The sequence below is a fragment of the uncultured Imperialibacter sp. genome, from assembly GCF_963974565.1.
Lineage (GTDB): Bacteria > Bacteroidota > Bacteroidia > Cytophagales > Cyclobacteriaceae > Imperialibacter > Imperialibacter roseus.
The window spans coordinates 115,344-204,730 of record NZ_CAXBCJ010000011.1 but is presented as its reverse complement, the minus strand read 5'-3'; the positions used below and the strand labels follow the sequence as shown (position 1 = coordinate 204,730).

General features: G+C 47.0%; 72 protein-coding genes (1 of these 72 only partly in view). 30 read left to right on the top strand and 42 right to left on the bottom strand.

Annotated features, from left to right (window positions below; all coding sequences use genetic code 11):
* The first annotated feature begins 424 nt into the window (after positions 1-424).
* The 11 genes from AAC052_RS16985 to AAC052_RS16935 all read left to right on the top strand — a co-directional run bounded on the left by AAC052_RS16985 (position 425) and on the right by AAC052_RS16935 (position 18,738).
* Positions 425-1,255, top strand: a complete 831-nt coding sequence (locus AAC052_RS16985) for an ABC transporter ATP-binding protein (RefSeq protein ID WP_339814745.1) — start codon at positions 425-427, stop codon at positions 1,253-1,255.
* Positions 1,245-2,042 carry a hypothetical protein gene (locus AAC052_RS16980; RefSeq protein WP_339814744.1) on the top strand — a complete coding sequence of 266 codons (798 nt, stop codon included), beginning with the start codon at positions 1,245-1,247 and terminating at the stop codon, positions 2,040-2,042. Before AAC052_RS16985 ends, AAC052_RS16980 begins: the two co-directional genes overlap by 11 nt.
* A gap of 1 nt (position 2,043) precedes the next feature.
* Complete coding sequence (locus AAC052_RS16975) at positions 2,044-2,400, top strand: GntR family transcriptional regulator (RefSeq protein WP_317491811.1); 357 nt, start codon at positions 2,044-2,046, stop codon at positions 2,398-2,400.
* Positions 2,401-2,405: 5 nt separating this feature from the next.
* Positions 2,406-3,092: a DUF2807 domain-containing protein gene (locus AAC052_RS16970; RefSeq protein ID WP_317491812.1), complete on the top strand. Its 687-nt coding sequence runs from the start codon at positions 2,406-2,408 to the stop codon at positions 3,090-3,092.
* A 94-nt stretch (positions 3,093-3,186) separates the two neighbouring features.
* The gene (locus AAC052_RS16965; protein WP_339814743.1) at positions 3,187-4,077 is read left to right on the top strand and encodes an ABC transporter ATP-binding protein; all 891 of its coding nucleotides are present in this window, start codon (positions 3,187-3,189) and stop codon (positions 4,075-4,077) included.
* Positions 4,074-7,412 carry a hypothetical protein gene (locus AAC052_RS16960; protein WP_339814742.1) on the top strand — a complete coding sequence of 1,113 codons (3,339 nt, stop codon included), beginning with the start codon at positions 4,074-4,076 and terminating at the stop codon, positions 7,410-7,412. The genes AAC052_RS16965 and AAC052_RS16960 overlap by 4 nt, the downstream gene beginning before the upstream one ends.
* A 5-nt stretch (positions 7,413-7,417) precedes the next feature.
* Positions 7,418-8,941, top strand: a complete 1,524-nt coding sequence (locus AAC052_RS16955; protein WP_339814741.1) for a TolC family protein — start codon at positions 7,418-7,420, stop codon at positions 8,939-8,941.
* Between the two features lie 23 nt (positions 8,942-8,964).
* Complete coding sequence (locus AAC052_RS16950; RefSeq protein ID WP_339814740.1) at positions 8,965-10,041, top strand: efflux RND transporter periplasmic adaptor subunit; 1,077 nt, start codon at positions 8,965-8,967, stop codon at positions 10,039-10,041.
* 121 nt (positions 10,042-10,162) lie between these two features.
* A complete protein-coding gene (locus AAC052_RS16945; protein WP_339814739.1) occupies positions 10,163-13,339 on the top strand; it encodes an efflux RND transporter permease subunit in 3,177 nt (1,058 codons plus the stop codon).
* Positions 13,332-18,065, top strand: coding sequence for an efflux RND transporter permease subunit (locus AAC052_RS16940; protein ID WP_339814738.1), 4,734 nt, complete (start codon positions 13,332-13,334; stop codon positions 18,063-18,065). Before AAC052_RS16945 ends, AAC052_RS16940 begins: the two co-directional genes overlap by 8 nt.
* Entirely contained in the window at positions 18,037-18,738 is a 702-nt protein-coding gene (locus AAC052_RS16935) for a hypothetical protein (RefSeq protein ID WP_339795145.1), read from the top strand. Before AAC052_RS16940 ends, AAC052_RS16935 begins: the two co-directional genes overlap by 29 nt.
* Positions 18,739-18,901: 163 nt before the next feature.
* Here AAC052_RS16935 and AAC052_RS16930 read toward each other — a convergent pair whose 3' ends face one another.
* The 13 genes from AAC052_RS16930 to AAC052_RS16870 form a co-directional block, all read right to left on the bottom strand.
* On the bottom strand, positions 18,902-19,711 hold the full coding sequence (locus tag AAC052_RS16930) for a YARHG domain-containing protein (RefSeq protein WP_339814737.1): 810 nt from the start codon (positions 19,709-19,711) through the stop codon (positions 18,902-18,904).
* A 267-nt stretch (positions 19,712-19,978) separates the two neighbouring features.
* Positions 19,979-22,327 (bottom strand): hypothetical protein, encoded by a 2,349-nt coding sequence (locus AAC052_RS16925; RefSeq protein WP_339814736.1) that lies wholly within the window; start codon positions 22,325-22,327, stop codon positions 19,979-19,981.
* A gap of 525 nt (positions 22,328-22,852) precedes the next feature.
* A complete protein-coding gene (locus AAC052_RS16920) occupies positions 22,853-23,272 on the bottom strand; it encodes an HU family DNA-binding protein (protein WP_339814735.1) in 420 nt (139 codons plus the stop codon).
* Positions 23,273-23,557: 285 nt separating this feature from the next.
* Positions 23,558-23,854, bottom strand: coding sequence for a hypothetical protein (locus AAC052_RS16915; protein WP_339814734.1), 297 nt, complete (start codon positions 23,852-23,854; stop codon positions 23,558-23,560).
* 10 nt (positions 23,855-23,864) lie between these two features.
* The gene (locus AAC052_RS16910) at positions 23,865-26,801 is read right to left on the bottom strand and encodes a DUF6493 family protein (RefSeq protein WP_339814733.1); all 2,937 of its coding nucleotides are present in this window, start codon (positions 26,799-26,801) and stop codon (positions 23,865-23,867) included.
* A gap of 1 nt (position 26,802) precedes the next feature.
* Entirely contained in the window at positions 26,803-28,146 is a 1,344-nt protein-coding gene (locus AAC052_RS16905) for an SWIM zinc finger family protein (protein WP_339814732.1), read from the bottom strand.
* A gap of 262 nt (positions 28,147-28,408) precedes the next feature.
* On the bottom strand, positions 28,409-29,440 hold the full coding sequence (locus AAC052_RS16900; RefSeq protein ID WP_339814731.1) for a transglutaminase domain-containing protein: 1,032 nt from the start codon (positions 29,438-29,440) through the stop codon (positions 28,409-28,411).
* Positions 29,413-30,150, bottom strand: a complete 738-nt coding sequence (locus AAC052_RS16895) for a carboxypeptidase-like regulatory domain-containing protein (protein ID WP_339814730.1) — start codon at positions 30,148-30,150, stop codon at positions 29,413-29,415. The genes AAC052_RS16900 and AAC052_RS16895 overlap by 28 nt, the downstream gene beginning before the upstream one ends.
* Positions 30,151-30,300: 150 nt before the next feature.
* On the bottom strand, positions 30,301-31,356 hold the full coding sequence (locus AAC052_RS16890) for a nucleotidyltransferase domain-containing protein (protein ID WP_339814729.1): 1,056 nt from the start codon (positions 31,354-31,356) through the stop codon (positions 30,301-30,303).
* Positions 31,356-32,108, bottom strand: a complete 753-nt coding sequence (locus AAC052_RS16885) for a nucleotidyltransferase domain-containing protein (protein WP_339814728.1) — start codon at positions 32,106-32,108, stop codon at positions 31,356-31,358. The genes AAC052_RS16890 and AAC052_RS16885 overlap by 1 nt, the downstream gene beginning before the upstream one ends.
* A gap of 109 nt (positions 32,109-32,217) precedes the next feature.
* Complete coding sequence (locus AAC052_RS16880; RefSeq protein ID WP_339814727.1) at positions 32,218-33,132, bottom strand: TIGR01777 family oxidoreductase; 915 nt, start codon at positions 33,130-33,132, stop codon at positions 32,218-32,220.
* Positions 33,129-33,953 (bottom strand): hypothetical protein, encoded by an 825-nt coding sequence (locus AAC052_RS16875; RefSeq protein ID WP_339814726.1) that lies wholly within the window; start codon positions 33,951-33,953, stop codon positions 33,129-33,131. Before AAC052_RS16875 ends, AAC052_RS16880 begins: the two co-directional genes overlap by 4 nt.
* 68 nt (positions 33,954-34,021) lie before the next feature.
* Positions 34,022-34,519: a transcriptional regulator gene (locus AAC052_RS16870; RefSeq protein WP_339814725.1), complete on the bottom strand. Its 498-nt coding sequence runs from the start codon at positions 34,517-34,519 to the stop codon at positions 34,022-34,024.
* Between AAC052_RS16870 and AAC052_RS16865 the strand changes: the two genes are divergently transcribed.
* Positions 34,520-34,711 carry a hypothetical protein gene (locus tag AAC052_RS16865; protein ID WP_339814724.1) on the top strand — a complete coding sequence of 64 codons (192 nt, stop codon included), beginning with the start codon at positions 34,520-34,522 and terminating at the stop codon, positions 34,709-34,711.
* A gap of 495 nt (positions 34,712-35,206) precedes the next feature.
* Positions 35,207-36,391 (top strand): DUF4249 domain-containing protein, encoded by a 1,185-nt coding sequence (locus tag AAC052_RS16860; RefSeq protein ID WP_339814723.1) that lies wholly within the window; start codon positions 35,207-35,209, stop codon positions 36,389-36,391.
* Here AAC052_RS16860 and AAC052_RS16855 read toward each other — a convergent pair.
* The gene (locus tag AAC052_RS16855) at positions 36,388-37,995 is read right to left on the bottom strand and encodes a thiol-activated cytolysin family protein (RefSeq protein WP_339814722.1); all 1,608 of its coding nucleotides are present in this window, start codon (positions 37,993-37,995) and stop codon (positions 36,388-36,390) included. The two genes, AAC052_RS16860 and AAC052_RS16855, sit on opposite strands and share 4 nt — an antisense overlap.
* 988 nt (positions 37,996-38,983) lie before the next feature.
* On the opposite strand from AAC052_RS16855, the gene AAC052_RS16850 reads away from it, so the two are divergent.
* Positions 38,984-39,802 carry a hypothetical protein gene (locus AAC052_RS16850; protein ID WP_339814721.1) on the top strand — a complete coding sequence of 273 codons (819 nt, stop codon included), beginning with the start codon at positions 38,984-38,986 and terminating at the stop codon, positions 39,800-39,802.
* A 3-nt stretch (positions 39,803-39,805) separates the two neighbouring features.
* On the opposite strand, the gene AAC052_RS16845 is transcribed toward AAC052_RS16850, so the two are convergent.
* The 3 genes from AAC052_RS16845 to AAC052_RS16835 all read right to left on the bottom strand — a co-directional run bounded on the left by AAC052_RS16845 (position 39,806) and on the right by AAC052_RS16835 (position 43,783).
* Positions 39,806-40,810, bottom strand: a complete 1,005-nt coding sequence (locus AAC052_RS16845) for an ABC transporter ATP-binding protein (RefSeq protein WP_339814720.1) — start codon at positions 40,808-40,810, stop codon at positions 39,806-39,808.
* Between the two features lie 21 nt (positions 40,811-40,831).
* Positions 40,832-42,895: a carboxy terminal-processing peptidase gene (locus AAC052_RS16840; RefSeq protein WP_339814719.1), complete on the bottom strand. Its 2,064-nt coding sequence runs from the start codon at positions 42,893-42,895 to the stop codon at positions 40,832-40,834.
* A 207-nt stretch (positions 42,896-43,102) separates the two neighbouring features.
* Complete coding sequence (locus AAC052_RS16835; protein ID WP_339814718.1) at positions 43,103-43,783, bottom strand: head GIN domain-containing protein; 681 nt, start codon at positions 43,781-43,783, stop codon at positions 43,103-43,105.
* 119 nt (positions 43,784-43,902) lie between these two features.
* On the opposite strand from AAC052_RS16835, the gene AAC052_RS16830 reads away from it, so the two are divergent.
* The gene (locus tag AAC052_RS16830) at positions 43,903-45,183 is read left to right on the top strand and encodes an N-acetylmuramoyl-L-alanine amidase (protein WP_339814717.1); all 1,281 of its coding nucleotides are present in this window, start codon (positions 43,903-43,905) and stop codon (positions 45,181-45,183) included.
* 12 nt (positions 45,184-45,195) lie between these two features.
* Here AAC052_RS16830 and AAC052_RS16825 read toward each other — a convergent pair whose 3' ends face one another.
* From AAC052_RS16825 to AAC052_RS16780, 10 genes are all read right to left on the bottom strand, one after another.
* Entirely contained in the window at positions 45,196-45,369 is a 174-nt protein-coding gene (locus AAC052_RS16825; protein ID WP_193217756.1) for a hypothetical protein, read from the bottom strand.
* Positions 45,370-45,583: 214 nt separating this feature from the next.
* Positions 45,584-46,441 carry a DUF4249 domain-containing protein gene (locus AAC052_RS16820; RefSeq protein ID WP_317492042.1) on the bottom strand — a complete coding sequence of 286 codons (858 nt, stop codon included), beginning with the start codon at positions 46,439-46,441 and terminating at the stop codon, positions 45,584-45,586.
* A 3-nt stretch (positions 46,442-46,444) separates the two neighbouring features.
* Complete coding sequence (locus AAC052_RS16815) at positions 46,445-49,048, bottom strand: TonB-dependent receptor (RefSeq protein WP_339814716.1); 2,604 nt, start codon at positions 49,046-49,048, stop codon at positions 46,445-46,447.
* A 135-nt stretch (positions 49,049-49,183) separates the two neighbouring features.
* Positions 49,184-50,122, bottom strand: coding sequence for a FecR domain-containing protein (locus tag AAC052_RS16810; RefSeq protein WP_339814715.1), 939 nt, complete (start codon positions 50,120-50,122; stop codon positions 49,184-49,186).
* A gap of 57 nt (positions 50,123-50,179) precedes the next feature.
* Positions 50,180-50,743, bottom strand: a complete 564-nt coding sequence (locus AAC052_RS16805) for an RNA polymerase sigma-70 factor (RefSeq protein WP_317492045.1) — start codon at positions 50,741-50,743, stop codon at positions 50,180-50,182.
* 190 nt (positions 50,744-50,933) lie between these two features.
* Positions 50,934-52,046: a serine hydrolase gene (locus AAC052_RS16800; protein ID WP_339814713.1), complete on the bottom strand. Its 1,113-nt coding sequence runs from the start codon at positions 52,044-52,046 to the stop codon at positions 50,934-50,936.
* Positions 52,046-52,663 (bottom strand): hypothetical protein, encoded by a 618-nt coding sequence (locus AAC052_RS16795; RefSeq protein ID WP_317492047.1) that lies wholly within the window; start codon positions 52,661-52,663, stop codon positions 52,046-52,048. Before AAC052_RS16795 ends, AAC052_RS16800 begins: the two co-directional genes overlap by 1 nt.
* Positions 52,664-52,695: 32 nt before the next feature.
* On the bottom strand, positions 52,696-53,100 hold the full coding sequence (locus AAC052_RS16790; protein WP_317492048.1) for a DUF2721 domain-containing protein: 405 nt from the start codon (positions 53,098-53,100) through the stop codon (positions 52,696-52,698).
* Position 53,101: 1 nt separating this feature from the next.
* Positions 53,102-54,106 carry an oxygenase MpaB family protein gene (locus tag AAC052_RS16785; protein ID WP_339814712.1) on the bottom strand — a complete coding sequence of 335 codons (1,005 nt, stop codon included), beginning with the start codon at positions 54,104-54,106 and terminating at the stop codon, positions 53,102-53,104.
* A gap of 58 nt (positions 54,107-54,164) precedes the next feature.
* A complete protein-coding gene (locus AAC052_RS16780) occupies positions 54,165-54,971 on the bottom strand; it encodes a hypothetical protein (protein ID WP_317492050.1) in 807 nt (268 codons plus the stop codon).
* A gap of 391 nt (positions 54,972-55,362) precedes the next feature.
* Between AAC052_RS16780 and AAC052_RS16775 the strand changes: the two genes are divergently transcribed.
* The 3 genes from AAC052_RS16775 to can all read left to right on the top strand — a co-directional run bounded on the left by AAC052_RS16775 (position 55,363) and on the right by can (position 58,188).
* Positions 55,363-55,878 (top strand): DUF2062 domain-containing protein, encoded by a 516-nt coding sequence (locus AAC052_RS16775; protein ID WP_339814711.1) that lies wholly within the window; start codon positions 55,363-55,365, stop codon positions 55,876-55,878.
* A gap of 91 nt (positions 55,879-55,969) precedes the next feature.
* Positions 55,970-57,541: a SulP family inorganic anion transporter gene (locus tag AAC052_RS16770; protein WP_339814710.1), complete on the top strand. Its 1,572-nt coding sequence runs from the start codon at positions 55,970-55,972 to the stop codon at positions 57,539-57,541.
* 5 nt (positions 57,542-57,546) lie between these two features.
* Positions 57,547-58,188, top strand: coding sequence for a carbonate dehydratase (gene can / locus AAC052_RS16765; RefSeq protein ID WP_317492053.1), 642 nt, complete (start codon positions 57,547-57,549; stop codon positions 58,186-58,188).
* A 204-nt stretch (positions 58,189-58,392) separates the two neighbouring features.
* Here the strand turns inward: can and AAC052_RS16760 are convergent, their stop codons facing one another.
* Entirely contained in the window at positions 58,393-58,656 is a 264-nt protein-coding gene (locus AAC052_RS16760; RefSeq protein ID WP_339814709.1) for a hypothetical protein, read from the bottom strand.
* Positions 58,657-59,004: 348 nt separating this feature from the next.
* On the opposite strand from AAC052_RS16760, the gene ggt reads away from it, so the two are divergent.
* Positions 59,005-60,600, top strand: a complete 1,596-nt coding sequence (gene ggt, locus AAC052_RS16755; protein WP_339814746.1) for a gamma-glutamyltransferase — start codon at positions 59,005-59,007, stop codon at positions 60,598-60,600.
* 18 nt (positions 60,601-60,618) lie between these two features.
* Positions 60,619-61,746 (top strand): P1 family peptidase, encoded by a 1,128-nt coding sequence (locus AAC052_RS16750; protein ID WP_339814708.1) that lies wholly within the window; start codon positions 60,619-60,621, stop codon positions 61,744-61,746.
* An 83-nt stretch (positions 61,747-61,829) separates the two neighbouring features.
* Here the strand turns inward: AAC052_RS16750 and AAC052_RS16745 are convergent, their stop codons facing one another.
* The 5 genes from AAC052_RS16745 to AAC052_RS16725 all read right to left on the bottom strand — a co-directional run bounded on the left by AAC052_RS16745 (position 61,830) and on the right by AAC052_RS16725 (position 68,825).
* Positions 61,830-64,025, bottom strand: coding sequence for a TonB-dependent receptor (locus tag AAC052_RS16745; RefSeq protein WP_339814707.1), 2,196 nt, complete (start codon positions 64,023-64,025; stop codon positions 61,830-61,832).
* 187 nt (positions 64,026-64,212) lie between these two features.
* Positions 64,213-65,754, bottom strand: coding sequence for a phosphatase PAP2 family protein (locus AAC052_RS16740; RefSeq protein WP_339814706.1), 1,542 nt, complete (start codon positions 65,752-65,754; stop codon positions 64,213-64,215).
* Between the two features lie 18 nt (positions 65,755-65,772).
* Complete coding sequence (locus AAC052_RS16735) at positions 65,773-66,699, bottom strand: transporter (protein ID WP_317492058.1); 927 nt, start codon at positions 66,697-66,699, stop codon at positions 65,773-65,775.
* Positions 66,700-66,892: 193 nt separating this feature from the next.
* Positions 66,893-68,029 (bottom strand): transporter, encoded by a 1,137-nt coding sequence (locus AAC052_RS16730; RefSeq protein WP_339814705.1) that lies wholly within the window; start codon positions 68,027-68,029, stop codon positions 66,893-66,895.
* A gap of 247 nt (positions 68,030-68,276) precedes the next feature.
* On the bottom strand, positions 68,277-68,825 hold the full coding sequence (locus tag AAC052_RS16725; RefSeq protein WP_339814704.1) for a hypothetical protein: 549 nt from the start codon (positions 68,823-68,825) through the stop codon (positions 68,277-68,279).
* Positions 68,826-69,034: 209 nt separating this feature from the next.
* Between AAC052_RS16725 and AAC052_RS16720 the strand changes: the two genes are divergently transcribed.
* From AAC052_RS16720 to AAC052_RS16710, 3 genes are all read left to right on the top strand, one after another.
* Positions 69,035-69,862, top strand: coding sequence for a VOC family protein (locus AAC052_RS16720; RefSeq protein WP_317492061.1), 828 nt, complete (start codon positions 69,035-69,037; stop codon positions 69,860-69,862).
* A gap of 67 nt (positions 69,863-69,929) precedes the next feature.
* The gene (locus AAC052_RS16715; protein WP_339814703.1) at positions 69,930-71,615 is read left to right on the top strand and encodes a D-aminoacylase; all 1,686 of its coding nucleotides are present in this window, start codon (positions 69,930-69,932) and stop codon (positions 71,613-71,615) included.
* A gap of 116 nt (positions 71,616-71,731) precedes the next feature.
* Positions 71,732-72,574, top strand: a complete 843-nt coding sequence (locus AAC052_RS16710) for an SDR family oxidoreductase (RefSeq protein WP_339814702.1) — start codon at positions 71,732-71,734, stop codon at positions 72,572-72,574.
* On the opposite strand, the gene AAC052_RS16705 is transcribed toward AAC052_RS16710, so the two are convergent.
* The 3 genes from AAC052_RS16705 to AAC052_RS16695 form a co-directional block, all read right to left on the bottom strand.
* On the bottom strand, positions 72,571-74,196 hold the full coding sequence (locus AAC052_RS16705) for an OmpA family protein (protein WP_339814701.1): 1,626 nt from the start codon (positions 74,194-74,196) through the stop codon (positions 72,571-72,573). The genes AAC052_RS16710 and AAC052_RS16705 overlap by 4 nt on opposite strands.
* 133 nt (positions 74,197-74,329) lie before the next feature.
* On the bottom strand, positions 74,330-75,256 hold the full coding sequence (locus AAC052_RS16700; RefSeq protein WP_339814700.1) for a glyoxylate/hydroxypyruvate reductase A: 927 nt from the start codon (positions 75,254-75,256) through the stop codon (positions 74,330-74,332).
* 3 nt (positions 75,257-75,259) lie between these two features.
* Entirely contained in the window at positions 75,260-75,862 is a 603-nt protein-coding gene (locus AAC052_RS16695) for a DNA-3-methyladenine glycosylase (RefSeq protein ID WP_339814699.1), read from the bottom strand.
* 89 nt (positions 75,863-75,951) lie between these two features.
* Between AAC052_RS16695 and AAC052_RS16690 the strand changes: the two genes are divergently transcribed.
* From AAC052_RS16690 to AAC052_RS16670, 5 genes are all read left to right on the top strand, one after another.
* Positions 75,952-76,773 (top strand): DUF2911 domain-containing protein, encoded by an 822-nt coding sequence (locus AAC052_RS16690; protein WP_339814698.1) that lies wholly within the window; start codon positions 75,952-75,954, stop codon positions 76,771-76,773.
* Between the two features lie 108 nt (positions 76,774-76,881).
* Positions 76,882-77,187: a hypothetical protein gene (locus AAC052_RS16685; RefSeq protein WP_317492068.1), complete on the top strand. Its 306-nt coding sequence runs from the start codon at positions 76,882-76,884 to the stop codon at positions 77,185-77,187.
* A gap of 1 nt (position 77,188) precedes the next feature.
* Positions 77,189-77,596 carry a GNAT family N-acetyltransferase gene (locus AAC052_RS16680; protein WP_339814697.1) on the top strand — a complete coding sequence of 136 codons (408 nt, stop codon included), beginning with the start codon at positions 77,189-77,191 and terminating at the stop codon, positions 77,594-77,596.
* A 64-nt stretch (positions 77,597-77,660) separates the two neighbouring features.
* Positions 77,661-77,888 (top strand): type II toxin-antitoxin system HicB family antitoxin, encoded by a 228-nt coding sequence (locus AAC052_RS16675; RefSeq protein WP_339814696.1) that lies wholly within the window; start codon positions 77,661-77,663, stop codon positions 77,886-77,888.
* Complete coding sequence (locus tag AAC052_RS16670; RefSeq protein WP_317492071.1) at positions 77,881-78,072, top strand: type II toxin-antitoxin system HicA family toxin; 192 nt, start codon at positions 77,881-77,883, stop codon at positions 78,070-78,072. The genes AAC052_RS16675 and AAC052_RS16670 overlap by 8 nt, the downstream gene beginning before the upstream one ends.
* 110 nt (positions 78,073-78,182) lie before the next feature.
* On the opposite strand, the gene AAC052_RS16665 is transcribed toward AAC052_RS16670, so the two are convergent.
* Positions 78,183-79,052, bottom strand: coding sequence for a DUF72 domain-containing protein (locus AAC052_RS16665; protein ID WP_339814695.1), 870 nt, complete (start codon positions 79,050-79,052; stop codon positions 78,183-78,185).
* Positions 79,053-79,417: 365 nt separating this feature from the next.
* Between AAC052_RS16665 and AAC052_RS16660 the strand changes: the two genes are divergently transcribed.
* On the top strand, positions 79,418-80,251 hold the full coding sequence (locus AAC052_RS16660; protein ID WP_339814694.1) for an aldo/keto reductase: 834 nt from the start codon (positions 79,418-79,420) through the stop codon (positions 80,249-80,251).
* 195 nt (positions 80,252-80,446) lie between these two features.
* Positions 80,447-83,326 carry a calcium-translocating P-type ATPase, PMCA-type gene (locus AAC052_RS16655; RefSeq protein WP_339814693.1) on the top strand — a complete coding sequence of 960 codons (2,880 nt, stop codon included), beginning with the start codon at positions 80,447-80,449 and terminating at the stop codon, positions 83,324-83,326.
* Between the two features lie 74 nt (positions 83,327-83,400).
* On the opposite strand, the gene AAC052_RS16650 is transcribed toward AAC052_RS16655, so the two are convergent.
* The 5 genes from AAC052_RS16650 to AAC052_RS16630 form a co-directional block, all read right to left on the bottom strand.
* Positions 83,401-85,077 carry a carboxylesterase family protein gene (locus AAC052_RS16650; RefSeq protein ID WP_339814692.1) on the bottom strand — a complete coding sequence of 559 codons (1,677 nt, stop codon included), beginning with the start codon at positions 85,075-85,077 and terminating at the stop codon, positions 83,401-83,403.
* A gap of 119 nt (positions 85,078-85,196) precedes the next feature.
* On the bottom strand, positions 85,197-86,036 hold the full coding sequence (locus AAC052_RS16645) for a hypothetical protein (protein WP_339814691.1): 840 nt from the start codon (positions 86,034-86,036) through the stop codon (positions 85,197-85,199).
* 404 nt (positions 86,037-86,440) lie between these two features.
* Entirely contained in the window at positions 86,441-88,615 is a 2,175-nt protein-coding gene (locus tag AAC052_RS16640) for a hypothetical protein (RefSeq protein WP_339814690.1), read from the bottom strand.
* A gap of 91 nt (positions 88,616-88,706) precedes the next feature.
* Positions 88,707-89,006, bottom strand: a complete 300-nt coding sequence (locus AAC052_RS16635; protein WP_339814689.1) for a hypothetical protein — start codon at positions 89,004-89,006, stop codon at positions 88,707-88,709.
* On the bottom strand, positions 89,003-89,387 hold the 3' portion of the coding sequence (locus AAC052_RS16630) for an acyclic terpene utilization AtuA family protein (RefSeq protein WP_339814688.1). Its footprint extends 938 nt past the window's final position; only the last 385 of its 1,323 coding nucleotides appear in the window; its start codon lies off the right edge, out of view — the gene reads right to left on this strand; the stop codon is at positions 89,003-89,005. Before AAC052_RS16630 ends, AAC052_RS16635 begins: the two co-directional genes overlap by 4 nt.

Genomic DNA, 89,387 nt, shown 5'->3' with positions numbered 1-89,387 from the left:
TTCTCCCAACTCCTCACTTCAGTCTCCTGTCTCCTGACTCCTGTCTTCGCTCTCCTTTCTGAACATCCGAACGTCTGAATATCCGAATGTCTTCTTTCTCCCAACTCCTCACTTCAGTCTCCTGTCTCCTGACTCCTGTCTTCGCTCTCCTTTCTGAACATCCGAACGTCTGAATATCCGAATGTCTTCTTTCTCCCAACTCCTCACTTCAGTCTCCTGTCTCCTGACTCCTGTCTTCGCTCTCCCCTCTCCCGACTCCTCTCTGAACATCCGAACGTCTGAATATCCGAATGTCTTCTTTCTCCCGTCTTCCGTCTCCCCACTTCTTACTTTTTTTAAAAAACTCCCCCCTCCTTTTGCATTTCCAAAAAACCTTTTTTACCATTGTGCCGTACTAGTGAAGTAATACAGTAAATCACATGCAATGATTGACATCAAGAAACTTAACTTTAACTATGGCAACAAGCGCCGACCGCTGTTTCGGGAGCTCGACTGCCAGATCAACGCAGGCAGCATTGTTGGCTTGCTGGGCAAGAACGGCGCCGGCAAAACCACTCTATTGAAGCTGATGATCGGATTGCTGTTCCCCGACGGCGGCACGGTCAACGTGAACAATTACGAGCCTGGAAAACGCCAGCCCTCTTTTCTTGAGGACATGTTTTTCGTATCGGAGGAGTTTTATCTGCCTGGAATCTCCATTGCCAATTTCATCAAAGCCAATGCGGATTTCTATCCCAGGTTTGATGGCGCACTGCTCCAAAGGCTGCTGAAAGACTTTGAGCTTCCTGAAACCGAAAGCTTACAGAAGCTCTCCTACGGACAAAAGAAGAAGTTTCTGATCTGCTTCGCACTTTCTACTAAATGCAGGCTGCTGGTGCTAGACGAACCCACCAACGGGCTCGACATACCCTCTAAAGCCATCTTTCGCAGGATACTGGCGGGAGCTTTGGATGAAGACCAGCTCGTTATTATTTCCACGCACCAGGTAAAAGACGTGGAAAACCTGATTGACCGCATCATCATGCTCGACAGTGGCCAGTTTATCATGCAGAAAGACCTTTTCGATATTTCGTCACGGCTTCATTTTTCCAACAGCTCGACAGCTGAAGGAGATGACATACTTTACAGCGAAATGGTGCCTGGTGGCTACAAAGTGATTACTTCTCAAGCAAATGGCAGCTCGTCTGTAGACATCGAATTATTGTTTAACGCCATTTTGAATGGCAATGAAAAATTGAAAAGCTATGTCCAGTAATATATTTAACAGCCGTCGTTTCCTGCTACTGTGCAGGCAGCACTTTGTTCATAACAACAAGCTGCTGGGCTTTTCCGCAGGGGCTTATGTGGGTGTGGTGTTTATCCTGCTATCTTTCGTTCAGGCAACTGAGGATTTTCGACCTCACGACCTCGACAATTTCAGGGGATTCCTTATTGGGTTTGTGATTGTGTTTGGGCTACTCTATGTGGGCTATTCATTTCCTGCCTTTCGTTCGAAAGAAAGCACGATGAACTACCTGTTGGTGCCTGCATCGATGACGGAAAAATTCGTGTTCGAATTGATCACCAGAATCGGACTCATGTTGCTGGCGCTTCCGTTGTTGTTTTGGATCACTTTTAACCTGCAGGGATATTTCTTCACCCTGTTCACTGAATTTTCATTCGACCCTATCGGCATTCAACAACTGGTTACAGTGGAAATGCCAAATGGGATTGATTCTGTCGGTTGGTTCAGCACAATGATCATCGGCCTGGCGCTGCTGCTTTTTGTGGTTCCGTTCACCGGTGCTGCCATATTTTCAAAGCAGCCCCTGGTCAAAACACTTTTTTCGGTGGCTGTCATCGTCATTTTCTACTCTACGGTCATTTATCTGGTGGCAGAACCGTTGGGTCTCAATCAATATCACCGTGATCCCGAAGAAGGGATGTGGCTTTTGCCTACGAACGAGCATACTGCATTCCGCTTTTTCGGCGTGGTGGTGATCATTGCCAATGCGGTCATGCTATTTGTGGCCTACAGGAAACTTAAAGAAAGGGAGGTGTAGTATGGAATTTCAAAACGGTAAAAGCATTTTTCTGCAGATCGCAGACACCATCACCGACAAGGTGGTGAGTGGTGAGTTTCCTGCTGGGGAGAAAATTCCCTCCGTGCGGGAACTGGCAGCAGAAATGGGCGTCAATCCCAATACGATCATGAGAACTTATAGTGAATTACAAGCCATGGACATCATCGAAAACCAAAGAGGTATCGGGTACTTTGTGAACAAAGACGCTCAAAAGATTATTCTCGAAAGCAAGAAGCAGGAGTTCTTCAGCAAGGTGCTCCCCGACTTCCTGCGCCATGCGGCCATGCTTGGCATTACGTCAAGCGAATTGAAAAAACATATTGAAACTTTAAAATGACCACCATGAAGCTCAGCAATAAGATACTTATCGGGTTCTTCGGATTCATCCTTATTTATATGATGGCAGCATTCGCCGAAATTCGTTTTCTGGGATACAAAAGGGATTTGAGTGGTACAGAAGTGCAAGTTGAAAAAGCACCCCTTGGCAACGTCGGGTACATTGTGCTGTCAGACTCGGAACACAGGGTAACCATAAGCTCGTCAAACGAACCTCATATAGAAGTAAAAAGCATTGATGGTAGTTTTCTATCGAATCTCAACTACGAGATGGTTGGAGATACTTTGAACCTCAAAATCAACGAAATTACCAGCAGCAAGCCGGTTCAGGTGACCGTCTTTGTTTCCCAAAACACATTCAGAGGACTGCAAGCCACCAGGGCATCGGCCAGCCTGACAAACTTGAGTCAGCAGGCCCTGTCCATTACGCAGTCTGGCGGCAGCATCAGAATGGATGGAGATGTCAATGTAACGAACCTTAGCATAGCAGCGTCAGACAATGCGAACCTGGACGCAAGTGGGTTGAGTGTGAACTCGCTATCTGTGAAAATCGACCATTCGAAAGTAATGATCTGGTCACCGGTTGTGCAGCTTCGTGGCAGCATACTTAACGATTCTTTTTTGAGGATCGACGGGGTCGACGACATACAATTCACTAAAGACAAAAGCAGCAAAATCCAGATCCAGGATTAAGGACTGACTGTGTGTCACAATTTGAATTCGTATTTCAAACAAGCTTGTAATCCCGGCGGGAAAACAAGCACCTATTGTAAGTGAACTGTAGCTGATGAACATTGAAATAAGAGGGCTCTCAAAAATCTATCCCAACGGACATGCGGCCATACGCAACGTCGACCTCGACATCGGCACCGGCATGTTTGGCCTACTGGGGCCCAACGGCGCCGGCAAATCCAGCTTCATGCGCACGCTGGTGACTTTGCAAAGTGCTACGTCGGGTTCTATTCTCATTGAAGGCTTGGACATCAACGAGCACCGCCAAAAGATAAGGGCCATGATTGGTTACCTCCCCCAGGATTTTACCTTTTTTTCCAAGCTGAAGACCTGGGAATTTCTTGACTACGCCGCCCGATTGGCCAGCAACTTGAAAAAGAAAGACCGGCTGATCAAGGTTGATCACCTGTTGGATCAGGTGGGCCTTCTGGACGTGAGGGAGCGCATGGCCAACAAGCTCTCTGGCGGTATGAAACGACGGTTGGGCATTGCACAGGCACTGATTGGCGACCCCAAACTGCTGGTGATTGACGAGCCCACCACAGGCCTTGATCCGGAAGAGCGGATCCGCTTCAGGAATATCCTGTCCGATCTCAGTCAGAAAGACGTTACCATCATCCTTTCCACCCACATTGTGGGCGACATCAGCAGCACGTGTCACAATATGGCTATGCTGAACAAGGGAGAAGTAGCTTTCAAAGGCTCGCCGGAAGGCATGATTGATCAGGTGCGTGGGCACGTTTGGCAGGTAACGCTTGGAGATGAAGAGTTTACAGCATTGAAAAACAAGTATTCGGTAGTCTCCACAATTCCCGTGGAAGGCCTGTGGGAAGCGCAACTTATTGCCACAAATCAGCCCCATCCGGAGGCAAAAAATGTAAATCCTAACCTGGAACACGCCTACGTCTATTTTATGGAAAATCAATTGGGTGTTTCGCTGGTATGAGTGCTGTTTCGAACATACTGACCATCGCCCGCTACGAGTCCAAAGTGGTTTGGCGCAACTGGTTTTTCCGGATCGTGTCACTGGCTGGTATTGGCTTCGTGGTCATTTTTAACCTGGCGATTTTCTCAGAAATTGACCAGCCCCGGCGGTTTGAGCTTTCCAATAGCTGGATGATGCCCTACACCACCATGGTCATGATCAGCATTGCGCAGGCAGCCGCTGTGGTCTTCCTGGCTACTGGTTTGATCAAGAAGGACAAGAAACTCGACACCAACGAGGTATTCTTCGCCCGCCCGATCTCTAACCTCGATTACGTGCTGGGCAAAGCACTGGCCCTGTTCAACCTGTTCTTTTGGCTGAACCTGCTGCTTCTGTGTATTCCGCTGATTGTCAACCTGACCAACCCGAACACTGCCTTCAATCCGCTGGCCTTCGTCATTTATCCCTTGCTGATAAGTTTGCCATCCGTCATTTTCACAACGGGCATCGCCTTTTTGTTTGTGACCTTATTGCGCAACCAGCCCATCACCATTGTGCTGCTGTTGGGGCTGTCGGCAGTGGAGCTTATCTATTACTTCGACAAGTTCTCCTACATCCTCGACTTCATGGCCTTCCGGCTGCCTATGTTAGCGTCAGAGATGACCGGCTTTGCCCACCTTGATTTCGCCTTATGGCAGCGGGCATTCTACCTGGTGGCCGGAGTGGCGTTTCTGTTCCTTACGGCCTTCTTCCTTGACCGCCTCGCCAGCCACAAAAGGGTGAAGCTGCTCACTGGCCTGGTTGGAATGGTATTGGTTGCTGCAGCTGCCGTCATCATGATTAGGCTGGTTGCCCTGCGGGAAACGCCCATAGCGCTGCGGCAAGAGATGATTGCTGTTAATGGACAGTGGGCTGAGGTGCCGAACGTGGACATTCTCGCCCACCGCATTCACCTTGAGCAGGTTGAAAACAAACTCATATCCACTTCCGCCTTAACGGTAAAGAATAACCGTAGTGAGCCCCTGGCAGGCTTCTATTTCACACTGAACCCGGGCCTCGACATCAGCAGCTTGACCGTGAATGATACCAAAGTGGACTTTGAACGGCATTTGCAGGTGGTTTCAATCAATAATGCCATAACACTTCAACCAGGCGAAAAAGCAGATGTAGAAATCAGCTACGAGGGTGCTATCTGGGAGTCGGTGGCCCACCTTGAAGTGGATCAGGAGCGGTACGAGTTCCCAAGGGACTACCTGATGTTTGCCCTGCCAAAAAAATACGCCTATTTGCAGCCAGACTATGTGCTGCTGACCTCTGACGTGCTTTGGTACCCCGACACACAGATTGGCTACAGCCGGGAGTCACCCAGAAAGGAAAGAACGTCGTTTATCGACTTTCAGCTGGAGGTAAAGGTAAAAGAAAGCCAAACTGCCGTCTCCCAGGGCGAGATTATCACAGACGGGAACGTCTTCCGTTTTCAGCCCGAATATCCACTCCCGAAGATATCGCTGGCCATTGGCGCCTACGAGAAAAAAGAAATCACGGTCGACAGTGTGACTTACGCAATCTATCAATACCCCGACGACAACTACACCTCGGAGTACCTCGGGCAATTGACCGACACCCTTGGCCTGCTCATCAGGGATATTGTGAATGAGTACGAGGATGGCCAGAAGCTCACCTACCCTTTTCGCAGATTGCAGTTTGTGGAAACGCCCTTATTGTTCGCTGCCTACAACAAAATATACGAAAACCAGCAAGCCTATCTGCAACCAGAAACGGTATACTGGCCGGAAGAAGGCGGAGATATCCGGGAGTTTGATTTCAGAAGGCAGCTGAAGGACATGGACGAGCAAGCCAAGCGGGACAACCAGGTGCTGAGCGACAAGGAAAAGCAGGCCAACGTTTTCAAAGACCTGATTAAGAAGGTTTTCACCAAACAGTCGGGAACCGTATGGTTTTATGGTAATCGTGATGAAGATCAGCCTGACTACTCGCTCTTTCCCCAGCTATATAGCTACAATTCCGGTGTAGTGAGTCGTGACTGGCCCCTGCTCAATCGCAGTATTTCAAGCTTTCTGAGAAAAGACCTTCAGACGGAGAATGACTATTCCAGAAACATGAATGGGATCTCCTTTGAAGAAGAATGTAACGAGCTGCTGCGAACGACAATGATCAACGAAATCCTTACCAGCGAAACAAATTTCAACAAAATCAATAAGTCCGTCTCGCTGAAAGGCCAGTACCTGTTTGCCTACCTGGGGCAATTGCTGGGGCAAGATGAATTCAAGCGTTTTGTGCAAAACTGGATCAACGGCCACCAGCACCAGCTCACCAGCTACGGTGATTTTCGGGCGGCGCTGCAGCAACACTTTGGCCTCGACATTGACCCTGTGATCAGACAGGTGTATTTCAGCACCGCACAACCAGCGTTTGAAATAGACAATGTACAAAAGTTTGAAGTGCTCGATGGCGACAGAAAGCGCTATCAGGTGCTGCTTGATATTAAAAACACAGGCGACAATGATGGAGTGATTGAGGTGAAATTCAATGCTGATGACGGTGGAAACGACAATCAATTTTCCCGGCGAAGGGAGAGCCAGCAGGTAAAAGAGGAAGCACCCGGCTACCTCTCTGTGATCAAAGTAGGCGAAGCAAAACAGCTGGGATTTGTGCTCGACGAAAAGCCTGACAAAATAACCATCAATACGCTCATTTCAAGGAATATCCCTTCAGTGATCACCATGTCGACAGGCATATTCAGTCCCCGCAAGCTGACCACGCTCTTTGAAGGGGAAAGGGTGCTACCGCCTACCGTGGCCACCAGCCAAAGTGAGGTGATTGTCGACAATGAGGATTCCGGATTCAGCACGTTCAGCCCCGTGGAGCCTACTTACCTGAGGGCCTATCTCGACAGCAAAAGCCCCTCTGATCAGAAATACTTTGGCAACTGGCACCGCTCCCGTTCGAAATGGAGGGCCACCACTGGCTCCACTTTCTACGGCAAATCTGTCCGCTCTGCACACTTCACCAGGTCGGGCAATGGCGACAAGCTGGCCGTCTGGGAGGCTAAGCTTCCTGACGAAGGCTTCTATGACGTCTATGTGTACATGATGGGCAAAAACCAGAATGAGTTCAACGGACGGGACGATAATAACCAACAATTCGACTATAACTACGCCATCCATCACAGTGACGGAACGGACGACATCAAATTCAATATTTCCAAAGCAGAGTTTGGCTGGAACTACCTGGGCTCCTACTACTTCGGGCAGAATGGTGGGAAAGTGGTACTCTCCGACGAGAGTGAATTTGGTACTGTATATGCCGACGCCGTGAAATGGGTGAAACAATAAACGATATGAGCTTTAAAAGACAAACCAAAGCGAATCCTATGAGACCAAATGCTTTCCAGCGGCCCCTCCTGCTTCTTGGGGCCATAGTGGCGGTAATCGTGTTGAGTTTGCTGTCGGCACAGGGTGCCTTTGCACAGCAAGTACTCACCCTGGAAGAGGCCATCCAGATTGCCCAGACCAGCAGCCCGGATATCAAGAAATCGAGGCTTAACCTGTACAGCAACCGAAAGAGCCTCGATGCCCAGCGACTGGCAATGAAGTCGAGGTTTGGCCTGGACGTGACGCCATTCGACTATAACAGAACCAGGCTGTTCAATGACCTGGTTTCCCGCTGGAACACCAACGAGGACTATAACTCCTTCGCTAACTTTTCGGTCTCCCAGCCCATCTCAGCCACCGATGGCACGGTTTCGCTCATTAACCGGTTTGGGTACAGAGATAACTACTCTGAATTTCAAGATGTTAGAACAAAGACCTATAGTAATAATTTATACCTTCAGGTAGACCAACCCATTTTCACCTACAACAGAAACAAGCTGCAGACACGAGAATTGGAACTCAACCTGGAGAACGCACAAATCAGCAATGCACTTCAGCTGCTGACACTGGAGCGAAACGTCACCCAAACTTTCTATTCCTTTTACCAAAGTCAGAACAGCCTGGAGATTTCCAAAGCAGAACTGGAAAACCAGGAGATCAGCTACGAAATCACGAAGAATAAAGTAGATGCCGACCTGCTTGCCATGGAAGAGCTTTATCAGGCAGAACTCAACCTGGCCACCTCCCGCTCAACGCTGGAAAACAACCAGGTAACACTTGACAATGCGGCGGACGACCTGAAACTGCTGCTGGGCATTGGCCTCGATGAGGAGATCGCCGTACAGGTGGACATCAAGTTTGTGACCCGGGAGGTGGACCTTAACCAGGCCATTGAGATGGGTTTACGCAACCGGGTGGAGCTCAGGCAGCGCACCATTGACATTGAACGTTCACAATTTGAGCTGACCAGAACCAAGTCCCTCAACGAATTCAAGGGTGCCGTGGCCTTGTCGATGGGGATCTTTGGCGACAACATCAATGCCCCGCAGGTATACGATTCGCCAACAGTCAACCCAAGGGTAGCAATATCATTCAGCATCCCTATTTGGGACTGGGGCGAAAACAAGGCACGCATGGAAGCCAGCAACGCCAACCTCGATATCACCAAAATAGACCTGCAAAACCAGAAGAACGACATCATTATCAATATCAGAAAGACGTACAGAAGTCTGCAGAACCTGGAAAACCAGATAGAAATAGCACAGCAAAACGTAAAGAATGCACAGCTGACCTACGAGATCAACCTGGAACGCTACCGAAACGGTGACCTGACAAGCATTGACCTCAACCGCTTTCAGAGCCAGCTGTCGGACAAGAAAAGTGCGCTGGCCAGTGCGCTCATCAACTATAAAATTGAGTTGCTGAACATGAAGATCCTTTCACTTTACGACTTCGAACACCAGCAGCCTGTTATTCCTAATTCTAATTAAGACCACTACTGATCATACATATTATGACACGGACGACATACATGAAAAGCGTTAAAAATACTGTCGGAGCCCTGCTGGTGCTGCTGGCCGTCACTGCCTGCAACAACGAGGAATCCAATATCCAAACCGAGATAAAAATCCCCGTTTCTGTGACCATCATCAAGCCCCAGTCGATCTCCCGGTTCATCGAGACCACAGGCACCGTCTATTCCTCCAAGGAAGGCGCCATCAAGTCGGAGCTCACGGGCATTTACAGGCTGCAAACCAATCCGGCCACCGGGCGTCCTTTTGCCCTTGGCGACGCCGTGAGACAGGGCCAGGTCATTATCAGACTGGAGGACAAGGAGTTTGAAAACAACCTTCAGCTCGATGGAAAAAAGCTCAGCCTGGAGGTATCGGAAAACAACCTCAACAAACAAAAGTCGCTGTTCGAAAAAGGGGGTGTGACCCAAACAGAACTCAACCAGGCGTCAATCGACTATGTAAATTCGAAATACGCCTACGAAAATGCGGAGATCCAGAAAGCCAAAATGTTCGTCAAAGCGCCATTTACCGGGGTGATTGTATCGATTCCCTACCATACCGATGGCGTCCGCATCGACCAGGGACAGGAGCTTTTCAAAGTGATGGAGTACAAACACCTGCTCATGGATGTGAAGCTGCCCGAGAAGCACCTGCCAGAGGTAACGCTCAATCAGCTGGTGCAGATTACCAATTACAACCTGGCTACCGACACCATCCTCGGAAAAATCAGCCAAATCTCCCCTGTCATCGACACGGAGACCAGGACCTTCCAAAGCGTATTACAGATCAACAACGACAAGAAACTGCTCCGCCCCGGCATGTTCATCAAAGCAGCCATTCTTTCTGAGCAGCGTGACAGCACCATCGTCATCCCCAAGGAAACCATCATCTCCCGCCAGGACGGCAAAGTGGTGTTCACTGTGGAAAACGGGATAGCTACCGAGAAAAAGATAACGACCGGCCTGGAAAACCAGGATGTGATCGAAGTACTCGACGGCCTCAAGGTCAACGACCGCCTGGTGGTCACCGGCTTTGAAACGCTGAGGAACAAGAGCAAAGTAAGTGTGATTCAGTAAGGAAGTGAGGAGTAAATAGTAAGCAGTAAGTAGTGAAACAGACTGATGACTGATAACTAATTACTGATAACTGAATATGACAATTGAAAAAAATAACCATTAACCTCTAACTCCAAGTACTTTGAAAAAGATAGTCTCCATGGCCGTGTCCTATCCCGTTACCATTCTCATGATGGTGATGGCGGTCATCCTTCTTGGATCCATTTCCTTCGATAAGCTGGGGATAGAGCTCTTCCCTGACCTGAAGAACCCCACCCTGTTCGTGGAGCTCAAAGCGGGCATCCGCCCGCCGTCGGAGATTGAAAAGCAATTCATTGAGAACATTGAGTCCATTGCCATCCGCCAGAGTGGAGCCGTGGAGGTCAGCTCTATCAGCCAGACGGGCTATGGCAGGGTCACTGTCAACTACGACTGGGGCAAGGACATGGACGAGGCCTTTCTCGATCTGCAGAAGTCCCTGTCGAGCTTTTCAATGAACGATGACATCGACGAGTTTGCCATTTCGCAGTTTGATCCCAATGCCACACCGGTCATGATCCTTGGGATCTACAACCCGGCCTCCAATGACTTTGATGCCTTGCGCAGAGTAGCCGAAACCAATTTCAGGAACGAGCTCATCCGCCTGCCGGGCATTGCCGAAGTGCGCTTGTCTGGTGAACAAGAAAAAGAAATTGTGCTCGAAACAGACCCTCATCAGCTGGCTTCTTTTGGGCTTACAGTGAACGACCTTGTAGCTAAAATTCAGAGCTACAACCGCAACGTTTCCGGAGGGTTTATTGAAGAACTGGGCAGAAAATATATCATCAAAGGCCTGGGCATCATAGAGCAGCCCGAAGACCTGGAAAACCTCGTGGTGGGCTACACTACCGCAGGAACTTCCACACCGGCAGCCAGCACAACACCCGTAACAACTACTTCAACTGAAACAACACAAACACCTAGTAATCAATCAATAAACAGTAATCAGGTTCCAGTATTGCTTCGGGAGGTCGCCACGCTCAAAATCATGGACAAAGAAGTCGGCAGCATCGTGCGGGTGAACCAGCGCAGAAGCCTGGGCATGTCCATTTACAAGGAAACAAGGTACAACACAGTAAACGCTGTGAACGAGCTCACCGAGGTGCTGGAAGGCCTCAAGACGTCCGTTCCCGGCTACGAGTTTGTGATCATCCAAAACCAGGGAAGGTTTATCCAGGGCGCTATCGACGAGGTGAAAGAATCGGGCTTGTACGGCGCCCTTTTTGCCATGCTGGTGCTGTTTGTGTTCCTGCGCCGGATAGGCTCCACGCTGGTCATCAGCATTGCCATTCCCATCTCCATCATAGCCACCTTTAACCTGATGTATTTCAATGGGCTTACCCTGAACGTGATGACGCTCGGTGGTCTGGCCCTCGGTGCTGGCATGCTGGTCGACAATGCCATTGTGGTGGTGGAAGCCATCTTCCGAAAGCGGGAAGAAGGACTCAGTGTCATCGACGCTGCCATTGCTGGTACCGCCGAGGTCAGCGGCGCCATTACCGCCTCTACCCTCACCACCATCATCGTGTTCCTGCCCATCGTTTACCTGCAAGGCCCCTCCGGTGAGCTCTTCCGTGACCAGGCCTGGACGGTGGCCTTTTCACTGCTGTCTTCGCTGGCCGTAGCCATCCTGGTGATTCCCACCCTGTTTGCCAGGGTTTTCAAAAATGACAAGACCGTGCTGGAAGTGCAGCCCCTAAAGTTCACCCGTTACCGCAGCTTCCTCGATGGTGTGCTTAAATACCGCATCGCCTTCATCATTGCCTCGTTGGTACTGGTGGTGGGGTCGTTTCAGCTGGTGTCGGTCATTGGCAGCGAATACATGCCGCAGTCGGGCACACGGGCCATCTCAGTAGACCTCAAGCTGGCCAATGGCACCGCTCTCGCCCGCACGTCATCGACAGTCGGACAGATCGAAGCCCAGCTGTTTCAGCTTTTTGAAGGGCAGCTCGACAAAGTGTATGCCCACATCGGGCCGGAGCAAACCCAGTCGGGCATTGAAAACGAGAATGTGTATGAAGAAAACACGGCCAACCTGAAGCTGATCTTCAATGAAAGCACGGAGTTGGCCATTGCCGCCATCACCGACAGGCTGTCCACTTACTTCGAAAGTATTCCGGGATTGGAAGCTACTTTTTCCAACGATGAAAGTGCGCTGAATGCCGTGCTGGGCGATGAGCAAATGCCTTTGGCTGTAGAAATCAGTGGCACCGACTTCAAAACCCTCGGTTCGTTGTCAGACTCCGTGATAGCAGTGATGACCCGCAACGCCGACATCTACGAGCCCATGTCGAACCTCGAGCAGGGTGTGCCCCAGATCCAGGTGGATGTGGACAAGTACAGGGCTGGCCTCTTCAAGCTGTCCATTGAAGACGTGGTCACTCAAATCAAAGACCAGCTGGAAGGCAAGCATGCCGGCACCATTGAACGGAGCGGCGAAATGCAGGACATCGAAATCAAAGTGCCTGAGGTATCACTGGCCGACCTCGACAATATGCGGATCAAAAGCGGAGAGCAGGAAATTCCTTTAGGTGAGATCTCCCGCATCACGACAGAGTTTGCTACCAACTCCATTTATCGTAAGAACCAAAACCGGGTGGTGCTTATCAGCGCCAGGGTTAACCAGGAAAAGCCTTACGACAAGGTGGTGAAGTCGCTGGAAGACGGCCTTTCAGGATTGACAGTGCCACCCCAGTACAAGATCAAAGTAGCTGGCCAGGAGCTCAAGCGCAGGGAATCGATGCAGAACCTTACTTTCTCACTCATCCTGTCCATTGTGCTGGTGTACATGGTGCTGGCGTCTCAGTTTGAGTCGCTGCTCCACCCCTTCACCATTTTGCTGACCATTCCGCTGGCTGGTGTGGGTGCGCTCCTCTCCTTCTTTATCCTGGGCATGCCTCTGAACATGATGGCCTTTATCGGCATCATCATGCTGGCCGGTATTGCCGTGAACGACGCCATTATCCTCGTCGACAGCATCAACAAGAACAAACGGGACGGCATGCCCATTCGGGACGCTATCCTCGATGCCGGGCAGCGACGCTTCCGCCCTATCGTCATGACCAGTCTCACCACCATTTTGGCCCTGCTGCCTCTCACCTTCGGGTTTGGCGAAAGTGCTGCACTCAGAGCGCCTATGGCAGTGGCCGTCATCGGTGGGTTGGTAACGTCTACCCTGCTCACGTTGATTGTGATCCCGTGTTTTTACGAAACAATCGAAAGCATTGTAGGGAAACTGTCAAATGTAAAACGCCGCTTTACCAAAGCTTCTCATGCCTAACACCGGACTTTTACATACCATCATCAAGCGGAAAGTGCTGGTATCGATGCTCTTCATCGGGTTTTCGGTGATGGGCTATATCTCGTACAACAAACTGCCGGTGGAGCTCTTTCCCAATGTGGAGCTGCCCATCCTCATTGTGCAGGTAAGTGCCGCCTCAGAGGTAGATCCTAAATACATGGAAAGCCAGGCCATTATTCCGCTGGAAGGCGTGATAGGCACCCTGGAAGGCATCGACGAGATCAGCGCCACGGCCGACAGTCGCCAGGGAATGATCTTCATTTCCTTTGTGCAGGGCACCAACACCAAATACGCCTACCTGAAGCTGGAGCAAAAGGTGGCCAGCATCAAGGCGAACCTCACGCCGGAATTTGTCGTCAATATCATCAAGATCGACACCGATCAGTTTTCCAACGCCTTCATGGACGTGCAGGTGCTGGGCGGCGGTGGCGTCGACCGGGTGAGAAACGTGACCGACCAGTACATCTTCGACCGCCTGAGTGAGATCGACGGCGTGGGTGGCGTGGAAGTATTTGGCGGCAGACAAAAGACCGTGGAGATCATCATGGACAACGCTGTGTGCGAAGCCCATGGCATCACACCCAATACCATCAGCGGCGTGCTGTCGCAAAACTCCAACAAGAGTGCCTTTGTGGGGCAGGTAGAGCTCAACGGACAGAATGTGTTTGTGAATGTGACTGCCGAGCTCAAAGACATCAAGAACATCGAAAGCCTGGTGGTATCGGAAAAAGGCCCTTTGCTCCTCAGCGATGTAGCCCAGGTGTTCTTTGGTGTAAAAGAGCAAACCACCCTCAGCCGGGTCAACGGAAAGGATGCCGTGTCCATCCGCTTGTCCAAAGACCGGCAGGCCAACCTGATTGCCCTGTCGGACAAGACACTGGCCGCCATCGACGAGCTCAACGAAGAGCTGGAGCCCATGGATGTGCAGATAGTGGTGCAGAACAACCAGGCCGAGGCGATGAGCAAAAACATCGACCAGATCCAGCAGCTGGCCATTACCGGCGGACTGCTGGCCATCTTCGTGCTGTGGGTATTCCTCCGCCGGCTCAAGTTCATCCTCAGCATAGCCCTGGCCATTCCTATTTCTGTGTATACGGCCTTCAACTTCTTCTACGCCTACGACATCTCCATCAACAGCCTCACACTGATTGGCATGGCCCTGGCCATCGGCATGCTGCTCGACAACAGCGTGGTGGTGATCGAAAACATCTACCGCCATGTGGTGAACAAAAAGCCACCCGAAGAAGCCGTGGTGCAGGGTACCAAAGAAGTGATGCGGTCAGTCATCGCAGCTACTTTGACCACCGTCACGGTGTTCCTGCCCTTTATTTTTTCTACCAACTTCCTGGCGACCACCATTGGCACGCAAATCGGCGTCTCCATCATCTCCACCCTGCTGGTGTCGCTCGTAGTGGCTCTGGTGCTCATTCCCATGCTGGCCCATGCGGCCATCGACAAGACTGACGAGGCAAAGGCGCCTTTGATTAAGAACGCTTCCATTCGTCAGCGCACCATCCAGATGTATATGGTCATCCTGAAGTCGTGCTTCAGAAGGCCCGCCTTTACCATTATCGGCGGCATTGTGCTGTTCTTTATTACCATTGGCCTCAGCCTGCTGGTCAGTGTGGCCAGCCTCAACGAAGTGGAAACCGAGAACATGAACATGTTCGTGACCATGCCCCAGGGTGCTACGCTGGCGTCTACTGATCTGCTCACGCAAAAGATAGAAGAAAAGGTGATGGCCATTCCCGTAGTGGACAAGCTCATCAGCCAGGTATCGGAAGGCAGCTCTGTGCTTACGGTGCAGGTGGTAGAAGGCTTCAACAAACTGGACACCATTTCGGCTGCCGACCTGAGAAACAGGCTCAGTGCCATAGCCGACGACTTTGAAGACCTCGACATTTCTCTCGATGCGCCACCTGCTTCCGCAGGCCAGGACGGTGGCGGCTTCTCTCCTTCCGACGATTTCGAGCGCATGCTGGGCATTGGCAGTGCCTCCGAGCAGGTCATCATCAAAGGCAGCGACTACGAAGCCATGCAGTCCATTGCCAACGACATCAACACTTTCATTGCCAGCCTGCAGTCGGTGGAGCGCAGCACGGTGAATGTGAGCCCCGAGCGGCCGGAAGCCCATATTTTGTTCGACCAGCGCCGCATGAGCGCCAACAGCATCACCCAGCAGGACGTGTCCACCGGTCTCAACGACTTCCAGCCCTCCTTTGCCTCCGGCTCCAACTTTGTGAGCGGCGACGAAGAATTTGAAATCACCATCCGCACGCAGGACCAGGTGGAAGTGGGCGCCAAAGACATGAAGGACCTGCGGGAAATGCCTATCACCAATGCCGCAGGCGCTACTCATACCCTGGCCGACATTGGCTCGGTCATTTACTCCGCCGGGGAAAGCCGGATCAGGCGCCTCAACCAGGAGAAACGCATTGAGATCACCTACAGCTTTATCGACGAAGTGGTGAACTCCGAGTCGCTGCTGGAAGCCTCCCGGCTGGAAATCGACCAGATCGTGGCGGGCATCAATATCCCCTCCGGCATTGTGGCGGACGTGGTGCACGACGAAGGGCTATTCGACGAGTTCTACTTTCTTATTGCTGCTGCCATCATCATCATCTTCATGATCCTGGCGGCTGTGTTCGAATCGCTCTACCTGCCCGTGGTGATCATGTTCTCCATTCCGCTGGCGGCCATTGGCGCCTTTATCGGGCTCACGCTTACCGGCAATTCTTTGCTCAACGCCAACACCCTCATCGGATTCCTGATCCTGCTGGGGGTGGTGGTGAACAACGGCATTATCCTCATCGACTATTCGCATTTGCTGCGCCGCCAGGGCTACAACAAATACAGGGCCCTGATCATGAGCGGTATTTCCCGCATCAGGCCCATCCTCATCACGTCCATCACCACCATTGTGGCCATGCTGCCCCTGGCCATGGGTGAAGCAGAATACGTGGTCAGCATTGGGCAGCCCTTTGCCATCACCGTGATGGGCGGGCTGGCCTTCGCCACCATCCTCACGCTGATTTACATCCCCACCATGAGTGCGGGCTTCGAAAGTGTGCTCGACTGGTTCCGTGGCCTGAAGCCTGTGATCAAGTTTGGCCAAATTGCCCTGATCACTACCCTGTCCATCCTCATCTTCACCCAGATAGAAGGCTTTCTCTGGCAGTCCATCTGGTTCCTGTCGGCGCTGATCCTTGTGCCTGGGGGCACCCATTTTATCATGACCTCCCTGCGCCAGGCCAATGCCAAAATGGTGGGCAAGGACGAGAAAATGCATATTGAGGTGCAAAACCTCACCAAGGTGTATGGCAGGCCCGGCCGCTGGCTGAGAGAATGGAAAGGCAACAAGCACCTGTTCGATGAGCGGGGTGAAGAAATCATCACAGGCAAGAGCATTCTGCAAAACCTGATCTGGCAAGTGGCCCTCATGGGCTTCCTTGTCTATTTCATCTATTTCTTCCTCGACAAAGCCTTCTGGCAGCTGGTGTTCATGATCGGCCTGCATGCCCTGCTCCTTTCCATCTTCCACGATGTGGAACAATGGGCCGATGGCAAGCGACCACGGCTGTTCAGCTTCCTGGGCGGACTCCTCTACTGGGTCTTCCCTGTCGTGAGTGCCCTGTACCTCTATGCCGATATCCAGGTGAAAGGCCTGGGCATTGTGCTGATCGTCGGCTGGTTCGTGGGCTTGTTCCTGGTGCGCATGGCCAATAAGCTGAAAAAGAAACCTGTGGATCCGCAGCAGCTCACTGGTCGCTTCAAAGGCATCCGGCGCTTGTACTGGCAGCTGATCCTGGCCATTCCGTTTGTGAAGCCTAAGAAGTCGCAGTTCAAAGCGCTGAAGGGCGTGAGCCTCACCATTGAGCAGGGCATGTTTGGTTTGCTGGGGCCCAATGGCGCCGGCAAAACCACCCTCATGCGGATTTTGTGCGGCATCATGGACCAGAGCTATGGCAAAATCTGGATCAACGGCCACGACACCACGCTGAAGCGGGAGGAGCTCCAGGGCCTTATCGGCTACCTGCCCCAGGCCTTTGGCACCTACGAAAACATGACGCCCTACCAGTTCCTCGACTACCAGGCCATCCTGCGGAAGATCAGCAACAAGAAAGAAAGAGAAGACAGGGTGCAGTACGTGCTCAGGGCCGTGCACATGGACGAGCACCAGCACAAAAAGATTGGCTCCTTCTCCGGCGGTATGAAGCAGCGCATAGGCATTGCCCAGATTTTGCTTCACCTGCCCAAAATACTGGTGGTGGATGAACCCACGGCCGGTTTGGATCCTCTGGAGCGCATCCGCTTCCGCAACCTGCTGGTGGAGCTGAGCCGGGAGCGCATTGTGGTGTTTTCCACCCACATCATCGAAGACATTGCCAGCAGCTGCAACCACCTGGCCGTGCTCATTTCCGGTAATATCGAGTACAACGGCAGCCCCACCTCCATGGCGGAGCTGGCCAAAGGCAAGGTGTGGGAGTTTCACCTCTCTCCTGAGCAGTTTGAAGAAGAAAAGAGCCACTATGTGATTGTGCACCATATGCGGGAAGGCGACAAGATCCGGGTGAAATGCCTGGCGGGTGAGCAGCCCCGGGCCGACGCCACGCCGGTGCGGGCCAACCTCGAAGATGCCTACCTGTGGTTAATGAAAAGTAAAAACAACAAGAAGAATGAAGAGCTACCTGTTTCTGCTGTATAGACTGATCACCTACAATATCAAGGTGATCTTCGCCAACAAGTTTGTGTACTTTGTGGTGGCGGCCTTCCTGTTTTTTGGGTTTATCGTGCTCATTGCCATCTTCGACGACCCCAACTTCAACGAGGCTGTTATTTACGGCTTCCTTGTGTTCCCCGGCCTGCTGCTTATCTTCTACCCCATGGCCTATGGCATTCAAAACGACGACGACTCCAAAATGCTGGAAACCATCTTCGGCATTCCCAATTACCGCTACAAGGTGTGGCTGGTGCGTTTTGTGATCACCGCCGGCGTGGCAGCAGCTATTCTGGTGGTGCTGGCAGCGCTGGCCAACTTCACCCTGCTCCGCTTCGACATACTGCCAATGCTGGGCCAGGTCATGTTTCCAATTGTCTTCCTTTCCTCGGTGGCCTTTGTGGTGTCTACCCTCATCCGCAATGGCAACGGCACCGCCATCGTGATTGTGATCATTGCTTTTATGTTCTTTGTGTTTGCCAACCCGCTGCAAAGCAGCCCCTACAACGTATTCCTCAACCCCTTCAGCGAACCCCGTGACATGAGCGAGTTCATCTGGACCACCATTATTTTTCGCAACCGCCTCTACCTGCTGGTAGCCACGAGCCTATGCCTGTTGTACGGGATGTATAATCTGCAGTACAGGGAGAGGTTTATTTGAGGGATCTAGTCGGTTGGTATACAACAATAGTACTTTCGAAGCACCAAACACCACCTGACCGTCATTGCGAGGGAGTAGAATAAATGGCTATCTATTTTACCAGTCATCAAACGACCGAAGCAATCTGTTAGTTAGAACCTAGAACCATACAGCATACTGAAAGCTACTTTTCAGCCTCAAGCCGAAGGATGAAATTCACAACCATTTTTTCATTGCTGGTCAGTCGATCTGATACATTTTTATAGGTTGGCTTATAATACATGAGATGGTTCAGATAGTAATTTTCTAATTCCTTATCGGAGAACTCAAAGTCATATTTGGCGAAAAAGTAGTTTCTCACCAGCCTTAACTCATTTTTATCTAAGCGACTTAGCGGTGCCAGGCTTTCGAACGTATACATATAGCCTGTCTCCTGATACTGCTGCTTATCAGTGTCCACAATGAATTTTGGCCCAATAGTATAAAAGCTTATGGACTGCGTAATATTCTCACCTCTCGGCACATTCACAATCGGCACTACCAAATGATTTCTTCTTGTTCGTGATACTACCAGCGTATTATTAGTTACCACGTAGCTTTCGTAGAAATAATAAGTGGCATCTTCGGCCCAGTCTTCATAAAATGGTTTTATGGTCAACACATCCTCAAAACGGCCGTTGAGTGAATACAATAGTATTTGCCTGGTAATTCTTCCAAGCGGATCGTTTTGTTGCAGATCGTAAGCAAGTAATACGTGATTATCTAAAACAATGGCTGTGTCTGGCATTAACGTATATTCATTTTCCAAGTCAGATGAACTGAGATTCTTCATATAAATCCTGCTGTAAAACCTTTTGCCATCACTGTTTTTCATATTCAAAAAATCAATGAACTCAGAAAACTGCTCTTCCGATTCAAAAGAAACATTTTGCGACTGGGCTAAAGAAGCACTAAAGAGGAATCCAAGGAAAACTATGGCAGAAAGTAACCGCATATGAATTCTGGCATTTGATACGATTGAAAATAAACAATTACATGAAATAGCCATAAGGAAAGTCCATACCCAGCGGAATGAATAAAGTCGGAGAATAGTCGACTATCGCTTCCAAAAGGTTTTGGCTATTCCATCTGGCCCCTAAAAAGTAAATTTTATACAGATGAAATTGACCACCATTATCTTCCGCAACCGCCTCTACCTGCTAGCCACAAGCCGATGCCTGCTGTATGGAATGTACAATTTGCAGTTCAGGGAGATGTTAATTCAGCTTTTTGACTCTTCGGAAGTTGCATTTTCAATGCTATTTAAAATCTCTTTTTTGTGCTCCTCAATCGATTTACGATCTATTATTCGTCGATAAAAAATCCTCCCAAGTAAAAATTCACTCAGAGCAAGCATACTTGTGAACGCTATTTTAACTATTTCCTGGCGGAGAGACGGTAACGTTTCGGCCCAGTTTAAAAACCTTGCAATGTAATTGAAACTATTGTTTTGAAATGCAAAAGCCAAGACCACTATTATCACAACGAGGATGCCGAGCGCAAAAGACACCCAGCCAAAATTCTGCCATTTTTTTAAAGTCGCTGTGGCTAAGGCTTGATCTGAGATGCCTTTCAAAGACTTGTATTTTTCTTCAAAATGAGCTGCTTGGCGGGATAAATTACTAATCTGAATCTTATCATCTAAAGTATATTGGTTTACCTGTTCGGTCGGCGCTTCATTTAATTTCTCAATTGTCTTTTTTAGCGACTTTAAACTCAATTCAAGATTGCTTACATCTGTTTTAAGATCTTTTTCTTTGGTCTTGAGCGTGGTGTTTTCGATATCAAACTCCAATTTCTCAACTTCAAGGCGGATATTTTTTTCCTTTATTTGGGCTAGTTCAGTCTCTTTCTGCTGTTTTTCAATGAGAATTTGTTTGTAGTTTTTTTGCAGTTCATTTTCTACAAATACCTTAATATCTTCTAAGCTATCTTCCTCCTTCTTTTGTCGAAATTCATCTAAAAAGAAATCATTTGTCAAACACTTAATAATGAAATCATCGTCATCGATTCCCAAGGCATGAAAGTCTGCCAATGCAAGTTGAACGGTTCTACTTGCTGCCCTGTTGTCTTCAAAAACAGGAGATGATACTGCAGAAATAAAGGCCTTTCTATAATCGCTACTTTCTAGAGGTAAATACTTATAAAGTTTTTTTAAGAGGTATGTAGGTGTGAAAAAAGTGGGAACAAATACATCTTCGTTTAGATATTTCTTCTTTAGAGAGAATCTATCAAAGTCAATCAGAACCTTGTCTAAAGTCAACCCATAAAATCGATTTGACATCAAATCATTTGAACTTGCGTTCGGTAGAGCTTCCCTCTTTTCTAAAAGGATTTCTCGTATAAGTACGTCATGTTCTACCTTATAAATGTCTTTTTCCTTCCTTTGCTGCAGATTTTTCTCTGCTCTCGCTTCATTTTTTATTTGTTGAAACTTATTATATTCGGAAAGCTGGTCTTTGAAATTTTCGGATGACAGGATTTGATCATACTCTTTCCTGTCTATTTTGATTCCAAGTGAATCCAATATTTCAACAGCTCTTTTGAGTTTTTCCGTAGGGTGTTTAGCTGCGTTTCCAAACTTGAGGTACTCTTCGTAATAACTTGAGGTGTAGGAATCTATTCTACCACTTTTCATGCCAGCCTCAATAATCTTCTTACTAATATCAGCTTTGGAGACTAAATCCTCCAGTTCATTCTTTGTGCGTTTTAGCTCATTGTATGTCTTGTTAGTGTAATAAATTGAAATATTTAATGATTGGGAGTTTTCCTTTATCAGCTTCATTAGCTTGATACAAGCTTCATTACTTGTATGCATTCTCAAGTTTAGTACAGATAATAATACGTTAGTATCTAAATACAGATCTAGGTTGACAGGATTGATATTCTGAATTTCGTTAAACAATTCCTGAGAAAGTCCAAGCGCAAAAAAATATTCAGTTTTATCAGCCAGCCGCTCCAAAAACAACTCCTCATCGTCTGTAAGTAGCGAAGGAAATTCCTTTACATATTGTTCGAAGTGCCTTTTGTGTTTGCTGTCTGCTATCTTTGATATGGCACTGTCAAGAATCTTCTTTCTAGAAGCAATGTCGAAGTCATGACCTGAGTCAAATGGCTTAAATAAATTGATTGCCGCTTTTCCATATACATAGAAACATTCATTAATGTAGTCAATGAGTATTTTATGAATTTCTTCAAGCACCTCAAAAGGAACATCTCCTTTACATATACGCTTGTATGAAGTTTGAAATTGTGTAAAACCCTTTTGCAAAACGGATCGGCTCTCAAGTTGTTTTTTCGAAATTTGATCAGCAGATTCTTTAGCAATTTTGATTGCGCCCTTTTCTTGAATAATTATTCCTTCTTCGAGCAATGTGGTAGCTATCTCTTCAACCTCACCTTTATTTAGAGCGATTTCATACTCGAGAGATATGTATTCTAAAAGCTCATCGATACCTGCCGCTTGACCAAGGCTGAATAGTGTGTATTTTATTATGGAGCTTATTGATTCATCTCGTTTCTCAGTGTTTAGTACTGACAAAACGTCGATAATACGATTTATCTTCGACATTTTTTCCTTATTAGGTATCCTACAAATTTAACAAATTTATGGATTCAGATGAGGCAAAATAATAACCTATTATAGGAAAATATCTTTTAGATAGTACCCCTATTGATTGCTGGCCGATCTCAGAGCATTTTCAGTTGATTTAATATTTTGCCTTACAAGCAAAATAACACCTGTGCGGCAACGGCCTGCTGGAATCCAAGGTGTCGGTAGGTCGGCTGATAGCCGGGAATAACCCCCAGTTTCTAATCATCTTTTAATGGGTGTCTTCCTGTTGGTTGGAGTTTGGGGTCAAAGCCCAGAGCTTCAGTCGCAGTGTCAAATCTTACTTTTGCCCTCAAAATTATCCCAACAAAAAAAGGCCCGAAAGCCTTTTTCATCATCTTAACCGGCAGTGAAACTGCTCACTTCCGGGGCTTTTTACGCCGGGTCTTTAAAAGTTGGCGTTGAGTCCTGGTTTTCCGGCCAACTTTTCCGGAAAGTTCGCCATCTTTTTTCAACTCTTCACCAACTTTTTCAGGCCCCAAATCAGGGAGTGCTGCCGTTAGTCGGCTCCGGTGGCATGGTGCCGTTGTTGATCCGCTTAAAGTCAGCTGCCTGGAGCGTTCTCATAAAAACTTTGCCTGGTCTGAACCTTACCTTGGCAGCAGCAATATGGCTCTTTTTGAACTCTTCGGGGCTGGTGGCTCCCTCCGACTTTACGCTGGTGTAAAAAGTACCTAGCTCCCCCAGCCTGACGATCTTGCCATCGGCAAGCATTTTGGGGATCATGGTAAGCAAAGCTTCCACCACAGCCATGCTGTCGGTAGGTGTTACAGTAGATCTTTCAGCGATTTCCTGCGAAATACCCCGCTGGTTGACTTCTCCTGTGGCGTTCACTACGGCATAGAACTTTGCCGGTGCACTCTGGTCAATGGGATGAAAAAAGACCTTTGTCCCTCCGATCATTAAAGGGGTTACTCTTGCAGGGTGGTGAGAGTAACCCCTTTAATTATAGCATTTGGCTTCGGAAGGGTGCGCCAGGCGAGGGAAGTATGCTCGGTTTCAGAAAAGCTATTGAGCTCCGAGCTGCGGAAAGCCGCATCAAAGACTACAAAAGTTTTGTCTTTTAGGCGTAAGGCAGCGGTGCTGCGAAAAACCTGCGCTGGCTGGGCTCCCAAACTTTTGTAGTCTGGGCGGCGTTGGCCAGCTTGCACTATTAAAAAACCTTTATCGCTCCGGTCATTAAAGGGGTTACACTTGCAGGGTGGCGAGAGTAACCCCTTTAATCAGAGCATTTGGCTCCGGAAGGGTGCGCCAGGCGAGGGAAGTATGCTCGGTTTCAGAAAAGCTATTGAGCTCCGAGTTGCGGAGGGCGGCAACAAAGACTACAAAAGTTTTGTCTGTTAGGCGTAAGGCGGCTTGGCTGGCAGCGGCGCCACGAAAACCCAGCGCTGGCTGGGCTCCCAAACTTTTGTAGTCTGGGCAGCTCTGGCCAGCTGGTTTAGGCAGGAACTCTGTCTCGCTGCCAGCGGAACCCCATTTTAGCACTGGAACTCAATCAAATGATACTTTCGACAAGCTTGGTTAGCCCGCTACTTTCTTTCCAGGTTGTCAGCTTTTTCATCAGCTTGTGATCCTTGGTCAGCAACTCCCGGTCGTAAATTGTTTCTTTCAGTAGCTCAAGCAGCTTTTTGAGATTCCGAACCGGCTCATCCGGCAATTCAGTAAGACAGGCCTTTATCAGGTCGAACATGGCTCGTTTGTGCTTTGTGGAAATGGTGTAGATAGTCAACGCCAAATCAGAGAACCTTTTCACCGGTGCTAAATTGCCTTCATAAACCTTTCCCACGGCACAGCCCACCTGTTCGCTCCTGATGGTGTTCGTCGTCACACCTGTCACCCAAAGCTCCCCAGCAATGGTTCGGGCGGTTTTATCGGAGCAGGTCATGATAATACCCAGGAATTCATTAGGCGTATCGCCCCAGTCTGACCAGATGGTCGCAAGGTATTCCAGTGTCCTGATCACCGTCCTTTTTTCTGTTTCTGACGTTAACGGGTCATACCTCAATGCTTTTTCAGCCACCGAGACTAGCAGTGGGGATGGATGGTTGGGTATTAGAGAGAAAAAGCGCTTCACATCGTTGTCCACTGCAACCATCCACTTTTCCTTAATCAGCTGGCTACCGTACACTGATAGCGGGATTTCGGGTTGCTCCTGCTTTGGTTTCAGCAACCCAAAAAATCTTGACGGAGGTGGTGGCGTGTCGATTTGCTTTGGACGGTGTACACGAAGCTCCGTTCTGGTATTGTCGAACTCTACACTTTTGCCACGCTGGTAGTCGTAGCGTCTATCTCTGAATCGGTAGGTTTGAACGCTCCAGTTAAAAACACCGGTATAGTAGTCTTCGTGGAGGCGCCCTGACGCAGTTTTCAAAAGACGCTCTGGAATAGGCTCGTTCCTGGCGATAGCCGACACGAGCCATACCTGAGGGTTCCGAACTTCGTCGGCACGAAAGTCGTCGGCTCCAAAATGATATTTTAGAAGGGCTCCTAATTCCCCCTCTACCTTCTCTACTCCATCTGGCAGCACGTCAGGCTTGCGGCAACGGGCTAATGCTACTTGCAAATCGGCTTCACTGACATCGATATTTTGCTTTTGGTGCTCCACTATTCTTGCCACCAGCACGCTGCCATCCACCCAGCAGGGGAAGTGCGTAGGTGTGGAAAGTAAGGAAGGTAGCTGGTTTTTCTTGACCCTGTTAAGTACCAGCAGGCATAACTCCCTGAAAAGAAAGTAGACCGGCGTCATGTCTTCCGTATGCCAATATTCTAAAGGCAATATGCGCTGCTTATAATACTGTGTGTTTTTTGCTTTGTCTAAGTCCTTCTCTCTTGCCTCTTCGATCATCTTTCCAAGTGCAGGGGCCTGTGACGGGTGCCGGGCGGCCAGCACTTCACAGTATTCCAAAAAGAAAACAGCCATGATATTATCCACATATAGGGTGCTGGCGGTCCAGTCGCCTATCAATTTCTTAATGGCTCTTTGGAGGGCAGGCTCCAGCTTGTCAGTATCGCCTTCAAGCAGTTTGTTGTGATTTTGCATAATACCTGCCAGCAGCAGGTCAAAATGGTGCGGGTCATTGTTGTCAAACGCCTGGCTGGCCAGAAAAAGAAATTCATCGAACCCTTCGGGCACTTCGAATGGCTCAGGCGTTTCCTCTATGAAATCGTCCGTTACATCTTCCAAATCTTCCTGGTGCAATGGCACCTCCATACTGTCGGCATTCAGTGCATTGGAAAGTATTGCCCTGGCATCCACCATCAGCGTTTCCTGGTATGGAGTAAGATCGTCAATAATTGACGAATAGTTGCCGCCGTATTTCTCAATAAAACGTGCCGCCCTAACCTGTAAGTCATTATCCTGCTGAATGAACGCCTGCACTACCTGGCTACAGAGCTCCTGCTGCAACTTTGGATTCTTCTTCGCAAGGCGATCCAGGATAATCAAGCACGATTGTACAATCGATTTGGTGTCACTACTTAACAGCAGACCACTATTAACTATAAACTCCTGAGCACTGAAGCCAGGCTTATCCTGTACCTTTTTGATTAGCTTTAACGAGCTATTGATGATCTTGCTGTGAGGTGATGAGAACTGGGCTAAAAGCTCAGCCTGCAGCGCCATGATCTCATTGTCGGAAGGTTCCAGATCGAACAAAAGGCTGGCAAACCACCCGGACGCATTTTTATCAAAGTTCCTGTTCATGGCAAGGACGGTTTCCTTCAACAACCGATTTCGGTCAATTCTCTTTTCGTCCACGAGTTGCTTGAAGGCACCCCGCCAGGGATTTTTTCCTCCATGATTTTGAAATTCGTAGTAATTGTCAGACCAATGCAGGTTAGATTGATATTCAAAAAGATGCCAAATATGCTTTTCCAGGGTGATGGGGTATTGCCAAAGGCGCTCAGGTCTGAAGTATCTAATTTTCCAGTTCTTGGGGTCACTGTCAACCAACACATTGGGCAAAGTACGCACCACGATTTCCGGACCAAGCTCCACATAACCCTGCTTTTCCAAATCAGTTAGCTCTATATAACTGAGTCTGATATATGCCCATACCTCACTCTTAGCATCATTCACATACGATTGAAACCAGGAGGGGCAAAAAAGCGGCAATATTTCATCCAACAGATCTTTGGTCAGAAAATTATGTACGCCCCAGTTCTTACTAAACTCTTGAAACGACTGACAATAAAAAGAGCCAATTGACCATATCGTTTTTTGCTTATCGGTGCCCTTCGGGGTAGTAGATTGTTGGTAAGAGAACCCACTGGAAGTTACCGTTTTGGTGTTGTACTCCCACACATAGTTGAGTTCCTTCAACTTGGGCAACAACTGCTTTCTTTCTTTGGCCTCCAGAGAGGTGAGAAACGGAATAATCTCAGATACTTTTTCTTTTAAGAGGATATCTCCGAAACGTTCAATATGGTTCATACTATTGTTCTAGCAGTTTCTTTTTGGTAGCCAATATATGCTTGCATACACCACGTTGGCCTTGATGTTTCGCAAACCAAGTGCAGGTACACCGGCTTTGTTCACCCTGGATCAGTACGGTATGATGCACGCCAGTACCTTCCACTCTGGCCTCGATGCGATGGTCTTCTTTTGAAATGATGGTTACCTTATCCTCTTCAAGCAACTTTTCAGCTCCCTTTAAGCGAGGATTCAGGCTGAGGATACGCTCTGTTTTGAAAGGAAGGCGCCTGTAGAAGTATTCGTTATCGTCGAGATCAAAGCCGAGCAAGCCCATGGCAGCCATTCTGGAAGAAATACTTTTCAACTCGTCTACTGTCAGCGATTCTTCGATAGCCAGCAATGTGGGGTTAAAGGATTGGTTGGCATAGCTGTAATTGTCCATTTTTTCAACCCAGGTCTCAGGAATCTCTTCCACCAACGATTCTAAGGCAGCCCCCTCTCCGGAAAAACCCCTCCAGGGGTCACGGCTAAGAGAAAGCGAAAACCGAACCATTCCAAAATATAGCTGCCAGGTGGTAGATTGCATATCAAGGCGGGCAAACACACGGAGCTTGTCGGCCAGGGGCATAAGTTGCTCAAGCAGCCTGAGTCGATGAACGCCTCCAACACAAATGGCATCTTTGCTCGCCATTGGCGAGAAGATATACTGGGCTCCTCGTTTAATTAGAAAGTAGTCGCCCTTCACCTTGCCTTTAGGAATACTCTTAAACAGTTGCAGGGCCTGTGGCCTACTTAGAGAAAAACCTTCTTCGGTGTCGGCAAGATAAATTTGTACGGTGGTTAACCCCTTGATCCACTTAAGGGGTAAGGGCACCTTACGTTCTACGACCTTCTCTCCTTCCCTGTGTATTCCAACCTCTTTTTGTCCCACCGACAACAACACCTTTTCCTGCTTCTTCACCATGCTGAGCGCATTGATCATCGGCTGATTGAAGTCGACATTGGTAGTGCCGTTCTCTAAAAACTCACCGTCGAGGCCATCAGGAAGAACGTCTACCCTTGCATAGGCGCTGGCACAATGTGAAAACCCCTCAAACCTGATTTTTTCATTACCAGAAGTAACAATAGGGTCTTTGAGCTGCGCCAATTGAAACGGAGAGAGGCTAAAACTCGACCTGACTACATTGCTGAGTGTTATCAAACAACGGGACACATGATAGGGGTCGTTTAACTTTCCCCAGAAAAAACAGGGGCTGCTTCCTTTTTGGACTTCGTTGTACTGAGCGAGAAATAGCTCTTCTTTGGAACCGCTCTGGATCAGCGCAGAGGGGCGCTGATAGGAATAGGTAATATTTTCTGACATAGCTGACTTTCTTCGGCCTAAACTAAAAAATATTGACCAACCACCTATGTAGATAATACAAAAATCACCATTTCGAAGTTGGAAAATTGCCGGAAGTGACGTTTTTATCAGCCCATTTAATACACGTGCTCGTAAAGTAAACACGAAAGTCCTCACAGGCTCTATGAATAAAGACTTTTGCCGCTCCGATCATTAAAGGGGTTACCCTTGCAGAGTGGCGAGAGTAACCCCTTTAATCAGATGCCGTTCTGCAAGGGTGTTGCTACTTCGCTATCCTTACTTCGTAGGTAAAGAGGTAATCGCCACTATTTCTCACATGCAGGGCATAGGTGCCACGAGCAGGGAAAGTGTGGGTGATGTTGTACAGTCCGTCTGCTTCTGGAGTCACCTTTGGGCTGAGGTCAAGCACATGGCTTCCCTGCACAATTTGTAGGGTCAGCTCTTCTGGTTGAATCGGAGCACTGAAACGAAAAGTTATAGGAACTTTCCTCGTAGCGGCAACATTAAAAGTGGCTGGCGCTACGGGAAGAATTTCCTGACCAATACCATCGTTGTAAACCAATGGCCCGTTAAGGTAAGAGGTCAGGCTGGGCTGGGCTTCCATCAGCAGCCAGCGGGTGTCGAGCGGGTAATGGTTGCGCACAAACAGCTCCGGCGGCGTGAGAAAATAAGCCTCTCTGAATTGCTTGATAAACAAGCCCTGCTGTGTATCGATGGTGCCGCTCGACCAGGTAGCATCACATAAGTACCACTGGCCGCTGAGCTGCACGGCATTCCATGAATGATTGGGCACTCCAGGCCCACCAATATTAGCTTCAGCATTACGGCCGTAGCCATCTACGATAACACTCTCAATGTCGGCATGGTATGCCAGCTCCCGGATCAGATAGGCATAGCCTGTGCACACTGTTGAGTGCTGCTGAAGCAGCCTTTTAAACACCTGCGGCGCAAATTTCCTGTTCCAGTCGTCAAGGGCATCCGCATCGTTGAGTAGCTTTTTTCTTTTGGCCTGGTTGCGTTCGAAGTAGTCGAAGTCGTTGTCAATATTATTACAGACCCAGCGGTAAATGGCCCGGAACTTCTCAAGGTCATTGGTGAAGGGATGCGTGAGCTTATGCGAAAGATCGTTGAGGTTCGCCAGAGAATAACCGTGATAAAGACGAGCCACGCTGTCGGCTCTGGCAAAATCCACCTGCGCTATCGTTGGTGATTGTGCCAATAGCTGCATCGTTGCCAACAAGCAAGCCCCAAAAAGGAGCATTCGCTTTAAAACAGGCTGGCTACTTTTTGCCATGCGCTTCGGAAGGGGTTTGATTTGGTTGCGTAAATGTGGTCAATAGATAATTGCCCCATAATCATGGAGCAAAACTTCAAATTCAGTTCAAGGGGGACTTCAAGATTTGATGCTGCATTCTTGGGGACAATATACTCCTGAGTGTTATATCCTATGAAGCTAAAAACAAGGACATCGCTAGGCATCAATGGTTTAGGAAATACAAATTGTCCATTAATATCGGAAACAACTCCGGTTGTGCTACCTTTTAAGACAACAGTAATCCCTGCAAGAGTTTCCTTTGTTTCATTATCAACTATGGTTCCCTTCACCGTATATCCTTCCGGCTTCACCACACTCTTTTCCTCCTTGCTATCTTTACTCTGCAGATCCTCAACCTCTCCTTTTCCAGAAACAGTCTGCGCATCGGCCCTTCCGCTTTCAAACATCAGCAACGCCGTGAGAAATCCGGCTTGCAGCCATTTCCAACCTGCATGCGTGGTCGGTGCTGTTACCTGGGCATATTCTTTGAGTTGCGTCGGGTGAAATCGTCCGCAGGTGTGGGACTGGTGGTCGCTGAAATACCGGAGAATTTCCTGGTCGTTCATTTTCGTAAAATCAACAACAGTCTTTTGGCACGACTGGCAAAACCCGCCTTCGGGTGTGGTTTGGAAGTTGGACCAGTTTTCAGTGCATGGACTGGCAACTGACAGAGAGAATTGCTGTTTCATACTCTTTAGTTTCACGGTTGGTTAATATACAACAACCGAGGTGATTCGTCCACTTACAAAGAACAAAAAACCACCCTCACAGTTTTAATTTCAAATGAAGACGCTGAACAGAAACAGGTGGATCATGAACCGCTCGCCTGCAACTTAGACCTACCTGTTCCAATAAAACTGATCCCGCATGTCGACCAGCGCTCTGTTAAGTTCTGCAACATCGGGGAACTCGGGCAATGCCGATGTCGCATAGGCAACTTCAATCTCGCCAATTTTCTCCTCAGCCCGCTGCAGCAAGTCATCATACTGAAACTCTCCCGTCTTTATAATGAGCAGGTACTCTCTGTCATGCCTTCGCACATGGAGCTTCCCTTCTCTGCCAATTTCTTCGCACATAGTCAGCAGTCTAAATGTGTGCATCATGTTCTTGGCATCATAATTCTTACCGTGCTGGAGGGTGTTTTGATACCGTACATCATTTCGTTTTTCTGCCCACTCCCAGTATTCTTTGTACTCTTTACAATGTTTTGAATAGCCAGATTTATTAAAGGACATTATGGCAATTGGGGCTTGACCTGATGGAATTGGGCTAAGCGTAATATCATTAGCATCTGGTCCGCTAACAATGCCTTTAAACTCCCCCGACCCCTGATAAAGTCCATATACTTCATGCATATGAGGAATATTAGCGACGCCGCATTCAGTTTGGTTAATACCATTTTTATTCAGAAAGTCTATCACAGGAATTGAGCCCTGTCCTTGCGCTACAAAGCAGAAGTCCAGCACGCTTTTTCGATCTTTTTCCACTGGATTAAGAATCTTCTTATTCAGCCCCTTTGCCTTTCGTACCTGTGTCATGGCATATCCTCCGAAGCTTTCTTTACACTGCTTCGATAATAAATCCATCTCTCTCAAACGCTTAAACAGTGGATGAATTTTCAGTACCGAATCATCGGGTGTATAAAGCATTTCCAGCATATTGGGGTTACTTCTGGCCAGCAATTCAACAAAGCGTTTTAACTCGTAGTAAACCGTGTCATTGGTGGCGTCGCTTACCTGTTCGACATAATTTAGCCCATAGTAGTCCACTTTGGGCAAAATGAATACCCCCTTAATGTCTTCATCAGAGGTTGGGGTGGCAAGTCCATAAGCGTGACTTCCACTTAGGCACTCAAATATGATGATGTCTCTGGCTCTTAATTCTTCGATTGACATTATTCGGCCTTCACGGTTTTTCGATAAAATTCCTCCAATTTATCAAAGTCGCCTTTTCCGGATGACAGTGATGGGAAAGCAGTTTCATTCTGTTCAATCACATCCCGCAGAAAGTGTAAAATGACTGGTTCCTGAGGATGAAGATAGTCTTCTTTCTGCGTGGCTTTGAGCTCGATAAGCGACATTATTTTATCCCGAACTTCTTCACCGGCAACACTTAACATTTTTGTTATTTCAATATGAGGAACGGAGCCTTTTTCCCGAATCCAGGCACCTGCAATAGCAGTTCGAAGCGCATAGAAATACTTTTTCAGCTTTACTTCTTCGCTACTACACGCCTCGAGGTATTTTTTTGACATGCTCAGATAATGATGCATAGTAGCGACTGGTGAGAAGCATTGAGCTGCTACCTCCCGTATGCCTGATAGGAAGGTGGGGTCGGCTTGATAGACTATGGGAGACTGAATCCATTCAAGAATGGGTGCGTTGGATTTCCAGAGCAGTTGTAATGCTTTTTTGATCTCCCACCCTCCGATGTCCAGTTCGTCATTAATGGGAAGGTTTATTGTATCCTTTTTATCTGTTAACGACAGGTGCCAGTCGAGGCTATGGGCGTAGATGAACCGTACATCATAGTCGCTATTTGGCGAGGGAAAGCCCCATGCACGAGATCCCGATTCGCACGCATAAAGTACCCTTATATTGTAATCTTGCTCTATTTGAGTAAGCTTTTTCCTGATCAAATCTTCCATGTTTTCAAGAATACGATGAATGACCGATTAAAGTCAACTAAGAGTTTAAAAGTTTCTTTGCACTTGAGAAAACCTATTATGGAAATGATCGGTCATTGGTTCGGGCCTCTTACCTCTTTAAAAGTTCACTCAGTGCTATTTCAAGTTTCGGATACTGAAACTCGAACCCGCTTTCTTGCAACCGCTGGGGAACTACCCATCTGCTTTTCAGTATCAGTTCGGTTTCCGTTTGGATGAGCCATGCACCCATCTTTAACATCCATGCTGGCATAGGCAAGCCAAAAGGTCTGCCTACCGCTTTTCTGAGAAGCCTCGTCACTTCACTATTAGGTAAAGGGTGAGGTGCAGCAGTGTTATAGATTCCATTTGCTTGTTCATTTTCAATTGCATAGTCAACAATCCTGGCAAAGTCCGCTTCGTGTAGCCAGCTGAAGTATTGGCTGCCCCTGCCCTGCTTTCCACCCATTCCGAGCATGGCGAGACGCTTCAGAGGTTGTAAAGCGCCACCGTCTTTGCCCAGCACAATGGCTGTTCGTAAGGCTACTTTGCGGATACCTGGTGTGTTGGCATCAAAGAAGGTTTGTTCCCACTTCTTGCACACATCGACGGAAAACCCTTCGCCCAACTCTCCAGTTCCCTCATCCATGGGTCTGTCGAGTGCATGCCGGTAGATAGTGGCCGAGGCTGCATTGACCCATACTTTTGGCGGATTTTTCAATTGGCTGATGGCTTTGCCGAGTAGGTAGGTCGCATCTATTCGGGTATCGTAAATCAGTTGTTTGTTACTTTCCGTGTAGCGGCAGTCGACTGATTTTCCGTTGAGGTTGATGAGCGCCGTGGCCCCCTCCAGCTGGTTTGCCCAGTACCCCAAAGTGCGGCCGTCCCATTTGAAGTACTGCACCCGAGCCGTATTTAGCTTATGTGTTCTTGATAGAATAATGACTTGGTAACCTTTGGCAGCGAAATGGTTGACCAATACGCTGCCCAAAAACCCAGACCCGCCGGCAATGATGATCTTTTTCATAGAGAAGTAGTTAAGATGATAATGAGGACGAGCAACCGATACAATACCCAGGTAGCAGACAGTGTCGATGGCAATTCCAATATTTTCACCCTTCTTATGTGCTCAGCAAGCATAAGGGCAGCCACAAAAAGGAAGTAGATGGCGAACACCATCGGGCTATCGATCCATCTGGCAACAGCCAGCGCAGGAATGAGTAGCAGTGCACCACCCAGCGAAACGGTCATCATGTTCCCGATATAGTGGATGATTCTGTCTTTTTTCACCACTGCGAGTACAGCGCCCTGAAACAAAAGCTGTCCACCACAAACGATAAACTCTCTCCAAAAGCCGGTGGCCGGTACAATGGGGGCCATCAGCATGGCATAGCGTACCAAAATCAGGGAAGTAACTAGCCAGGCTACGACAATGTAAGCCCAGCGGTAGGTGTAGTTGAGATCGGGCGTGCATTTGTTCCGTCCCTCAAAAACAGCCCCAGGTGCTATTACTTTCCTGTTGTATGATATAAACAGATACAAATGGCTGATCAGCCACTGGAACAACCTGGCACCGAATAACGGACGCAATACCGGTAGGCTATGGCCAAGGATGGTGGTTAGGCTTTCCACTCCATATTTGATGGTATTGGTTTCCTTGTCAATCAATGCTATTTGATTGCGGGCTTTCTGCCAATCGATCCCGGGAATCTCTTTATCTACTACCTCGGAATAGGCCACTCGTCCGTTGCGGTCAAGCATGCCAGTGCGCACAAATGCCCTGGTATACACACCGCACATCGGGCATTCATCGTCATAGATAATGGTATGATTTTGTAACGTTCTCATACTTATAGCGGATTAAATTAAAGTTCCATTAGTTTCAATATTTTTTGAAAGTTTGTCCTAAAAAAATATCAGAGCTTCATCAGCAGTTTGTAGAACCAGTTCTGATCGGATTTGGTGAATTTTTCAAGCACGCCATCCACCTTCAAAGAGAAATCCTGCAAATCGCCCGTCACTTTCTTGAATTCCTTCAATTGTTCCTTATTATCTCCTGTCACGTCCTGCACCTGACTAAGCACCTTGATAATTGGCTCAATTTCCCTTCTTCTTCTTTCTTTGCTCACTTGCCTGGCCAACTCCCAAATATCCTTTCCAGCGGTAAAGAATTCCTTCCTCTCTCCTATCTTGTGCTCTTTATTCACAATACCCCAGTCCATCAAGGCACGGATGTTCATATTAACATTGCCCCGGGACATTTGAAGCTCCGCCATCACTTCTTCTGCGGACAATGGCTCAGTAGAAATTAACAACAGTGCATGAATCTGCGCCATTGCCCGATTAATGCCCCAATTTGATCCAAGAGTGCCCCAGGCTTCTATGAACTTCTTTTTCGCTTCGTTGTATTCCATATGAAGACAAACGTAGTAATACTTATAGATGTTTCAAATATTATTGAAAGTTTGGTTAAAAAACTTGTTAAGAAACTCCACCGCTGGTGTCGGGATCAAAAAGAAGTGACCCGTTCGGCATGTTTGGCTGCCCATATAGCCCTTATCGCTCCGGTCATTAAAGGGGTTACCCTTGCAGAGTGGCTAGAGTAACCCCTTTAATCAGATGCCGTTCTGCAAGGGTGTTGCTACTTCGCTATCCTTATTTCGTAGGTACCCCCCTTGGCGCCAGCGTCCGCTGGTGTCGAAATCAAAAAGAAGTGTACCGATCGATGCTTCCCTCGTCAAGCGCTGAAACGGAAGCAGTCACCTGGAATACAGACCTTTGCTCCGGTCATTAAAGGGGTTACACTTGCAGAGTGGCTAGAGTAACCCCTTTAATCAAAACATTTGGCTCAGCAAAGATCTCCTGCTTCCCAACCTCTACTTTATTTGATCACGTCAAACTGATACCTTTCTGCCATACCTCCGCCGTCTGACGGCCGCTGCCCAACGCATTCACTGCCGTACCGACGCCTGACAGCTGAGCATACCGAAAGCTTGGCGATTACCGCACGCCGGAACCACCTACTGGCGTGGTCATCTTACGGCGGAACGGCCGTCACTGTATTCTTGCCGGGAAGCCAATGAGGGTGTACATTGCTTACGATGTTAAAGGGAATAAGCCAGTTAAAACTTTTCAATTTGCGACCAGGGCTGATAATTATTCTGCTGCTTGTTTTACTCAGCACATGCGTTGAACCGTTTGAGCCGGAAGACCCCGGTTTCAAGAGTGTGCTGGTGGTTGATGGCTTTATCAGCAACAGCGCCGAACCCTACACGATCACTCTTAGCAGAACAGCGCCACTCAGTAGTCCTGGCGCTTTGCCAGAAGCCGGGGCGGCGGTCTCAGTTGCCGATGAAGAAGGGGGAGTCTATCTTTTCGGAGAAACAGCTCCCGGCGTTTATCAGAGCGATCCACGTGTCTTTGTAGGGCATGTTGGAGCCGGATATCAGCTCAATATCGTGACTGCTTCCGGGGAACAGTACCAATCCGACACGGTGCCACTAAAACAAAGCCCTCCTATCGACAGCGTATATTACGAGCGGGAACTACGCCTCACTGATGTGGAAGGAGAAGTGAATGATGGGATCAGTATTTTTGTCGATGCGCATGATAGCACAGGCCAAACGAGGTTTTACAGGTACGACTACACAGAAACCTACGAGGTGAAACTTACTTACCCTGGCGAGTGGGTTTATGATCCCTCACAAGATGCCAACGTCATCAGAAATCCCAAGTTGGGGCTTTGTTATGCAACCCACCCGGGTGGCAACATTCTTGTAGCCAATACAAGTAGCTATGCCGAGGACCGGGTAAAGAAACTTGAGGTGACCTACGTGAGCACAGGTGGCTACAAATTGAGCGGCCTGTACAGCATTCTGGTGAAGCAATATGCCCTTAGTGAGCCATCTTACCGCTATTGGTACGAGCTTCAAAAGACTTCCGAATCGCTTGGCACACTGTTTGACCCCCAGCCCTATGAAATTCGGGGCAATATCCGGAAGGTGAACGACCCGGAAACAGCCGTACTGGGCTATTTTGATGCAGGGGCTGTGTCGGAGAAAATGCTCTTCGTGGACAAGGTAACGCTTCTTGGCATGGACATCCAGTACCCTACCGACCCTTGTATTGCCCGGCTGGGTTATCCGCCAACCGCCGTAGAATTTGGCCTCTACCAGCAATGGGGCTACCTGATCACTGCCGTTGAGCCATATGTCATGATCCCTGCCGAATGCGGCGACTGCCGTTACCATGGCACGCTTGAAAAGCCGGCTTTTTGGCCACGTTAATTAATCAGCTCAATGGAAATTTCAGCATCAATTTCGAAATCGGCGGAGCTTAGTCTGATAGTGTGAGGATTGGCGGTAAACTGGTCGCTGGACAGCTCAATTGACTTTCTGTCCTCCTCGTTGGCGCTTCCACCGTCATAGTCACGGGCCCACGCTGATAGCTGGATTTTGGCCAGGGAGTAGTCGTGGGTATTCGTGTGAAAATTCAGGTCAATGAAATTGCCTGCCTGAATGATGCCCCCCGAGCCGACGACATGGCCATCGCCCGCACTAGAATAGGCATATACCCGCTGATCCACCGGATTAATCTGCTCAAAGTCGCTTGAGGCGTTTTCCCGCTCAAAAGCATTGGCGTAGACATACAGCCGGTCTATTTCAATGTCGTTATCAAACCCCTCGTCGTCTGCCTGCACAATAACAAACCTGTTGACTTTCACTCGTATCCGCTGCTCTATTTGCAGGGCTTTCACCAGTGTGTACTGCGAGGTGAGCGTCACCAGCGCCAACGTGTTGTCGACAACATGCCTGAACTTATATACCAGTGGCACGCCCGGAGAATCCTTCGTAAAGTCTTTACTTGCACTGATCACGTTGAGGAAGCCCTGCATACCCGTCTCCAGATCCTTCAGCCCAGCGGTGGAACCACCATACACCACGATGGAAATGCTTGAATTCTCCATCACCTTCCTTGTGGACACCCATACCGATATTTCCGAATCCAGGTTCCCTTTTCCGTAGGCTACCTGCAATGCCTGGTCCATCACATCCGAGGAGTAATCCGATTCAATAAAGATCAGCGCCATCATGCCGTAGCTAACACTCGCCACATATAGCGGAGACGAGCCATTAGGCATAGCAAACTCAGCTTCTTCGGCCGACACCGACGAGGCAAAAAAGCGGCGGGGTGAAGCTGGCGGGTCCACATCAATGGAATAGTAAATCTGGGTATACTTGGCCATGATCCTTGTCTTCTTTGTGCTGGACTCCCAATCGAATTTTGACTTGAGGCTCCCTGCTCCATAGTTGATGTCGGCCCCAACAAACAAATTCATTTGTGACTCGCTGTGCATCTCCTGGTAAGTAAAGTCAACCTTGGCCGGCACTTTGGTGTCGGTGGTTACTGCCTTTTTGAGCAAATCCGAAATACCCTGCCTCACCGCCGAGAGCTTCGGTTCATCAACAGTCTGGCTGAGACTCTCGCCCACCGATGAACTTTCAAGAGAGATAGAAAAAGTGATAGGAGCCCGCAGAAGGACAATGGGTTCGTATACAAAGTCATTGGCCTTCTCCCCCTTTACCAGGTTGCCCGGCCAGATGATATCATCGTTCAAACCGAGATACACGATGCTTTCTACATTGTCCACTATATCGTGCTTCTCATAGGAATACACATGACCGTTCACTGTGTCCTTCTCTATTTCTGTGATTTCATCTTTGTCGGGTTCTGCGGGCGCTGTTTTGCCTGCTGCTGACAGTACCTCGTCAAACGCCGGGTCGTCGTTGGGTAGCTCGTCTTCCTGACATCCTGTGAGGGCATAAACCAAAAATGTAGCCATCAACCACAGCCGGAAAACTGCGGTAACCTTGGGAAACTGATCTTTCATTTTTTCTGATTATTTGAAAGGCAAGGTCGGAGAAAAAGCCCCTTGAGCTCGTGCAAATTTGGCGCAAATGTTTACGAATTTGATGCAGGCACTGGTAGGGCATAGCATTGAATGCCCGCACCAGAGCCACTGAAACAGAAATGACTTATTCCCACAAAGATTATCGCAAGTGCCATCAGTCGATGCCATTGCTAGCTGTTGCTATAAGGCTGCACTATGCTACAACATTTCTAACTATGAAAACCGGGGAGCTTCCGTCGCAATCAGTCATCACATTTGCATGTCAAACAGGATGATTCTTGAAAATGGATTGAGGAGCGAAAATGGGATCAAGTAATATTTTGGGGGCTGGGGGTGATTTTTACGGTTCAAGCGGAAAATCTGGGGAGTAAGACGCTGAAATAACGTTGTACCATTTGGCGAATGATAGACAATAAAGAAGCAAAACTGGTTCAATGCGTCTCGCCCGGCCAGGTTAGGCTTGGACCTTTTGCCTCTTTATGTAATGACATAATACTCTTGTCAAAAGAACTAATCCCCCAGAAATATTGCTTGATCCGTGATTTTTACTTGGCAAGAGTATTATGTCATTGCCAAAAAAGCAAAACGGGCAGGGATTAGTCATCCGCTGCCCGTTTCATTTTTCACCAGCCTTAACCAGTGAAAAACGTCAAGCTATTGTTCATTCGCCTCAATCGCAACGTCACCTGGGTGGCACTACGCTCGACAAGATTCAAAGTACGCCGATCTCTCGACTTTCCTTTTTCTTCCCTGAGCCCTGCTGGCTCAGCAAACTATCTCTCACTTGATGTATTGAATTTCCATATAAAAATTTGCAAACGCAACTGCGTAAGAACCTACTTTTCAACAACTTATGCACGGAATTATCAACACCTGAGTTCATGTTGTTCACGACTATATCAACATGATATCCACATTTGTCTTCTGGTTTACTTTCTCAATCCAGGTTTCAACCTAGCTTTGCTTCATGTACATAGCCATCAATAAAGCAACCACACTGGCCCTCGGTATTTGGGTTTCAATTCTCGCTGTATCCTGCGACGAAAAAAAGAGTCCGTCTTCGAGCGACGAATCAATCAATGCACGCATTCAGCAAATGCCACCTGCGCTTCAGGAAGGCCTTAAGGCCCATGGTGGCCTTCAGAAATGGGCGACATACGGCACACTGAATTATACAGTGGCCTCCAAAAATATTCCGGAAGACCATTTGATAGACCTTAATAGCAGAAAAGTACTCATCACTACAGACAGCACTTTCACAATGGGCTTTGATGGGCAAGATGTTTGGGTTAGCCCAAACCTGGCAGCCTACCCGGGCTCCTCGGCAGCTTTTTACCATAATCTTGTATTCTATTTCTTTTCCCTTCCTTTTGTTGTCGCCGACCCTGGGGTGAATTACACCGCTTTAGCAGACATCACATTTGATGGAGTGGCTTACAGCAGGATCAGCATTTCTTTTGGGGACAATGTGGGTGAGTCGCCTGACGATCAGTATATCCTATGGTTCAGAAAGTCAGATCATTTGCTTGGCATGATCAACTACTCTGTTACGTATTTTGATGCTGGTAATGCCAGCAAATTCAACGCCATGGTTTACGATGAATGGCAAACGGTCAATGGCTTAAAGATTCCTAAAAAATGGACCTCCTACAAATGGGAAAACGATTCTCTCGGAGACAAACGAGGCGCTACTTTAATAACAGGTGTGTCCTTTCAGGAAGGAGCTCCGGATGCCACCTTATTTCAAAAGCCTGAAACAGCCGAGATCGACAACAAAGGCAATTAATAGTTATTTTTTTAGATGATGAAGCTTGGAAACAGGCCATCTCACGAGCCATTTGGAACCTGTTTTCAAAGCTCTGTTACAAATGGCCTTTATCTCTACATGCTGAGATGTACTCAAATGAATCATATAATAAAAACCCCTGAATTGTACGTCAGTTACCGTAGCTTCCACCCCAATTCCGTCAGCCTCTAACACCACATCTTCCGGCCGAACCATCCACTTGCCGTTTGCTTCACTGGACTTCACCCCCATTGACTCCAGGTTTTTTCTGGTAAAGATGTTTGCCTCTCCGAAAAAAGCAGCTCCATAGGCCGTGGCTGGCTGGTTGTACATTGTCTTTGGAGTCGCCAGCATGTCCATTTTGCCCAGCCTTAAAAGAAGAATTTTGTCCGCCAGAGAAAGTGCTTCTGCCGGGTCGTGTGTAACCATAATAACGGTAATGCGGAGTTCCCGATGAATCTCCTTCAAAACAGTCGTCATCTCGCTCTTAAGCATTACATCAAGGTGGCTGAACGGTTCATCCAGTAGCAGCAACTCTGGTTCATCAGCCAGGTTAACTGCCCACACCACTCTTTGCCTCTGCCCACCCGACAGCTGATCAGGCCTTCGCTCTTCCAGGTCTTTTAGCCGGCAGATTTTGATAAGTTCTTCTACTCTTTCCGATTTGTACGGATCGCTGAAGGCCCTCAGTGCATGCCTTAGGTTTTCCCTCACCGTCATCTTCTCCTGTAGCTCCAATTCCTGGGTAATAAGCTTTATATGGTTATAGCCAGGGACTAACCGGTCAGCAGGGCCCTGGATAAGACTACCTCCCCATGTGATTTTTCCATTGCTTAAATTGACCAGGCCAGCTATCGACCGCAACAATGTTGTTTTGCCGGATCCGCTGGCGCCAGAGATAACCAAAAAAGAACCCCGGGGCAACTTGAAACTAAGCTTTGAAAGCGCTCTTGTTTCAACCCCGGGGTACTTTACACTACATGTATTGACTTCCAAACCTTCAGGCATGCCCAAAGGTATTTCATTTTTTTAACCCAATCGAATTTTAATCAAGTTGGCCAATAATTTAAGGCTTTCATCGAGATAGACGTCCTTCGGTTCTTTTCTATCTGTGCCAGCCTCTTTCACCTCTGAGTCGTTTATCTGAGTACTAAGATCTCTGATGGACTCCCTGGCTGCTCTCACGTCATCGATTTCAGCCTTTCTTATGTTGTAGTTCAACGAAATTTCATTTTTCGAGCGTGCTTTCTTTGCTTCTTCTATGTCGTACTGCAGCTCTTTGAACTCTGCGTTGTTCTGCAAGTCAAGCGAATAAATACGAGTAAGTTGCTCTATTAGCTTGCTGTCGATTTTATTTACGGGCGTAAAACTTGAGCTTCTGATTTGATCCCATGGCAAAGCGCTTGGCTGCGAGCTTTCACCAAAGTTGTCTGCATCATATGCAGATGGGAACTCAATATCAGGCTTCACTCCCAGGTGCTGTGTACTGCTCCCGTTGACTCGATAATACTTAGATAATGTAAGCTTTACCTGGCCCAGTTTGGCTGTTTCCTGCGGCAAAAACTGGTCAAGATCGACAAGCTGCTGCACTGTGCCTTTGCCAAAAGAATTTTCGCCAATGATGATGCCTCTTTTGTAGTCCTGAATGGCACCGGCGAAAATTTCGCTAGCCGATGCACTAAATCTATTGACCAAAACTGCCAGTGGCCCGTTGTAGGCAATCTCACTATCTTTATCAGTTCCCACGTCAATTGATCCATCGGCATTCTTTACCTGCACGACAGGGCCCTTAGAAATGAAAAGACCAGACAAATTAATGGCTTCCTGGAGCGATCCACCCCCATTGAACCTCAAGTCCATCATCACGCCGTCTACACCATCAGCCTCCAACTCAGCAAGAAGTCTTTTCACGTCCCTGGTAGCACTCTTATAATCCTTCTCCCCTTTTTGAGCTCCCTCCCAGTCAAAGTAAAAAGACGGCAGAGTAATCACACCAAGCTTATAGGTTGTCCCGCCTTCGGTATAAGGCACAATCTTCTTAGAGGCCGTTTCTTCCTCCAGCTTCACTTTGTCCCTTACAAGGCGCAACTCAACAGGCAAAGAGCCATCGGGTGCATCGTGAGGAACAATTTTCAAACGAACAACTGTTCCCTTCGGCCCTCTGATCAGCTGAACGACATCATCCAGGCGCCAGCCGATTACATCAACAAAGTCTTCTTTGTCTCCCTGGGCCACCGCTACAATTTTATCGTCCTTGTAAATCTGCTTGCTCTTGTAAGCCGGCCCGCCAGGAATCACCTCATACACTTGTGTATTGTCCATTTGCTGAGTCAGCCTTGCACCAATGCCCTCAAGGGATTGTGCCATATCAATCTGAAAGTTCTCCGACGTGATGGGCGAGAAATAGTTAGTATGTGGATCAAAAGCTTCGGTAAATGAATTCATGAACATCTGAAAAGCATCTTCGCTATTATACTGTTCAATCATTTTGTGATAGCGTCCATAGCGGCTTGCCAGGGTGGTCTTGATGTCTTTCCACTCCTTACCTTCCAGCTTCAATCCCAACGCCTGGTATTTGATGGTTTTTCTCCACAATTCGTCCAATTCGTCGAACGACTTAGCCCAGGGCTCTTTTTCCCGGTCTGGCGTAAACATCTCATCTGAATTGAAGTCAGGCTCGGTCTCCAATATCTTATTCACTTTGCTGATTCGATCCAGGGCTCTTTCCTGATACAACCTGAACATTTGAAATGGCACATCGATATTTCCGGTAAGCAGGTAATTGTCGAAATAGTCCTTATAGCGTTTGAAATATTCAATATCGGATGCGACGAAGTACATCCTGTTGTTGTCCAGGTTGGTGATATAGTTGTTGAATATCACATTAGAGAGAGAGTCATTCAGCGGTGTTTTTCTGTAATGATTCTGGAGAAGCAGGCGAGTAATGAGGAGTGCCTCTTTGCCGTGTTCTGCATTTGGTACAATCAGCTTTGTTGTGTCAGCAATAACTTCGGCTCTTGCGGCTGAAGCTTGAATACCTGTGCCCAATAGCATAAACAAAAGGGCGATCCATAGGAATGATGCTTTATTCATAATTTTGTTTTGTCAATAATAATGTATCCAACGAAAATTAGGCCAGAATGATCTTTAGAAAAGAAATATTTCCATGATCGGGAAACAGTTTTGGCAGCTTACTTTTTCTATCCGGCATATATAGCCCGAAGAATTTCTGAAAAGTATTATTTAAAAACAAAAAAAGCAGGTTTCCCTGCTTTAAATATCATTATTTGTTTGTGGCGGCTAATACCTGACCACTTTGCCACTGCTATTTTGGTCGGCAATCAGTCGGTCAGGCGTTCCCTTGTAAGTAACTCTGCCGCTGCTGCTAACATCTGCCATCAGTTCCCTGCTTACCGACACATTCACCTTCCCGCTGCTGCTGACGTCGGCCCTCACCTTTTCACTTTCCAATTCAAAGCCGTCGTAGTAGCCTGAGCTACTCCCGTCTATCTCCTGAGAAGTGGCCCTGCCACGAAGTGTCACCCGGCCACTGCTCGATACATCCACCTCAAGGTCACTGCAATTTACCGCCAACGACATTCTGCCTGAGCTGCTGGCATCGGCATAAAAAGAAGTCGCATTAATAGTTTCTTCGGCAGTGACTCTGGCTGACGAGCCTACTGAGACCCCTTCAAGTTCCCGATAGGTCAGTCTGATTTTTATACTGCCCCTCCAATTTCTGTTCCACCCATCAAGATGTATCTTCAGCTTACTGCCCGACACCTCAGTCAAAATGTCTTCAAGATCAACCTCGTCGGAAGTGATTTCAGCCCTTTCTTCGTTGCCCTTAACCAGCTCGACCTCAATAGATTGAGAAACGGACAACTGGTTGAAAGAAGGTAGCCTTCTGGTTTCCTTCATCTGGGCATTTACCTGAAAAGAAATGAGCCCGGCAAAAAGTAGTATAATAAGATGTTTCATGTGTGCAGTATAGTTTCGTTAATTAGTGCTTTGGTGAAAGACCGAAATTTAGGATATGGGTTGCAATTGTTTGAAAAACTTTTCGTTTCGATGAGGAAAGAAATTATACCGGCTAATTAATGATGAGATTTTGTGTGTTGTTCGTTGTTCTTCTGGTGGCTGGAAGTTTGTCGGCCCAGAGCCCTGCAGGAAACAACAGTAGGGTATTAGAAGTAAGCCCCGAGCTTTCGGTACAGACATTAACCCCCAACGATCAAGGGGAATATGAGCTTTCATCAGGCGAAAAATACTTCACGTCGTTGGTGGTAAAAATATCAGGCACGGATACTTTCGAAAACTCTTCTGTAGCCACCGACGGCAGCATTTACCCGCTCGAGCTCGATGAGCACGCCGACTTAGATCGAGGGCTACAGAGCCTTCCTGTCATCTTCGACTTTCCCAGGCAAAGTGCCAGATTGTTACTACCCAATGTGAGCGAGTCATTTTCAGTTTATTACATTAATGCTGGTGAGTTGCCATCTTCTGCCCGCACAGCCGGTGAACTCAAACCGTTGATCAAAACGCCAGGCAGCTGTGAAGAGCCCGAAAGCGTCGATCAATCCGAATGGCGAAAAGGTCTTTCCGCCCCTTCTTACTCGAGGAGTTATACCGAGACGGAACACCTCATTGTCCATCATTCTGCTACCTCCAATTCGCTTACCGATTATTATAATGTGGTTCGAAACATTTATATCTATCACACGCAGGTAAACGGCTGGTCCGACATCGGCTACAACTATCTGGTGGCTCCTGACGGCACTATTTTCAAAGGTAGAGATCCTGCGGATGGAGAGCAAGACCTTGTGCTTGGGGCCCATTTTTGCGGAAAAAACTCTACCACCATGGGTGTTTGCATGATGGGCGACTATAGTAGCACCGAGCCAAAAGAAGAGGCCGTTTCTTCGCTGGAGGCACTGCTCACATGGAAAGCCTCCAAAGACATGCTGGACGTGCTGGGAAGCTCCCCTCATCCGTTAAACGGCGATTTAAATACCATTGCAGGACACAGGCAGGGCTGTGCTACACAATGCCCCGGCGACAAAGTGTTTGAAAAGCTTGAAACCATAAGGCAGGACGTCTTTGCAACTTTGCAGGCTTGTAGTGATCCGCTGGTGGTAAGCACCGTTACGTTTTATCCAAACCCAAGTGAAGGAGATGTGCTCATTGAACTGCCCGAGGAAACAGAACTTGAAGCTGTTGATTTGGTGACAATGAATGGGCAAAAACAGTCTATCGGACTAATCAACGAAGGCCTTAATGGGTACCGTGCAGTGACCTCTTTTCTTCAACCCGGAGTTTACGTGATGATGTTCAAACTAAAAAATGAACTCCCTCAATACAAAAAAATAATTCTAAGATAAGTACTTACGCTCTCAATGCGCTTTTACCTCAGCCAATTCAAGAACCTGCGCAAGATAGAACTGCCTGAAGTACAACTCTCTTGACTCTTCGTCCAGAAAGGCGTCTTTGGCCTTATTAAAATGCCTTACTTCTTTTGTTTTTAGCAATTTGAGAAGTCCTTCTGAAATTTTGTTATCTAATAGCATGGCAATAATTTTTATAAGTCTTTGCTTTTTAGGAAGCAACATTAGCTCTTAACGTTGCTACCCCCCATCTTTGTTACTTTTTTTTCTCGCTGAATCTAGTCAGGTGAAGAAGTCTACATGCACAAAGCATCGCTGCGTGTAGTAGCCTCCCTCTACTTATTATTGTCAACAAAAAGGCGGTTTACCCCCATGCCGTTTTAAAAAAAGAATGACTTTATTGATTTTTTTTGATGACGACCTGCGCACTGGACACGCTACTCATGCCGAAATAGCCGAGTATCACTCCTTCATCGTCGTTTAGGTATTTCAAGTTTCCCCTAACCAGCGATGGCGGTGTGCTGGTCGACTTCCCGAGGCCAATAGCCTGTGTATTAATATTTTTCAGGTATTCAAAGGCAGCGGCGTCAATTGTATATTGACTCACACTAACGGTATCGTCTACCTGAAACAACAGGTTTGATAGCTCAAAACCGAATTTCTTTCCGTTAAAAAAACGATCGGTGATCAAAATCAAGTCTTCAGCTCGGTCATAAGAAATTCCATTCTCCGACACTTTCCATCTATAGTAGTCGTTCTCAGTGGCCGGATCCGACACGAAGCCCGTCACCAAATAGCCTGAGGTAAATGATAAAGTTTCGGGTACAAAAATATTTGGCACGAAAGAGTAAGTAAGTGTGTCTATCGGTGGAGCTGCTTTGAAAGAGTTTTCGGTTGAAATAATAATCTTGTCCTCCCATTCAATCACCAATTTGTAATTAACACCCGGAGTGCCGACAAACTCAGCCGAATCCGTTAAATACTCACCAGGAATTTCTGGGTTTTCGGCCAAAAAGTAGTTAACTCCCTTAGAGGTGATGTATACCTTTGCGTTGGATATTTTTGGGTTAGTCTCAGGAGAAGCAAATGGCAGCGTTTGGGAAAGCCTGACACGGTAAGGGCCAGGCTGATCGGTAATCCACCCCTCAACCACCAGGTAAGTGCTATCGGATGGCAGATCGATTGAGATAGGGTCTTCGCAAGACTGAAGTAGAAAAGAGGTTAAAGCAACAAATAGCAGGGCTGATTTCCGCATCCGTCAGAACTTAAAATTATAGGAAATTGAGGGGATGATTGTGCCCAACACAGAATACCTGATGGTTTCCGTTTGGCTGGGATCCAAAGCACTTTGCCTAAAAAGGTAAGAATAGGCGTTCCTCCTGGCATATACATTGTAGATTGAAAACGTCCAGCTACTTTTGAACTTCCTGTCGAGACTTTTCCTGCTCACATAAGTCGTCGACACATCCAACCTGTGGTAGTCAGAAAGCCTGCCTTGATTACGTTTTGAGAAATTGGGCACTATCACGCCATCGTAAACGTATTTTGCGTCTGGCAGGGTTACGGGGCGCCCTGTGCTGAAATTAAACGTAGCAGAGAAGCTCCACTGCCTGCCTTCATCATAAATACCCACCACTGAAACGTCATGCGTCCTGTCATAGTCGCTGGGGAAAAAATCACCATCATTGAGTGTTTCTTCCACGGTTGATCCCTTTATCTGCGTCTCTGCCCTCGACAGCGTATAACTTACCCAGCCACGAAGCATTCCCTCGGGTTTCCGCACCAGTAGCTCAGTCCCATATGCCCTTCCCACTCCGGTGAGCACCTCTGTTTCAATAGTTTCATTTAACAGTAAGTCGGCACCATTCTTAAATGCTATTGTATTTGACAGCGACTTGAAATATGCTTCAAGCGAGACTTCCAGGTTTCCATTAAACAGGTCTCTGTAGTAGCCCAATGTGTATTGATTTGACACCTCTGGTTTGATATACCTGTCGCTGAGTTTCCATATGTCAGTAGGTGCAGGCGAAATGCTATTAGTAATTCTGTGGATGTATTGATAGTTTTTGTTGTAGCTGGCTTTAAGTATCGAGGCTTTGCTTAATTTATAGCTTGCAACAAGCCTGGGCTCAAACCCTTCATAAAAATCTATAATTTGGCCAAATCTATACTGCACGGTGTCGATAATCGATGTCCTGCTTTTTGGTAATCCGTTCACATAAATATACTCATTTGACGGCCCCAGGTAATAGAAACGAGACCACCTTGCTCCTGCCACCGTTTCAATCCGTCTGCTCCACTTCTTCTCCCAACTGCCGTACAGGGCAGGCTCTACGGCATGTTCCGAGCTCAGCTTTATTTCCACTACCGAGGCGTCTTCCGTAAGGGGTATTCTGTCTCCGGGATTGAGCCTGTGAATAATCGATGAGTAGCCAAAATTGTAGGTATTGTCAGGGTTTGAATAAAAATTAAAATCGGACTTAAAGGCGTAGTTGAAGATGTAAGACGTTCCTATGAAATTGGAAATTTCGGAAGGGTCTTCTGTTTTGTAGCTGTACTCGCTCAGCGTGAATGTATGATTGCTGAACAGACGGTTTCCAAAAATGTGGTTCCATCGGGCAATCAGCGCACTATTGCCCCAGGTTCGCTGGAATGTTTCTCCAATCTTGTTCCGGTCTTTACCAACATAGCCCGATAGATACACCTTATTTTTTGAGTTCAAATCGTAGTTGAGTTTCATATTGAAATCAGCAAAGTTCAGGGTACTCCTCCTTACATTGTTGTCACCCAACTCATAGTTGATATTAAACAATGACGACCGAACCGATGTCAGGAATGAGCTTTTTCCTTTTACAAGGGGGCCTTCGGCCACCAGCCTGCCCGACAAAAGTCCGAGCCCTCCTGAAAAAGCAAATCGTTCCTTATTGCCCTCCCTCTGCCTCACACTCACCACGGAAGAAGTTCTGCCGCCGTAGGATGCCGGTATATCACCTTTATATATTTCTATGTCGTTGATCGCCTCAGGGTTGAAAACGCCCACTAACCCAAAAAAGTGAGATGTATTGAAAATGACTGCCTCATCCAGCAGTATCAGGTTATTGTCGGCCGACCCACCTCTGACATTAATTCCTGTAGCATCCTCACCGACGTTCCTGATGCCGGGAAGTAACAAAGCTCCCTGTAGCACATCCACTTCGCTGAGAAAATAGGGAATCTTTCCGAAGATGTTTCGACTAATCTTGTGGTAGCCGGTATTTTTAGTTGTCAGCAAAATGTCAAAATCTTTCGGAGAAACGACCAATTCGGGCAAATTTGCCTTTGCTGACTTAAGTGAAAAGTTTTGTTCTGTCGACTCCGCCAAAGCCAACCTGGTCTCGATTGGCTCATAACCCACAAATGAGATACGAACATCATAAATTCCCTTGGGCAATGAGAGGGAGAAAAAGCCATAGGCATTGGTAGACGATCCGGTTTTAAGAGAATCAATCCAGATTGTGGCGCCAATCAGGGCCTCGCCAGTGCTAGCCTCACTCACCTGGCCCTTCATAGTGACGTTGTCACTCTTCAGTGGAGTATTCTTTTTGGCGGCTATCAGCAAGATTAGGTTGCCCTCAAACTGATACTTCAGATTTTCAGAATACACTATCTTATCGAGCAAATCATCCAGCAAAATAGAATTGCCATTGACTTTGATCTTCTTGTCGAATGGAATTAATTGGTCAACGTAGGAGGGCTTGTAGGTCGTTTGATCAGCTATCAGGCGCAAAGCTTGCCCGACAGAAAGGCTCGTTTGACCATGAGGCACCCGCACAACCACGTCAGAGTGACTCTGAGCGACTAATGCTGAGCTTGCCGACAGCAAGCAAAGGTGAAAGATAAAACAGACTCGTAAAAACGTTGGCATACTCCCGAAAGCGACCTCTAAATAAAGACATGTTTCGTCTATAAAAGGTAACTAGGAGTAATAAATAAAAAAAGAGGTTGGAAGTTCCCGGTTCTAATTCTCGCAGGGCTCCGCAAGAATTACATATGAATCACCTTTTTGCTCTACCGATCCATTCAGTAGCGTAGTTATTACGTTCAGGCTTTCCTGAAGGCTGAGGTTATCAAGGGTTACACTTACCTTGCACGCCTTCAATGCTTCATTGTCCAGCGTGATTTCAGTCCGGTAGTGATCTTGTATTTGTTTCAGTACTTTATCGAGTGGCCGATTAGAAAAAGTCATCATGCCTGTTTTCCAGGACAGAAAATTCATATCGGTTATATCAGACCTTCTAATGACATTATCCTTCACTACAACGTCCACTTGTTGATTTTTCTGGAGCGTAAGAACCTTTTCAAAAGCTGAGGCTTCAACAGTTCCATCGATCACCGCAAGCCTGACCCCTTCTTTCGTGTTTTTCATATTAAACTCTGTACCCAACACTTTTGCAGTCAAACCGTTCGACTCCACAACGAAAGGGTGCTCAGCATCGTGAGCTACCTTAAAATAGGCTTCCCCTTTCAATTCGATTTTCCTGGGTTCATCCTCAGAATAAGATATCTGGCCATTGGCATTGAGCCAAACTAAGGAGCCATCAGGCAGCGTAATCTCCTTTACCTTCTCATCGGCCTTAACTATAGCGGTTTCGGAAAAAACCTGACTAGTCACAGTGGATTGAAACACAAAATAGCTCCCGATGATAAGAGCAAGGCTCGCCGCAGCCCAGTAGAAGTACCTTAAAGCAACCACCTTCTTTTCCTCAGTAAGTCTACTCTTCACTTTACTCCAGGCACATTCCACATCAGGACAATAGTCCGAGGTGTCAAGGGACGCATGTTCCCATACCTTAATTGCCTCTTGAAGCTCAACTGAATGATTAGCATCGACGCCCTTCTCAGTGTTAGAAGTGGCTTTTGCCTTACCGTTAAAATATTCGACTAAGTCTCGTTGCATTATAATCAGGTGTATTCTATTAGATGTCAAGGATTTTAATCCCAACCCCCAAGCTATCTACAAAAAGTTTTCGATTAAGGCCAGCAAAATTATTCCCAGCTTATCAACATACGGCTTCAGGCTTACTCTGAGCTTTTTGAGCGCTATGCTCATTTGATTCTCTACTGTCTTTACTGACAGTTCCAGCTTTTCAGCAATCTCCTGATAGGTAAGCCCTTCCTCTCGGCTGAGCACAAAAATAACTTTGCATCGTTCCGGCAATAAATCGATGGCCTTCTGAACAATTGAATATAGCTCATTGTACTCAATTTGGGTTGGGTCTGACAAGTCGGCCTTTTCGCTCAAATTATCCACATCCTCTTTTTTCAACTCTTTGGGCAGTTGAAGCTTGAGGTAGTTGATTGACCTGTTCCGAACAGATGCTACGAGATAGGCTTTTACAGAATAGCTGATATTAATTTCTTCCCGCCGCTCCCAGAAGTTCACGAAAACCTCCTGAACCACTTCCTCTGCCACTTCGTTATTGCGGGTCAGTTTCAGCGCATACCGGCACAATTCCGTGTAATGCTGTTTGAAGAGTACTTCTAATGAAGATAAGTTATCAGGAAGCAGTTGGCTCAATTTTAAAATGTATAAAACTCTACAAATACAGCCGAAATTAGCGATTGGCGGGGAATACTAAAAAAGGAAAGCCCCGTAAAACGAGGCATTTCCTTAACAACCAACCAAACCTAATGTTTATAAGTTCAACGAAGGCTATCAGAAAATATTGGGCCTTCTTTTGTTTTTAACAATTTGGAATAGAAAGACCCTAATTGCCGTCGTCTGGTTGGAGTGTGGCCAGTAAATAATTGGAGAGCACGTAATACCCTAAGTTGGTGCTGGCGGATGTTCGTCCATTGGTGGTGAGTAAAAAAACCATGTTGTATTCAGGCATTACAAACATGTAGTGATCTTCATCGCTCAGTGCATAGAAGGTTTTATTCTCGGGAAAATAGACCGACCATGAGCTATCATCTGAAAATCTCCACCATAAATACCCCATATCCGAAAAGTTGGAAATTCGATGCTGAGTACTTGTCGACAATTCGACCCAGCTGGCACTCACAATTCGGTTGCCAAGCCAGCTTCCATTGTTGAGCATAAGGTCTCCAATCTTCAGCAAATCGAGCGGCTTTATAGTGAGCCCAAGCGAAAGGTCACTCAACCCAACCTCATCTTTTCTCACCTTCCAGTCACTGATTTCCAGAGGTTTGAACAGCCACTCGCTCACCACCTCGTCGATGGACAAACCGGTAGCAGACTCGAGCGCCTCAAGTATGATGAGGCTGCCCGCCGAATTCTGAGAAAACCTTTGACCTGGAATGCTCTCCATTGGCTTTTTAAGCAGAAACTCCACAGCACTTGGCGCCGTCTTTATCACATTCACGTCGTTGGACGAGGAGTTGACTCCTGACAGCGTTTCGTTCCACGAAAGTCCCGATTTCATGGTGAGAATATCCTTGAACCTGATTCTCTTTTTTAGTTGGTCAGCTTCGAAATACGACTGGCGTTGGGGCAAATACTTGTAAACCGAGTCCTCAACACTTTTAATGAAACCGCCGTCAATAGCAATACCTACCAGCAGAGAAACAATGATGTTACCCATACTTCCTATGCCCTGAAGCGAGTCTCTTGTGTAGAAACCATAGTAGTCTTCAAAAACCACCTTGTTATCTTTCAAAACAAGCATACTGCCAATGCCACCAAGGCGACCCGCATCAAAAAGACTGTCTAATGCCAAAAGCAAAGGCTCATCGAAACCCGACACGCCTGGATCTTCGTAAGCCCATGGTGACTCATCGGGCCGTACGTCATCATTCCATTTGCAGCTCTGAGGAATGAGGATAAAGACGGCGACAATAAGAAGGTGGATTCGACGCATCAAAATAGCCCTATTTTAATCATGACATTCAATGTGAGTCCTGAGAAGTCATCATCGGATACTTCGGGGATATCCAATCCTTTGACCAATCGATAGCCTACCTCGCCGTGCAAGATGGCAAAAGGCAGAAATTTATAATCGCAGCCAGCAGATGGCTGCACAAATAGCGCATAGTCTTCGAACATGTTATAGAAATTGTCCCGCCGTTCCCAAAACACCTTCCCCTGCCCCACTTTTGCATCAAATGTAAACTGAAAGGGCTTTTCCAACGTAGTTTTGTATCCTGTCCACAAGCCTGCATGGCTGTATTTCATACTGAATTCGTTAGGAAAAATCAGTCTTTGATTGTAGTCTCCCATATAAACAGACCCGTAAGCCCCAACATGGTAGCGGCTGCGGAATAAAAAGCTTAAACCACCTCCAAGATTCACGCCGTTTGCCTGCCGGAGGTAGGCGGGTTCAATGTAGCCCGCAGCCCAAACGCCATATTTTCTTGCCGGTTTATTGATTTGCTTCTTCAGCAGTTTGACAGAATCAACGGCAAGCGAATCAACACCCTGTGATAGTGCCTGCCCAGTCACTGCCATCATTATCAAAACAAAAAAACCGATTTTCATAGTTTAAAAAACATGGTGACTCAATTACCCCCTTACTCATCTTTCTCTAAGGTACTCAATTCAATGCTCAATGCCTTTGTGGAAATCTGTGTCTCGTAGAACGAAAGCCCGAGAGAAACTAAAAGCAAAACGAGACTTGCAACAAACAGGTAGTTTCCCAATTGGCTATTGTTCAGGTATAAGAACAGAATCGAAAGCACACAACCAAGGAAGCTTAAAATACCGAACGCCTGCATGTTCCTGATGAGCGAAAGCCGCAACCGTAAGTTCTTAATCTGTTCCCGGACGGGCACATTGTTTTCGCCATGGGAATCAGCTTGCCTTTTATGGAGCCCTCTGATCAGGCTGGCAATCGCTAAAAACCTGTTAGTGTAAGCCAGAATCAACAATGTGATGGCTGGAAACAACAATGCCGGTGTGCTCAGTTCTAGTTGCATGTCACAAATTTACCCTATCAATTTCCTGCATTTGCCATTGAAAATCTCGCCCTATTAATTGCTGAATTTTGCTTAAGCTAACAAAAGATTTCGCAACAACCTTATTGAATGAAGAAGTTTCAATATCGAGCATCTTGCTGATCTCACTCCCCAGTAAATAGGCCATAAGAGCCGAAACAGGTAAATGAATAGCGCTCTCACGCATTTCAACTTCTATGTGCTTTCTAAGTGCTCCGGCTAATTCTACACCCTCAACAGATCTGGTAAAGTGCCTTTTTGCTATTTGCTTTTCGAGCGACAACGCCTGTTTTACATTGTCCTTTACCAGTTCATTTTCAATCCCCAGCAGGTGCCCAATCAGATTCCAGTATTGTAAAAAATCCTTACTTTCTGCTCCCTTTACGTCAACCCCCAACTTTCGCAGGCCACGCAGTACTATCAGCGAGAAAGCCAGGTTTGTCCCAGCCATGTCCTCCTGGTTGATGGGAAGCCCCCAATCGCTCTGCCAAAAGGCTTGATTCTTTATATAATACCTGGTGAGCGCATGCATGAGCCTTACTTTGAGAATACTCCTGAAGCCCTTTCCCTTGGTATCAAACGCTCCGGGCTCAGACACATCAAGCACAAAGGAGGCTGTCTCGATGAGCCGCTTGCCGGGGGACTCTCTAAGCCGTTTGGAGTGATACAATACCTTAGCACCGTTGGCAGCCGCATAGCAGTACGGAAGTGAATAAAGCCCAAGGCAGAGCAGAATCAGAGGTTGGTGCTTGAAGAAAAATTCCTGAGTATGCTTCAAGCGCTTTGGCAAGCTATCTTCGGGTAATACCTCATTTTGATTGATGAAACTTATCAGCTCTTTTGGCCAGGTGTCGTCGGGCTTCTGGTTATTATGAGTAAAGTTCTTCCATTTGTCCGATGCCCAGAGCTCAGGCATGTCTCGTTGAATAACTTCAACAACAGCGTCGGCGGGAGGATCGCCAGTGAGCCTAAATTTTTCTAAATCCATAAAAAAAGCATGCAGTTAATGGTATAACCCTGCATGCTTCCAATTGGTTAGTTAAAGATCAAAAAGATTTTAACACTTTACATGACGATCCGTTCTTCACGAACGTATACTTTGCATTCTCGTATTTATAAAATTTCACACCCATTAGCAGAAATACACCTACTTTTTCGGGAAGTCCTTTTGGAGGTACTATAGAAAGCTGAGCCGTAATTGGCTGGATAGCAATCTTTAGATCGGGAAACATGTTGCTTTCAAATGAATCGGTTAAGCCGTGGTGATCAGGATTGCACGGCCTGTAAGAAGCTTCCTCTTCATCGAAATAAAAGTCTGAAATAGAAACCAACTTAGCCGTCAATTTGAAATGAGTGGCTTCTGCCGGAAAGGCGATATTGCTCTGAGGAACAAAACCTGGAAAGTGGAGGATAACATGTCCCCGTCCCTGCCCAGGGTGAACAAAGTATTTCGGATAGAAAGTAGTACCAAACGGAAACTCCGGATTGAATTCAAAGCCTTCTACCTGCTTGCCATATTTACTCGGTGTTAAAGGACGTCGACCAGTGGGGCCATCAACACCTTTCACCAAGCCTCTGAATTTAGCAGTCAGTTTTCCCGACGAATAGGTTTCGCATATATCCCCCAAATCGCCAGTCATAGTCATGCGCATGGTTCTTGCCATCATGCTGGCCACACCGAATTCCTTTTGATTGTTCCTCAGTTCCTGATATGACTCTTTACTTTTGATGTCGTTGGCAGAAGGCCCTCCTTTTCTGGCTACTATTGTCCTGTCTACACCGCTTATCTTATATACTCTCCAATCTTTTGGGTTGTCAATGGCACCTTTCCTTAGCTCGAGGTTTTCATTCATTTTGTTGGTTGGTTACACAATTCTACACTGATTCCTAAAACCTATAATGTCATTAAAGCAAAATATTACTTTTCGAATATTCCACTAACCAGGCCAGTTAGCTAATGATTTGAAATATTATCAAAAAAATAGCACAGAAGCAAAGTTTGGCAAAAAAATATGATCTACGACATGTAATAAAGCCCGCAGTCAACAAATTAACATGAAATATTCACTATTTAATAAACTTGCATTCATCCAATATCCCTAGATTTGCTCATCTTTCATTTGTATTAAAGTATTACTTTAAGTGTGCGTGTTATTCATTTTTTTGATATTTCCAACAAAGATGCTACGTACCAACGAGGAGAATTCTTCTATCTTTTTTCGATTCAGCCTCATGTAAGATTTAATGCAAAATCAAACAAAAACAAATCTCCGTTACAGGCTAAAGTCACTGGTAAATACTTTTGTAACCGGAGGGATGGAACCTTCAAAAGCCTCTTTGTCAATCAGTCTCGGCTTTCTCTGGGGCGTCTTTCCATTGGTAGGCACCTCTGCGGTACTTTGTACCGCTAGTTCATTGTTCTTTAGGCTGAACATGGCTATTATTCAGGCAGTCAATTACATTGTTTACCCTATACAGTTGGCCCTTCTGCTTCCTTACTTTTACATCGGAGCGCCTTTTACCGGGTTTACCATCAATGGTACGTCCATCGACAAAATTGGGGAGTTTTCTTTTTCACTCAATAGTTTGGCGGAAATTTCCGGGGATTTGCTTTTCATTGCAATCAATATGCTTTTGGGATGGTTGCTATTGGCCCCGCTGGCATCTTTTATCATATATTTGGTTTCAAAACGAGTGTTGACAAGCAGGCAAAGTAAGGTTGGCGTAATCGACAACAATGATCACAACTCAAAAAGCTAATCAACCCCTTATCAAATCATTGGAACAATTTTTCTATATTTAAGTATTTCCTATTGCATCTTTGCACCATCAAAATTATAAACTGTAAACAATGTCCGATAAGAATTCTTTAAACTCCAGCCCTAATATCTTCGGCCACTTCAAATACGATGGCCCCGCCGGCCTGGTAGTTTTTCTTGTTGCTCTGCCGCTGTGTTTGGGTATAGCGCTGGCATCTGGAGCACCACTTTTTTCGGGCGTTATTGCTGGAATTGTTGGAGGCTTGGTGGTAGCCTCTTTCAGTGGCTCTCAACTCGCCGTTAGTGGCCCGGCTGCCGGCCTGACAATCATCGTTCTCAACGCTATAGACGATTTAGGTTCTTTCGAGTCCTTTCTGCTTGCAGTCGTCATTGCAGGCGCTATCCAGCTCTTGCTGGGCTTTCTGAAAGCCGGTGTGATTGGTAATTTCTTCCCCTCTTCAGTAATCAAAGGAATGCTTGCTGCCATCGGGCTTATATTGATACTGAAACAAATACCTCATGCTTTCGGCTACGATTCAGATCCGGAGGGTGATATAGAATTTTTCCAGCCCGACGGACAAAACACCTTTTCAGAGATTTTCGCTGCTCTCGAAAATTTGAGCATGGGAGCGATTGCCATCTGCCTCAGTTCGTTGGCTGTCATTCTTCTCTGGGATAGGCCTGGTATCAAGAAAAAGGCATTCTTTTCTATCGTTCCGGCACCGTTGGTGGTGGTACTACTGGGAATAGGTGTTAATCAGCTCTTCATTAAATTCCTCCCTGACATGGCTCTCGGGCAGAGCCATCTCGTTTCGTTGCCTATTATTGGCAATCTGAGTGAGTTTGCCAACGAACTTACTTTCCCGGACTTTAGCCAGTTTGGCAACCCCGAAATCTATGTAGTGGCCATTACCCTTGCCATTATCGCAAGTTTGGAGACTTTATTGAGTCTGGAAGCCACTGACAAGCTGGATCCTTACAAAAGAGTTTCCCCTCAAAACAGAGAGTTGAAAGCACAGGGCATTGGTAATATGGTCTCAGGACTTATTGGAGGCTTGCCGCTAACAGCTGTTATTGTGAGAAGCTCCGCCAACATAGATTCTGGGGCACACACAAAAATGTCAGCAATTATCCATGGTGCTTTGCTGCTTCTCAGTGTCGTTGTTATTCCACATATCCTTAACCTGATACCGCTGGCTGCCCTTGCAGCAATACTGATAATGATTGGCTTCAAACTTGCCAAACCATCGCTGTTCAGGTCGATGTTTCAAAAGGGAATGGGGCAGTTCCTGCCATTTGTGATTACAATCGCAGCGATTCTGTTGTCAGATTTACTAATCGGTATCTCTATCGGCATGGCTGTTGGTCTGTTCTTTGTAATAAAGAGCAATTTCAACGAGGCTATTTTGGTTACACAGGATGAGGAGAACTATCTTGTGAAATTGAACAAGGACGTAACTTTTCTCAATAAATCCGCCCTAAGAACTACATTTCAAAAGATTCCAAAAGGTGCCTTCGTTATCATTGATGGAACTAAATCAATATTCATTGACAACGACATATCAGAAGTTATCGAAGATTTCGTTGAAACATCAGAGAACCGAAAAATAACGGTTGAACTAAAAAAATCATCCTCCAGCTACAATCACTTATTTAAGAAATAGTCGACATGAGTCCCTACGAAAAATTGTTACTGGAAAATAAAGCTTGGGCACGTGAACGTGTCCAAGCCGACCCCGACTATTTTAATCACCTTTCTGAAATACAAAATCCGGCATTTTTATGGATTGGCTGCGCCGACTCAAGGGTACCTGCCAATGAGATCACAAATACAGAGCCGGGTGAGATGTTTGTACACAGAAACATCGCTAATATGGTGGTGCATACGGATCTTAACATGCTGAGCGTTTTACAATATGCAGTGGAGCACCTCAAAGTTGACCACATTATTGTAACTGGCCACTATGGTTGCGGTGGCGTAAAGGCGGCGATGACCAACAAAAGTCTTGGCCTTATCAATAAATGGCTGAGAAATATCAAGGAAGTGTATAGAATTCACAAGCAGGAAATAGATCGTCTTCCCAACGAAGAGGCCAAAGCAGATCGATTGGTGGAGCTCAATGTAATAGAGCAGGTAAACAACTTAGCAAAAACATCGATTGTGCAGCATGCCTGGAAAAAAGAGCAACGCCCTATGCTACATGGTTGGGTATATGGGTTGAAGGATGGTATTTTGAACGAAGTATTTAAGATGGATCCAAATACTCAACTTGATCCCATCTATATGTTTGACTTTGATGACGTAAAGTAGGTGCGCAAAAAGGTATCACTTCTGAGGGCCGGCATGTTCATGCTGGCTTTTTTTCTACTAGCTATCTCCTTTCAGGGGTGCTCCAGCCATTCCTACAATATAAAAACTGTAAAGCCGAAAGTGCATCACCGCTATTACAATCCTAAAAAGGACAAGCACAAAAGCAGGGTAAAGAAGGTTAAAATGAAATCGACCTAGTGGCCATTAATTGGTGCGGTTGCTGGCGATAGGCTTACCGGGGGTGTTTGTTTCGGTCTTCGCAACGGCTTTCTTTCCACTATCCTCAGTGGTTGAGATTTTAGCCACTTTCACAGTGTCGTTATTCTTCCACTGATAAAATGTAGTTCCTCTAAATTCTCTTATTGGCGATGTGTAATAGGCTTTCTTTGCGCTCTTCTTAGGAGAAGGTGTTGCGTTTACAAACCCTACTAACATTAAGAAAGAAACAACTAAAAAGACTTTTTTCACTTCGTTTTTACATTTAATACTCTTCGAAGGTACGTATAAACCATGGCTATTGAAAGCCTTCTTGTCCTTATTACTACGACCAGGGCTATATTTTCGATCAACCGTATGATTGGAAAGACTAACAAAACGAAAAAACCTTACATGAATGACATTTTATTTCAGAAGTTACCCTTCTCCATAATCAGCATTTGATTCTGCATTTCTTTTTTTACTTTGGAACACAAAACCGTCAACTATATGAAAAGACTTACCAACCTGATCCTTATTGCTATTCTATTGTATGGCTGCTCTCCAAAAGCCAATGAGCCTCAGCGGGTCATTGACCGTGGCTTGACAGCAAAAAATGGGATGGTCGTTTCAGCACACCCATTGGCATCACAAGTGGGGGCTGACATACTCAAAAAAGGTGGCAATGCTGTGGATGCTGCCATTGCAGTACAGTTTGCGCTGGCTGTTGTTTATCCGGGAGCGGGGAATATTGGAGGCGGCGGTTTTATGGTGATCCGCCAAAACGACGGTTCGGTTGATGGCTTGGACTACAGAGAAGAAGCTCCTGCGGCTGCATCCAGAAATATGTACCTTGATGAGAATGGCGAAGTTATCGAAAACCTGAGTTGGCTGGGACATTTGGCATCTGGAGTGCCCGGTTCGGTGGATGGAATGGTGAAGGCATACGAAAAATATGGCAGCCTTGGTTGGGAAGAGTTGGTACAGCCTTCTATTGATCTGGCTGCCAATGGCTTTGCACTTACCGAAAAAGAAGCAGCGGGGCTGAATCGGGGAAAAGACAATTTCATCAAGTACAATACCGTTAGTCCCGGCTTTATTTTAAAGGACAATGAGTGGGTGGCAGGCGACACCATATTTTTGAAGGATCTTGCCAAAACACTTTCTCTTATTCGTGACAAAAAAGAGGCAGGATTCTACGAAGGCGAAACCGCCGATCTCATCGTGGCCGAAATGCAACGGGGAAAGGGTATCATTACCCTCGAAGACCTGAAAAATTATGAAGCTGTATGGAGAACACCGGTTGTGGGATCTTACAAAGGCCATAAGATTATCTCGATGGCGCCTCCTTCCAGCGGAGGCATCGCCTTGCTGCAGCTGCTACAATCTGTAGAGCCCTACCCGATCAATGAATGGGGCTGGAACACGGCAAAAACTGTCCATTTGATCACTGAGGCAGAGAGGCGTGTGTACGCTGACCGTGCTAAATACCTGGGAGATCCTGACTATTTCGATGTGCCTATGGCCGGACTGATAGATCCTGCATACAACAAAAAAAGAATGTCTTCCTTCAATCCTGAAAAGGCTTCTCTGTCATCCGAGGTGACCGAGGGAAACCCTGTGGCGCTGCTTGAATCGGATCAAACCACTCACTTTTCAGTAGTTGACTCCAAAGGCAATGCTGTGTCGGTTACCACCACGCTCAATGGGGGCTTTGGAAGCAAAGTGTTTGTAGCAGGCGCTGGCTTTCTGCTCAATAATGAAATGGACGACTTCAGTGTGAAGCCTGGCTATGCCAATGCCTATGGTTTGGTGGGTGGTGAGGCTAATGCCATCGAGCCCGGTAAAAGAATGTTGAGTTCAATGACTCCTTCCATTGTTGAGAAAGATGGTAAACTGATAATGGTTGTTGGCACGCCGGGAGGCTCAACTATCATCACGTCGGTGTTTCAAACAATCCTCAATGTGGTTGACCACGGCATGGGCATGCAAGAAGCTGTAACGGCCCGAAGGTTTCACCACCAGTGGCTACCCGACTTGATACTGACCGAAACTGACGCCCTCAAACCTGAGGTTACTTCTGAATTAGATAGCATGGGCCATCACTTCAGAGAGACTGGAAATATTGGCCGGGTTGACGCTATCCTCGTGCTGCCTGACGGCATGCTGGAGGGCGGTGCGGATCCAAGAGGTGACGACACTGCTGTTGGCTATTAAGTACTTAAATACCAAAAAATGAATCGCCTGCTGTTGCTTTTCTTTTGTCTCACTTCCGTGTTGGCTAACGCCCGACAACGACCAGCGGAGCTAGGCGTGAAAATTGGTGTTCTGCCATCAGGAGAATTCAATGCTATCACAGACGTCAAAGGTGTAAAAGTCGGGCACTTCACATTTATTGAAGGAGACAAGGTAAGGACTGGGGTTACTTCTATCCTCCCCTTCGATGGGAATATCTTCCAATCGAAAGTGCCTGCGGCCATTTACCTGGGTAATGCTTTCGGCAAACTTGCAGGCTACACTCAAGTGAAAGAGCTTGGCAATATTGAAACGCCAATACTTCTGACGAATACCTTAGCAGTGGCTGATGCATCTAAGGCTCTGGTAAAATATACGATTGCACTGCCTGGCAATGAGAATGTTCGATCAGTGAACCCTGTTGTTGGAGAAACCAACGATAGCTACCTCAACGATATTCGCAGTTTCCCATTGCAGCCGGAGCATTTCGCAGCTGCCATTGACGCAGCGACGTCCGGGAAAGTTGAAGAAGGCAACGTTGGCGCTGGCACTGGCACAGTTTGCTTCGGTTACAAGGGAGGTATTGGCACCTCCAGCCGGAAACTCCCCGAAACCCTCGGTGGCTACACAGTGGGTGTGCTGGTACAAACAAACTTTGGCGGTAACCTTACGATTGATGGTGAAGGCATCGATGAAATACTGGAGCAATACCCCTACCGAAAGCAAATCCTTGGTTCTGTCGATGGATCGTGCATGATAGTGGTGGCTACAGATGCACCGTTAGATGCAAGGAATCTTGAAAGACTTGCCAAAAGGGCTATTCTGGGGCTCGGAAGAACAGGTGGTATCGCTTCCAATGGAAGTGGCGACTATGTGATAGCCTTTTCTACAGATGAAGGACTTAGGGTTCCTTATGATACGTCATCACCCACCCTTACGCAAAGCATTCTTTCAAATGATCATATGAGCCCGCTATTCATGGCTGTTATTGAAGCGACGGAAGAAGCCATCATCAATTCACTGTGGGCAGCGAAAACAATGACCGGCTTCGAGGGACGAACCGTGAAAGAACTTCCAGAAGAGGAAGTATTGAAGATTTTAAAGAAAGCAGGTAAGCTTAAAAAATAGCTTTCTGCGGCCAGGCCATGCCTGCCGCCAAAAAACTTCAATCAAAAATCCCTGCCCCAATTAACATAGCTGGTTATTCCCTGTCAAAATTTATATCCCAATGTCAGATAGAAAGTCCTGCCATTAGCTGGTAAGATGCCTGGGCCTGGATACATCTGAATTCTCCTGCTGAAATACCTGGCGTCAGCTACATTGTTCACACCGCCTGAAAAATGATATTTATCGAGAAAGCCCAGGTTAAAGGCCCAGTCGATGACTGTATAAGCGGGTATTACTCCCACGATGCCCGACTCGGAAAATTCGGTATTGTTGGCGTCGTTGAATTGCTCGCTTACATAGCTAACCTGCAAGGTGGAAGAAAAACTTTTGTGTGTGAATTCAAGCCCGGCTCGTTCTATCCAGTCGGGGACATTTTCTACATGGTTACCGTTGAGGGAAACTTCCTGGTTGCCGCTAGCTACAGTTACATCCAGGTACCTGGCATTGGTGTAGGCCAGCGAACTAAACAGTCGTAAGTCGGTGTTCACATTGTTTTTCACACCTCCCAGCAACGAAAAATTAAGGTACATTTCCAAACCTTTGACTTCAGAATTCCCCACATTGGTGGTGAAAAGGTAGGAAGCATTGGCACTCCCCTGCATTGTCACTTTACCAATTCTGTCGCCATAAAAAAGGTAATACCCATTGATGTCGAAATTCAGTAGGTTGCCTATGCTTCCCCTGTAGCCAGCGTCAATATCATACCCACGACTGTCTTTCAAGTTGGGGTCAACTATGCCTAGCTGATCGGCTGGTGTAATGTAGGCGTACAGGTACGGTCGGTACGCCTGGGAGATATTTCCATAAAGTTGGGTCTCATTGGTTAATTGATATTGCAAACCAGTACCGAAAAGAGGAAAGTTACGTTTGCCTGTATAGGACACGGGAAAAGAGGCGTTGTTAATGACTCCTGACAGATCTGATTTGATCACTTCATACCTGAATCCTGGCGTTACCGAAAACCTTTTATTCAGGTAAAAAATATTTTCTGCAAAGGCAGCATAGTTGATGGTCGAGAATGTCAAATCGGTGCCATAGGGCGCAACAAGGGTAAAATTAAAATCACTTCCTGTCGTTCCTGTACCTTTCTGTCTTCTCCTGGTCGTCCCATCGAAATATCTTATCCCCCCGGAAAGTACGCTCTTTACTTGCCCGAGGCTGTATTCGTGAAGAAGTCTTGCTTCTGTTGTAAAGCTCCTATAAAAGTCCCTGTCGATCTGCCGTGGATTGAAAGAGCCTATGTTGGTGTTGAACGTGTCTTTTACAGTAGCAGGGTTGATAAACTGTATACTGCTTCGTTCACCCCAAACACCGTTGGCAGTTAATTCAAGCGATGTAGAGGGAGAGAGCTGATAGTTGAAAGTAACAGCCGGAACGTTAATGATAGGACTAAAATAATTTCTAGACCTGTCGGATTGCCTGGCATTTTCCTTGAATTGTGCGTCCGTTAGTCCACCTGCTATCTGCTGGCGGTAGTCCATTCTGGAAAATTGCAAAGCTACGCTACCCTTATTGGAAAACCGGTACTTGACATTGGCATACCAGGCATCGTAGTTAAAAGCAGAATTGGGGCGCCAGCCGTCGCCATGTCGGTTGTTGTAGTAGGCATAGTAACTTACTTTCCCTTTCGTTCCGCCCACGGCATTATACGAATTGAAAAGATTGTTAGCGCCAAGTGTCTGCTCGCTTTCCAGCGAAAACACTTTGGTGGAGTCTCCTTCCTTCATCACATAGTTCATCATCCCACCGTACTGACTGCCGAACTGAAGGGCTGCTGAGCCACGCACAAGCTGCACCTGTTTTACCCCTTGCATAGGCACCTGATAGTGGTTTTCAGGATAGCCAAATATGTCGGAATTAGTGTTGTAGCCATTCTGCCGCATATTCATTTCGATGGAACGATGGGCATCGGTTCCTCTGGTTCCTATATTCATTTGGGTGCCGGCACCATCCATATCCCAAAGATTGACGCCCGGCATTTTTGCGAAGACCATCCTGCCAACGTTTTGAACGAGATTGGCTCCACCGTTATCCAAATCCACTGTTTCCGTCTTTTTACCTGCAAATATGTTAGCGCCAACTATGTCGGGTAACGCCTGCTTTTTATCGTGAAAGCCCTTAACAGTTACGGCGTCAAGAATTTTTGTTGAAATACTGTCTGGTTCGTTTATTTCCTGCGCTTCGACTGAACTCCAAAGGCAGCCCAAAGCGAATAGAAACAGAAGTCTAATGTTTTTCATGTAAAATTGAATTTCAGCGTTGCAACTGATGACAGTCACCAACTCTGGTTTTAAAAGATTTAAAAAAAATAGTTGCAAAATACTTTCGAAGGCGACAAGTACCCACTGTCTGCTTTAATGACAGACAGTGGGGAAATATCCGGCTTGCCGTATCCAGCACCCATCTTTATTTAATTAATTCGGTAAGTCAATTAGCTCCGTCATTTTTAGCTTTCTCAATGCTATACTGAGCCACTTTTCTGCCCTGATCGGTGCCAACTACCGCATCAAACCTGTAATGAATGCCACCGTACACCCTTGAAATGGCCGCTTCTTCGGCCCAGAAGTTACAGAGCTCGGCTTCCTGCGGAAATATATAACCCAACACCGCCGCACCTGCAGCAGAAAACACGCTATGTCCTGAGGTATAGCTGGGAAAATTCGGCGTTCCCGCTATGGTCTTGTAGCCGGGAATCGTTTGAATCGGTCTTGGATAATGGTAGTAATACTTAGCATCCCAGCAACTGATGCCGGCGTCCATGATGGCCATGTTCATATAGGCAAAAGTTCTTGCAGAGCGAATAGGGTTTTGCTTGTACTTGATGATAAAGTCTTTGGCAAAACGATTCCAATGGCCTGGTGGTGTGTACGTGCCCAAGCCATCTTGCCAGAAATTGGCAATAGCCCGCCACTCGTCGGTCATGTTGTCGGCATAGTGTTTGAGTTCTTTCACATTTTCCTCAAACTCGGCAGAGCCTGGAGCAGGTGGAGCAATTGGCCGGACTTCCTCTACGGTAGGCACATTCCACATTTTCACTTTGCCAAACAAAGGAGTGAGCCCTACTGGTCTGGTGGGTAATTCCAGGTTGTCCCACTGCCAGCCAAATCTTGCGAATGCTGCAGCTTTGATAGAATCAGATACTGCCTTTGGTGCCTGGGCCTTTTTCATGCCATCACCAGCAGCTCTGGCAAGCGCCACCTTGGCCACCTCCTCACCAATGTGCTTGCCAGCCTCAACGTCACTTTCCACATTGACACCAGCCCAAATCAAGCTTTGCAAGTGTTCCTCCGCTTTGGCAGCCAGATAGTCCTTTTCTAATGGAAACATAGCGGTCAATACGTCTCTGGAACTTGCAGCAATCACAGCGCCGTCAGAAGGGTATGACGGAAGACTACTCTTTTCGTAAGCCGGTGCAATGGCGTTGTCCAGATTGTACGGAGCCTGTCTGTTAAACGTGTATTTGTAGTGCCAGGCTGTTATCAATCCGTCGAATTGGGCCACGCTCAAATAGGCAAAAGCCCTGCAAGCATAAGGAGGATGAGCAAATGGAAATGCCGGTGGCCCCTCGGGACTCGCCGGATTAGGCAAGGTGTAGGTGTCGTCCTCGTTTGGCCCGGGAATCAGGTTGTACTTGGCCACCAACTCCAGCGCAATCTCGTTCCATCTGATCACGGAGTTGTTGGTCCAGTACTCCACTTTTTTAAGCTGATCAGTCGTGAGGTTGGCAGAGGCCGACTTAAGGTCTGCTAGCTCGGCCATGTACTCGGCAGATGTAACATCGGACGGTGCGTCGATTACGACCTGATCTACTGAGGTTAGCAGAACGGGTGTCCACGATCCGGCATCCTCGTCGAGGCTTGAATAGGCGTAGTCACTAAAGTTTGCCATGGTGGGCAACTCATCGTCGCATGCAGTAATCACCAGTACCATGCAAAGGCTGGCAACTGCTATAGTTATATTCTTATTCATTGATGTCTTTTTTAAAATCTAGATTTTGAATTGGTAGGTCAAACCAATGCCCAAATTGTTGGACTTGGCGGTATTTCTTCCGCTTATCCGCTGGCTATAATATACCAGCGCACCGAGTCCTTTCGCCGCTTTAGGGTAATACTGGGCAGTCAATCCAACCTGACCAAATTCAACCTTGTTTGTTGGTTGCGCAGCATTATACTTTCTGATATCGTCACCCGAAGTTGACACCAGTCCCTGGTAATTAGCTTCCACTTTGAGGGAGTAATCCAACAACCAGCTACCCACTACGGCCTGATAGTTCCATGCGTCCGGCACGTCCATCCAAGCCGTGTAATAGCTGCCATCATTGTAGTAATAGTCTCTTTCAGCCTCTGTCTGCCCTCTCCAAAGGTGCGCACCAGTAATTCTGGCATACATTCCCTTATCTAATTGATAATGCACAATGCCTCTTACACCAAACTCCGGCGCACCGAAACCTAGTGAATAAGGCATGTAGTCGGACAGGTAGTTGCTCATTGGAGTAGAAAAACTGACGGTCGTCAGCAAGGCTAGTTTTCCTGCCCCCAATTGTTTGTTCATCAGCTCTCCCTTGAGTGAAATCCCGATGTCCTGGAATCCTTTGGCTCCGGCAAACTTGCCTCCGTTCGGCTCGCTCGACTTGGTTTTCACATAGGGCGTTGCCACTATGAGGTTCAACTTGTCATGCAATCCTATGGCGATCATGGGCAAAACGGTATTTCTCGTCACTGTTTCGATCGTTTGATTCACCCTCAAGAGGTCGCCTTCCCAATAGTGGTCAAAAGAGCTCATGTCGTAAATCAACGCTACACATGACTCTCGTTGTTTCATCATGATGGCATCTGTAGGCGTTTGTGCTTTTACCTGGATGAGGGTGAACACAAAGGCAGAAATGCCAAAAAGTATATATTTATTGCTTTTCATTAATTGCTAGGTTAAAATGTAAGGGGAAAGGAATTTCAGGCACGCTTGTCTTTTCAAAAGTCGATCGACAACTCACCGGTAAAGGCACGACATTACCGGCCACCCCGCAAAGGCAGTATTTACCCTAGCGTTTCCACTGGTCATACTTGACGCCTTGGGTGGCTACTTTGTGAAGTTAAGCGGCTGGAAAAAACTAGTTTTGAGATCCGGTAAAGTCGTTTACATCAACAGTGTGTCTGGCCATTCCAAAACGATAGGTGAAACCGAAGTTGATCAGATAGTCAGCAAATGCAGCATCGCCGTTGACCAACTCTCCTGTTTCTTTGGTTCTTTGCTTGTCGGAAAAATTCTGCACCCTGGCACGGTCGACCGCTATCGGCACAGTCAGGCTAAATGCCAAGTTTCCAATGCCATAGTTCACACCTGGCTCAAGCGACACAATATAGCCTGGTCTCCTGAATCCCTCATCTCCTCCGATGAGGTCGCTTGATGGCACACCCTCCAGTCTTGCTCCGCCATACAAGCCAAGCCCCTGCACAGGAGTGACGTACAACGCACCCAGCCGGGCTGCGTACTGATCGGATACAGATAATTCAGAGGCAGACCCCCGGAAATTAGTAGTCGAATATTTCTCCCTGGGATTCACCATGTAGTACAACAGGGCGCTCACCACCAGCTTCTCTGAAATGTTGTGGTAAGCCTGTGATTCGAATGTAATGCCGACACCACCATCGCCTGGCTGTATCGACTGATCGAGGCCAGACGTGATCACCTGGTCACGGTTAGGTCCCTGGTTGTAGAATTTGCCCTTTGCCCGGTAATTCCCAGAAGGAAGCTTCATGCCTAAGCCAAGCGAAATATTGGATCCTGCATGTGTGGCAGGGTCGAGCAGCCAGTAGCTAGCACCAAACCTTATGTCTGCCAGCCCGCTTGAATAAGTCGAATGCCTGTCGCCGAGGCCGTTGGGTGGGTTGCCGCCATGCTCGTACATCGACGACCTGGCGTGATTAACGAAAGGAAGAACAAAATTTACTGAAAGGCGATCTGAAATGCCGTAGGCTATCAGAAAGTCGAAGAAATAAGAATCGTTTATTACCTCAGTGCCGTTTTCAACTCGCTCAGTTTCTTCATGCTTTCCACGAAAATGCTTGTAAGAATGGAAATACCTGAAATTGGTTGCTGCGTTCCACTGTCCTTTGCCGAGCACCGCACCGCCTCCAACGTTGACACCAGCCCCTGACCTAACAGCAATACAACCTTGTGAAAAAGCCTCATTAGCAGCCGCCAACAGGCATATCAAAACTATATATATAGTAAAAGTAGATTTCATTTTGAGATGATTTTAGTAAAAGAAAAAGTATTGGGTAGACCAATTCTGAAAAGCCCTACTTATCATTTCTCACCGTCTTCGACAGCACAAAGCTTTGCCAAAAAACCTGCCAGCGACTTACTGAAGCACCAAACAACTATAAACAACCTCGTTTGTAGGAAACCAGCTAAAGTTTCGCAGCAAAAGTCTGATGTGTCAGCGATGAAGAAATAACGAGAAGACCACTCAGAATCGGTCTGATTCTGTCTTAGACTAAAATACCTCTGGGTGGAGGGCTTTGAATCGAAAGGAAAAAAATGTAATCGGAGACAACGTAGTCGGCATTCTCTACGGAATAAAAACCACCGTAGGAAGCCCTTTCCATTGCCACATTCGAAATCATGTAATCTTTAGAAAGCGATTTTGAAAAATCAACCTGTTTAGCCGTGGAAGCATCCGGCGCTGTGAAGGTACTCACATAGTCCTCAATGGCTTCATGTAGCTTTTGTTGGTTGTAATCAGGAAGGCAAACGATGTACAGTGTATCCGCTGCATATTTTTGTTTGACCAATCGATAGAACTTTCCTTCTACCTCGATAAGCCCGTCAACTCTTTCATAGTTGGCCTGGTCAGGCATGTAGGCAAGAGACACCGCTACCTTGAACTCAACTAACTCTTCTTCATTGAAATTGTCTGAATCCAGGTCACTAACCACCTGTTGTTCAAGGTTATATTTCAAACCCATGAACACACCGTAAAAACCGATGATGTTCAAAAGGAACAGAAAAAGAAGCGATATGGCGGTGATCCGACGCAATGAAGCAGGTATACTTTTCCGAAATGTATGCATTTAGGTGAACTATCCCAAGCCCACCCTAAAGGAATAATTTACTATATTTCGCAAGCATATCTGCAACCAACCGTAAGTTCATAAGTACTTTAAGCATTACGCCATAGCCTGTTAGTTCAGACTATATGGAATACGTGCATAGTTTTTTCTCGAAAACTCAAAACTTTCCTACATCTATGAGCTTACCATTCGATCACCTTGTGATTAAAGTCGATGACTTAGAAAAAGCCACGCAAACATTCACTGCAAGCGGGTTCGTAGTGACAAAAGGAGGCGTTCATAAGGGCGGGTTCTCTGAAAACGCATTGGTAATGTTTAAAGACGGAAGCTTTCTGGAGCTATTGTCGATCAGAAAAGGTGTCAAACCATTTCTTTTGAAGCTTTATTCTAAAACCCGGGCTTTCAGGTCTCTCAAGTACTCGAAGAAATGGGGGCTTTTTCACAGGTTTTACGACAGGGCTCTTTCGCTGCCTGAAGGAGTGACAGATTTCTGCGTTTTGTCAGCTGATATAAAAGCAGATCTGACGAGGATAAACGATGGGGGCCTTTTCGTCACCAAACCAATGGCAGCGGCGAGAAAGAAGCCGGATGGGAAAAAGATTAACTGGCAAATGGCTTCAACCCTCCTGACTGAGCTTCCATTTATTCGGGGCCCCTATTCCGCTCCCTCATCTCCTTCCGACGAAGCAACGGCGCACAAAAATGGCATTACCGGCATTAAATCAATTACTCTCCTGGCACTTGATTTTAAGGAAATGATGCGCAACCTGACCACTCTGCTGAATCAGGAGCCTCGGCAGAATCCGGCTGATGAAGACAAAGAGGCCAGATATATCATCGGCTCAACTACCCTTATTTTAAAGAAATCGTCTGAAAATGATTTGCTCATCAAAAAATTGAGAAGCAAAGGACTGGGCGTGTTCGGGATCGAATGGGAATTTGGTACCAATGGTTCGCAAGTAGAATCCGATTTTTCTAACTTACATGGATTAGTAGTGCTATAGTACGGCTGACCCCTTTGATTATATCAAGTTGAGGGTTGGGCGTCGATGCCAATCAAACCAACCTTAGATGAAAAAATTAACTTATCTTTTGCCCCTGCTCGGGGCAATCATTTCTTGCTCCACGCCTGATTACGACGTAATTATCCGCAACGGACTCATCTACGATGGCTCGGGCAGTGCTCCTATTAGTGCCGACCTGGGTATTAAAGGCGATACGATTGCGACCATAGGTAACCTGAAGGAAAAATCAGGAGCGACAGAAATTGATGCCAAAGGCAAGGCAGTGAGCCCTGGCTTCATCAACATGCTAAGCTGGGCTACAGAAAGCATCATTACCGATCCTCGGTCTATGAGCGACATCAGACAGGGAGTTACGCTGGAAGTGTTTGGCGAGGGGGTATCGATGGGCCCGCTGAGTGATAAAATGAAGGCCGACTGGGTCAAGAATGCAGAAGAAGAAACTGATATCACCCCAGAATGGACCACACTCGGAGAATACCTGGAGTACCTGGAAACCAAAGGCGTCACACCCAACGTAGCCTCCTTCATCGGCGCTACTACCCTACGCATTCACACTGTTGACTATGATAATCGCCCGCCAACTGAAGAAGAACTAGACAGCATGCGGTTACTGGTAAAACAGGGGATGGAAGAAGGCGCTTTGGGCATTGGTTCATCTCTGATATATGCCCCTGCCTTTTACGCCAGCACTGAGGAGTTAATAGAACTGTGCAAGGTGGCTGCTCCCTATGGTGGCCGGTACATCACCCACATGCGCAGCGAAGGCAATCAGCTACTGGAAGCGGTAGACGAAACGATCAGGATTGCTAAGGAATCTGGAATCCCGGCAGAAATCTATCATCTGAAAGGAGCAGGCACCGACAACTGGTGGAAAATAGACACGTTGCTTACTATGATCGAAGGAGCGAGAGCAGAGGGAATTAAACTCACCACCGACATGTATACCTACACCGCTGGCGCCACCGGGCTCGATGCTTCCATGCCACCCTGGGTGCAGGAAGGTGGCCCGGAAAAATGGAGAGAGCGCTTGCAGGATCCCGATGTTAGAAAGAAAGTGATCGAAGAAATGCGAACTGCCACCAATGAATGGGAAAACCTGCTGCTGTCCGCCGGTTCGCCAGAACGGGTTGTGCTGCTTGGCTTCAAGAACGATTCGCTGAAACCAATTTACACAGGAAAAACACTGGCAGAAGCCGCTGTTATCCATGGGAAATCTCCGGAAGAAACCGCTATTGATTTGGTGATAGCCGATGAGACCCGGGTGGGTACGGCCTACTTCATGATGTCAGAAGAAAACGTCAAGCGCCAGATACAACTGCCCTACATGAGTTTTGGGTCTGATGCTGAGTCGGTGATGCCGGAGGGCAAAGTGCTGGAGTCGAGCACCCATCCACGCACCTATGGCAATTTTGCCAGGCTGTTGGGCAAGTATGTGAGAGACGAGAAAGTCATTTCTCTGGCAGAGGCCATTAGAAGACTATCTTCGATGCCAGCTGAAAACATGGGGATAAGAAAAAGGGGGCGGCTTCTGCCTGGCTACTACGCCGATGTGGTGATCTTTGACCCAGCGACAATTCAGGATCACGCTACGTTTGAAAACCCTCATCAGCTTTCCACAGGCGTGACCGACGTTTGGGTAAATGGCGTGCAGGTCCTTAGCAACAGCGAGCATACGGGAAGCTTTCCCGGAAGAGTAGTAAGAGGCCCGGGATGGGTAGGTTACAAGGACTGATCTGGAGCGTGGACGATATTCGACTGTGAAGGAATGGCGAAAAAAGATATAATCAAGTGGCAATTTTACATGCTACAGTTATTCTCCTATCTTAATGAAACTATACTAACCTGACCATGAAAACTGTAGTTGTTACGGGTGCCACTGCCGGAATTGGCTTTGAAACTGCCAAACAATTGGCTCAAAAGGGATACAGGGTTATTCACCTTGCCCGGAATAAAGATAAAGCCAGAAAAGCCGACAGCCTTATCAAAGCTGCCGCTGGGCACGAGAATGTGCACCATATTGTGGCAGATCTGGCCGATCTCCGTTCGATTCAGGAAGCTGCTGGCAAAATCAAAGAAATCTCCCGCAGGATTGATGCGCTTATCAACAACGCAGGTGGTATTATCGATGTGGACGACCGCAGCAAAGATGGTATTGAAATGAACTTTGCCATCAACCACCTCGGACATTTTTACCTTACCAACCTTTTGATTAACGAGCTTGTAGCTTCCAAGGCAAGAGTCATCAATGTGAGTTCAGAAGCCCACAAAATCGGCTACTTGAATATTGAGCGAATAAAGGAAAATAAAGGCCTGACTTCTGGCTTCAAGGGATATGGTGACGCAAAACTATGTAATCTGTTGTTCACCAAATCACTCCATGAACAATACCGTGACCGTGGCCTCACGGCTTTCTCGGTTCACCCTGGCGTTGTGAAAACCAATTTTGGCCACAATATGAAAGGTTTTGTGAGCGGCGTTGTCAAGTTTGCCCAGCTGTTTATGATCACAGCAGCCAAAGGAGCCGCCACTTCGGTTTACCTGGCGACAAAAGAAGGGATCGAAAAAAACAGTGGTGGCTATTTCAAATCGAGGCACTTAACTACCCCCTCCACCCAGGCCACAAGCGATAAAAACGCCGAAGACCTCTGGAAATTAAGTGAACAGATAATAAAGGAAGCCCTGGAAAATTAGTTACCCTTCAACACGGTGAACTCAACTCTCCTGTTGAGCTTTCGAGTTTCCTCCGACGCATTGGATGCGATCGGTTTGGTTGGCCCAAAGCCTTTGCCGGTCAACCGGCTCTTGTCGATTCCTTTGCTGACCAAATAGTCGATAACAGTCTGCACCCTGCTTTCCGACAATTCGATATTGGGTTTGATAGGCCCCTGGTTGTCCGTGTGACCTGAAATGAGTATCTCTACTTCCGGGTTGTCTTCCATCATTTTCCTTACCCTTTCAAGGTCTGCTTCAGAGCCCTTGATCATATTGGCGGTGCTTTGCTCGAAAAGCACATGTGAAAGCGTTACCGTATTGCCAACTGACAACGGCTGTAGCAACACCGTCTCGTTAATTTCGTCTCCATCAAAAGTTTCAACGACCAACTGCTCGTCCAGATATCCCTTGGCTGAAACAGTAAGGGCATAGGAATGACCATCTTCAAGAGCAAAACTAAAGGTTCCGTCATTGCCTGACTGGTGATTGGTACTGTAATCCGAGGTTTGACCAGACACTGATATGTTTGCAGACAACGCCCCAAGTGTTTTGGCATCTCTCACAATTCCGGAAACCTGAGTCGTGGCCACTGTTGGAGCTGTTGCTGTCGGCACCACTTCAGGGTCGATAGACGGTTTAACAACGGCGCCAATGAGTGGGGTTTGTGGAATAGTATCCAGCCTTTGGGCTACTATGTCCGACTTAATTTTCACCCTTTTGATATCGCTATAGCCCTCGGAGTTCTGCGTGCTGGTGAGGTAAGCGAAATCGGCACCAGGCTGGAACGAAAACGATAGCTCGGTACCGACAGTATTGACTTTGTTCCCGAGGCTTACGGGCTCCGACCAGTTTCTCCAGGAATCGTCAAGCCTTTCTGAATAGAACAGGTCTCTCCCCCCCTGCCCCGCAATCCCATTGGAAGCAAAAATCAGTGTTTTATAGTCTTCGGCTAAGAACGGTGTATTTTCCTGAAAGGCCGTATTGATCATAAAGCCAAGGTTCCGGGGCGAAGAGTAGCTGCCATCTGATTCTCTAAAGCATACATAAAGGTCTTCCGTGCCATAACCACCAGGGGCTTCTATCGAAAGCAGCAAGACTGTTCCGTCCGCTGTCACCCAGCCACTTTGATGACTGCTCTTGTTATTGAAGTATTTGACGTTCAACCTTTCCGGTGCTGTCCAGTTATCGCCGTTTCTGCGGCTGGTAGCTACTGCTTTTCTGAGTATCCCGTCCTTGTCTTTGTAGTCAGTGGAAAGATACATCAGGTTGCCAGCATCGGCAAAACCTATGATAGCATTGAGTCCATCGCTGTTCAATGGTGTGCCTAAATTTTGCGCCGGAAGCCAGTCTCCGGAAGCCGACTGCTCACTCATCCAAATATCGCCTTTGTCTCCCTTGCCTCCCACATTGGCAGCATGCTGCACCCTGGTAAAGAACATCATAGTGCCAGAAGGATGCAGAATGGGATTTTCTTCAAACGAAGGAGAGTTAATACTATTTCCCACAGTCTCCTGACCATCGTAAATAGTCAGGTTTTGGGCGTTGAGTAACACTGAACAAAACAGAAGAGCAGGTGTTAGAAAAAGGGCTAAATACTTCATTAAACAGGATTTTCGGCAAAGTTAATAGAATAACGAACAATCATGCCCGGATAACGCAATCGGTACGGCGAAAATTGGGTGAACGGTCGGATGGAGATACCTTTGAAGCACGTTTTAGTCCCTGGCATCAAAACTAGTATCCTCGGTCCCTATCAATTTTATTCTTCAATGGCAGCCCTGCTAACATGGCTTTATAATTGGCCACAATCTGAGGAGCTGCAGCATCAGGGTTGGTGATGCTGGCAATATGTGGGGTGATAAACACCTTAGGATGATCCCAAACTGGGTGATTCTTTTGAAGTGGTTCATTTTCAAACACGTCGAGAAAGGCCCCGGAGAGTGTTCCGTTGTCAATGGCATCTATGATGTCGTTGGTTACCTGATGTTGCCCACGAGCGGCATTGATCAGAAAAGTGCCCTTGTTCATTTTCGTAAATAGCTTACTGTTCAACATACCTTTGGTGTCCGGAGTAGCTGGCAGCAAGCACACCAACACGTTTATTTCCCTGAGAAAGGCATCCAGCTCCTTGTTGCCTGCAAAACATTTAATTCCTTTCACATTTTTACGACTATTCGAATATCCAACTACTTCGAATCCGAGAGCTTCTAGCTTTTTGCCGGCTTCTTGCCCAAGTACGCCAAACCCCATGATACCGATCTTTACAGCTACTTCAGATGGTGACGACGGATCCCAAACATGTGCACTCTTGTCGGCGAGGTATTTGTCAAACCGCCGATGATGATACATCACAGCCGAAACGACATAGTTGCTCATCGAGAAGCTTAGGCCATCATCAACGATGCGAACTATGGGCACGCCGTCAGGCAGCTCCGGGTCTTTGAGCACATGGTCGACCCCTGCTCCCATGGAGCAAATAAGTTTGAGGTTAGGAAAAGCTGTCAGCGACCCGGCAGGATGGCCCCACACTACTGCACAGGTTATTTCCAATTGATGACCCGTCTCGGGCCAGATGCTAACGTCAAGGTTTTCGTCGGCCTTATTGAATGCCGTGATCCACTGACTTAAATCCCTGTTTGGTGCGATTATTATGATTGACATAAGCTACCTTCTGCTTACAAATGGGTTGTCCTTTATATAAAACCGCCACGGCTTCAGTGCGTCTTCACCTGCGTAATCCACTCCTATTCTGGTCGTGGCCACTATTTCTTTCTCAGCCACGGCGATTCCTCTTTCTTCCAGCCAGATGGAAGGCCCTGAAAGCGACTCCCCTGTGTTGGCTACTTTTATGCCAAGGGCCTCGCCCACCGTTCCGGGTCCAGCCGATATCCTTTTGAGGGAGCTCTTTCTTCGTCGCTCCATCATGGTGTGCCCACCTTCCAGCGGCTCCAGTGCCCTGATCAGCACTGCGTCGGCATTACCCTCTACATTAGTTACCACATTAACCATGTGGTGGATGCCATAGCACAGGTAAACATAGACCACACCACCTTCCTCGAACATCACTTCGGTGCGGCTCGTCTTTCCAAACCGGCATGCATGGCACGCCATATCGCCCTCACCACTATACGCTTCCGTTTCAACGATCACCCCGGCAGTCAATTGTCCGTCAAAAAAAGTGCACAAGACCTTCCCCAGCAAATTCTTCGCTACAGACACCACATCATTTACCACATAAAAATCTTTTGATAGCGGTTTCTCTGCCATTTCGATCCTTGTTGTTTACCTGCTAAATATTAATCCATAACTTCGGCTGAGTTATACAAAACAACGTTCAAACAAACCTTCATCAAAATATGAGAAACATTTTCGCACTTGCAGTGGCCTTGATTTTTGCAGGATATTCATCCTATGCGCAAATCAGCGCACCGGCAGCTAGTCCGTCGTGCACTATTACCCAACAAATTGGTCTGACAAATCTGTCTCTGGAGTATTCAAGACCTAGTGCCAGAGGCAGAACGATCTTTGGTGACTTGCTGCCTTATGGCGTTGAGTGGAGAACGGGTGCCAACTCGCCGACTACGCTCACTTTCGACAAGCCAGTGGTGATCAAAGGACAGGAATTAGCAGCGGGTAGCTATGTCATTTCATCGGTGCCCGGCAAAACAGAGTGGACGGTTACTTTCTCACAAAACGACCAGAAGGTGTTGAGTCTCAAAATAACGCCTGCAGCCTATCCTATTCACGTTGAAACATTGAGCATCCAGTTTGAGAAGATCACCGAGACTTCAGCCGACCTTCAAATTCTCTGGGAAAAAACGTTGATCTCTATCCCAATGGCGTTTAAAACTGACGAGCAGGTAATGGCACAAATTGAAAGCTTCGCTAAAAATCCCGAAGCGAGCCTTGCGAACTCTTATTACCAGGCTGCTAGTTACTACCTCAACACTGGCAGAGACCTTAATAAGGCTTTGGAGTGGGTGAATAAGGCCATCGCTGTAAACGACGGGTTTTTCTGGCAGCACAGAACCAAGGCGCTTATCCTCGCTGGCCTGGGCAAATACAAAGAGGCTATTGCATCGGCGCAAGTGAGCACTGAGAAATCGAAAGCCGCTGGCAATGCTGACTACCCAAGACTAAACGATAAGTCGATTGCCGAATGGCAGGCTAAGAAATAATTGAAAAAGGTCGCAGGGGCGTCAAATGATGTCTTTGCGACCTTAAAATCATTGGCAAACGAACTTTTAGTCTTCAAAGACTGCTTTCTTATTATCAAATGAACCACTATGGCACTGATTAAAGACAGCTATTTGCCTGTTCCCTGGGATTTCAGAGAGGTGATGGACGAAGTAAAAACGCAGGAAAAAGATGGCGTGATTTACTACTTCACTACTGAACCGGACATGGAAAGTGCTGAAGGCAAAATTTTGGATATCGTCGAAACGCCTGAAGGCGAATTCCTCCTCACGTCCAATGGCGATAAGGTTCGGTTGGACAAGATCGTCACTCTTTATGGAAAGCCCGGGCCGTCTTACCATATCTATGATGGCTATGCCAATGTCTGTCTGAATACCCACAAAGACAATTGCTGAGTTGGAAATAAGAAAGATCAAAGCCGAAGATACCTGGCCAGTTCGGCACAGGGTAATGTGGCCTAACCAGCCGTTTGACTTTGTCAAGGTCGATGAAGACCACGAAGGCATCCATTATGGGCTCTTTGTGGACGATGATCTGGTATCCGTTGTTTCGCTCTTTCTCAAAGATGGCAAAGCGCAGTTCAGGAAGTTCGCTACCGAAGTTGAACACCAGGGTAAGGGCTACGGCACTTTTCTGCTCAACTACCTTTTGAAGGAAACCGAAGGCCTGCATGTATCATCCGTTTGGTGTAATGCCAGAACGGAGAAAGCCGGATATTATGAAAGGTTCGGATTTCTGAAAACAGATGCTACCTATATGAAGGGGGGCATTGAGTTTGTGGTGATGGAGAAAGTGCTTGTTTAAGACACTTGACTTAATCTCTTTTTTAATTTATTGATGCTATATTTAGGAGGTAAAGAGAAATACAATGAAGGTGCTTAATTATCGAATTTTATTGAGAGAGGAACCAGAAGGTGGGTTTACAGTACTTGTCCCAAGCCTTGAAGGCTGTATAACTTATGGTGAAACCCTCGATGAAGCAAAAAAAAATGCCAGAGAGGCGATAGAGCTTTATGTTGAGTCGTTGGAGGCTGATGGCACACCAATCCCATCAGATAATTTTCTTGAATACACGCTCCAGATAGAGCATGCCTGATTACAGCTCAAATGGCATTATAAAAAAGCTGCTTGAAGTCGGCTTTACGCTCGATAGAGTAAAAGGTAGCCACCATATCTACAAGAACAGAGAGGGAAAACGAGTGGTTGTTCCACATCCAAAAAAGGATTTGCCTAAAGGCACTTTCAACTCCATTTTACGCCAGGCAGGCCTGCAAAGGTAAGCCTTTAAGAGACTCTAAAGAAACAGTTACGATGCTGTCGCTCAACAGTCCCTTCGCTACTTGAAAAAAATCGGAGAAGCTAATGGCGTGGTCGATGATATGATCTACAATTAGTCGTTCAAAGTTTTTGGCACTGTTAAGTCTGTTCCTAACTGCTCATTCATCTTTTTGATAAAATAAGCCGACAGCAAGGGCGACTCCAATTCAATGTTTTGGTGAATAAAGAAGTATAGTTTCTCCAACCCCTGCTCCTTCCACGCCTTTATCCGCACCAACCAGTCATCGAGGCGTGGGTAATCTGTAGGGTGATTGGCGCCCACATAGCGAACAAACGCATGCGGGGTAGTCATTCGCATGTGCATCATGTCCCTTCTGCCGGCGGTGTCCACCAGCACATTGGTCACTCCTTTGTCTTCCAGCAGCTGGTAGAACTTTTCAGACGAGGCGGGGTCGGTAAACCAGTCTTCGTTGCGCACCTCGATAGCCAGTGGAATCACCTTGGGAAATTCATCGATGAATTTGATAACTCTGTCAAAGTCCTTTGGTTTGAAGTTGTCGTGCATTTGCAAAAACACAATTCCGAGCTTTTCTTCCAGCCCACTAATGGCGTCGCAATACTCATCCACTACCTGCTTTGTGTCTATAAGTCGCTTAAAATGGCTGATAGAGTTCGTAAGCTTAGGGAAGAACTTAAAGCCCTCTGGCGTTTTCTCCTTCCATTTCAGCACCTGATCCTTTTTTGGAGAGTTATAAAAAGTGGCATTAAGCTCTATACTATTAAACTGTGTGCTGTAATAGCTCAGCTCGTCTTTTGTACCCTTTGGATAGAAGTTTTTCAAATCAGTTTTGTTCCACTTCGCACAACCTACAAAGGCTTCAAAACTTCCGTTTCCTTTGCAGAGCATTTTAGCAGTATCAGGATGATCAGAGGGAATTGTAAAGTCAATATTACCTGGGTCAGGAACGGAACCGAATTTCATTTATTTGAGCGTTTAATTGAGCATCCAATATACGCAACTCTTCATTTTCAAAGGAAGTATTTCAGTCAATTGATTATACAGCTTACTACAACATCGTAACAGTCCGCTTCAAATTGATAGTCGCATCAAGGAGAATTGCCGATACTTGTACAGGACGATTGATAGTGCAATATCCTCTTACATTCAAGTCCATATATTTCATTTGTTAATCAAAACCCACAGGCAGTTTGTCTGTGGGTTTTTAAGGTCTGAAAGACGCATAGCAAAGCAGTTCGATCCACTTCACTAGCATAATAACCCTTTCTTTGGTAACTTTTGATACAATTTGGCTATCGCCAGCCAAAATGAAACTTCAACAGACGTAGATGACAATCACAGATATAAAAGGCACTGTAAAGCTGAACAACGGCATTCAAATGCCCTACTTTGGGTTGGGTGTTTTCAAAACCAAAGATGGGAAACAGGTGATTGATGCTATACATCACGCTATAGAAAATGGCTATCGACTCATAGACACTGCTGCGCTCTATGGAAATGAGCGTGGAGTTGGCGATGCTGTAAGAGCATCAGGCGCCCCCAGAAAAGACATATTTGTAACTACGAAGGTATGGAACAATGAGCAGGGTTATGAGCCAACTCTGAGGGCGTTTGACCATTCTATAAAGCGACTTGGACTCGACTATGTTGACCTTTTCCTGATCCACTGGCCAGTCAAAGGAAAATATAAGGAAACCTGGAAGGCTCTCGAAAGACTACTGAACGAGGGCTACATACGCTCGATTGGTGTTAGCAATTTTCTGCAACATCACCTTGAAGATTTGATGAACAGCTCGTCATCGTTGCCCGCTGTGAACCAAATAGAATTTCACCCACGCCTGGTTCAGCAAAGCCTCCTGGATTTCTGCGCCCAGAAAAAAATTCAAGTGGAGGCCTGGAGCCCACTGATGCAAGGTGGCGTCTTTAAAATTGAAGCCCTACAGCAATTAGCCAGCAAATACGGAAAAACAGTTGCTCAGTTAGTTTTGAGATGGAACCTTCAAAAGGGTGTCATTACCATCCCTAAAAGCATTAACCAATTGAGGATCAAAGAGAACGCAAATATTTTTGACTACACAATAACGCCGGAGGACATGGCTGCAATTGACCATCTGGATAAGCATCAGCGTGTTGGCGCCGATCCAGACAATTTCAGCTTCTGATCTTTTACTTAGTTATGATTTCGCCAAGGTGTATTTTTCCGTTGGAAAATATTCTTTTACAAAGAACTCTCGTAAATTCCAATAATGGCGATTTGAAAAAATATGCCCAAATTTGCTGAGTGTAGACTACCCTTTGAACATTATACCATAGTTTGTTGCAAGAACCGGAAGCACTGACATTTGTAATGTTATACTATGGAGAACAAGAAGCATTTCGTCGGCCTGACAGACGAACAAGTTCAGGAAAGTAGGAAAAAGTACGGCAATAACTTACTGACTCCGCCTGAAAGGGATCCGCTGTGGAAGCTTTTTTTGGAGAAGTTTGAGGATCCCATCATCAGAATACTGCTCATTGCCGCCTTCTTATCCCTGATTATATCTGTTGTTCATAACGATTATGCTGAAACAATAGGCATTTTCTGCGCAATATTCTTGGCTACCGGAGTCGCTTTTTGGTTCGAAATGGACGCCAACAAAAAGTTTGACATTCTCAACAAGGTCAACGATCAGGAGCTGATCAAAGTCATTAGAAATGGTAAAATAGGTGAGGTACCCAAGACAGATGTTGTCGTTGGCGATATCATCGTGCTCGAAACCGGAGAGGAAGTCCCCGCCGATGGAGAGTTGCTTGAGGCCGTTTCGCTGCAAATAGATGAGTCGACGCTTACCGGCGAGCCACTCATCGATAAAACAACCAATCCAGCTCACTTTCACTCCGACTCCACTTATCCATCCAATTGGGTGATGAGGGGTACAAAAGTAATTGACGGGCACGCCACTGTGGAGGTTAAAAAAGTAGGAGACGCCACAGAATTTGGCCAGGTAGCCAAGAAAGCCACCGAAATGACGAAGGAGGATACTCCTTTGAACAAACAGCTGGATCGGCTGGCCAAGCTCATTGGTGTGGTTGGGTTTATTCTGGCGGTGCTTACTTTTTCTGTTCTTTTCGCCAAAGACATGTTTTTTGGAGCCACTGAGGTTCCATTGGTGCAGCTGGGATCCGCAGGAATCGTTATTATTGCAATAATGGTGGTATTGGCGAAAGTTTGGATACCTATTGTGTACGATGGCATTCAGCTAATGGGCTATGACAAAGAAGTGCCTGACAGTGTTGACAACGGAAGCTGGTTCCGATGGCTAGCGTATGGCGTGGTGACTTTTGCAGTTTTGCTCGGTGTCGGCTTCGCAGCCGGATTAGATATAACCAGTGCCGAGTCCTGGGCCTCGATAGACCTGGCGAAAATCATTCTACAGCATTTCATGGTGGCGGTTACGCTTATTGTGGTGGCAGTACCTGAAGGCCTTCCTATGAGCGTTACGCTAAGCCTTGCCATGAGCATGCGGCGTATGTTGAAAACCAACAACCTCGTGCGGAAAATGCACGCCACCGAAACTATGGGGGCCACTACAGTCATTTGCACTGATAAAACAGGTACGCTCACGCAAAATCAGATGACCATTTACCAAACTGATTTCTTCGGTTTAAAAGACCAGCAACCAAAGGAAAATAGTCATGCGGCCAATCTGATTAAAGAAAGTATTTCTGCCAACACAACCGCCCATCTTGACCACTCTAACCCTGATAAGAGCAAGTCACTAGGTAACCCCACAGAGGCAGCGCTGCTTTTCTGGTTGCACAAAAATGATATCGATTACCTTGAACTAAGAGAAAAGGTTGAAGTCATCGAACAACTGACGTTTTCTACAGAACGCAAGTACATGGCTACGCTGGTTGAGTCGCCAACGCTTGGGAAAAAGGTGCTGTATGTGAAAGGGGCTCCGGAAATTGTAATGTCGAAGTGTAAGAATGTCACCTCCGATGTAAAACCAAGATTGATTAAAGAGGTGAAGGAAGAGATCGACAACAAGCTCATTGAGTATCAGGGAAAGGCAATGCGAACACTCGGCTTTGCTTACAAAATAATAGAAGATGAAACACCAGGTAGTATCAAAGACCTGGCCGACTTCGACTTAACATTTCTTGGGATTGTAGCCATCTCTGATCCGGTGAGGGAGGAAGTGCCCAGTGCTGTGAAGGATTGCCACGATGCCGGTATTGATGTAAAAATTGTTACGGGAGACACACCCGGCACCGCCAAAGAAATTGGCAAGCAGATTGGCGTTTGGAAGGATGAGGACAGTGATTTACAGATAATCACGGGAGTGGAATTTGCTGCGCTTAGTGACGAAGAGGCACTAAAAAGGGTGCAGGGGCTGAAGATCATGTGTAGGGCAAGGCCCTCTGACAAGCAAAGGCTGGTGCAGTTGCTGCAACAAACTGGGTCGGTGGTGGCTGTTACCGGCGACGGTACCAACGATGCCCCGGCACTGAACTATGCCCACGTAGGGCTTTCCATGGGTTCCGGCACGTCCGTAGCCAAGGAAGCCAGCGACATTACCTTACTGGACGATTCGTTCAACAGCATTGCCACAGCGGTTATGTGGGGCCGGTCGCTTTACCAGAACATTCAGCGCTTCATCCTGTTTCAGCTCACTATCAATGTGGCTGCCTTATCCATCGTCTTCCTGGGCTCGCTTATGGGCTTTGAGCTGCCGCTAACCGTCACCCAAATGCTCTGGGTGAATCTGATCATGGACACCTTTGCGGCGGCGGCCCTGGCTTCTCTTCCGCCTGACCATAACGTAATGAAAAGCAAGCCCCGGCATCCGGATGACTTTATCATTACGCCAGTGATGAGCAAAAACATATTGTTCGTGGGCTTTACATTTGTCATTCTATTGGTAGGAATGCTTTTCTATTTCACAAAGACCGACGGCGAAATCACCGCCTACCACTTGTCTGTTTTTTTTACAGTATTTGTGATGCTGCAATTCTGGAACCTGTTCAACGCTAAGGCTTACGCAACTGGCAAGTCTGCCTTCCATGAACTGAATAAGGGGGTTGGCTTTATCATCGTCGGCATTTTGATCGTGGTGGGTCAGTTTATGATAGTCGAGTTTGGTGGAGAAGTTTTCAGAACAGTTCCGATATCTCTGAAAGACTGGGGAATAATTATTGCTGCCACCTCGCCAGTGCTTTGGATAGGAGAAATATCGAGGGCGTTGAAAAAATAGGTAGCCCCTACTTGATAAATAAAGAGGTCGCTCTCTGATGCAGCACAAAACGGCCTCTTTATTTCGACTGTTTTTCAGGCAGGCAGTGCCTCTCTGGCTGCTCTGTCCGGATCATTTTTCAATTCACAGGTGTCGTTGAGCACCATGGTCTCGCCGTTTTCTTTCGTATAAGCGGCCCATGTAGGTAAGGCGCCTGCGTTAGGATCGCCCGTCCGCATAAACGACAACAACGACGCCGACATCTTCTCTGACAGCTTTCTAGGACGGCTGCCCCCACCTGTGTGCGTGTACATCCTGTCGGTATTGGCATACCAGAAACAGATGTCGATGCAATGGAAGGCTCTCATGCGGCCATCGTACATTTTCGGCTCCCAACCAAACCAGGCAAGATATACAGGGGCTTTCTGCCCAGACTTGGCATTAGAAGTGTTGATGGCACCCTGACGGTTAGACGCAGCGAGGGCCCATATTTCGGCAGGTTTTGCATCAGGAAAATTCGCTTTGTAAGCGTTTACTACCTTTTCGGCATCGTCGCCAAATCGTGGCTTTAGCTTTTCAACGACACCGGCAAAGTCGATTGCCTCGAGCTCCGGGCTGGTACGTGTCGCCGACCATTCATGGAAGGTGGTACACACCATTAAAGGCATGTTGGAAGCCGCACCGTTCGGATCACTAAAAAACTCCTCCGCAGGCAAATGAACGCCATCGGCCACTGGCCCGAAGCCTCCTCTGCCACCCCCTGAGTTCAAGTTGTCTTTTCTCGCTTTGTCAATGGCTCTGTAAGCTATATCGAGGTACTCCCTCCAGGGAATGTCCTGTATGTTATCGAGGGTAGCTGGTGTAAGCCCTGCTTCTTTCATCACATATTCACCCAACTTCTGAGAGTAGCTCTGGTCGACGCCTTTGAGCATAGATCCGCTAAGTGCCACACCTTTGTGCACCAGCTGTTGGGCTGCCGGCATGGCCATTACCCCGGTAACTTTAGCACCGCCACCCGACTGTCCCATGATGGTGACATTGCCTGGGTCTCCTCCAAAATTAGCAATATTGTCACGCACCCATTCCAGCGAAGCAATGATGTCAAGCATGCCCACGTTGCCGGATGAGGCATATTTCTCTCCTCCTACTCCTGAAAAGTCAGTAAAGCCAATTGGCCCCAATCGGTGGTTGATCGAAACAAAAACGGCATCTCCTTTTTTACTAAAGTTTTCGCCGTGATAGCCGTCCTGTTCAATGGCATTACCGTTGGTAAAGCCTCCACCATGCAGCCACACCATCACAGGGCGCTTTTTGCCGTCAGTGGCCGGTGTCCAAACATTGAGGCGCAAACAATCCTCGCTTACGTCATCGTAGTTCCAATGATCTGCGAACGAGTAATGCACATTGGCGTAGCGGTTGTCCATGATCTGGGGAGCAGTATTTCCCCACCAGATGGTTGGCTTCACATCAGTCCACGGCTCAGGCTTCTGCGGTGGCATAAAACGGTTTTTGCCAGTCGTATCTGCTCCGTAAGGCACACCCAGGTAGGTATAGACGCCATTCAGTATATAGCCTCTTACTTTTCCTGATGTGGTATTTGCTATCGCAATATCGTCGCCGATAAATAAAAATTGTTCGTCGTCTTTCGGCTCCTCCGCCGTTGCCTTATTCGCATTGGCATCACAAGATGTAAGGGGAATAGCCGCAGCAAGACCAATTCCGGCTGTGCCCAAGCCCATTTTTTGGATAAAATCTCTTCTTTTAGTGTTCATCGTAGGTATGTTTTTGATATTAAAGTGCTTTTGAAACAAAAGATACCAATTCTTGTCGCTTATTTAATGTATTAGCCTGAAGTATTACTTGTGTGGATATTTTCTAAACCCCCAATCTACTACCAGTTATGCTCTTTGGTTTCTTGAACAAGTTGAATATCCGTAAAAGTGAAGGTTTCGTAGTCTATGATTCCGCGGTAAAAATTCACACAATCGTATTTCCTTACTCTCCACACTTTGATAATATGAATTAATATCCCCTCTTCGATTGGTTGAGCCTTAATTTCAATTTCCCCACCGGTCAAATCTACTGTGAGATGACATAGCTCAACAATTGGCAACGCAAAGCTTCGGGCTTCGCTTTGGTATATAATTGGGCCAAATTCTCTTAGATCATCAATCGATCTAGTGAGGAAATAATACTTTAAATTGACATGTCCAACTTCCCATTTAGGAAGAGGTAGGTATTTTTTCATTATCACTAAATCTACTGGAGGTAAGTTATTATCAATCCAGTCATACGAGTAATGACTAGATTTCCAACGAGTTACTTCGTTTTGGAACTTTTCCAGATGATCCCAAAAATAGTTATACAACCTAGGAGCTACTTCTGACGATGGATTACCAAAAAATTTCCAAGTCTGGTCGCTGCTCAACTTTTCAAATCCTGGTTGACCAATCGGGCCAAAAGTCGAACAGTGGACAAGACCCGTTCCATCAACAGCCAAAAGTTCGATATGAGGCTTGATTTTATCTTCAATTAATCTCCTGTAAATTGATAGCTGATTTCTCGAAGACAAAACCTGACTTGCGAAGTTGCATAGACCAGGCATTGTTTCATAAAAACCATGGGGCATAGCTCTTGCCAGATCTGCGTTAAGGCAATTATGCATTACTAAATACCTAAAGAAGTCACTACTGCTGCTATCAATCGGCTCAATTGAATTATGCGAAATCATATTAACTCAATTTTATGAAAATTTTGAATTGCAAAAACCAGCAAAATATTTGGACTCTATTATTTTTGTCAAAATCATTTACACTAATAAAAAATCATCGTAATTTCACGGAAATAAAAACAAACAATTATGATTCCACTGATTATGAAAATCAAATGGAATCAGAAAAAAAGAAAGTTAAGTTGTAAGATTTATTTCTTTATTTTCTGAGTCAAAGATCAGAGGTAAAGCGACAACAAGACATAGAATTTAGAAAAAAAAGATTACTACTCGTCCGACAGAAGGATATGAATTAAGATAAAAATAAAGTCGCAAATTTATCTCGGAAGCCTTCAGACTAGGTCTGAAGGCTTTCTTTTTGTTCTACCTCTCTCGTGGTTCGCCTTCGTTTGAAACAAGACTCATCACTTTGCCAAGGGATCAGGCCTCATTTGAAACTTAAACACCTTGCTTGTGGTACCCTTCCCACCTTCCATGTGAAAAGGGGTCCGGGTGCTGATGGTAGCCCACACTCCTCTTCCTTTCCACCCAGCTGCAGGGTCGTCGATTCTGCCATCCATCCATTTGGTAAAAAAGCCCAGTGGATAAGGCACTCTCAGGCGCACAAACTCACCATCTTTCAGCACCAACAAAGCCTCCGATTCATTACCCGTATTGATAGGTACATTTTCTCCCAGCCCAAGTGTGTTGAATTGGTCTACCCAGGTATAATAACTGGCTTCAGCACTCCCCGATGCATCTATGTTTGAGAATTGAGGTAGCGGTTCGGTATAAAACGTCCAACCCTCCCCACAGTGCTGGCCTGTGGCTTCAGGGCCATTGAGCGGCGCCTTACATTTGCGGCGGTCAAAGCTGGCCATATGACCGCTGGCCAAAGCTACCCAGGCCACACCATTTCTGTCCACGTCCATTCCCCTCGGAGAAAACCCCTCTATCGGTTCGCCCGATTCCTTCAAAGGAAGCTCGTAGTACTCCACCAGCGCTGTTTCAGGCGGGTTAGTACCAGGATCAAGCCTAACCACGCCGCCAGGGTAACCCAGCGATGAGCCCCACACTGACCCATCAGGAGCCGACGATACGGCATAAAGCCCTTTGGTGATGCGTTTGTCTTTTTTAGGGTCAACGGGTTGATCCGGTTCTACATAGTCATCCCGTTTGCCGTTGCCATTGGTATCCAGAATTAGGGCTGTCCAACCCTGAGAGGCTTGTTCATCTCCTGTCTCACGATATTTCTTTGTATTCAGCCACCCTATCACCTGCCCGCCTCCACTGGTCCAGAGCGTATTGTTGGCATCTTCGGCAAACATCAAATGGTGGGTGCTGAAGCAAGTCCGTATGGTACTGTATTTTTTAGTATCCGGATCATATAACCCCAGGTGGCGGTAAGACTGATCCACCGGGAATAATTTGGCTGACGGATGATCAGACCCTTTCTTGCAGAAATCAGGGTTCTCCGGCAGGCCGACGTTGGCCGTAATCCATACTTTCCCTATTTCGTCCATCATGGGATTGTGCACGTTGGTTTTGCTGTCCCAAATGGCTTCATCACCCCAGTAAACTGACGGCTCCAGCACTTCGCCGGAAACAGACTTTGTTTCCGGGTCTCTTACCGTAAGCGGCACCTGCCCCGTTGTGCTGGTCATGGGATCGAGCACAGGCAAATAGTCGGTACTCAACTCGGTGGCACCATAAAGCTTTCCGTTGGGGTTGACAGTTGGGTCACGGCGATCGGTCGACACCAGGTCATGCATGTAGGCTTTCGGATCCGCCCAATCCCATTGGCTGATCACCACGTTTCTCTCAATACCCTGCGGACGTGTAGGTGCTTCAGGCACCTCTCCAGCCGCAATGCGATCTGTCCAGTCAGCAAACATGCTTAATGTGCCATCAGCCCCAATTTGGTGAATACCTGAGACCATGCTCGGCCCCGCCTGCCCCGACCTGATGCGGCGCTCCCAAGCTTCCTTTGAAGAAGAAAAAGTGCCCAGTGTTGGACGAATCTCTCTGGTTCCTTTGCTACCAAGCTGATGACACGCCAGACAGGTGCCCGACTTTATCCGGGACAGAAACTGGGCTTGTGTCAGCATGCTTTCTGAAATACCGTTTCCTTTGGCACCAGTTCCCGGGAAATTGGTCTTGTCGGGTATATGAAGGAGGGAAAACCAATAGCCACCAGGATAGTAGGCTGCTGCAGCTTTGGCGTCAGGAGCTGAAACAGCCTCTAAATCAACTGAGGAACCTGGCTCCGCTTCCTTTTTTGGTGAATCGATGAGCCCGTAGCCCCTCACCCAAATGGAATAGGTAGCGTCGGGCAGGTCAGGCAGCAAATATCGTCCCTGGTCATCGGTGACGACAATTTTGGCAAACCGGGTGGGCAGATCAAAAGTTTCTGCAATCACCCAGACGCCGGCCTCCGGGCCGCCGGGGCCTGTAACAATGCCGCCGATATCGTCTGCGTCCACCTGTGCAGTCTCTTTCCTCGACTGACAGGCACTATAGATTCCGGAAATGAAAATGAGAACGGCTATTGTCCCGTAAATGGACTGCCTGCCGGGAAGCAATGTTTTGAGCTGGTTCATGGGTAAGTAGGTAGGTACCTACTAAAGATAACCAGCTGATTATTAAGGGCAAAGTGTTTGATTTAATTTGTGAAGAACGGGAAATTTGAAATTATATTTCCATTTCCAGCAAAGCACTGCTCAAGCTTTTCCCATGCGTGTCGAGGGCGAGAGAGGTGGTAACGCCACTGAGTAACGCCTTTTCACACACAAACAACAGGGCGCAAACATTGGGCATTTCGTATCGCCTGATTTCGCCCAATACAATGTCCTTCATATGCCTGCTCACAGCTTCCACCGTTACTTTCTCGCAAAGCATCGGGTAGTCCGTTTCATCGTAGGGTATCAGGGAAAGCGTGGAAGTGTTTCCTTTGTCGCCTGCCCGGCTGTGCGCTATGTCGTATAATTTCATATCTCTTTGACGGTTACTTGTGGAACAACCAAGCCTCTGCCCAATAAAACCGACACAATGCCCACAATCTCATTGACGTATTTTCTGGCACCCCCACCCCCTGCCGGGCCATTGGTGTACAAGGCTTCAACCTCCTCACCCACCAGCGAAGCCACTTCCATTTTCTGTGCTCTGCCAGCTACTCTCAACCTCACTTCAGCCGGCTCAATTTGTTGATCAAAAGCTCCTCTAAAAATAGCATTTACCCCGACAAGGTCTACCCTCAAATCATCCATTCTGTCTTTCAGCCGCTCTTCGATAATTTGTCCTGCCAGCTTAGCCTTTTGAAGCGCATTAGTGCCTGCGTACGAAATTTCTCCCTCTCCAAGGCAAAATGCCTGG

Coding starts and splice junctions, on each gene's coding strand:
- AAC052_RS16985 (WP_339814745.1), top strand. CDS start 425: ATGATTGACATCAAGAAACTTAACTTTAACTATGGCAACAAGCGCCGA.
- AAC052_RS16850 (WP_339814721.1), top strand. CDS start 38,984: ATGTACATAGCCATCAATAAAGCAACCACACTGGCCCTCGGTATTTGG.
- AAC052_RS16975 (WP_317491811.1), top strand. CDS start 2,044: ATGGAATTTCAAAACGGTAAAAGCATTTTTCTGCAGATCGCAGACACC.
- AAC052_RS16835 (WP_339814718.1), bottom strand. CDS start 43,783: ATGAAACATCTTATTATACTACTTTTTGCCGGGCTCATTTCTTTTCAG.
- ggt (WP_339814746.1), top strand. CDS start 59,005: ATGGTCGTTTCAGCACACCCATTGGCATCACAAGTGGGGGCTGACATA.
- AAC052_RS16790 (WP_317492048.1), bottom strand. CDS start 53,100: ATGCAACTAGAACTGAGCACACCGGCATTGTTGTTTCCAGCCATCACA.
- AAC052_RS16745 (WP_339814707.1), bottom strand. CDS start 64,025: ATGAAAAACATTAGACTTCTGTTTCTATTCGCTTTGGGCTGCCTTTGG.
- AAC052_RS16685 (WP_317492068.1), top strand. CDS start 76,882: ATGGCACTGATTAAAGACAGCTATTTGCCTGTTCCCTGGGATTTCAGA.
- AAC052_RS16700 (WP_339814700.1), bottom strand. CDS start 75,256: ATGTCAATCATAATAATCGCACCAAACAGGGATTTAAGTCAGTGGATC.
- AAC052_RS16825 (WP_193217756.1), bottom strand. CDS start 45,369: ATGCTATTAGATAACAAAATTTCAGAAGGACTTCTCAAATTGCTAAAA.
- AAC052_RS16970 (WP_317491812.1), top strand. CDS start 2,406: ATGAAGCTCAGCAATAAGATACTTATCGGGTTCTTCGGATTCATCCTT.
- AAC052_RS16690 (WP_339814698.1), top strand. CDS start 75,952: ATGAGAAACATTTTCGCACTTGCAGTGGCCTTGATTTTTGCAGGATAT.
- AAC052_RS16960 (WP_339814742.1), top strand. CDS start 4,074: ATGAGTGCTGTTTCGAACATACTGACCATCGCCCGCTACGAGTCCAAA.
- AAC052_RS16730 (WP_339814705.1), bottom strand. CDS start 68,029: ATGAAATCTACTTTTACTATATATATAGTTTTGATATGCCTGTTGGCG.
- AAC052_RS16775 (WP_339814711.1), top strand. CDS start 55,363: ATGCAAAATCAAACAAAAACAAATCTCCGTTACAGGCTAAAGTCACTG.
- AAC052_RS16980 (WP_339814744.1), top strand. CDS start 1,245: ATGTCCAGTAATATATTTAACAGCCGTCGTTTCCTGCTACTGTGCAGG.
- AAC052_RS16780 (WP_317492050.1), bottom strand. CDS start 54,971: ATGAATGAAAACCTCGAGCTAAGGAAAGGTGCCATTGACAACCCAAAA.
- AAC052_RS16705 (WP_339814701.1), bottom strand. CDS start 74,196: ATGAAGTATTTAGCCCTTTTTCTAACACCTGCTCTTCTGTTTTGTTCA.
- AAC052_RS16770 (WP_339814710.1), top strand. CDS start 55,970: ATGTCCGATAAGAATTCTTTAAACTCCAGCCCTAATATCTTCGGCCAC.
- AAC052_RS16785 (WP_339814712.1), bottom strand. CDS start 54,106: ATGGATTTAGAAAAATTTAGGCTCACTGGCGATCCTCCCGCCGACGCT.
- AAC052_RS16800 (WP_339814713.1), bottom strand. CDS start 52,046: ATGCGTCGAATCCACCTTCTTATTGTCGCCGTCTTTATCCTCATTCCT.
- AAC052_RS16645 (WP_339814691.1), bottom strand. CDS start 86,036: ATGATTTCGCATAATTCAATTGAGCCGATTGATAGCAGCAGTAGTGAC.
- AAC052_RS16930 (WP_339814737.1), bottom strand. CDS start 19,711: ATGCGGTTACTTTCTGCCATAGTTTTCCTTGGATTCCTCTTTAGTGCT.
- AAC052_RS16870 (WP_339814725.1), bottom strand. CDS start 34,519: ATGGAATACAACGAAGCGAAAAAGAAGTTCATAGAAGCCTGGGGCACT.
- AAC052_RS16920 (WP_339814735.1), bottom strand. CDS start 23,272: ATGATCGGAGGGACAAAGGTCTTTTTTCATCCCATTGACCAGAGTGCA.
- AAC052_RS16950 (WP_339814740.1), top strand. CDS start 8,965: ATGACACGGACGACATACATGAAAAGCGTTAAAAATACTGTCGGAGCC.
- AAC052_RS16735 (WP_317492058.1), bottom strand. CDS start 66,699: ATGAAAAGCAATAAATATATACTTTTTGGCATTTCTGCCTTTGTGTTC.
- AAC052_RS16910 (WP_339814733.1), bottom strand. CDS start 26,801: ATGAACCATATTGAACGTTTCGGAGATATCCTCTTAAAAGAAAAAGTA.
- AAC052_RS16670 (WP_317492071.1), top strand. CDS start 77,881: ATGCCTGATTACAGCTCAAATGGCATTATAAAAAAGCTGCTTGAAGTC.
- AAC052_RS16795 (WP_317492047.1), bottom strand. CDS start 52,663: ATGAAAATCGGTTTTTTTGTTTTGATAATGATGGCAGTGACTGGGCAG.
- AAC052_RS16720 (WP_317492061.1), top strand. CDS start 69,035: ATGAGCTTACCATTCGATCACCTTGTGATTAAAGTCGATGACTTAGAA.
- AAC052_RS16750 (WP_339814708.1), top strand. CDS start 60,619: ATGAATCGCCTGCTGTTGCTTTTCTTTTGTCTCACTTCCGTGTTGGCT.
- AAC052_RS16900 (WP_339814731.1), bottom strand. CDS start 29,440: ATGGCAAAAAGTAGCCAGCCTGTTTTAAAGCGAATGCTCCTTTTTGGG.
- AAC052_RS16935 (WP_339795145.1), top strand. CDS start 18,037: ATGAAGAGCTACCTGTTTCTGCTGTATAGACTGATCACCTACAATATC.
- AAC052_RS16925 (WP_339814736.1), bottom strand. CDS start 22,327: ATGTCGAAGATAAATCGTATTATCGACGTTTTGTCAGTACTAAACACT.
- AAC052_RS16830 (WP_339814717.1), top strand. CDS start 43,903: ATGATGAGATTTTGTGTGTTGTTCGTTGTTCTTCTGGTGGCTGGAAGT.
- AAC052_RS16840 (WP_339814719.1), bottom strand. CDS start 42,895: ATGAATAAAGCATCATTCCTATGGATCGCCCTTTTGTTTATGCTATTG.
- AAC052_RS16715 (WP_339814703.1), top strand. CDS start 69,930: ATGAAAAAATTAACTTATCTTTTGCCCCTGCTCGGGGCAATCATTTCT.
- AAC052_RS16820 (WP_317492042.1), bottom strand. CDS start 46,441: ATGCGGAAATCAGCCCTGCTATTTGTTGCTTTAACCTCTTTTCTACTT.
- AAC052_RS16885 (WP_339814728.1), bottom strand. CDS start 32,108: ATGGAAGATTTGATCAGGAAAAAGCTTACTCAAATAGAGCAAGATTAC.
- AAC052_RS16635 (WP_339814689.1), bottom strand. CDS start 89,006: ATGAAATTATACGACATAGCGCACAGCCGGGCAGGCGACAAAGGAAAC.
- AAC052_RS16855 (WP_339814722.1), bottom strand. CDS start 37,995: ATGAAAGATCAGTTTCCCAAGGTTACCGCAGTTTTCCGGCTGTGGTTG.
- AAC052_RS16845 (WP_339814720.1), bottom strand. CDS start 40,810: ATGCCTGAAGGTTTGGAAGTCAATACATGTAGTGTAAAGTACCCCGGG.
- AAC052_RS16880 (WP_339814727.1), bottom strand. CDS start 33,132: ATGAAAAAGATCATCATTGCCGGCGGGTCTGGGTTTTTGGGCAGCGTA.
- AAC052_RS16860 (WP_339814723.1), top strand. CDS start 35,207: ATGTTAAAGGGAATAAGCCAGTTAAAACTTTTCAATTTGCGACCAGGG.
- AAC052_RS16655 (WP_339814693.1), top strand. CDS start 80,447: ATGGAGAACAAGAAGCATTTCGTCGGCCTGACAGACGAACAAGTTCAG.
- AAC052_RS16660 (WP_339814694.1), top strand. CDS start 79,418: ATGACAATCACAGATATAAAAGGCACTGTAAAGCTGAACAACGGCATT.
- AAC052_RS16875 (WP_339814726.1), bottom strand. CDS start 33,953: ATGAGAACGTTACAAAATCATACCATTATCTATGACGATGAATGCCCG.
- can (WP_317492053.1), top strand. CDS start 57,547: ATGAGTCCCTACGAAAAATTGTTACTGGAAAATAAAGCTTGGGCACGT.
- AAC052_RS16695 (WP_339814699.1), bottom strand. CDS start 75,862: ATGGCAGAGAAACCGCTATCAAAAGATTTTTATGTGGTAAATGATGTG.
- AAC052_RS16965 (WP_339814743.1), top strand. CDS start 3,187: ATGAACATTGAAATAAGAGGGCTCTCAAAAATCTATCCCAACGGACAT.
- AAC052_RS16955 (WP_339814741.1), top strand. CDS start 7,418: ATGAGCTTTAAAAGACAAACCAAAGCGAATCCTATGAGACCAAATGCT.
- AAC052_RS16890 (WP_339814729.1), bottom strand. CDS start 31,356: ATGTCAATCGAAGAATTAAGAGCCAGAGACATCATCATATTTGAGTGC.
- AAC052_RS16640 (WP_339814690.1), bottom strand. CDS start 88,615: ATGAACCAGCTCAAAACATTGCTTCCCGGCAGGCAGTCCATTTACGGG.
- AAC052_RS16740 (WP_339814706.1), bottom strand. CDS start 65,754: ATGAATAAGAATATAACTATAGCAGTTGCCAGCCTTTGCATGGTACTG.
- AAC052_RS16810 (WP_339814715.1), bottom strand. CDS start 50,122: ATGCAACGAGACTTAGTCGAATATTTTAACGGTAAGGCAAAAGCCACT.
- AAC052_RS16710 (WP_339814702.1), top strand. CDS start 71,732: ATGAAAACTGTAGTTGTTACGGGTGCCACTGCCGGAATTGGCTTTGAA.
- AAC052_RS16865 (WP_339814724.1), top strand. CDS start 34,520: ATGAAGACAAACGTAGTAATACTTATAGATGTTTCAAATATTATTGAA.
- AAC052_RS16665 (WP_339814695.1), bottom strand. CDS start 79,052: ATGAAATTCGGTTCCGTTCCTGACCCAGGTAATATTGACTTTACAATT.
- AAC052_RS16940 (WP_339814738.1), top strand. CDS start 13,332: ATGCCTAACACCGGACTTTTACATACCATCATCAAGCGGAAAGTGCTG.
- AAC052_RS16895 (WP_339814730.1), bottom strand. CDS start 30,150: ATGAAACAGCAATTCTCTCTGTCAGTTGCCAGTCCATGCACTGAAAAC.
- AAC052_RS16650 (WP_339814692.1), bottom strand. CDS start 85,077: ATGAACACTAAAAGAAGAGATTTTATCCAAAAAATGGGCTTGGGCACA.
- AAC052_RS16675 (WP_339814696.1), top strand. CDS start 77,661: ATGAAGGTGCTTAATTATCGAATTTTATTGAGAGAGGAACCAGAAGGT.
- AAC052_RS16905 (WP_339814732.1), bottom strand. CDS start 28,146: ATGTCAGAAAATATTACCTATTCCTATCAGCGCCCCTCTGCGCTGATC.